Genomic DNA, 113,647 nt, shown 5'->3' with positions numbered 1-113,647 from the left:
CCACCGGGCGGCGGACGTCCGGCACCGGGATGGACCGCTTCCCGGCCAGGTACTGCCCGGTCATGGAGTCCTTGTTGGCCAAAAGCTCCTTCAACGGGCCCGAGTGCACGACCTTGCCGCCGTGCTCACCCGCGCCGGGGCCGATGTCGACGACCCAGTCGGCCACCTTGATGGTGTCCTCGTCGTGCTCGACGACGATCAGGGTGTTGCCCATGTCGCGCAGCCGTACCAGGGTCTCGATGAGCCGGTGGTTGTCGCGCTGGTGCAGGCCGATGGACGGCTCGTCCAGGACGTACAGCACGCCCACCAGGCCGGAGCCGATCTGGGTGGCGAGCCGGATGCGCTGGGCCTCGCCGCCGGAGAGCGTGCCGGCCGCGCGGTTCAGTGACAGGTAGTCCAGGCCGACGTCGACCAGGAAGCGCAGCCGTTCGTTGACCTCCTTGAGCACCCGCTCGGCGATCTTCTTGTCGCGGGCGTTCAGCTTCAGCTCGCCGAGGAAGTCCGCGCACTCGCTGATGGACATCGCGGAGACCTCCGCGATGGACTTCTCCATGACCGTGACCGCGAGGACGATCGGCTTGAGCCTGGTGCCCTCACACGTCGGGCAGGGCACCTCGCGCATGTAGCCCTCGAAGCGCTCCCTGCTGGAGTCGCTCTCGGCCTCGCTGTGGCGCCGCTTGACGAAGGAGACGGCACCTTCGAAGGCGGGTGTGGTGTACGCCCGCTCCCGGCCGTACCGGTTGCGGTAGCGCACCTCGACCTGGGTCTTGTGCCCGTACAGCAGCGCCTTCTTGGCGCGGGCGGGAAGCCCGGCCCAGGGGATGTCGGTACGGAAGCCGAGGGCCTGGGAGAGCCCGCCGATCAACCGCCCGAAGTACTCCTTGGTGTGGCCGTGCGACCAGGGGTGGATCGCGCCATCGTCGAGGGACCGCTCCTCGTCGGGGACCACCAGCTCGGGGTCGACCTCCATGCGCGTGCCGATGCCGGTGCACTCGGGGCAGGCGCCGAAGGGCGAGTTGAAGGAGAAGGAGCGGGGCTCCAGCTCCTCGAAGGACAGGTCGTCGTACGGGCAGTACAGGTGCTCCGAGTACATCCGCTCGCGCTCGGGGTCGTCCTCGGGGAGGTCGACGAAGTCGAGCACGACCATGCCGCCGGACAGGCCCAGCGCGGTCTCGACGGAGTCGGTCAGCCGCCGCTTGGCGCTGTCCTTGACCGTGAGGCGGTCGACGACCACCTCGATGGTGTGCTTCTCCTGCTTCTTCAGTGTGGGCGGCTCGGCGAGCTGGATGGTCTTCCCGTCCACCCGGGCCCGGCTGTAGCCCTTGGTCTGGAGGTCGGCGAAGAGGTCGACGAACTCGCCCTTGCGCTCGCGCACCAGCGGCGACAGGACCTGGAAGCGGCTGCCCTCGGGCAGCTCCAGCACCTTGTCGACGATGGCCTGCGGCGACTGGCGCGAGATGGGCCGGCGGCACTCGGGGCAGTGCGGCTTGCCGATGCGCGCGAAGAGCAGACGCAGGTAGTCGTAGACCTCGGTGATGGTGCCGACCGTGGAGCGCGGGTTGCGCGAGGTCGACTTCTGGTCGATCGAGACGGCCGGGGAGAGTCCCTCGATGAAGTCGACGTCCGGCTTGTCCATCTGGCCGAGGAACTGCCGGGCGTAGGAGGAGAGCGACTCGACGTACCGGCGCTGCCCCTCGGCGAAGATCGTGTCGAACGCGAGGGAGGACTTGCCCGACCCCGAGAGCCCGGTGAAAACGATGAGGGAGTCGCGCGGGAGGTCGAGCGAGACGTTCTTCAGATTGTGCTCGCGCGCGCCACGGACGATGAGACGGTCGGCCACGCCGGTCCGCACCTTTCTTGAGAGAAGCGGGGGCACAGCCCCCGTCCCAGACTGTTCAAGCCTACGGGGGGCCGCCAAATGGATGGATGCCTGACTTTCAAGGATGCCTCCACCGAGCGTATAGCACGTGCATTCGATTTCCGGCCGCGCTCCGCCACCTTCACCCGATCGTGTGGCGGCGCTAGGGTCAGCAGCATGATCGACCATGTGCATGACCTGGCCTCTGTACGTGAGGCGACCGACCGGCTGCTCACCGCGACCGCGAAACTCGATGACGCCGCCCTCGCCGCGCCCTCGCGGCTCCCCGGCTGGACGCGCGGCCACGTCCTGGCCCACCTCGCCCGCAACGCCGACGCCCTTGTGAACGTCCTCCAGGGCCGCCCGATGTACGTCAGCGCCGAGGCGCGCGACGCCGACATCGAGCGCGACGCCCACCGGCCCCTGGCGGCCCAGCTCGACGACGTCCGCGAGAGCGCCGCCCGCTTCCGGGCCCAGAGCGAGGTCCCGGCCGACTGGGACCGCACGGTGGAGCTGCGCAACGGGGTGACCGACCGGGCCGCGCGGCTGCCCTTCCGCCGCCTCGTCGAGGTGGAGCTGCACCACGTCGACCTGGGCGTCGGGTACGAGCTGGAGGACCTGCCGCAGGAGTTCACCGAGCGCGAGATCGACTTCCTGGCCGAACGCTTCACCGGCCATCCCACCGTACCGCCGACCCGCCTGCTGGCCACCGCCGGCGGGGACGCGGCCGACGAGGACACGGCCGGCAAGGAGTGGCGCACGGGCGGCGACGAGGGCGCCGCGGTCACCGTCTCCGGCCCGGCGCCGGACCTCCTCGGCTGGCTCGCGGGCCGCCGCGACGGCGCGGCCCTGGAGGTCACCGGTGGCACCCTTCCCGTACTCCCCCCGCTATAGGCTGGAAACATGACGTACAGCGGAGCGGTGAAGGTGGGCGGACCCGCCGATGTGCACGAACTGACCGACCTGATGATCTCCAAGGTCGCCGTCGGACCGATGGACAACAACGCCTACCTGCTGCGCTGCCGGGCCACCGGCGAGCAGCTCCTGATCGACGCGGCCAACGAGCCCGCGACCCTGCTCCGGCTGATCGGTGACGACGGCATCGCGTCCGTCGTCACCACCCACCGCCACCGCGACCACTGGGATGCCCTGGCGGAAGTGGTGGCGGCCACCGGCGCCCGTACGTACGCGGGGCGGTACGACGCCGAGGGCATCGACGTCCCGACGGACGTGCCGGTCGACGACGGGGACACGATCAGCGTCGGCCGGGTGGAGCTCACCGCCCGCCGGATGGTGGGGCACACCCCCGGCTCGATCGTGCTCGTCTACGACGACCCGCACGGCCACCCGCACGTCTTCACCGGCGACTGCCTCTTCCCCGGCGGCGTCGGCAACACCTGGAAGGACCCCGACGCCTTCGCCAGCCTGATCCTCGACGTCGAGACGAAGCTGTTCGACGTGCTGCCGGACGAGGCCTGGATCTACCCGGGCCACGGCAAGGACACCACGCTGGGCGAGGAGCGCCCGAAGCTCCCGGAGTGGCGCGAGCGCGGCTGGTAGCACTCCCGGCCGGCGGACACTCCCGTGCGACCCCCGTGCGCCCCGTAACCTACGCCGGTCGTGGGTAGTTGGCGCGACATGCGCCAGAGTCATAGTCCGCGTACGTCCTCGACCACGCCCTCCATGGTGCGGCTCGCCGCCGCCTCGCTCGCCGGGACGGCCGTCGAGTTCTACGACTTCTTCGTCTACGGGACGGCCGCCGCGCTGGTCCTGGGACCGCTGTTCTTTCCCACGTTCTCGCCGGTCGCCGGGACACTGGCGGCTTTCGGTACGTTCGCGATCGGTTTCCTTTCGCGTCCGCTCGGTTCCGTCATCTTCGGGCACATCGGTGACCGGTACGGGCGGCGGCCGGTGATGTTCGCGTCCCTGGTGCTGACCGGGGCGGCGACTGTCGCGGTGGGCTGCGTGCCGACGTACGAGACGCTCGGCGTGGCAGCTCCGGTGCTGCTGCTGGTGCTGCGGTTCCTCCAGGGGCTGGGGCTCGGCGGGGAGTGGGGCGGGGCGGTGCTGCTGACGGCGGAGCACGCGCCCGAGCGGCGGCGCGGACTATGGGCGAGCTTCCCGCAGGTCGGCCCGGCGGTCGGGTTCCTCCTGGCGAACGGGGTGATGCTGGCGCTCTCGGCGGGGTTGAGCGACGCCCAGTTCCGCGAGTGGGGCTGGCGGGTGCCCTTCTGGGCGGCGGGGCTGCTGGCGGCCGGCGGGCTGCTGCTGCGTACGTCGCTGGCGGAGACGCCCCAGTTCCGGGAGCTGGAGCAAACCGGCAAGCGGGCCGGCGCCCCGCTGGTGGAGGTGGCGCGGGGGCACTGGCGGCTGGTGCTGCTGACGGCCGGGGCGCTGGCGGTCGGGTACGCGGTCTTCTACGCGGTGTCCACGTGGGCGCTGGCGTACGGCACGGAGCGGCTCGGGGTGAGCCGTACGGTGATGCTCGTCTGCGTCATGGCCGCGGTGGCGGTCAAGGGGGTGGCCACGCCGTTCGCCGCGATGCTGGGCGACCGTTACGGGCGGCGGCCGATGTGCCTGGCGGGGTGCGCGGCCACCGCTCTGTGGATGTTCCCGATGGTGGGCCTGTTGCACACGGGGCGGCCGCTGCTGATGTTCCTGGGCTTCACGGGGGCGCTGCTGGCGTTCATCACCATGTTCGCCGTGGTCGCTGCGTATCTGCCGGAGCTGTACGAGCCGAGGGTGCGCTGCACCGGCGCGGCCGTCGGGTACAACCTGGCGGGCGTGCTGGGCGGGGCGCTGACCCCGATCGTGGCCACGGCCGCGGCCGGCGGCTCCGGGCCGCCCTGGGGCGTGGCCGCGTACCTGACGGGGATCGCCCTGCTCAGTCTCGGCTGCTTCGCCCTGCTGCCGGAGACGCTGCCCAAGCCGGTGGCGCGGCCCGCCATGGAGTCGGCCACCGCATGAGGACCCGGCGCCCTAGCGCAGATCCTGTCGCGCGAGGAGATCGCAGTTGACGAAGGCCGGCGGCCTGGTGCACAGCGCCGACAGCTTCTCGGCGATCTTCTGGGTGTCGGGGTCGTCGTTGTTGCGCATGGCGTCCTCGTGGGACGCGAAGCCCACGATCGCCAGGTAACGGTTGGGGTTGTCGCGGTCGCGCAGCAGGATGCGGTCGACCGGGCCGTAGTCCTTGTCGGCCAGCGCGGCCCGGCGCTCTTCCAGCAGGGCCTCCAGTTCGTCGATGCGCTCGGTCTCGAAGTCGATGATCTGCGTGAACCTCATGGGTGTCTCCACGCCGGGGCCCCTCTTGAGCGGGGGCGTTCACCGTCCAAACAAGCACCGGCCGGTGCGGGCCGCAATGCGAGCCCGTACCGGCCGGTGCCGTGCTGTGCCGGCGTCGATCGCTCAGGCGCCGACGCTGTCCTTCGGGGTCTCCTGCTCGGCGGCCTCGCGCTCCGCCTGCTTCTTGGAGGCGATCAGGCTGGTGATCGTGGTGATGATCAGCACGCCGCAGATGACCGCCAGCGAGAACGGGATGGAGATCTCGGGCACGTGCACCCCGGACTCGTGCAGGGCGTGCAGCACCAGCTTGACGCCGATGAAGCCCAGGATCACCGACAGGCCGTAGCTCAGGTGGACCAGCTTCTTCAGCAGGCCGCCGATGAGGAAGTAGAGCTGTCGCAGACCCATCAGGGCGAAGGCGTTGGCGGTGAAGACGATGTACGGGTCCTGGGTCAGGCCGAAGATCGCGGGGATGGAGTCCAGCGCGAACAGGACGTCCGTGGTGCCGATGGCGAGCATGACGACCATCAGCGGGGTCAGCACCCGCTTGCCGTTGTTGCGGATGAAGAGCTTGGTGCCGTGGTACTTGTCGGCGACACCGAAGCGGTTCTCGATGGACTTGAGGAGGCGGTTCTCCTCGAACTCCTCTTCCGGCTCGTCGGCGCGCGCTTCCTGGATGAGCTTCCAGGCGGTGTAGATCAGGAACGCGCCGAAGATGTAGAACACCCACGAGAAGCTGGCGATGATCGCGGCACCCGCGGCGATGAATATCGCGCGGAGGACCAGCGCCACCAGGACACCGATGAGCAGCACCCGCTGCTGGAGGTGGCTGGGCACCGAGAACTTCGCCATGATCAGGACGAAGACGAAGAGGTTGTCGACGCTCAGCGACTTCTCGGTGATGTAACCGGCGAAGAACTCGCCGGACGCCTGGCTCTCGCCGAAGAACAGCAGTCCCAGGCCGAACAGTGCGGCGAGGACGATCCAGACGACCGTCCAGGTACCGGCTTCCTTGATCGATACGTCATGGGGCTTGCGCCCGATGAAGAAGTCGACCGCGATCAGGGCGGACAGACCGAGAACGGTCGCCACCCACAGGCTCATCGAAACGTCCACTGCGCCTCCGGCGTCGTACGGCTACTGATCAGCGTCGTCGCTGCCGGAGGTCTCTTCCACCCGGGCGGCCCGGCGTCCTCCGCCGGGTCACACCGCGGGCCGGCGCCCCGGGACCGGTCTCATGTCCGACCGTCCGTACTGACGGGCACGCCGCGCACGGGAGTACTCCCCTCCGCACCAAGAACGTTACCGCAAAGACCAAAGAAAGGTAAAGGGAAAAGTAAAAGACACCCCAAGTGCGCAGGTCAGCGGCGCCAATTGGGACCGGCCCCGGCGACCTGGGACAGGACGTGGCGCAGCACCCCGCTGTCGGCCGGCAAGCGGGGCGGCTCATACGTCCAGGCGTGGCCGACCCACGGATCGGCGAGGTGGTCGTCCGGGACGGGCGTCAGGCGCAGCAGCGACCGCCAGAGCGGGTCGAGCACCGGCCCGTAGGCACGGGCGTCCTCGCGGTCCGCGACCAGCAGGAGGTGGACGCCGACCGCCGGTCCCTCGTCCGCCAGGTAGCGCAGTCGGGTGACGGCCCGGTCGTCGAAGCCGTGCGGGAAGTCGTTGACGATCAGCAGTTGGTCGGCGGTGTCCAGGTCGGGCGGCAGGGCGTCGGTCGCACCACCGCTGACCGCCATCCGCACCAGCTCGACGCGCTGGGTGAGACGGGTGAGGACGGAGGCCACTCCCCCGGCCCCGGCCGCCGGCGGTGCAGCCAGCACGCCGGAGGCGGCCAGCGGGGCGAGCGACGCGGCCGCCGAACCCGCCGGGTCGATGACGTGGACGGCGTACCCGCCCGCCGGATGGACCGCGAGCAGCCGTGCCGCGTGCAGGACCGCCGTGTCCACGGCCAGGCGGCGCAGCTCGGCGTCGTCCATCAGGACGGCGGCGTCGGAGCCGGAGCGGCCGCTGTCCACCCACAGGCCGCGCTCCAGCGGGAGCCGGACCAGCATCGGGATGCGCAGCCCGGGGCTCTCGGGGAGGTGCAGGTCGCCGAGGCGCACCGCCATCGGGGCCTCGGCCGGAACGCGATAGCCCTGCCAGACCGGGTTGTCCCAGTCCGCGTACGCGACCGGGAGGGCGGGCTCGACGACCTCCGCCTCGGCGGTGAGCTGCGCCAGGTCCCGGTCGAGCGCCTCACGGGCCCGGGCGGTCAGCTCGTCGCACTTCGCGCGGGCCGCCGCGCGGGCGGCGTCGCCGGCGGAGCCGATACGGCTGCGCGGGTCGGACAGCACGCGGTCGAGTTCCTGGTCCATCCGGGACTCGGCGAAGTCGACGGCGCTGCGGTACGCGGCCGTGGTGCGGGCCAGGTCCTCGAACATGCCCCAGACCTGGTTGTACAGGCGCTCGTCCATGGACCAGCCGGTGGCATCGCCGGCGACCGGCGCGGCGGGCTGCCCCGGCAGCGGCGTCCCAGGGTGGCCGGCGGCGCCCGGGGTCTGGGTGGCCGTGGTCTGGGGGGCCGTGGTCCGGCGTCGCGGGTGGGCGTAGCTGATGGGCCCGGCGGAGGCCTGGGCGGCCGGGGTGGTGTCCGGGGCGGGGCCGGCGTCCGGAGCCGGTGTGGTGCCCGGGGGCGGGGGGCTGTCCGGGGCCGGTGCGTTGCCGGGGGCGGGGGCGTTGCCGGGGGCGGGGGCATTGCCGGGGGCGGGGGCATTGCCGGGGGCGGCGTCCGCCGGGGCGGGGGCGCCGGACGTGGTCAGTGAGGCGCCGCGCCTGGCCCGGTCGCCCTCGGCGGTACGGGGCGGGGGCGTGGCGACCGACCGGGTCATCCCGCTCGCGACCGCTCGCTGGATGGTGTCCGCGAGTTCGGCGGCCCGGTCGAGGCCCTGGTCGGCGAGCATCGCGGGGAGCCCGCCCGCGTACCCCTGGCCGACGGCGCGCATCTTCCAGGCGCCCTGGCGGCGGTACAACTCCAGGGCGACGACGGCGGACTCGGTGTCCAGTCCGGTGATGGTGTAGCCGGCGACCTCGGTGCCGTCGAGGGCGGTGACCGCGGCGAAGGGCGCGGCGACGGCGCCGAACCGGGCCGGGCCACCGGCTGAGAGGGGCAGTGCGAGGAGCACCGTCACCCGGTGGCACTCCTCGGGCAGGGCGCCGAGGTCCACGGCGAGCCGGTGGTCGGCGGCCGCCTGCCTGGACACCTCGAGGCCCGGCAGGGCCGGCGAGCCGGGGTGGGCGACCCATTCGGGGCCGGCCACCGTGCCGTTCTCGTCGCCGAGCGTGGCACCGGCGATGACCGGTGCGCCGGCCGACACCCGGATCTCGAGTCGGGTGTGGGGCAGGGGATGGTTCTGCCCCCGGACCAGCTCGGCCGTCATGCCTGTGTCCCCTCGCTGCCTCGGTGTGGGCCGCAGCTCCCGGCGGCCTGGCCTCCGGGAGCTGCGGGGTGGATCTGCGTGTGCGGGTGCGTGCGGGTGCGCCGCGTGCCTACAGGTGCGGCAGGATCGCCGGCATCAGGTCCTGGAACGTACGGCCGTTGGCCGGGTTGCCCAGGGCCGTCATCTGCCAGCCGGAGCCGGCCCGGTGCACCTTGGCCATGATCTGGGCGGTGTACTGGCCGCCGCCGTCCAGGGTGTAGCGCGCGAGCTCCTGGCCGTTGGTCTCGTCGACGATGCGGCAGAAGGCGTTCTGGACCTCCTGGAACGTCTGGCCGGTGAAGGAGTTCACCGTGAAGACGATCTGGTCGATGTGGACCGGGACCCGCTGGAGGTCGACGAGGATGGCCTCGTCGTCGCCGCCCTGTCCCGCGCCGCCCACCAGGTTGTCACCGGTGTGGCGGACGGAGCCGTCGTCGCTCACCAGGTGGCGGAAGAAGACGACGTCCACGGGCTGCTTCTCGGCGAAGAGCACCGCCGAGGCGTCCAGGTCGACCTCACGGGTGCGCGAGCCGAACAGACCGCGACGCGGCGCCGCCTGCCAGCCGAGCCCCATCCGCACCGCCGTGAGAGTACCCCCGTCGCTCTTCTGCAGGCTGATGGCCTGGCCCTTGGTCATGTTGACCGTCACGCGCTGTCCCCTCTCGTTGCGTACCCCCGCGACCGTCTTAAGAGTGCGGTTGCCCAGCACCCTACGCAGGGGCCGTGAGAGGGCATCAGGCCAGGCCCTCTTTTGTGGCGGTGTTGCAACACACCGGCCGCGGCGGCTCAGGCGATGCCCGCCTCCTTCATCTGCCGCAGCTCCTTCTTCAACTCGCTCACCTCGTCGCGCAGTCGCGCCGCCACCTCGAACTGGAGCTCGGCGGCGGCGGCTCGCATCCGGTCGGTCATCTCCTCGATGATTCCGGCCAGTTCGGCCGCGGGACGGTCGCTGACCAGCGCGCCCTTGCCGGCGCCCGCCTTACCCGCCTTGGCGCCGCCCTTCGCCGGCGCGGAGCCGAGCGACGGGACGGGGGCCTTGGCGCCCTTGCCGTCCTTGGACTTGCGGTAGCCGGTGCCGAGGAGCTGCTCGGTGTCGACCTCCTCGCGCGCGATGGTCGCGACGATGTCGTTGATCTTCTTGCGCAGCGGCTGCGGGTCGATGCCGTTGGCCGTGTTGTACGCGACCTGCTTCTCGCGCCGGCGGTTGGTCTCGTCGATGGCCTGTGCCATGGCCGGGGTGATGGTGTCCGCGTACATGTGGACCTGGCCGGAGACATTGCGCGCCGCGCGCCCGATGGTCTGGATCAGCGAGGTGCCGGAGCGGAGGAAGCCCTGCTTGTCGGCGTCGAGGATCGCCACGAGGGAGACCTCGGGGAGGTCGAGGCCCTCGCGGAGGAGGTTGATGCCGACGAGGACGTCGTAGTCACCGGCCCGCAGTTCGCGCAGCAGTTCCACCCGGCGCAGGGTGTCGACGTCGCTGTGCAGGTAGCGGACCTGGATGCCCAGCTCCAGGAAGTAGTCGGTGAGGTCCTCGGCCATCTTCTTGGTGAGGGTGGTGACCAGGACCCGCTCGTCCCGCTCGGTGCGCAGGCGGATCTCGTGGACCAGGTCATCGATCTGCCCCTCGGTGGGCTTGACGACGACCTCGGGGTCGACGAGGCCGGTGGGGCGGATGATCTGCTCGACGAAGCCGTCGGAGCGGGAGAGCTCGTACTGTCCGGGCGTCGCCGACAGGTAGACGGTCTGCCCGATCCGCTCCTGGAACTCCTCCCACTTCAGCGGCCGGTTGTCGAGCGCGGACGGCAGCCGGAAGCCGTGGTCGACGAGGGTGCGCTTGCGGGAGGCGTCACCCTCGTACATCGCGCCGATCTGGGGCACGGTGACGTGGGACTCGTCAATGACGAGCAGGAAGTCCTCCGGGAAGTAGTCGAGGAGGGTGTTCGGCGGGGAGCCGGGCTCGCGGTCGTCGAAGTGCATCGAGTAGTTCTCGATGCCCGAGCAGGACCCGATCTGGCGCATCATCTCGATGTCGTACGTGGTGCGCATCCGCAGCCGCTGGGCCTCCAGCAGCTTGCCCTGCTTCTCCAGCTCGGCCAGGCGCTCCTCGAGCTCCCGCTCGATGCCGTTGATCGCCTTCTCCATGCGCTCCGGGCCCGCCACGTAGTGGCTGGCCGGGAAGACGTACAGCTCCCGGTCGTCGCTGATGACCTCACCGGTGAGCGGGTGGAGCGTGGACAGGGCCTCGATCTCGTCGCCGAACATCTCGATCCGGACGGCGAGCTCCTCGTAGACCGGGAAGATCTCGATGGTGTCGCCGCGCACGCGGAAGGTGCCCCGGGTGAACGCCAGGTCGTTGCGGGTGTACTGGATGTCGACGAAGCGGCGCAGCAACTGGTCCCGGTCGATCTCCTCGCCGACCTTGAGGGGGACCATCCGGTCGACGTACTCCTGGGGCGTACCGAGGCCGTAGATGCAGGAGACGGAGGCCACCACGACCACGTCCCGGCGGGTCAGCAGGGAGTTCGTGGCGGAGTGGCGCAGCCGCTCGACCTCCTCGTTGATCGAGGAGTCCTTCTCGATGTAAGTGTCGGACTGCGGGACGTACGCCTCGGGCTGGTAGTAGTCGTAGTACGAGACGAAGTACTCGACCGCGTTGTTCGGCAGGAGCTCGCGGAACTCGTTGGCCAACTGGGCGGCCAGCGTCTTGTTCGGCGCCATCACGAGCGTGGGGCGCTGCAACTGCTCGATCATCCAGGCGGTCGTCGCCGACTTGCCGGTGCCGGTCGCACCGAGGAGGACGACGTCCTTCTCGCCTGCGCGGATGCGCCGGGCCAGGTCGGCGATGGCCGTCGGCTGGTCGCCGCTGGGCTGGTAGGGGCTGACGACCTCGAAGGGCGCCACCGAGCGTTCGATCTTGGAAACGGGCCGCATGAAACCACCGTACGACCCGGCACTGACAGTCGGGGGGCGAGCGAGGCCCGCGATGGCGATCGACGGCTGTAAGCGGCCGTCGGTGGCTGCCGGTCGCTGTCGGTGGCTGCCGGTCGCTGCGGTGGCTGTCGGTGGCCCGTCAGCCGCCGTCAGCGGCATCAGGCGCCGTGACCGGCCGCCGCCACACGCGCACGGGCACCTGCCCCGCGCCGTCGGAGGCGGCCGCCCGGGCCTCAGCGGTCGCCGGTGCGCTGCCGGCGGCGCGGCAGCCGGTCCTGGGACCGGATGCCCGGCTCGCGGTACGGGTGGCTGCGCCACTGGGCCGGCACACCGGCGCCGGGGGAGGCGGTGATCGTGGGCCGTCCCCGGTCGCGGGTGCCCGTCACCAGCAGCGGGTCGGCCATCACCACGAACCCGGCGAGCAGCAGGAACGCCGCCGGGCCGACCAGCATGGGGCCGAGGAGCGAGGTGGCGGTGTCGCCGGTGCCCGCCGTGAGGGCGTCGCCGTGCAGGTGGACGCTGACGGCGGCCATGCCCGTGTAGTGCATCCCGGTCACCGCGACGCCCATGCCCAGGCTGGCGCCCAGGCTGGGCAGGAAGCCGTGGATCGAGACGGCCGCCCACAGCGCCGAGGTCGCCGCCACGACCGCGATCACGACGGAGAGGGCGACGGTGACGGTGTCGTACTGGAGCCGGCCCGGCAGGCGCATTCCGGCCATGCCGAGGTAATGCATGGTGGCGATGCCGAGGCCCGTGAGGGTGCCGCCGGTGACCAGGGCCATCGCGGTGGCGCCCCGGTATCCGACGATGAAGATCCCGGTGCCGACCATCACGATCGCCACAGCGAGGCTGGCGAAGGTGATCAATGGGGCGTAGCCGATCGGCGCTTCCTGGACGGTGAAGCCCATCATCGCGATGAAGTGCATGGTCCAGATGCCCGAGCCGATGGAGGTGGCGCCGAGCGCCAGCCAGCCGACCTTGGCCGGGCCCTGCTTGCGAAGGGACCTGGTGGTGCAGCGGAGCCCCAGGGCACCGCCCAGGCACGCCATGAGAAAAGCGGCCACGGGTGTGACAAAGCCGTAGCTGAATCCGTCGACCGTGCCCTGCATCCCGTACGCCCTTCACTCCAGGTGCCCCGCCCGTCCGGAAGCCTCGCGCGCGTGCGGCGGCGCCGGTGGTGGTGCCATGTGTACCCGCTGGTACGGGGGCGAGGCTATGGCGCGTCGAAGACCGAACAAACATTTGCACAGAGATTTGTCGACAGAAGGGCGCCCGCGCGTGACCGGAGGCCGCACCGTTCACATTCCGGCCACCCTTGCCCTCTGCCCCGTTGACCGTAACCTGCCAGGCTCGGGCCGTCCGGACACCCGACCCGAGGGGCGCACACGGCAAGCCGCCTGCGGGTGAACACGTGGATCGTGAACGACACTGCGGGCGCGGTGCGGGCCGACGGCTCCGGGGTGGACGGGATCATCACCAACTACCCGGCCGTGGCACCGGAAGCAGTGCGCTGACCTGGGGCGTTCCTCGTTCCGGCCGGCGTTGTCAGTGGCCGGTCGTACGGTGGTCGGCATGGACAGCAACGGGCAGTTCGTGGAGTGGGCCGTCGTCGGCAGCGACATCGGCCCGCTGTTCCTCGCCGCGACGGGCGAGGGGCTGGTGAGCGTGGCGTTCCACGCCGACGACGCGGTGCGCGACCGGGCGCTGAAGCGGCTGGAGGCGCAGCTCGGCGCGGAGCTCGTGGAGAGTGCGACGGGCCGGCTGGCCGAGCCGATACGCATGCTGGAGGCGTATTTCGGGGGCGGACTGCGGGAGTTCGGGCTGCGGCTGGACTGGTCGCTGACGACCGGGTTCAACCGGCAGGTGCTGCGCGAGCTGGCGTCGGGGGTGCCGTACGGAACGGTCGTCGGGTACGGGGAGCTGGCCGACCGCGTGGGCCAGCCGGGCGCCGCGCAGGCGGTCGGCGCGGCGATGGGCGCCAATCCACTGCCGGTGGTGGTGCCGTGCCATCGCGTGGTGGAGAGCGACGGGGGAATCGGCGGGTTCGGCGGAGGGCTGGAGACCAAGCGCCGTCTGCTCGCGCTGGAGGGGGTGTTGCCGCAGCCACTGTTCTGATCCTGTAAGGGGTGGCAGACTGCCGCGGTGACTACAGACCCCGACATACCGCAGGACTCAGGGCCGGTGAGCACGTCCCGCTCCGACACCCCCTCCGACGCCCCCTCCCGCACCCGCTCGGGCGCTCGTTCCGGGGTCGCCCCCGAAGCCGTGCCGGCGTCCGTCGCGACCGCCGGACTGCCCGCGCTGCGGCGGCGGATCTCGGCCGTCCTCATCGCCAGCCAGATCCTGGGAGGGCTGGGGGTGGCGACCGGGATCGCCCTCGCCTCCGTACTGGCGCAGGAGGTGAGCGGGACCGAGGCGCTCGCGGGTCTGGCACCGACCGCGACCGTCGCCGGGACGGCGCTGCTGTCCATGCCGCTGGCCGCGCTGATGACGGCGCGGGGACGGCGGCCGGGGCTGGTGCTGGCGTACCTGATCGGCGCGGCCGGGGCGGGTGTGGTGGTGATCGCCGCGGTCCTCGGCAGCTTCCCGCTGCTCCTGGCCGGGATGGCGGGGTTCGGTGCCGGGTCGTCAGCCAATCTCCAGGCCCGGTTCGCGGCGGCGGACCTGGCGGAGCCGGAGCGGCGCGGGCGGGCCATCTCCACCGTCGTGTGGGCGACGACGATCGGTGCGGTGCTGGGGCCCAACATCGCCGCGCCCGCCGGGCGGAGCGTGGCGGGGCTGGGGATACCGGCGGCGGCCGGGCCGTTCCTGTGGGCCGCCGGGGTGTTCCTCGTGTCGGCGGCGCTGGTCGCGGTCCTGTTGCGGCCCGATCCGCTGCTGACCGCGCGGGCGCTGGCGGCGGGTGCCGAGGAGGACGAGGGGTCCGAGGGCCGGTCGCTGCGGGCCGGTGTGCGGGCGGTACGGGAGTCGGCGCGCGCCCGGCTGGCGCTGGTGACCGTGGCGGTCTCGCACACCGCGATGGTCTCGATCATGTCGATGACTCCGGTGGCGCTCAGCCACCACGGGGCGGACATCACCCTGATCGGGCTCGTCATCAGCGGTCACATCGCGGGCATGTACGCGTTCTCACCCGTGATGGGCTGGCTGTCGGACCGGCTGGGCCGGCTGTCGGTGATCGGCCTGGCGGTGGGGCTGCTGGCCGTCGCCGCGCTCCTGGCCGGGACGGCCGGGGCGAGCCATGGGCAGACCGCGGCGGGGCTGTTCGTGCTGGGCCTCGGCTGGTCGGCGGGGCTGGTCTCCGGCTCCGCGCTGCTGACGGACTCCGTGCCGCAGGCCGCGCGCGCCGCCGTGCAGGGTCTGTCGGACCTGACCATGAACACGGCGGCGGGCGTCGGCGGCGTCGGGGCCGGTCTGATCGTCGCCCAGGCGGGGTACGGCTGGCTGAACGCGGTGGGCGCCTTGCTCCTCCTTCCGCTGGCCGCCCTGGCGGTACGGCGCAAGCGGGTCTGATCCGCGCCACGCGGCGGTTCGGTCCGCGCCGCGCGGGGGTTCGGTCCGCGCGGCGGGTCGCGTCAGAGGCAGATGTGGTACGCCTTGCGCAGCGTCTCGTGCACCGTCCAGGTCGTACGGTCGCCTTCGCGGAGGACGCAGGCGTCGCCCGGCCCGAGTTCCAGGGTGTCGCCGCCCTCGACCTCCACGGTGGCGCGGCCGCTGACGACGACGAAGAGCTCATTGGCCTCGGTGTCGGTCACCACGCCGGGCGTGATCTGCCAGATGCCGCGCACCTGGGTGCCGTCGGCGGACTCCCACAGCACCTTGCCGGTCACGACCGGGTCGCCGGAGACGATCTGTCCGGGGTCCAGCGGCTCGGGCTCCAGCTCGGCGTCGGGTATGTGCACGGCAAACGAGGGTCGGTCCATGGTCGTCATGGCCGGTGACTGTAGCGGGGCCTGGTGGGGGCCCTGTGGCACAGGTGACCGTTCGGACGTTTGCGCGGGGCTTCCCCGCGCCAGGGATGGGACATGCCGGAGACCACAGTGACCCTGTCGGAAGAGGTACGGGAGGCGATGGCCGCGCGCCGGCCCGTCGTCGCCCTGGAGTCGACGATCATCGCCCACGGCCTGCCCCGGCCACGGAACCTGGCCGTGGCGGAGGAGTTGGAGGCGCTGGTACGGGCGGGCGGCGCCGTCCCGGCCACGGTGGCCGTGCTGGACGGCGTGGCGCGGGTCGGGCTGGACAAGGAGGAGCTGGAGCGGGTCGCGGCCGATCCCGGCGTACGCAAGCTGGGCCACCGTGACCTCGCGCCCGCCGTGGCAGCGGGGGCGAGCGGCGCGACGACGGTGTCGGCCACCGCGTTCCTGGCGGCGCGGGCGGGCATCCGGGTCTTCGCGACGGGCGGGCTCGGCGGCGTCCACCGCGAATGGGCGCAGACCCAGGACGAGTCGGCCGACCTGCGGCTGCTGGCGCGGACCCGGATCACCGTGGTGTGCGCGGGGGTCAAGTCCATCCTGGACGTGCCCGCGACGCTCCAGCGCCTGGAGACGCTGGGCGTCGGCGTGCTGGGTTACGGGACGGACCACTTCCCCGGCTTCTACCTGGCGTCCTCCGGCGAGCCGGTCGACTGGACGGTGCGGTCGCCGGAGGAGGTCGCGGCGGTGATGCGGGCGCAGGAGGCGCTGGGCGGCCCGGAGGCGGCGCTGATCGTGGCCAACCCGGTGCCGGAGGAGGAGCAGTTGGACCCCGACCTGCACGACCGGGTGCTCGCGCGGGCGCTGGACGAGTGCCGGGAGCGCGGGATCACCGGGCAGGGCGTGACGCCGTTCCTGCTGGAGTACCTGATGCGGCACACCGACGGGGCGTCCCTGGAGGCCAACCTGGCGGCGGTGCGCGGCAATGTGCGACTGGCGGCGCGTATCGCGGCCGCGCTGTGAGCGGCGCGCTGCTCGTGGTCGGGGACGTGGTCACCGACATCGTGGCCCGGCACGGCGCGCCGCTCGCCCCCGCCACGGACACGGCCGCGCGGATCCGGACCCTGCCGGGCGGGGCGGGGGCGAACGTGGCGTGCTGGGCGGCGCATTCTGGGTGCGCGGACGTGCGGATACTGGCGCGCGTGGGAACCGACTGGGCGGCCTGGCACGAGGAGCGGCTACGGGACGCGGGGGTGCGGCCGCTGCTGGTACGGGACCCGGGGGCGCCGACCGCGACGGTGGTCGCGCTGGTCGACGCGGCCGCCGAGCGGACGTTCCTCACGGACAGCGGCGCGGCGCTCCGGCTCGGCGTTGGCGACTGGTCGCCAACCCTGCTGGACGGGGTGTCCCACCTGCACCTGTCCGGGTATCTCTTTTTTGCCGGGACCAGCCGCGAGACGGCGCGGCTGGCCCTGGCAACAGCACGGCAGCGGGGTGTTCCGGTGAGCGTGGACCCCGCGTCGGCCGGATTCGTCTCGGAGCTGGGCGTGGCCCCCTTCCTGGCCGCGGTGGAAGGCGTGGACGTGTTCCTGCCGAACGCCGACGAGGCGGCGCTGCTGACGGGCCTGGCCGACCCCGCCGCTGCGGCGGCCGCGCTGAGCCGCCGCTTCCCGCTCGTCGCGGTGACCCTGGGCTCGACGGGCGCCCTGGTCGCCGTGTCAGGGCGGGTCGTCTCGCGCGTCCCGGCCCCCGCGGTACGGGCGGTCGACTCCACGGGCGCGGGCGACGCGTTCACCGGCGCCTTCCTGGCGGCCCGCCTGACCGGCGCGGACCCCACCGCCGCCGCCGAAGCGGGCTGCCGCGCCGGAGCGAGGGCCGTCACCCTGGTGGGCGGGCGCCCGGAAGGCGGCCACCAGGGCGGTACCGGTTGAGTGGCCGGAAGCGGCGCCCCACGTCAGCGGTGGGTCCGCGCTGATCCGGGCGCGTCCGGCCGGTCGCCGCGCGCTGGGACCCCGGGCCGGGCCAGGCCGTGGGCGGCCGGCCTCCGCGTGGCCCGTCCTCAGCCGGTGGGGTCACCGGGCCGGCTCAGGCCCGTCCAGGCGGGGTGGCGGGGGTCGTCGGCGCGGACGACGATGTCGGCGGTGTCCGCCGGGCCGACCTCGGCCTCGTACCGCTCGAAGGCCGGGAGCGTCCACGGCTGCTCCGTGCGGCGGGCCAGCGCGGCGGGCGACAGCCGCAGGTGGACCGTCAGGTCGAAGGGGAACCAGTGGCCGAGCAGGAAGGGCCCGTGCACGATCAGCACCCCGCCCGGCGGCAGCGTCGCGTACGGGCTGCGCGTCGCCCGGTCCGTGACCGGGTCCCACAGATCGGGCAGCACCCGCCCGCTCCCCCCGGGCTCCAGCGGCCCGAAGACCTCCCGCCACAGCGCGCCGGTGTCGAACCAGCCGCTGTAGTACGCGTCGGGGTCCTCCTTGCCGTACTCGTACCGCAGCGACGCCGGCCGCAGGAACCCCTCCGTGCCCACGGCCATCACCGCCCGCCCGCGCAGCCGCAGCGCCTCCGCCAGGAGCCGGGTCGGCTCGGCGGGCCGGGCCGCGGGTGCCCCGTCGACGGCGACCTTCAGCCACGGCCCGCCGTCGCCGGGGCTCAGCCCGTCCACGTGCGCGGCGAGGGTGTCGGCCAGCCGTCCCCAGGTGATCGGTTCGAGTTTCACGCCCTCATGCTGCCCCAGCCGGAGACGGACTTGACCTTGACATTGGCGGCAGGGTTCGAGCATCGGCTTCATGAAGAGCACGCAGAACACCAGCGTTGTCATCGTCACCGGTGCCGGTACCGGTATCGGTCGGGCCACCGCCAGGGCGTTCGCCGCGCAGGGGGCACACGTCGTCGCCATCGGCCGCCGCCCGGAGCCCCTCGCGGAGACCGCGCAGGATTACCCGGGCACCATCCGGCCGTTCGTCGCCGACATCACCGAGGACGGGGCGGCCGAGCACATCGTCGACGCCGCCCTCGACACATACGGCCGCCTCGACGTCCTCGTCAACAACGCGGCCATCGTGGGCACCGGCCGCCTCGGCAGCCACACCCGGCCCTCCATGACCGCACAGATGGACACCAATCTCATCGCGCCCGTCCTCCTCGCCCAGGCCGCGCTGCCCGCCCTGGAAGCGGCGAACGGCGTGATCGTGAACGTCACCACCTCGGTGGGCCAGCGCGCCTGGCCGGGCAATGCCGTGTACGCGGCGACCAAGGCCGGCCTCGAACTCCTCACCCGTAGCTGGGCTGTCGAACTCGCCCCGCGCGGGATCCGCGTCGTCGCCGTGGCGCCCGGCGCGGTCGAGACCCCGATGGGCGAGCACTCCGGACTGACCCCGGAGGAGTTGGCCGGCATGCGCGCCTGGCAGCGGGCGCACACCCCGCTCGGCCGGATCGGCCGCCCCGAGGAGGTCGCGTGGGCCATCACCCGACTCGCCTCGCCCGGCGCCTCGTTCGTCACCGGCGCCGTACTGCCCGTGGACGGCGGCGCCGTGGTGGCGTGAGCCGCGCACGAACGCGAAAGCGCGTGATACCAATGGCTCCCCGGACCGGAGGGGAGCAGGGTGCGCATCGGGGAACTGGCACGGGCGACGGGCACCACGGCCCGCGCCCTACGTCACTACGAACAGCAGGGCCTGATCACATCGACTCGCGCGCACAACGGCTACCGCGAGTACGACGCAGGTGCCGCCGTCCGCGTACGCAACATCCGCCATCTGCTCGACGCCGGGCTGACGTTGGAGGACGTCGCGGCGTTCAGGGCCTGCCTGGACGGTGACGTGGCGGCGGCGCGGCCCTCGGAGCGGGGCCTGGAGATCGCCCGGGAGCGCCTCGCGGTGCTGGACGCCCGGATCGCGGCGCAGACGGCCGCCCGCGACCGGCTCGCGGCGGCGTTGCGCCATACTGAATTCACCATGCACCGAGTGCATGGCGCACGTAACATCCCGCCCATGGATCTCGAATTCGCGCGGAAGTTCGCCGCGCAGTGGGCGGACGACTGGAACTCCCACGACATCGACCGCATCCTCGCCCACTACCACGACGACGTGACGTTCTCCTCCCCCATGGTCAGCCGCTTCAACGGCGATCCCTCCGGCACCGTGCGCGGCAAGAAGGCGCTGCGGGAGTATTGGACCGAGGGGCTGCGGCGCATCCCCGACCTGCGCTTCGAGGTGCTGGACGTGCGCGTGAGCGTCGACTCGCTGGTGATTGACTACCGGAACCAGATCGGCGGCCGCGTCTACGAGGTGCTGACCTTCCGCGACGGCCTGGTGATCTCGGGCTTCGGCGCGTACGGGACGACGCTCGCGCACTGACGCGGGCCTGGCGACCGCCGTCGGCGACACCCGCGGGCGCGTCGGTGCGCGCGCCGTGCGGGGCGCGTCACGTGTGCGCCGTGCGGGGCGCGTCAGGTGTGAGCGCCGTGCGGGCGCGTCAGATCCGCGCACGGCGGCCGCCCCGGCACCGACCCGGGACGCAATGTCCCGCCAACCGCGGTCGCCCCGACGCGACGTACCGCCAACCGTGGTCAGCCCCGTGCGCTGCCCCGGACGCGGCCCCGGCCCCGGCCGCGCCCCCGCCCGCCCCCGGCGTGGCATCGCGCCCGGCCGCAGCCCCGGCCGTGCCCCTGCCCCCCTCGGCGTCCACCCCCGGCGCCTCACATGCGCACGCGCCCCGCGGGTGTCCCGCCGGCGCCGAGCGCCGTCCCGAGTACCGCCTCGATCCGTCCGGCCAGGACCTCGACGCGCCCCGCCCGCACGCCCTCCGCGACCGACAGGTCCCCGCGTGCCACGGCCACGCACGTCTCGGCGTCCATCCGCAGGCGGACGTCCGGCTCGTGGGTGGCGGGGCCGTCGGCGTAGGCCGTTTCGCCGTCGGCGCCGCCCAGCCGCACGTGGAACGTCCCCTCGTCGAGCCGTACTTCGACGACTCCGGGCCCCATGGCGGCCGCCTCCAGGGCGCTCAGCAGCGGGATGGCGAACCAGTGCGCCCGTACCGCGTCCGTCGGGCGGGGCGCGTCGAGCGCGGGGGCGCCCCAGGCCGCCAGCGCGCGGAGGACGGGCAGCAAGGCCCGTGCGCGGTCGGTGAGTTCGTACACGTACGCGGACGCGGGCGGGGGCAGGCGACGCCGGGTGACCAGTTCGTCGCGTTCCATGTCCTTGAGCCGCGAGGCGAGCATGTCCGTGCTGACGCCGGGAAGGTCGGCGTGCAGGTCGGTGTACCGGCGCGGACCCGCGAGCAGTTCGCGGACGATCAGCAGCGTCCAGCGGTCCCCCACGGCGTCCAGGGCACGGGCGGCGGCGCAGTACTGGTCGTAACTTCGTCGACGTGGCATGCGACGCAGTCTAGACATGTTGTTGGACTTTCCAAGCTCCCACTTGGTAAAACCAAGCAACACCACTTCTGGGAGGTCGTCGCGCATGGAGTTCCGGCAGTCGAGCAAACTCAGCGAGGTCTGCTACGAGATCCGCGGCCCGGTGATAGAACACGCCAACGCCCTGGAGGAGGCCGGTCACAGCGTCCTGCGCCTGAACACCGGCAACCCGGCCCTCTTCGGTTTCGAGGCGCCCGAGGAGATCGTCCAGGACATGATCCGGATGCTCCCGCAGGCCCACGGCTACACCGACTCCCGCGGCGTCCTCTCCGCCCGCCGCGCCGTCGCGCAGCGCTACCAGACCCTCGGCCTCACCGACGTGCACGTCGACGACGTCTTCCTCGGCAACGGCGTCTCCGAACTCATCTCCATGGCCGTCCAGGCCCTCCTGGAGGACGGCGACGAAGTCCTCATCCCCGCGCCCGACTACCCCCTCTGGACCGCCGTCACCACGCTCGCCGGCGGCCGGCCCGTGCACTACCTGTGCGACGAGTCCGCCGACTGGTACCCGGACCTGGACGACATGGCGGCGAAGATCACCGACCGCACCAAGGCCGTCGTGATCATCAACCCCAACAACCCCACCGGCGCGGTCTACCCGCGCGAGATCATCGAGGGCATCCTCGACCTCGCCCGGCGCCACCAGCTCATGGTCTTCGCCGACGAGATCTACGACCAGGTCCTGTACGACGACGCCGTCCACCACACCGCCGCCTCCCTCGCCCCCGACCTGGTCGTCCTGACCTTCTCCGGCCTCTCCAAGACGTACCGCGTCGCCGGCTTCCGCTCAGGCTGGCTCGTCGTCACCGGCCCCAAGCAGCACGCGCGCAACTACCTGGAGGGGCTCACCATGCTCGCCTCCATGCGCCTGTGCCCCAACGCGCCCGCCCAGTACGCCATCCAGGCCGCCCTCGGCGGCCGCCAGTCCATCCACGAACTGACCGCCCCCGGCGGCCGCCTCCACGAGCAGCGCGACAAGGCGTGGGAGAAGCTCAACGAGATCCCCGGCGTCTCGTGCGTCAAACCCAAGGGCGCGCTGTACGCGTTCCCGCGCCTCGATCCGAAGGTGCACCGCATCCACGACGACGAGAAGTTCGTCCTGGACCTGCTGTTGCGCGAGAAGATCCAGGTCGTCCAGGGCACCGGCTTCAACTGGCCCCACCCGGACCACTTCCGCATCCTCACCCTCCCCCACGCCGACGACCTCGACGCGGCGATCAGCCGGATCGGCCGCTTCCTGAGCGGGTACCGCCAGTAGCCCCGGAAAGAGGAGCGGGCCCGGAGGCGTAGCCGGCCCCCGAGCCCTGTGGATACCGCTCACATCACACGCCGGCACGGTTGTGCCCGGGTCAGTCGTTATGTCGCCGCGTCCTGCCTTTAGACGACCGCACATCGAGCTGCGCGGGCCGGAGTCGAACCGGCATTTCGACGCACCAGGGCCCGGGCCCCGTCGTTCCGGCGATGAGCGGCGAATGCTGAGTCTGGAGCAAGAGTCTGAGATTGAGGGCGGCGCCTTACCGGAACCGCTCCATCACGACAAGCTTCAGCTTCAGCTTTGCGCTCCTCGCGCACCCCGGCCCTACGGTGCGTACGGCCGGGGAGTCTTCTGTGTACCGCGCCCTGGCTACCCGAACAGGTAGCCGAACACGGCGTCGCCGACGCGCTGGTCGGTGACCTCCGCGCTGTTCGCCTCCTCCCGGGCGAACTTCACCGCCTGCTGGAGCTTGTCCACCCGCTCCAGCAGCTCGTTGACGCGCCGTGCGGGCAGCGCGCCGGAGAACTTGACCGTGGTCCAGTACCCGACCGGGATGTCCTCGTAGTAGACCTCGACCTGGGCCGGGTGCTTCTCGGTCGCCTCCGCCTTCACATGGTTGCGCGGCACCTTCTTCGTCCGCACCGTCCGTACCGGCTCGGTCTTCCACGCGTCGGTCGATGGGTCCTGGCTCCACGACTCCGCCGCGTCCAGCACGGGCAGCTTGCGGATGAAGCCGGCGATGTCCGTCAACTGCTTCTCCAGGAAGAGGAGATACGCGACGGGGACCTGGTTCAGGACCACGCGCCCGTCCACGGTGACGTCCGCGCGCGCCGCGCAGTTCGCCCAGTCCTTGGTGGCGGTGACATCGAAGAGCCTGGTCAGCGTCTTCGCCGTGTCCCGCAGCACGTCCTCGGCCTTGACCTGCACCAGGGTGGACTCCGGCGGCAACTGCTCGCCCTCCTCGTCCTTCGGCTGGTACGTCCGGGAGATGCCCGCGAGCAGCGCCGGCTTCTGCAACGCCTGGTGCGCCGCGCTCAGGTCCTGCTGGGCCTTCGCCTTGACGCCCTTCTCAACGGCGATGATCTGATTGAGTCTTGTCGTTGCCACGCGGGCATTGAACCAGCACCGACGTGCGCGGATCGAACGAATTTAGGAGACCGAGCGATGGAGACGGCGCTCATAGCCGTGATCGGCACGCTGCTCGGCGCGGTCGTCACGCACTTCTTCCAGGGCCGCGCGGCGCAGCGCACCGCCGCTCTGACGCGCGCCGAACAACTGCGCCAGGAGCGGATCTCGACGTACAGCGCGTTCGCCGACGCGCTCGTCGAGTACCGCCGGGCGCAGAACGCCCGCTGGTACCGCCGGAACGGCTCGCACGCCGAGTCGACACGCCTGGAGTCGTACGAGCGGCGCGCCGCCGCCCGGCAGGCACTCGTACGCGTGCAGTTGGTGTGCGACGAGGCGGCGATCGTGGAACTGGCCCGGAAGGCATTCGAGGTGACGCACTGCATGCACGAGGCGAAGGACGAGGGTGAGCGGGCGCGGCGGTCCGAGGAGGGCGTCGAGGCGCTGGCCGCGTTCATCGAGGCCGCGGCCCCCAGCGTGCGGTGACATGGCGGCCCCGGCGGTGTCGGCCCCGCTCGTGGTGATCGAGCCGCGCAAGCGGCGCCACTGCGCGGAGTGCCGCGGCGGCCCGCTGGCCCGGCTGGTCCTGGAGTTCAACGCGCCGCTCTGCCTGGACTGCGCCGACCTCGGCCACCTGGTCTACCTGCCGCGCGGCGACGCGGCGCTCACCCGCCGGGCCCGCGAGGCGAGCGGCCTGTGGGCGGTGGTCGTACGCCACAACCGGCGCCGTACGCGGTACGAACGCCAGGGCATCCTCGTGGAGGAGGCCGCCCTCGCGCGGGCCGAGGCCGCGTGCCTGGCCGACGCGGAGGCGCGGGCCCGCCGCCGGGCCCGGGACGCGGTGCGCCGCGCCGCCGAGGACGAGCGGTTCAGGGCGGCGCTGGCGGCGGAGGTCCTGCGCCTGTTCCCGGGCTGCCCGCCGGAGCGTGCCGCCGAGATCGCCGGGCACGCCGGGGAGCGCGGGAGCGGGCGCGTGGGCCGCACGGCGGCGGGGCGGGCGCTGGACGAGGGGGCGGTCACCGCGGCGGTACGGGCGTCGGTGCGGCACCTCGACACCGAGTACGACGCCCTGTTGATGCGCGGTGTGCCCCGCCGCCAGGCGCGCAACCGTGTGGCACCGGTCATCGAGGCGGTGCTGGCCGCCTGGCGGCGGTGACTCCGGGGCGGCCTGGTGCTCGGGGCGACCGGCCGCCTCCGGGACGCATTACGCGCGGTCGGACGCGGGGCGGAAGCGGCGGTAGAGGAGGCCGCCGCCGATCATCAGGCCCATGGCGGCGGGCACGCCGAGGCCGATGAGGCCGGCGCCCGTTTCCGCCAGCGACGCCGACCCGGTCTGCGGCAGCGGCGCGGACGGGGCCCGGTCGGCCGGGCTGGGAGCCGGAGCGGCGGGCTCGTCGTGCTCCGGCGGCGCGACGGGCTCGTGCGGCTTCGGCTTCTGCGGCTTGGGCTTCTGCGGCATGACGGGGGGCTTGCTGCCGCCGTTGCTGGACGCGTTGCCGAAGGCGGGGTTGAGGATGCCGACGAGGCTGACGGAGTTGCCGCTGACGTTGACCGGCAGGTCGATGGGGAGCTGGATGCCGTTGCCGGAGATCACACCGGGCGACTTCATCGCGGCGCCGTCCGCCGAAGCGCCGCCGCCTCCGCTGCCCTTCTTGCCGCCGTTCTTGCTTCCCTTGCCGCCGTGCTCACCGTGCGGCGTGCCCGGGCGGTCCTTGTGGTGGTGGCCCCCGTCCTTGTTCTCGCACTTGTTGCCGGCCGCGGGGTTGAGTACCCCGACCACGTTGACGGTGTTCCCGCAGATGTTGACGGGGACGTCCACGGGCAACTGAATGGTGTTGCCGGAGATCAGCCCCGGCGAATCGGCCGCGACGCCCTTCGCGTCCGAGTCGGCGTGCGCATAACCCGCCGCCAGAGCGAGCGCGCCACCCGTGGCCATCAGTGTGACCAGACCATTTCGGCGAGTGTGCCTCATGGCTTCCTGCCTTCCGGAGACTTTCACGGGCACCCGCCCGCACCGGAGTTAACGCGTTACAGCCAACAGGGGTTATGACGCATCCGCCATTCACCCCATCGAGTGGCACCTCATTCGAACCCTCACATGCTCTTTACCTGACGTCCCCCTGACCGCCGAGATGGACGCTGCCGACGGAGCCCGCCTGGATCACACCACCGTGCTGGACGCCTCCGCTGATGGTGTTGTGGACGTCGCCGGAGCGGGCGTTGACCACGGGCGGCGGGGCGGGCAGCAACTCGGCCAGAATCGCTCGCAGTTCCGCCGCCGCGGCAGGGTCCGCGCGGAGGGTGCGGCGTATCCGGGCCCGCCATTCGGTGCGGGCCTCGACCTGGGCGTCGGCGGTGGCCTCCTCGCTGCCCGACGCCTCGGCGGCGAGCAGTTCCGCGCGGACCGCCTCCAGCTCGGCGGCCACCCTCTCCGGGTCCGGGCCGGTGTTGCCCGATTCAGAGCCGCTGGTTCCGGACTCCGGGCCGGTGCCGGACCCCGAACCGGGGCCGGGGGCCGTGGCGCCCCGGCGGGCGAAGAAGCCGACGACCCGGCCGCGCACCTGCTCCCAGCTCTCGCCGACCATCTGCTGGACGAGGGCGGTCGCCCCCGCCGTCGCCAGTGCCACCAACTCGGCTTCCACCGGACCCCCCATTCGTCCCTGGCGGTACGCACAGCCGGTACTCACAGCCGGTACGTACAGCAGCGTACCCATCAGCGCTCCAGCAGGTCGGTGAGCGCTCCGACCGGGTCCGCGTCAGGGGTGCCTCTCGGCCACCAGTCCTCGCGGTCGGGGTCCGATTCGTACCCGTACCACAGGCCGTCGCGGCCGTAACGCAGTTGCAGCGAGCGGGTGGAGAGGCGGTTGCGCCAGGGGCGGAAGTGCGGGAGGTCGGCGGCGATCAGGGCGGGGCGGGCGCGGTCGAAGGGGCCGGCGGGCGGGTCCCAGGGCTCCTCCAGGACGGCGAGCCCGGCCGGTCCGCCCTGGCGCCAGGCGGCGACCGCGCGGGCCAGGTCGGCGGGGGTGCGGTCCAGGGCGGCGGCGAGGTCGCGGTAGAGGGCCCGGGTGGAAGCGGTCAGGCCCGAGCCCGGATGGGCGGCCGCGAGGCGGACGGCGTCCTGCCAGGGAGTGAGGGCGGCGACCGGGTCCTGACCGGTGGTCAGGAAGGCGTGCGCGCGGGCGGCCGCCTCGGTGGCCAGCATTTCGAGGGCCAGCGGGTCGGGGGCGTCCGGGTCCTCGGGGTAGAGGGGCGGGCGGCCGGGCCGGTCGGGGGCGGGCAGCGGGGGCGGCAGGGGCATGGCCGGCGGGGAGGCGACGGCCGCGCGGGCGGGCACGGTCGGCATCGGCGGGGGCGCGGCGGTGGTCTCGGCCGCCTCGTGGGCGGCGTTGCGGTGGCTGAGCGCCGCGAGGATCTCCTGCTCGCCCCGGCCGCGCATCAGGAACAGCACGAACGGGTCCTCGTCGAGGAGCCGCGCCGCCTGGTAGCAGAGGGCGGCCGCGTGCTTGCAGGGATAGCCGTGGTCGGGGCAGGAGCAGTCGGGGATCAGGTCACCCGGGCCGGGCAGCAGGTCGACCGCTGCGGCCAGGGCGTGCGGGACGTCCTTGTCGAGGAGGGCGGCGATGTGGTCGGGGCGCGCGGCGGCGGCGTCCAGGAAACGCTCCCAGTCGTCGTCGCCGAGGACCCGCAGCCGGATCTCCGTGCGGTACGGGCGGGGGCGGCTGCCGTGGACGTACGCCACGACCCGGCCCGGCGTCACGGTGATCGCGTCGACGTGGCCGGTGGCGGCGTACGCCCGCCCGCGCGCCAGGCGCGCCGCGTCCAGGGCGGTGTCCTCCAGCGCCTCCACCCACGCGTTGCCCCACCAGGTCGCGGCGAACCGCCCGTCGGCGCCCCGGACCGGGGCGAGCTGCGGGAACGTACGCCGCCGGTCGTCGTGCAGCGGCGCGCGCCGCACGCCGGAGCGCGAACGGGAGCCGAGGCCGATGCCGGGGCCGGGGCCGGGGCCCGGATGGGCGCCGGGGTCCGCGCCCAGGCGCGGGCCGGGGCCGGGGCCCGGATGGGCGCCGGGGTCCGCGCCCAGGCGCGGGCCGGCGCCGGGGAGGTGCGGGCCGGGGTACGGGCCGGGACCGGGGGCCGAGCCCCGGTTGGGGTCCGGGTCCGGGCGGTGGGGGCTCATGACAGCCTCCTCAGCGACACGAGGTCGGCCAGCTCGCGGTCGGTCAGCTCGGTCAGCGCGGCCTCGCCGGAACCGAGGACCGCGTCGGCGAGGGCGCGTTTGGCCACCAGCATCTCCGCGATGCGGTCCTCGACCGTTCCTTCGGCGATCAGCCGGTGGACCTGGACCGGCTGGGTCTGGCCGATGCGGTACGCCCGGTCGGTGGCCTGCTCCTCGACGGCCGGGTTCCACCAGCGGTCGTAGTGCACGACATGGCCGGCCCGGGTGAGGTTGAGGCCGGTGCCGGCGGCCTTGAGGGACAGGACGAACACGGGGACCTCACCGGACTGGAACCGGTCGACCATGCGCTCCCGCTCCGCCACCGGCGTGCCGCCGTGGAGGAGTTGGGAGGGGACCGCGCGGGCCGCCAGGTGGGCGGTGAGGAGCCGCGCCATGGTCACGTACTGGGTGAAGACCAGGACGGAGCCGTCCTCGGACAGGATGGTGTCGAGGAGCTCGTCGAGGAGGGCGAGCTTCCCGGAGCGGCCGGCCAGTCGGGCGGGCTCCTCCTTCAGGTACTGGGCGGGGTGGTTGCAGATCTGCTTCAGGGACGTCAGCAGCTTCATGACCAGCCCGCGGCGTGCGATGCCCTCCGCGCCCTCGATCTGCGCCATCGTCTCGCGCACCACCGCCTCGTAGAGGGAGGCCTGTTCGCGGGTGAGGGGCACGGGGTGGTCGGACTCGGTCTTGGGCGGCAGCTCGGGCACGATGCCCGGGTCGGACTTCTTGCGGCGCAGCAGGAAGGGGCGGACGAGCCGGGCGAGCCGCTCGACCGCCTCGTCGTTCTCGATCTGCTCGGCGTTCTCGACGGCTCGCGCGTGCCGGGAGCGGAACGCCTTGAGCGGGCCGAGGAGCCCCGGGGTCGTCCAGTCGAGCAGCGCCCACAGCTCGGAGAGGTTGTTCTCGACGGGGGTGCCGGTGAGGGCGACGCGCGCGGGCGCGGGGATGGTGCGCAGCGCCTTGGCGGTGGCGGAGAACGGGTTCTTGACGTGCTGGGCCTCGTCGGCGACGACCATTCCCCACTCGTGGGCGGCCAGCCGCTCGGCGCTGGTGCGCATCGTGCCGTAGGTGGTGAGGACGAAGCCGCCGTCGAGCCCGTCCAGGGTGCGGTCGGCGCCGTGGAAGCGGCGCACGGGAACGCCGGGGGCGAACCGGGCGATCTCACGCTGCCAGTTGCCGAGCAGGGACGCCGGGCAGACGACGAGGGTCGGGGCACTGCGGGCACGGCGCAGGTGGAGGGCGATGAGCGTGACGGTCTTGCCGAGGCCCATGTCGTCGGCGAGGCAGCCGCCGAGCCCCAGGGACGTCATCAAATCCAGCCAGGCCAGGCCGCGCAGTTGGTAGTCGCGCAGCGTGGCGTCCAGGCCGGGTGGCGGGGCGATGTGGCCGGGGCCCGCCACGAGCCGGTCGCGCAGTGCGGCGAGCGCGCCCACCGGGACGGCCTCGACCGTCTCACCGTCCACCTCGGCGGTGCCGGTCAGGGCGACGGCGAGCGCGTCGACCGGCTCCAGCAGGCCCAGCTCCCGTTTGCGCGCCTTGCGTACGAGCGCGGGGTCGACGACCACCCACTGGTCGCGCAGCCGCACGACGGGGCGGTGCGCCTCGGCGAGGGCGTCCATCTCCCGCTCGGTCAGCGGGTCGCCGTCCAGCGCGAGCTGCCAGTTGAACCTCAGCAGCTCCGCCCCGTCGAAGAAGGCCGTGCCGTCGGTGGCCGAGCCGGGCGCGGGCCGGACGACCGCGGTGGCGGTGAGGGACCGGGCCAGCTCCCTGGGCCAGTGCACGGTCACACCGGCCGCGGCGAGCCGGGTCGCCGCGGGGCCCAGCAGTTCGTACAGCTCGTCCTCGGTGAGGGAGACGACGTCGGGGACGTCCCGCTCCAGCAGCCGGGCGAGCGGGGCCCAGACGCGGGCGGCGCGCCGCAGCGCCAGCACGGCGTCGATCCGGGCGCGCGGCCCGAAGTGCTCGGTGCCCTCGCCCGCCCAGAGCGCGGCCGCGTCGATGACGAGGGTGGGGTCGGCGAGGCTGTGGACCTGGACCAGCGCGGCGGCGGCCTCCCGCTCGGCGCCGCCCTCCTGGACGGTGTCGAACAGCTCGTACCCGGACAGATCGAGGCGCAGCGAGACGCGGACGCCGGCGTCCATGCCCGCCGCCGCCTCGGCGGCCCAGGCACGCGCGCGGGGCAGGTGCTGCGGCGTACGGGCCGCGAACGGCGCCCCGGCGGCGTACGCGGCGGCCGGTGTGCGGGGCAGCGTGTCGGCGACCGCGTCCAGGAACGCCCGTACCAGCGCCTCCGGCTCGGGCAACTGGAGCGGGCGCCGGCCGGCGACGGGCACGGCATGGGCCTCGTACGGCATCGCCGCGGCGACGGCCCGCAGGTGGGCGATGTCGTCGGCGTCGAGGGGGCCGGCCCGCCAGGCGTCCAGGTCGTCGGCGGTGAGCCCGGGCAGGAGCCGGCCGCGCCCGGCCAGGTGGAGGGCGTGCAGGGCGGCCGCGCCCCAGCAGGCGGCGGCGGGGTGCGCGGCGGGGTCGTGCCGGGCGGCGACCAGCACGGGAAGGGCATCGGCGACGGGCAGCACGCGTGCGGGGACGGCACGGCTGCGGACGCCGGCCCCGTGCGCCCGCACCACCGTGATCGTGTCGTCGTGGGCGCCCTGGTGCGCGGGGCTCCCCGGCTCCCCGGGCGGGGGCAGGGGGCGGGCGTCCGGGGACCAGAAGGCGACGCGGCCCTCGCGGGGCAGGGCGGCGGGGAGGAAGACGGCGGCACAGGTGTGCAGCGGGGCCTGCCCCATGGCCGGTCACCTCCCTCACGCTGGTCGTTCCGTGGATCTACGACCTTACGGCGAGGGTCTGACAATCGGCCCGAGCCCCGTCAGCGCACGCCCTCCCACAGGGCGCGCTCCGCCGCTCGCGGGTCCTCCACCACACCCGGCTCGGCGTCGTCGAAGATCATCGTCGTACGGCTGGACGTGTCGTACTCGGCCCACCCCGGCTCGCCCGTCGTCGCGAAGGCCACCCACGCCCCGTGCATCGCGTCCGCCACGGCCTGGGCCGGGTCCTCGCCGATCATCGGGGCGTACGCCGGGTCGTCGAGCCGGTCGAAGACGTAGGCCAGCTCGCCGCCGTGGCAGGCGCCGAGCCGCCCGTCGAAGGCGGAGGAGCGCCGGGCGAACTCGTACATGTACGACCCCGGCACCGACTCGGCCAGCCGGATCGCCGGGATCCGGTAGAACCAGTCCGTCACCATGGCGTCGAAGATCTCCCCCGGCACGGCGCCGGGCCGCGCGTCCCGGTATACGGGCAGGGCCTTGTCCGGATCGAGGCCGTAGGCCTCGGCGGTCGCCCGGAGCTTGGCCTCGCGCAGGAGGTGCAGCCGCTCGGTGGGGACGAGGAAGAGCCGGTACTCCTCGCGGTTGCTGCCGACCAGCAGGTCGACGCCGCAGTCGGGCCCCGGCGGCGCCAGGCCGTCGACGACCGGCTCGAAGGGCATCGCGTTGAGCGCCGCCTCGCCCCACACGGCGGGGTCGGGGCGGCCGCCGATCTCACGGCGCAGTTCCGCTTGCGCGGTCAGGAGCCGGTCGAGGGGTACGGCGGCGAAGGCGTCGGCGGTCGGTTCGATCCCGAGCCTGCCGGCCAGGTGGGCGGTGATCCGGCGGGCCGACGCGGGGCGGAGGAAGTGGTGCGCGGCACCGCTCTGGAGGATGGCCCGGTGGAACAGGCCACGCGCCCGCGTGTCGTTCAGCAGGACGCCGATGCTGATCGCTCCGGCCGAATGGCCGAAGAGGGTGATCCGGTCCGGGTCACCGCCGAAGGCCGCGATGTTGTCGCGTATCCATTCCAGCGCGGCGATCTGGTCCAGCAGGCCCCGGTTGTCCGGCACGCCGTCCAGGTGCAGGAACCCGTCGGTACCGAGGCGGTAGTTGAGCGAAACGAACACCACACCGTCCCGGGCGAAGGCGCTGCCGTCGTACGCGGACGACGACGCCGCCCCGTTGGCGAAGGCACCGCCGTACAGCCACACCATGACGGGCAGTCGGGCGCCGGGGCCGGGTGACGGCGTCCATATGTTGAGGTTGAGGCAGTCCTCGCCCGGGATCGTGACCTCCGGGATGAGGGCGTCGAAGGGCGGGGTGTAGGGCGCCTTGGGCGGGGTCGGGCCGTGGGCCGTCGTGTCCCGTGTCCCGCTCCACGCGCGCGGTGGGGCCGGTGGCCGGAAGCGGAGGGGGCCGAAGGGCGGCGCGGCGTACGGGATGCCGAGGAAGGAGGCCGTGCCGTCCGCCGAGACGTTGCCGCGTACCGCACCCTGCCTGGTCATGCACACCGGTCGCATCGAAGGTCCCCTCGTCGTGTACCTCTCTCGTACCGTGCCGCCCGGCCGGGCGTAAAGGCTTTCCCGCGGTGTGCGTCCCGGTTCACATCCGCTGGCGGACCAGCGCCACGAGCCGGGCGTTGTGGTGGCGGCGGTTCCAGGCGACGACGGCCAGCAGCACGGCGAAGATCACCGGAGTGAACCAGTACTGCCCGCCGAGGAAGACCAGTTGTGTGATGAGCGCGCCGGCCATCAGGCCGATCAGCGCGAGCGCCGACACCCCGGACAGGACGGGCACCACCAGCGCGATGGCACCGGCCAGTTCCACGGCGCCCACCAGGTACATGAACCAGTCCCCGAAACCGATCGCGTCGAAGGCCTCCGCGGCCGAGGGGTGCCCGACCAGCTTGGGCGCGGCGCTCGGGATCGCGAAGAAGAGGGCCAGGACGATTTGCAGCGTCCACACCCCGATGTCGGCGCGGCGGCTCAGGACGGGAGCGGCGGTGGTGGGGGCGTTGGCGGCGGGGGTGGTCATGTCGGGCTCCTCCTAAGGGCGTTGCGTGCCTGTCATGGAGGTAGACCGGCGGGCCGCCGGGAACTCATCGGTCCTTCGGCCGCGCCCTCACCCAGGTGCCGTCGTCCGTCAAGTACGTCTCGACGGCGAGACCGGCCCGGTCCAGACAGCCCTCGAAGTCCCCCTTCGTCAACGGCCGTGACAGGAAGGTCTGTGTCCAGCGGGCGTCGGGGAAGACGTACTCGGCGACCACCGAGTTCACCCCGTCCCCGACCGGTTCCGCCGACGCGATCCGCACCGTGCAGCCGGACGGGTCCACCCGCTCACGCGGCACGTGGGTGTGCCAGTCCACGCCCTCGCGCTGGATCAGTACGCACCCGTCGTCCGCGACGTGCCGTCGGCAGGCGGCGAGCAGCCCGTCGCGCACCCGCAGGTCGGCCGTGTGGACCAGGAACGACGCGAGCAGGACGACGTCGAACCGCTCCTCCATGTCCAGCGTCTCTATCGGGCTCTGTACGGTCCTGATGCCGGGGACCCGCTCGCGGACCCGTTCCAGCATCTCGGCCGACTCGTCCACCGCCGTCACCACCAGGCCGCGGTCGGCCAGTGGCCCGGTCATCCGGCCAGCCCCGCTGCCGAGTTCGAGCAGGGTCGCGCGCGCCGGGACGGCGGCGGCGATGATGTCCGGCTCGGGGCCGGCGACGAGCCTGCTGTACAGGTCCACGGCACAACCGTCCGGGGTGATCGCCCCCGGGCCCGTGCCCCGGTATCCCTCGCGTGTCCGTCCGCTCATGTGCCCTGAACGGCCGACACCAGGGGCCCGTTCCCCGCCCGGCCTCCTTTGGCTTGGATCGAACGGTTCATGGCCGGGTACCCGGCGGGCAGGGAGAGCGATCACCATGCGTACCGGCAGTGAACCGAGAACCGCGCGCAGTCCCCTGCGGATCCGCTTCTGGCTGGGTGTGTGGGGCCTGATCTGGGCGGGCGCCGGAACGGCGGCCTTCGCCCTGGCCGGCCGGACCGGCTGGGCGGTGGCCTGCGGGCTGCTGGGCGTGGTGGTCCTGGTGGACCTCGTGGTCATCGTCCGCCACATCCGCCAGGGCCCGCACTACCAGCCTGGCCGCGACGTCCCCCCGTACGAACCGGACGACCGGCGCTAGGCCCGGCCGGTCCGCGCCGGCCGTTCGATCGGTCGGCCGATCGGCCGATCGGCCGGTCCTGCGGCCTCGCGGGCCCTGACCGCACGTCCGCCAGGGCCGGTCAACGCGCGGTCACTCCTCGGGCGGGAGGTCGGCCGGGAAGTCGACGGGGAAACGCGCCGCCTCCAGGTACTCCGGCTTGGGGTCGAGGGCGGCGGCGAGGCGGAAGTGGCGCTTGGCCTGCTCGGGGCGGCCGGAGCGCTGGAAGGTGCGGGCCAGCGCGAAGTGCGCGAAGGCGTTGTCGGGCTCACGCTCCAGCACCAGTTCGAACTCCAACTCGGCGGGCCGGAGCTGGGCCGCCGCGAAGAAGGCGCGGGCGCGCAGCAGCCGGGCGGCGGTGTTCTCGGGATGGGCCGCGATCACGGAATCGAGCAGCTTGACGGCCCCGCGTGGGTCCCGTGCGGCGAGGAGCTGCTCCGCCGCGCGGTAGTCGATGACGTGGGTCTCCGGGTTGGTCTCGGGCACGCTCGCATCCTTCCCTCGCTGCGGCGGTTCAACATGCCTGGCGCGGACGCTATTCCTCCGGATACCTCCGCCCGCCGGATACCGGATACCTCCGGGCCGCCCGCTCTCCCTCCCGGCGCCTCTCCCGTACCGGCACGCTCACACGCCCGGGCGGACCCACACACCCGGGCGGCCTCACACGCCCGGGTCCGACCCACACACCGAGCGCGCCCGCTCACCAGGGCAGGGCCCACACACGCCCGGGCCGACCCGCACGTCCCGGCGGACTCACACGCCCCGGTCGGCCGGCGGGCCGGCGGCGGCGCGTTCGGTGAGCCGCGCCCAGACCTCGCGTACCTGGGGTTCCAGGTCCTCCAGCGGGCCGTCGTTGTCGATGATCAGGTCCGCGACGGCTCGCCGCTGCTCGCGGGTGGCCTGTGCGGCCATGCGCGCGCGGGCCTCGGGCTCGCTCATGCCGCGCAGCCGTACGAGCCGGTCCACTTGCGTCTCGGGGGACGCGTCGACGACCACGACGACGTCATAGAGCGGCGCCAGGCCGTTCTCCGTGAGCAGCGGTACGTCGTGGACGACCACCGCGTCCGGCCCCGCCGCGGCTTCGAGCTCGGCCGAGCGGGCACCGACGAGCGGGTGGACGATGCCGTTCAGCGTGGCCAGCCGCTCGGCGTCGGAGAAGACGATCGAGCCGAGCCTGGGGCGGTCGAGGGTTCCCTCGGGCGTCAGGATGTCCGGCCCGAACGCCGCCACGACGGCCGCGAGCCCAGGTGTCCCGGGCTCGACGACCTCGCGGGCGATCTTGTCGGCGTCGACGATCACCGCCCCGTACGAGGAGAGCAGCCGCGACACCTCGCTCTTCCCGGCACCGATTCCGCCGGTCAACCCAACCTTCAGCATGAGCCGAAGCCTAGGCCCTCGCGGACCGGGCCCTACAGGTCACCCTCCCGCTCGGCCAGGAACCGTTCGAATTGGCGGCCCAGCTCGTCCGCCGAGGGCAGGTCCACCGGTTCGGCGACCAGGCTGCCGCGCGTCTCGGCGCCGGCCATGGCGTCGTACTGGTGCTCCAGCCCCTGGACGAGCGCGATCAGCTCCTCGTCGCCCTCGCCGATCTGGCGCTCGATCTCGGTCTGCGTCCGCTGTGCCTGCGTCCGCAGCGAGTGCGCGATTCCGGGCAGCACGAGACCGGTGGCCGCCGTGATCGCCTCCACGGCGGTCAGTGCCGCGTCCGGGTAGGCGGACCGGGCCACATAGTGCGGGACGTGGGCGGCGACACCGAGGACGTCGTGCCCGGCCTCCATCAGCCGGAACTCGGTCAGCGCCTCGGCGCTGCCCGGCACCTGGGCCTCGTCGAACGGGCTGCGGTGCCCCGGCATCAGGTCCGTGCGGTTGCCGTGCGGCGTGAGGCCGACGGGGCGGGTGTGCGGCACGCCCATGGGGATGCCGTGGAAGTTGACCGAAAGGCGCACCCCGAGCCGCTCGACGATCTGCCGGACGGCCGCGGCGAACCGCTCCCACTCCACGTCCGGCTCGGGCCCGGACAGGAGCAGGAAGGGCGCGCCGGTGGCGTCCTGGAGGAGGCGGACCTCGATGGCCGGGGTCTCGTACGCGGTCCAGCGGTCGCGCCTGAAGGTCAGCAGCGGGCGCCGCGCCCGGTAGTCCACCAGCCTGTCGTGGTCGAAGCGGGCCACCACCTGGTGGGGCAGCGAGTCCAGCAGGCTGTCGACGATCTGCTCGCCGGTCTCGCCCGCGTCGATGTATCCGTCGAAGTGGTAGAGCATGACCAGGCCGGCCGACTCCTGGGCCAGCGCCATGTCGACGACGGCCAGGCCCTTCGGCTCCCATTCGTACAAATCCTGCGGATCAAGCACGATTACCGCTCCTCCTCGTGTTCGTACGGAAGAACGTCACTCGCCGTACAGGCATTCCCCATGGAGGGCCATATCCGGCCTGCGGTACCGGACGGGCAGGTTCCTGTGGGGCCTTGGTCCAGACCTTGACATGCTCACACCCCATCCCTACCGTCACGGGGCAACGCGCCGGTTCAGAAACCCGCCCGGCGTACATATACGCGAACACGCGCCAGCCCCTCTCGATCCCCCACGGGAAGGCACCCCCACATGCGCACCCGAACACTGCTCCCCGCCCTGGCGACCACGCTCGCCATCGCCGCCGGACTCACCGCCCTCGCCCCGGCCGCCGGCGGAGCCCCCTCCACCACCCTCGCCCCGACCGCCGGCGGAGCCGGGACCGCCGCCGTCATCGACGTCACGAGCGCCGCCCAACTGAAGTCCGCCCTGAGCGCCGCCCGCCCCGGCGATACGATCCGCCTCGCCGACGGCACGTACACCGGCAACTTCAAGGCCACGACTCCCGCGACCGCCTCCGCCCGCATCACCCTCACCGGCTCCTCGCGGGCCGTGCTCTCGGCGGGCGGCGGCTACGGCCTGCACCTCGACGGCGCCTCCCACTGGACCGTCAAGGGGATCACCGTCACCGGCGGCCAGAAGGGCATCATGATCGACACGGCGACCGGAGTCGTCGTCGACTCCGTCACCGTCCACGGCCTCGACATGGAGGGCGTCCACTTCCGCAAGTCCAGCAGCAACGGCGTCATCAAGAACTCCCGGATCCACGACACCGGGAACGACGGCCGAGGGATGGGCGAGGGCGTCTACGTGGGCACGGCGAACACCTTGTCGGACCGCAGTGACAACGTACAGATCCTCAACAACGTCATAGGCCCGGACGTCGGGGGCGAGAGCATCGACATCAAGGAGGGCACCACCGGCGCGAAGATCATCGGCAACACCTTCGACGGCCGCGGCATGACCGGGGTCCACTACGACGACTCGTGGGTCGACGTGAAGGGCAACAACGTCCTCGTCGAGAACAACACCGGCCGCAACACCCTCAACAACGGTTTCGAGGTCCACACCCAGCAGAGCGGCTGGGGCTGCGGCACGGTGTTCCGCGCCAACAAGGCCGACCTGACCGGCGCGACGGGCGCCCACCGGTACGCCATCCACGTGCCGCACTATTCGTCGTCGTGCCGGACGACGGTGTACGCGGACAACACCCGCACCGGCGGCCGGGGCCTGGTCACACCGGGCGTACCCATCGGCTAGCGACCGGCGGCCAGGCACACGACTGAGGCCCGCCCCCTTCCGGGGACGGGCCTCAATGTTCAGCCTCTACCGCTCAGCGGTGAGCCGGAGCCGATGGCTCAGCTCTGGCCGCCGGCCAGCTTCTCGCGGAGCGCGGCCAGGGCCTCGTCCGACGCCAGGGCGCCGGAGTTGTCGTCCGACTCCGAGGAGTACGAGCCGCCGGAGGCACCCGCCGGGGCACCGGCCGGAGCGGCGGCGCCACCCTCGGCAGCGGCGGCCTCGTCGGCCTCGCGGGACTTGATGACCTGGGCCTGGTGCTGCTCGAAGCGCTGCTGCGCCTCTGCGTACTGGGTCTCCCACGCCTCGCGCTGGGCCTCGTAGCCCGGCAGCCAGTCGTTGGTCTCCGGGTCGAAGCCCTCGGGGTAGATGTAGTTGCCCTGGTCGTCGTACGACGCGGCCATGCCGTACAGGGTCGGGTCGAACTCGACCGAGGCCGGGTCGGCACCGAAGGACTCGTTGGCCTGCTTCAGCGAGAGGCTGATGCGGCGGCGCTCGAGGTCGATGTCGATGACCTTGACGAAGATCTCGTCGTTGACCTGGACGACCTGCTCCGGGATCTCCACGTGGCGCTCGGCCAGCTCGGAGATGTGGACCAGACCCTCGATGCCCTCGTCCACGCGGACGAACGCACCGAACGGAACCAGCTTGGTGACCTTACCCGGGACGACCTGACCGATCTGGTGCGTACGGGCGAACTGCTGCCACGGGTCCTCCTGCGTCGCCTTCAGCGACAGGGAGACACGCTCGCGGTCCATGTCGACGTCGAGGACCTCGACGGTGACTTCCTGGCCGACCTCGACAACCTCGGACGGGTGGTCGATGTGCTTCCAGGACAGCTCGGAGACGTGGACCAGACCGTCGACGCCACCCAGGTCCACGAAGGCACCGAAGTTGACGATCGAGGAGACGACGCCGGAGCGGACCTGACCCTTCTGGAGGGTGGTGAGGAACGTCTGGCGCACCTCGGACTGGGTCTGCTCGAGCCAGGCGCGGCGGGACAGGACCACGTTGTTGCGGTTCTTGTCCAGCTCGATGATCTTCGCCTCGAGCTCCTTGCCCACGTAGGGCTGGAGGTCGCGGACACGACGCATCTCGACGAGGGAGGCCGGCAGGAAGCCACGGAGGCCGATGTCGAGGATGAGACCACCCTTGACGACCTCGATGACGGTGCCGGTGACGATGCCGTCCTCTTCCTTGATCTTCTCGATGGTGCCCCAGGCACGCTCGTACTGGGCGCGCTTCTTCGAGAGGATCAGGCGGCCTTCCTTGTCCTCCTTCTGGAGAACCAGGGCCTCGATCTCGTCGCCGACCTTGACGACCTCGTTCGGGTCGACGTCGTGCTTGATCGAGAGCTCGCGGCTCGGGATGACACCTTCGGTCTTGTAACCGATGTCGAGCAGGACCTCGTCCCGGTCGACCTTCACGATGACGCCGTCGACGATGTCGCCGTCGTTGAAGTACTTGATCGTCTCGTCGATCGCTGCGAGGAAGGCTTCCTCGTTACCGATGTCGTTGACCGCAACCTGCGGGGTGGTGGCGGTGGTCTCGGTGCTGCTCGTCATGTGGGAAAGGGCTCCGGTACGGACATTGAAGTCGTAGGTACTGCTACGCCGAGAGCCCGTATCGCAGCTGAAGAAGCCGGACAGCCAAGGAAGCGCCCGACCCTGCCAGGGGAGGCGCCTCGACAACCGAGGGGACATACAACAGATGCGAGCGCGACCTGCTCCGTCTGAGGCGCGCAGGCCCGCAGCGCAACCTTTAGCATACGGGGACGGCCGGACACGGTCAATGCGCGAAGGCGCACACCCGGGGCAGAACGTCGCATACCCGGCACATTTAAAGTTTCCCAAGGCCATCGTGGCCGCGGCTACCGCTTCCGGAGGGCCGTGCGCAACCTACAACGGCGGGCGGGATGATCCAAGAGTACGAGCCTGAAGCCACTCGGCGCCACGCCGGTGACGTCGAGAGCAGCCGGGCGAGCCGGGGCTGGTGGGACCGGAACGCGGACGAGTACCAGAGCGAGCACGGGGCGTTCCTCGGGGACGACCGGTTCGTGTGGGGCCCGGAGGGGCTGGACGAGGCCGAGGCGGGCCTCCTCGGGGACGTCGCGGGGCTCGACGTACTGGAGATCGGCGCGGGCGCCGCCCAGTGTTCGCGCTGGCTGGCCGCCCAGGGTGCCCGTCCCGTCGCGCTGGACCTGTCCCACCGGCAGCTCCAGCACGCCCTCCGCATCGGACAGGACGTGCCCCTGGTGGAGGCCGACGCCACCGCGCTGCCCTTCCGGGACGGCGCTTTCGACCTGGCGTGTTCGGCGTACGGGGCGGTGCCCTTCGTGGCCGATCCGGTGCGGGTGTTCCGGGAGGTGCACAGGGTGCTGCGGCCGGGCGGACGGTGGGTGTTCTCGGTGACCCATCCGATCCGGTGGGCCTTCCCCGACGAGCCGGGCCCGGAGGGCCTGTCCCTTTCGGCCTCCTACTTCGACCGCACCCCTTATGTGGAGCAGGACGAGGAAGGACGGGCCGTGTACGTGGAGCACCACCGGACCATCGGGGACCGCGTGCGGGACGTCGTGGCGGGCGGCTTCCACCTGGTCGACCTCGTCGAGCCGGAGTGGCCCGCCTGGAACACCCAGGAGTGGGGCGGCTGGTCGCCCCTGCGCGGCAACCTGATCCCGGGGACGGCGATCTTCGTGTGCGAGCGCGCGTGATGCGTGCCGAGGCGCTGGAACTGCCCGTACGTACCGCCCTGCCCGCCCTGGAGCGGGCGCTGGAGGGGCATGGGGCGGCGGTGCTGTGCGCGCCGCCGGGGACCGGCAAGACGACGCTGGTGCCGCTGGCGCTCGCCGAGGAGGGCGCCCGGGTGCTGGTCGCCGAACCGCGGCGGATCGCGGCGCGGGCGGCGGCCCGGCGGATGGCGTGGCTGCTGGGCGAGCAGGTGGGCGGCCGGGTGGGCTTCACGGTGCGCGGGGAGCGGGCCGTGTCGCGCGGGACGGTCGTCGAGGTGGTGACGACGGGCGTGCTGCTCCAGCGGCTCCAGCGGGACCCGGAGCTGGCCGGGGTGGACGTGGTGATCCTGGACGAGTGCCACGAGCGGCACCTGGACGCCGACACCGCCGCCGCGTTCCTGCTGGACGTACGGGCCACCCTGCGGCCCGACCTGCGGCTGGTGGCCGCCTCCGCGACGACCGACGCCGAGGGCTGGGCCCGGCTGCTGGGCGGTGCGCCCGTGGTGGAGGCACGGGGCACGGCCCATCCGGTGGAGGTGGTGTGGGCTCCCCCGGCCGGGACGGTCCGGCCGCCGCACGGGATGAAGGTGGACCCGGCGCTGCTGGCGCATGTGGCGGCGGTGGTGCGGCGGGCGCTGGCGGAGCGCTCGGGTGACGTCCTGTGCTTCCTGCCCGGTGTCGGTGAGATCGCGCGCGTGGCGGGCCTGCTGTCCTCCGTGGACGCCGAGGTGCTCCAGGTGCACGGGCGGGCGGCGGCGGCCGTGCAGGACGCGGTGCTGGCCGGTTCCGGCGGGGGCCGGCGGGTGGTGCTGGCGACGTCCGTCGCCGAGTCGTCGCTGACCGTGCCGGGTGTGCGGGTGGTGGTCGACTCCGGCCTGGCGCGTGAGCCGCGCGTGGACCACGCGCGTGGCCTGGGCTCGCTGACGACGGTACGGGCGTCGAGGGCGGCCGCCCGGCAGCGGGCGGGACGGGCCGGGCGCGAGGCGCCGGGCGTGGTGTACCGGTGCTGGACGGAGGCGGAGGACGGGCGCCTGCCCCGGTTCCCGGCGCCCGAGATCCAGGTGGCCGACCTCGCCGCGTTCGCCCTCCAGGCGGCCGCCTGGGGCGACCCGGACGCGACGGGGCTGGCGCTGCTGGACGCGCCGCCGGCGGGCGCGATGGCCGCCGCCCGGTCGGTGCTGGCGGCGATCGGCGCCGTGGACGGGCAGGGGCGGGTGACGGACCGGGGCGCGCGGATGGCCCGGCTGGGCCTGCATCCGAGGCTGGCCCGCGCGCTGCTGGACGGGGCTCCCGTGGTGGGTGCGCGGCGCGCCGCGGAGGTGGTGGCGCTGCTGAGCGAGGAGCCGCCGCGCGAGTACGGCGACGACCTCTCGGCCGCGTGGCGCGCGGCGCGGCGTGGCGGTGACGCCTACGGGGCGCGCTGGCGCCAGGAGGCCCGGCGGCTGACGGGGCAGTTGGAGGCGACTGGCGTGTCAGCCACGCCGGGGCCGGTGTCCGGCGCGGCCGGGGCGACGTCGGGCGGGGCCGGGGCGGCGGCCGGCGCGGGCGGCCCGTCGAGGTCGGGGTTCGACACGGGCGGGGCCGCGGCCGGCACGGGCGGCCCGTTTCGGTCGGCGTCCGGCACGGGCGGGGCCACGGCCGGCACGGGCGGCCCGTCGAGGTCGGCGTCCGGCACGGGCGGAGCCTCGGCCGACGCGGGTGGCCCGTCGGGGCCGGCGGCCGACGCGGGCGGGTCGACGTCGGGCGCGGGCGGCCCGTCGGGGCCGGCGGCCGGCGCGGGCGGGGCATCGCCCGGTGGGGCCGGGGCGCCGCATGACGATGCCGTCACCGGGCTCGTCGCCGCGCTGGCCTTCCCCGAGCGGGTGGCACGGGCCAGGGGCGAGGGGGCCTTCCTGATGGCGTCGGGGACCGGCGCGGAGCTCGGGGAGGGGTCCCGGTTGCGGGCGGCTCCCTGGCTGGCCGTCGCAGTCGCGGACCGGCCCTCGCACGCCGCCTCCGCGCGCGTGCGGCTGGCCGCCGTGGTGGATGAGGAGACCGCGCGGGCGGCGGCCCGGCATCTGCTCGTGGCGGGCGAGGAGGTGCGCTGGGAGGACGGCGACGTCGTCGCGCGTTCGGTGGAACGGCTGGGCGCCGTCGAGACGGCCGTACGACCACTGAAGGACCCGGAGCCCGCGCTCGTGCGGGAGGCGCTGCTGGAGGGGTTGCGGCGCGAGGGGCTGGGGCTGCTGCGCTGGTCACGGGAGTCGGGCGAGCTGCGGCAGCGGCTGGCGTTCCTGCACCGGGTGCTGGGCGCGCCGTGGCCTGAGGTGTCGGACGGCGCGCTGCTGGAGCGGGCGGCGGAGTGGCTGGAGCCGGAGCTGTCGCGGGCCCGGCGCCGCGCGGACCTGGGGCGGATCGACGCGGGTCAGGCCCTCCAGCGGCTGCTGCCGTGGTCCACGGGGGACGCGGCCCGGCTGGAGGAACTGGCGCCGGAGCGGATCGAGGTGCCGAGCGGGTCGCGGATCCGCGTCGAGTACGGCGACGGGCAGCCCGTACTGGCGGTGAAGCTCCAGGAGATGTTCGGCCTGTCGGAAACGCCCTCCATAGCGGGCGTTCCGGTTCTCGTGCACCTGCTGTCCCCGGCCGGGCGCCCTGCCGCCGTCACGGCGGACCTGGCGTCCTTCTGGCGCGACGGGTACCGCTCCGTACGCGCGGAACTGCGCGGCCGGTACCCGAAGCATCCGTGGCCGGAGGACCCTACGGCGGCGGAGCCGACCCGGCGGACGAACGCGCGCCGTTGACGGCCGGGTGGCGTGGCGGCCCCTCCACGGCACCGCGCCGGGAGCGGGCCTCCAGCCACAGGGACAGCGCCGCCAGTCCCGTACCGAGGAACAGGAAGCCCCAGGGCAGGTACGACGTCATCAGCAGGATCAGGCGCCGCTGCGAGCGCACCAGGTCGACGGTGTGGTCCAGGTAGTCCTCGCGCATCCTGACGTGTCCGGCGAAGGCGGTCACCTTGTCGCGGCCGCCGAGCAGGGTGCCGCCGCGCAGTTCCTCCCGGTGGATCTCCTCGCCGTTGACGGGGGCGCCGGTGACCGGTTCGACCCAGAACATGCGCTTGGTGGTGTACCAGCGGGTGGTGCCGGTCTGCTGCTCCAGTTTCGTCGCGTCGATGCCCGGCAGCGGCATCTTCTTCGGGTACGGCACCTTCGTCCACGGAATGGTCTGTTCGAAGTAGTACACCTCAAGGCCCCGGAACGTACGGGTGCCCTTGTAGTGGATGGGCGCCGAGGTGCGGGTCTGGGCGTCGAAGTACTCGTAGTCCCGCTTCTCGGTGAGGAAGGGCCACTTGAACTCGATGCCCTCGCGTCGCACGGGGTCGCCGTCGACCGTCTCGCCGGTGGCGTGGACGGGTTGCTGGGTGTGGGCGTCGAAGATGTAGCGCTCGGGGATCTGGGACACCATCGCGCCGTCGGGGCCGACGACATGGGAGAGGGTGTCCCAGACGACGACGTCTCGGCCGGCGTCGCGTTCGATCCTCCGGGACTCCTCGACGTTGCCCTTGAGGGTCTGGACGATGGTGACCTTGTCGACCTGCTCGGCCTTCATGGTGTCGTACTTCAGGAGGGTGGCGGGTTTCGCCTCCAGCACCATCTCCTGGTACTGGCCGGCCGGGATCTTCGCCAGGCGCGGGAAGGCGTACCAGCGCAGGGTGGGTGCCATGGCGGCGAAGAACACCGCGAAGGAGAGGAGGACGAGGCCGGCTCGGCGGCGCATGGCGGGCGCCCCCTACTTCTTGGGTCCGGGGACCGTGGTGAGCAGCGGCTCGGGCGAGGTCTCGCCTTCGGGCGCCGGGTTGGTCACGGCCAGGAGCAGCACCAGGAGCAGGACTGGAGCCAGGCCTATGGCGGCGGCTACGAGGGCGCGCATGGATCGGCCTCCCTGTCTGATGCTCCGTCAGGTGGCAGGCACCGTAGCAATCGCGCCGTGAGATGAGAACACACACGCACCGCCCCACCGGCGGGTGAGGCGGTGCGTGCGTGCCGTGCCAGGGGCGTCAGGCGACCTTGAGCTCGATGGTCAGGTTCGCGCCGCCGGTGGTGGTCAGGCGGAGCAGGAACGTGCCGGTCTGGCCGTCGGCGAAGATCTTCGGCAGCGTGAGCATGCCGTTCGCGTCGGTCTTCAGGGTCTCCAGGGTGCGGACCGGGTTCCCTTGCTCGTCCTTGAAGAAGGGTCCCTTGTCGTTGACGGTCGCGTCATCCGCCGCCTTGATCATGGTGGCGGTCACCGCGACACCGGAGGCGACGGCGCCCTTGTACGTCGCCTTCACCTGGACCTGGTCGGCGAACTCCGTCTCCGGCTTGGCCGTCAGCTCCTTGCCGTCCGTACGGACCAGGGCGTCGGACTGGCGGGCGGTGACGGTCGCGGTGCGCTCGACCGGGGTGACCGTGCGGCCCACGACGGTGGCCCGGACGGTGAACTCGCCGGTCCGCTCGCCCGCCTGGAGCTGGGGCGCGGTGGCGGTGCCGTCGGCGCCCGTGAGGACGGTGACGCTGGTGGCGCCGTCCGGGAAGCGGGAGTCGGTCTCGCCGACGATCGCGAACCTCACGCCGACCCTGGCCACCGGCTTGCCCGCCCCGTCCAGCGCCGTGACGGCGGGGCGCTCCGCGAACCGGGTGCCGGCCGTCGCGGTCAGCGGCCCGGTGCCGGCGTCCTTGAGGCGGGCGACGGTGGCGGAAGGCGGCGTCGGAGTCGGAGTGGGCGTCGGCGTCGGCGCCGGCGTCGAGGGCGGGGTGGGCGTCGGCGTCGGGGACGTCGGCGGCTTGGGCGTGGGCGTCGGGGTGGGCTTCGGGCTCGCCGGCGGCGTGGGCGTGGGCGTGACCGACGGTCCGGGGGTCGACGTCGGGGTGGTCGTCCCGGTCCGGCCGACGCCGTCGTCGCTGCGGTCCACCGGCAGGACGCCTGTACCGTCGGGCACCTGGTGGCTGTTGTTCTTGTAGTACTCGAACCAGGACAGGACGGTACGAAGGTACTCCGTCGAGCGGTTGTAGCTGAGGATCGCCTTGTCCAGGTCGACCTTGACCGCGAGATCACGGTTGTTGGCGCACAGGTACATGCCGGCCGCCTGCGCGGCGTCATAGATGTTGTTCGGGTCCTTGCGGCCGTCGCCGTTGGCGTCCTGGCCCCAGCTCGCCCACGTGGAGGGGATGAACTGCATGGGGCCGACGGCACGGTCGTGGGTCGTGTCACCGTCGTACGCGCCGTTGTCGGTGTCGGAGATGTTGGCGAAACCGACGCCGTTGAGGACGGGGCCGAGGATCGGCGTGAGGGTAGTGCCGTTGGCGTCCACGCGGCCGCCGCGCGCCTGACCGGACTCGACCTTGCCGATGCCGGCGAGGAGCTGCCAGGGGAGGTTGCAGCCGGGGTCACTGGTCTTCAGGTACTGCTCGGCCTGCTTGTAGGCGGCGAGCACGGTCGCCGGTATGCCCGCTTCCGCCGGGCCGGTGACGACGGGCGCGTCCGGGGAACCGCCGGGCTTGGCGGGGGTGTTGAGCGGCGGCAGATCGGTGTAGTACGGGGAGTTGCCGGTGGCGGAGCCGTCGGCCGAGGGGGGCGGTGTCTCGTCGGACAACCGCTGGTCGGCGCCGCCGCCCGAGGGTGTCACACCGGGGGCCTGCGAGGCGGAGAGCGCCGCCACCGCCGCCGCTGCCACCGCTGTGCTGGTGGCTCCCTTGCGCAGTCGACGGCCGATGTGCGCTGCCATACGTCCGGTCCCTCCCCGATGACGGCCCTGTCGCGCTCCCCAGCGCGGTCACTCAGGCGACCCTACGTCAACTCTGCGGTCGGGCATACCGGCACCTGACCGTTTTTCACGCTTTCGTCACCTCTGGGTTGCCCGGAATCCGGTGTGCGAACGTCACGCATACTGAGCGCCATTGACCTGAGGTTCGCAATTCGGGGGGCACGACAGCCATGCCATTCACGCTCAGCCACGCCGCGGCGGTCCTGCCGGGGATACGGAGAACCGGCACCGGGCGGGGGCCGTTGGTCGCCTCGGCGCTCGTCATGGGGTCGTTCTCTCCCGATATGACGTACTTCGCGGACACCGCGATCCCGGGGGCGATGCTCTTCGGGGACGTCACGCACAGCCTGTTGGGCATCCTCACCGTCGACGTCCTCATCGCCGCCGCGCTGGTGGCGGTCTGGCTGATGGTGCGTGAGCCCCTCCTGGCGCTGGTCCCGGGCGGGTGGCAAGGGCGGGTGCACGCGCTGGTACGGGGTGAGTCCTGGCGCGAGCGGCAGCCGGCGGGGCTGGCGGTCCGGTTCTACGTCTCGGCCGTCATCGGGGCGGCGACGCATGTGGTGTGGGACCTGTTCACGCACGCGGACCGGTGGGGCATGAAGGTCCTGCCGGTGCTCGGCGAGGTGGTGGCGGGCTTCCCGATGTACCTGTACGCGCAGTACGGCGGCTCAGCCGTCGCGCTGGTGGTGCTGGTGTGGTTCGTGGGCGGCGCGCTGCGGCGGGTACCGCCGGAGGCGGCGGTGCGGGCTCCGGAGTCGGTGCCGGTGCTGGACCGGCGGGGCCGGTGGCTGGCGGCGGGCCTGCTCGGGGCGTGCGTGGCGGCGGGGATCGTGCACCGGTGCGTGCGGTGGTACGCGTACTGGGGCCGGATCGACACGCCGCTGGACATCATCCCGACGGCCTGCTTCGGCGCGGGCGCGGGCTTGGCTGCGGGGCTGCTGCTGTACGGCGCGGGGATGCGCCTTCGCGCGTCGGGCGCCCGCGGGGCGGCGGGGTAGGGGGCCGGCCCGGGCGCCCGGGGGCGCGCGCCCCCGGCGGGCGGGCACCGGGGCCGGGCCCGCGGACGGGCCCACCCCGAAGCCGCGGGCCCGCGCGGGGCGGCGACGCCGTAGCGGCACGTGGGCGAACGCAGGCGCCCCGCCCCCCGCCGGGGGCGACCGGTCCGTCAGTGGGCCGCCGAGTCCCAGTCCGGGCCCACGCCGACCGAGACGTCCAGGGGGGCACGGAGTTCGACGGCCGTGGACATTTCGCGGCGGACGAGTTCCTCGACCCGGTCGCGCTCACCCGGCGCGACCTCCAGGACGATTTCGTCGTGGACCTGGAGCAGGATGCGGGTGCTCAGGCCCGCCTCCCGCAGCGCCCGGTCGACGTTGAGCATCGCGACCTTCACGATGTCGGCGGCCGTGCCCTGGATCGGGGCGTTCAGCGCCATCCGCTCGGCCGCCTCGCGGCGCTGGCGGTTGTCGCTGTTCAGGTCCGGCAGGTACCGGCGGCGGCCGAGCATCGTCTCGGTGTACCCGGTGGCGCGGGCCTCGTCGACGACCCGGCGCAGATAGTCGCGCACGCCGCCGAACCGCTCGAAGTACGTGTCCATCAGGGCACGCGCCTCGCCCGCCTCGATGTTGAGCTGCTGGGACAGGCCGAAGGCGGACAGCCCGTACGCCAGGCCGTACGACATCGCCTTGATCTTGCGGCGCATCTCCGCGTCGACGGCGGACCGCTCCACCGAGAACACCTGGGAGGCGACCGTGGTGTGCAGGTCCTCGCCCGAGGTGAACGCCTCGATGAGGCCCTCGTCCTCCGAGAGGTGAGCCATGACCCGCAGCTCGATCTGGCTGTAGTCGGCCGTCATCAGGGACTCGAAGCCCTCGCCGACGACGAAGCCGTGCCGGATGGCGCGGCCCTCGTCGGTGCGCACCGGGACGTTCTGGAGGTTCGGGTCGGTGGACGACAGACGTCCCGTGGCCGCGACGGTCTGGCTGAAGGTGGTGTGGATGCGGCCGTCCGCCGCGACCGTCTTGATCAGGCCCTCGACCGTGGAGCGCAGCCGGGCCTGCTCGCGGTGGCGGAGCATGATGACCGGCAGTTCGTGCTCGGTCTGGCCGGCCAGCCACGCCAGCGCGTCCGCGTCCGTGGTGTAACCGGTCTTGGTCTTCTTCGTCTTGGGCAGGTTCAGCTCGCCGAAGAGGACCTCCTGGAGCTGCTTGGGCGAGCCGAGGTTGAACTCGTGCCCGACCGAGGCGTGCGCCTCCTTCACGGCCTGCTGCACCGCGCCCGCGAACTGCTGCTCCATCGCCTCCAGATGGGCGCGGTCGGCGGAGATTCCGTGCCGCTCCATGCGGGCGAGCAGCAGCGAGGTGGGCAGTTCCACCTCGTGCAGCAGCTCGGTGGCGCCGACTTCCTTGAGCTTCTCGCCGAACGCGTCGCCCAGGTCGAGGACCGCGCGGGCCTGCGCCATCAGGGCGTCGGCCTCGGCCTGCTCGTCGGTGCCGAAGGCGAGCTGCCCGTCGGCGGCCGCCGGGGCCAGCTCGCGGTGCAGGTACTCGACGGACAGGGCGTCCAGCGCGAAGGACCGGCGGCCCGGCTTGACCAGGTACGCGGCGAGGGCGGTGTCCATGGTGATGCCCGCGATGTGCCAGCCGTGCTCGGGGAAGACCCGCAGCGCCTCCTTGGCGCTGTGCATGATCTTCGGGCGGTCGGGGTCGGCGAGCCAGGCGGCGAAGGCCTTCTCGTCGGCCTCGTCGAGCTGGGTCGTGTCGAACCAGGCCGCCTTGCCGTCGGCGGCCGCCAGCGCGACCTCGCTGACATTGCCCACGCCGAGCGCCCAGGTCGCGACGGTCGCCACGCCCAGGGGCTGGCGGCCGTGCTGCTCCAGCCAGAAGGCCAGCTCGCCCGCGCCCAGGACCGTGCCGTCCAGTTCGACGCCGGCGGCCGTGGCCGGGGCCTCTTCCTCCTCCGCGCCCGGGTCGACGGCGAGGAGCCGCTCCCGCAGGCTTGGGTTGCGGATCTCCAGGACCTCCAGGAACCCCTTCAGCGCGGTCCTGTCGTAGGGCCGGCGCTCCAGGTCCGCGACGGCCTTGGGCAGCTCCACGTCCCGGACCAGCTCGGTCAGGTGGCGGTTGAGCTTGACGGACTCCAGGTGGTCGCGCAGCGCCTGGCCGACCTTGCCCTTGACCTCGTCGGCGCGCTCGACCAGCTCCGCGAAGGAACCGAACTGGTTGATCCACTTCGTGGCCGTCTTCTCACCGACACCGGGGATGCCCGGCAGGTTGTCGGACGGGTCGCCGCGCAGGGCGGCGAAGTCGGGGTACTGCGCGGGGGTCAGCCCGTACTTCTCCTGGACCTTCTCCGGGGTGAACCGGGTCAGCTCGGAGACGCCCTTGGTGGGGTACAGCACGGTGATGTGGTCGGAGACCAACTGGAAGGAGTCGCGGTCGCCGGTGACGATCAGCACCTCGAAGCCCGCCGCCTCGGCCTGGGTGGCCAGGGTGGCGATGATGTCGTCGGCCTCGAAACCCTCGACGGCGAACCGCTCCGCGTTCATGGTGTCCAGCAGCTCGCCGATCAGCTCCACCTGCCCCTTGAACTCGTCGGGGGCCTTGGAGCGGTTCGCCTTGTACTCAGGGAAGTCCTCGGAGCGCCAGGTCTTGCGGGAGACGTCGAACGCCACGGCGAAGTGCGTGGGCGACTCATCACGCAGCGTGTTCGCCAGCATCGACGCGAAGCCGTAGATGGCGTTGGTCGTCTGGCCGCTCGCGGTCGTGAAGTTCTCCGCGGGCAGCGCGAAGAACGCCCGGTACGCCAGGGAGTGCCCGTCCATGAGGAGCAGGCGCGGACGGTTGTCTTCGGTCTTCTTCGATGCTGTCTCAGCCACGGGGACGATCCTGCCACGGACCACTGACAATGCCGACCGAGCGCCGTGGGTCGGCCGCTGTCGGTGCCACGTGACAGGATCGGAGACGTACATCGGAGACGTACTTCGGAGACAACCGCTCAAGGGGGAGCGCGATGGCCAGCAAGCCGCCCGCAGGTGACCCGGTCCAGGACGCGCCGCAGGTCGCGCCGCCGCAGCACGCCGCCGCCGGCCTCCCCGCGATCGGGCACACGCTCAAGGTCTCGCACCAGCAGATGGGGCTGCGCCGCACCGCGCGCACGCTGCTCAAGGTCAACCAGAAGGACGGCTTCGACTGCCCCGGCTGTGCCTGGCCCGAGGGCGAGAAGCGGCACGTCGCGGAGTTCTGCGAGAACGGCGCGAAGGCCGTCGCCGAGGAGGCGACGCTGCGCCGCGTCACCCCCGACTTCTTCGCCGCCCACCCGATCGCGGACCTGGCCACCCGCAGCGGGTACTGGCTGGGTCAGCAGGGCCGCATCACCCACCCCATGTACGCGGCCGAGGGCGCCGACCGGTACGAGCCGGTGACCTGGGAGCGGGCCTTCGGGATCATCGCGGAGGAGCTCACGGCGCTCGGCTCCCCCGACGAGGCCGTCTTCTACACCTCCGGCCGCACCAGCAACGAGGCCGCGTTCCTGCTCCAGCTCTTCGCCCGCGAGTTCGGCACCAACAACCTCCCGGACTGCTCGAACATGTGCCACGAGTCGTCCGGCTCGGCGCTCACCGAGACGATCGGCATCGGCAAGGGCAGCGTCTCGCTGGAGGACATGCACCGCGCCGACCTGATCATCGTGGCCGGGCAGAACCCGGGCACGAACCACCCCCGGATGCTGTCCGCCCTGGAGAAGGCCAAGGCCGCCGGCGCGCGGATCATCTCGGTGAACCCGCTGCCCGAGGCGGGCCTGGAGCGGTTCAAGAACCCGCAGACCCCCCAGGGCATGATCAAGGGCGCCGCCCTCACCGACCTGTTCCTCCAGATCCGCATCGGCGGCGACCAAGCCCTCTTCCGGCTGCTCAACAAGCTGATCCTTGAGACCGAGGGCGCGGTCGACGAGGCCTTCGTACGGGAGCACACCCACGGGCACGAGGAGTTCGCGGCCGCCGCCAAGGCCGCCGACTGGGACGAGACCCTCGCCGCCACCGGCCTGGAGCGCGGCGAGATCGAGCGGGCGCTGCGCATGGTGCTGGCCTCCGAGCGCACCATCGTCTGCTGGGCCATGGGCCTCACCCAGCACAAGCACTCGGTGCCGACCATCCGCGAGGTGGTCAACTTCCTGCTGCTGCGCGGCAACATCGGCCGCCCCGGGGCCGGCGTGTGCCCGGTCCGCGGCCACTCCAACGTGCAGGGCGACCGCACCATGGGCATCTTCGAGCGCCCGGCGCCCGCCTTCCTGGACGCGCTCGACAAGGAATTCGGCATCACCTCCCCCCGGCACCACGGCTTCGACGTCGTCCGCGCCATCGAGGCGCTGCGGGACGGCAAGGCCAAGGTGTTCTTCGCCATGGGCGGCAATTTCGTCGGCGCGACGCCCGACACCGAGGTCACCGAGGCGGCCATGCGGCGGGCCCGGCTCACCGTGCACGTGTCGACCAAGCTGAACCGGTCGCACGCGGTCACCGGCACGCGCGCGTTGATCCTGCCCACGCTGGGCCGCACCGACAAGGACGTGCAGGCGAGCGGCAAGCAGTTCGTGACCGTCGAGGACTCGATGGGCCTGGTCCACGCCTCGCGCGGGAACCTGCCGCCGGCGAGCCCGCACCTGCTGTCCGAGCCGGCGATCGTGGCGCGCCTGGCGCGGGCGGTGCTGGGCGAGGCGTCGGCCACGCCGTGGGAGGAGTTCGAGAAGGACTACGCCACGATCCGCGACCGCATCGCGCGCGTGGTGCCCGGCTTCGAGGACTTCAACGCCAGGCTGGCGGCGAACCCCGGCGGGTTCACCCTCCCGCACGCCCCGCGCGACGAGCGCCGCTTCCCGACGAAGACCGGCAAGGCGAACTTCACGGCCGCGCCCGTCGAGTACCCCGAGGTCCCCGAGGGCCGGCTGCTGCTCCAGACGCTGCGCTCGCACGACCAGTACAACACCACGATCTACGGCCTGGACGACCGCTACCGGGGGATCAAGGGCGGGCGCCGTGTCGTCCTGGTCCACCCCGACGACGCCCGTGAGCGGGGCCTGGCCGACGGGGCGTACACCGACCTGGTCAGCGAGTGGACGGACGGCACCGAGCGCCGTGCCACCGGGTTCCGCGTCGTCCACTACCCCACCGCCCGTGGCTGCGCGGCGGCGTACTACCCGGAGACCAACGTCCTGGTGCCGCTGGAGGCGACCGCCGACGTCAGCAACACCCCCGCCAGCAAGTCCGTCATCGTGCGTCTGGAACAATCACCCTCCGCCTGAGCGTTCGCTTAGGCAGCACGGCAGAGCAGGGACAAGACCGCACGACGATCGGAGCCGGGCCCCATGGGCGAGCAGACACAGGTGAAGTTCCCTCAAGAGGTCATCGACGAGTACGCCTCGCTCGGCGTCGACCTGCCCGCCCTCTTCTCCGCCGGGCACCTCGGCAACCGCATGGGCGTGCAGATCATCGAGGCGTCCGCGGACCGCGTCGTCGGCACCATGCCGGTCGAGGGCAACACCCAGCCCTACGGGCTGCTGCACGGCGGCGCCTCCGCCGTCCTGGCCGAGACGCTCGGCTCGGTCGGCTCCATGCTCCACGGCGGCGTCTCCAAGATCGCCGTCGGCGTGGACCTGAACTGCACGCACCACCGGGGCGTGCGCAGCGGACTGGTCACCGGCGTGGCCACCCCCGTCCACCGCGGCCGCTCCACCGCGACGTACGAGATCGTCATCACCGACGAGCAGGACAAGCGGGTCTGCACGGCCCGCCTGACCTGCCTGCTGCGCGACGTCTCCCCCAAGGACGCGGACAACATCCCCGCCGCCGGTATCGGTCCCGGTACTACGGACTGACCGGCAGGGTGATGGCGCTGAGCCCGGCCCGGACCGTCATCCGCGTCCCGGCCGGGTGGCGCAGCGTGTAGTCGTGGTCCGTGGAGATCAGCACCACGCCCAGCCGGTGCCCTTTCTTGAAGACGTAGTCCTGGGGCTGCATCTCCCACTCCAGCCGGTACTCCCGCCCCTCCACCACCGGGCTCTGCCGCTCGACCGAGTCGCGGTTGCGGGCGTCGAGCCACCCGCGCGAGACGATCCTGAAGTCGGCGGTCTCGGTCCGGTGCCGGGTCCGGTAGGCGCAGCCGGTGTCGCCGGGAACGCCCTCGCCGTAACAGACGAGCTGTGAGGTGTCCGCCACCGTCCCGGCCGTCGCCCGGGTGTCCGTGCCGTAGTCGACGAGCAGTGCCGTCACAAACGGGGACGTCCCGTCCAGGGACGCCCGCACCGACATCGTGGGCGTCCCGCTGACCCTCAGGTCGGCGGCGAGCGGACCGGTGGTGTACGCGAGCCGGTTCGGGTTCGCCGCCTCCGGGGAGGCCACGAGCTGCTCGGCCCGCAGCGCGCGGCCCGCGTCGTGCAGGGCCTGCCGCGCCGGCCGGCCGGGCACCGGTGACAGGCCGCCGTCGGCGGTCAGCCGCAAAGTGACGTCCCGTGTGCCCGGCGCCGGCCACTCCCGCTGCTGCCGCCAGGAGAAGTCCGCCTGCTCCACGTCGACCTTCGGCCCGTCGAGGGCGCCGTTGTCCACGTCGTACAGCCAGAAGTCGAACCACTGGTGGAGCCGGCTCAGCCACGCCTCCATGCGCAACGGCATCGGATTGCTGTGCCCGGCCCGGTGCAGCCACAGGGTGCGCGGCACGTCGTGCTTCTCCAGCGCCTCCCACAGCAGGCCGGCGTGCCGGGTCTTCACGTTCCAGTCGTTGAGGCCCTGCACCAGGAAGACCCCGGCCTTGATCCGCCCGACGTCCTTCAGGTAGTCCCGCTCGCGCCAGAATCCGGTGTAGTCACCGCTCCCCCGGCCCTGCGCGGCGGTGAGCCCGTCCAGTACGGGCACGCAGATCTCCCGGTCGGCCCGGCTGTAGACGGCCTTGGCCAGGATGTCCGCGTCCTCGCCCTGGTAGCCGCCGGGCGCCACGACCCCGCCGCCCGCCCGGTAGTAGTCGTACCAGGAGCTGATCCCCGAGATCGGCACGATGGCCTTGAGCCCGGCCACGCCCGTGGTGGCGACGGCGGTCGGCAGGGTGCCGTTGTAGGAGATGCCCATCAGCGCCGCGTTGCCGGTGGACCACGCCGCGCCGACGGGCCGGCCCTGGAGGTCCCAGCCCCGGGCCCGGCCGTTCAGCCAGTCGACGGCCGCCTTCGCGCCGAGCGTCTCCGCGCGGCCGCCGGACACCGGGCACCCCGTCGAGCCGCCCGTGCCGACGCTGTCGAGCTGGGCCACGGCGTAGCCGCGGGGCAGGAAGTAGTTGTCGGTGTAGCCGGGGAACACCACGGAAGAGGCGCCGAGCAGGGGCGCACCCGGCCCGGCCGGCATCTCGGCGGACGTCTCGAAAAGGCCCGGAAGCCCATCTCGCCCCTTACCGCCGGGCAGTCCGTCCTCCTCCACGTCGACGTTGTGGAAGGGGACGTCGTTGCCGCCGCCCCAGTACGGACTCGCCTCGATGATGGTCGCGACCTTCAGCCCGGCGTCGGTCTCCCTGGGCCGCAGGATGCGCATCCGTACGGTGTCGCGCCTGCCGTCTCTGTCGCTGTCCGTCGCCGTTTCGATGTCCACCTGCTGGTGGACGGCGTCCGCGCGGGAGAAGACTGGCTGGGTCGCCCGCCCCTCGATCCGCAGCGCGGGACTGGCGTCGGCGGCGCGTACCGTGGGCGCCGGTACGGCCGCGACCAGTGCGGCGGCGAGGAGCACCAGGCCGCGTGCTCGGGGGGTGCGAATGGTGCGTGTTCCGTGCAGTCTCGCCATCGTGCCTGCCTCCAGAGGGCCGGTGGGTGTGACGATCACGTGGGCGGCGCGCACACATTCCACCGCTTCCGTATCGCCGGCACCAGACGGCAAACCCCGCACAAGCCAAGGCCATTGTGTGACCGAGGGCAACCACCTAGCGTGGCCCGCATGAGGTCCAGGGGTCACCGGGGAACCGCCCGGCGCGGACCGCTCGCCGGACTGGTGCTGTGCGCGCTGCTCACCATGCCCTCGACGACCGGCTGTTCGAAATCCGGAGCTCCCGCACCGCACAGCAGTACACCTGCCGACATCTGCACCGCCCTCGTCTCCTACTGGGTCAAGGAGGCTTTGAAAAACAGCAGTTGGGCGGGGCTGGACTGGGAACAGAAGGGATTGTCCAACGAACAGTTGGCCATCCACGACGACGTCCTCTCCGCCGCCCGCGCCACCGATGCGCGCGAGGGCCGCGCCGCGGCCGTGCGGCTGATCGACCGACGGACGCGGGAGCGCTGCGAGGCGGCCGACGGCGCCACCGGAAGCTCCGAGAACTGGCGGCCGCCGCGCTGAACGGACCGACCACCGGCTCCGCCGCGCACGAGAGAGGACCCGCCCCGATGTAACACTGAGTAACAAAAACGCAATGAGGCAGCCGACCCGCGACCACCGTCCCGGCACCGCGCCGGCCCCCCGCCAGGCGTGTCACGCCTCAGACCCCTGTCAGCACCATGATCCGCCCAAGCCCCTTAGCGGAACTGGGCGTTCTCACTATGTGAGCAGAACGGCACCGACCGGAAAACCCGCTTCTGTCCAGGCCTCACACACGGGGCCTCCCCTCCGGCATAACAAGACAGTCACATCCTGACTTGGGGAGTCCCGCACTCAACCGGCTGCGCTTAGAGTCACCGCCAGTCACCGCGCCGCCGGGCGCGTCTGCTGCACTACCCAGCACCTACCCAGTGCGTATCAATCCAGTGCGGCCCGGCGATCACACGGCACCTCAACCCGAGGAGGCCGCGCCAGGGAAAGGATTCATCGTGCGACACCGTTCCTTGCTCATACTCACCACCGTGGTCACCACGGGGGCACTCACCCTGACCGCCTGCGGGTCGCGCGACGACGGCAAGGGCGGCGGGGACAGCGGCGGCAAGACGACCGTCGTCATCGGCGTCGACGCTCCGCTCACCGGATCGCTTTCCGCGCTCGGCCAGGGCATCAAGAACTCCGTGGACCTGGCGGTCCAGACGGCGAACAAGAACAACGAGGTTCCGGGCGTCACCTTCAAGGTCGAGGCCCTCGACGACCAGGCCGTTCCCGCGTCCGGCCAGCAGAACGCCACCAAGCTCGTCGGCATGAAGGACGTCCTCGGCGTCGTCGGCCCGCTGAACTCCGGCGTCGCCCAGTCCATGCAGGGCGTCTTCGACAAGGCCGGCCTGACCCAGGTCTCCCCCGCCAACACCAACCCGTCGCTGAGCCAGGGCGACAAGTGGGGCTCCGGCGAGTTCAAGCGTCCGTTCAAGACGTACTTCCGCACCGCCACCACCGACGTCATCCAGGGCCGCTTCGCCGCCCAGTACCTCTTCAACGACGCCAAGAAGCGCAAGGTCTACGTCGTCAACGACAAGCAGACCTACGGCGCCGGTCTCGCCGCGATCTTCTCCAAGGAGTTCACGCGCCTCGGCGGCAAGGTCGTCGGCACCGACAGCGTCACCGTGAAGGAGACCGACTTCTCCTCCACCGCCGACAAGATCAAGAGCTCCGGCGCGGACTCGGTCTACTTCGGCGGCCAGTACCCCGAGGGCGGCCTCCTCTCCGACCAGGTCAAGAAGGCCGGCGCCAAGATCCCGACCATGGGCGGCGACGGCATCTACGACCCGCAGTTCATCAAGGCCTCCGGTGAGCCCAACGAGGGCGACCTCGCCACCTCCGTGGGCTACCCGGTCGAGAAGCTCCCGACCGCCAAGAAGTTCATCGACGACTACAAGGCGGCCGGCTACAAGGACCCGTACGCGGCCTACGGCGGTTACTCCTACGACGCCGCCTGGGCCATCATCCAGGCCGTCAAGGCCGTCGTCGCCGAGAACGACGGCAAGGTCCCGGCCGACGCCCGCGAGAAGGTCGTCGAGGCCATGTCCAAGGTGTCCTTCGACGGGGTGACCGGCAAGGTCTCCTTCGACCAGTACGGCGACACCACGAACAAGCAGCTCACCGTCTACCAGGTCAAGGGCGGTGAGTGGAAGGACGTCAAGTCCGCCACCTTCGAGGACTGACCTCACCGCACTGCCCCGCACGAAAGCATCACGCCGCGCGAGGGCGCAAACAGCGCCCTCGCGCGGACTCATATCCGACACGCTCATCGGAGGCCCTGCGGTGAACGAACTGCCGCAACAGCTGGCCAACGGCCTTGCCCTCGGCGCCCTTTACGGTCTGATCGCCATCGGGTACACCATGGTCTACGGCATCGTCCAGCTCATCAACTTCGCCCACGGCGAGATCTTCATGATCGGGGGCTTCGGCGCCCTCGCCACGTACACGCTCCTCCCCAACGGCATATCCATAGCCGTCGCCCTGCCCCTCATGCTCATCGGCGGCGCGATCGTGTCCGTGGCCGTGGCCACCGCCGCGGAACGCTTCGCCTACCGGCCCCTGCGCGGTGCCCCCCGCCTCGCCCCGCTCATCACCGCGATCGGCCTGTCGATCGCGCTGCAGCAGCTCGTATGGCGCTTCTACCCCGGCGCCAAGGGACCGGTGAGCTTCCCCGAATTCACGGGCGACTCGTTCAAGATCCTGGACAACCTGGCCATCTCCCGCGCCGACGCCTTCGTCCTCGTCGCCGCACCCGCGTGCATGCTCGCCCTCGGCCTGTTCGTCTCCAAGAGCCGCAGCGGCCGCGCCATGCAGGCCACCGCCCAGGACCCGGACACCGCCAAGCTCATGGGCATCAACACCGACCGCATCATCGTGATGGCGTTCGCCATCGGCGCGGCCTTCGCCGCCGTCGCCGCGGTGGCCGAAGGCCTCGACAAGGGCCAGATCCGCTTCGAGATGGGCTTCCTGCTCGGCCTCAAGGCGTTCACCGCGGCCGTCCTCGGCGGCATCGGCAACATCTACGGCGCCATGGTCGGCGGCGTCGCCCTCGGCATCGTCGAAACGCTGTCGATCGCGTACGTCCAGGAGATCCCCGGCATGGAGCAGTTCGGCGGCGGCGCCTGGAAGGACGTATGGGCCTTCTCCCTGCTGATCCTGGTGCTGCTGTTCAGGCCACAGGGCCTGCTCGGCGAACGCGTCGCGGACAGGGCGTGAGAGCGATGACCACAGACACCACCACCAAGACCACCACGGCCACGTCGGCCGGCGCCCTCACGGCGAAGCCCCTGTACTGGGCCGTCGCACTCGGCGGCGTCGCCACCGTCGCCAGTACGTTCCTCTCCTGGACGTACACCAGCGAATTCCCCGGCGACCTCACCGTCTACGGCTACCCCGGCGGCCTCCAGGTCCTCACCCTCGTCGCCGGCGCACTCCTCGTGCTCTTCGCCCTTTCCGCCCTCGGCATCAAGGGCCTCGGCTGGCTCACCCCCGCCGGCGCCAACAAGCCGCTGAAGCTCCTCGCCCTCGGCGCGTTCGGCACCACCTGGTACACCGTCCTCGCCATCGCCGTCGAACTCGGCGGCCTGGTCAACCTGGAGCCCGGCGGCTTCGTCGCCGCCGTCGTCACCCTGATCCCGCTCGCCGCGCTGCGCCTGCCCGACGACAGCCGCCAGCTCGTGCGGCCGAAGGAACTCCCCTCCTGGGCCGAGATCCTGATCATCGTCGCCGCGTTCGCGACCGGCCTGTACACGGTCACCTACGGCATCGACACCGAGTACCCCGAGCTCTTCATCGGCTACCTGATCACCGTCGGCTTCGCCGTCGCGGCGCTGCTCAAGGCCGGGCTCGTCCAGCGGTTCTCCGCTCTCACCGCCAAGTACCGCGGCATCGCCGTCATCGCGGCCTTCGTCGCCGCCGCGGCGTTCCCCTTCACCCAGAGCACCGACCAGTACACCCTGGTCGCGGTCAACATCCTCATCTTCGCGACCGTCGCCCTGGGCCTCAACGTCGTCGTCGGCCTCGCCGGCCTCCTCGACCTCGGTTACGTCGCCTTCCTCGGCGTCGGCGCCTACACCGCCGCCATCGTCTCCGGATCGACGGCCTCCGCCTTCGACGTCCAGTTCCCCTTCTGGGCCGCCGTCCTCACCGGCGCCGTCGTCTCCCTGATCTTCGGCGTCGTCATCGGCGCGCCGACGCTGCGGCTGCGCGGCGACTACCTCGCCATCGTCACCCTCGGCTTCGGTGAGATCTTCCGCATCGTCATGCTGAACCTCGACGGCGAGTCGGGACCGCAGATCACCAACGGCCCCAACGGCATCCCCAACATCCCCGACCTCAACTTCTTCGGGTACGACTTCGGGGAGTCCCACACCGTCCTCGGCATCGAGCTCGGCTCGTACGCCAACTACTACCTGCTGATGCTGCTCGCCATGATCGTGGTCGTGCTCGTCTTCAGCCGCGCCCAGAACTCGCGCATCGGCCGCGCCTGGGTCGCCATCCGGGAGGACGAGACCGCCGCCACCGCCATGGGCATCAACGGCTTCCGCGTGAAGCTGATCGCCTTCGCGCTGGGCGCCACCCTCGCCGGCCTCGCCGGCACGGTCCAGGCCCACGTGCAGAGCACGGTCGTCCCGGAGATGTACCAGTTCGCCGGACCCGTCCCGCCCAACTCGGCGTTCCTGCTGGCCGCCGTCATCCTCGGCGGCATGGGCACCATCAGCGGACCGCTGCTCGGCGCGTCGCTGCTCTACCTCATCCCGGCCAAGCTGGAGTTCCTCAAGGACTATCAACTGCTGGGCTTCGGCATCGCGCTCATCCTGCTGATGCGCTTCCGCCCCGAGGGCCTCATCGCCAACCGGCGCGCACAGCTCGAGTACCACGAGACCGGCCAACTCGACGTACCACAGCAGGAGAAGCTGACCGACGACGCGACGGCCGGCGCGGCGAAGGCTGGGGCGTGACACCATGACCACCACTACCACCACTGCCGCGACCGTGCTCGACGCGAGCGGCGTCACCATGCGCTTCGGCGGCCTCACCGCCGTACGCTCCGTCGACCTCACCGTCCGCGAGGGCGAGATCGTCGGCCTCATCGGCCCCAACGGCGCCGGCAAGACGACGTTCTTCAACTGCCTCACCGGGCTGTACGTCCCCACCGAGGGCAAGGTCAGCTACAAGGGCACCGTGCTGCCGCCGAAGCCGCACCTCGTGACCAAGGCCGGCATCGCCCGTACGTTCCAGAACATCCGGCTCTTCGCCAACATGACCGTCCTGGAGAACGTCCTCGTCGGACGCCACACCCGGACCAAGGAGGGCCTGTGGTCCGCGCTGCTGCGCGGCCCCGGCTTCAAGAAGGCCGAAGCCGCGTCCCACGAGCGGGCGATGGAACTGCTGGAGTTCATCGGGCTCCAGCACAAGGCCGACCACCTGGCCCGCAACCTCCCCTACGGCGAACAGCGCAAGCTGGAGATCGCCCGCGCGCTCGCCAGCGACCCCGGCCTGCTCCTGCTCGACGAGCCCACGGCCGGCATGAACCCGCAGGAGACCCGGGCCGCGGAGGAACTGATCTTCGCGATCCGCGACAAGGGCATCGCCGTGCTCGTCATCGAGCACGACATGCGCTTCATCTTCAACCTCTGCGACCGGGTCGCCTGCCTGGTACAGGGCCAGAAGCTCATCGAGGGCACGCCCTCGGTCGTCCAGGGCGACGAGCGGGTCGTCGCCGCGTACCTGGGCACGCCCTTCGAGGGCGAGCCGGGCGCGGAGGAGGCCGCGGAGGTCGCTGCGGCGGAAGCAGCGGCGGACGCCACGGACGAGGCCGACACCCCCGAGGCCGAGACCTCCGAGGACGCCACGGACGAGGCCGACGCCGACGAGGCCGCCACGGACGAGGGCGCCACCGACGAGGCCGCCACGGACGGGGACGACGCCCCGGACACCGCCGCCCCGACGGACACGGACGCCACCCCCGAGGCCGAGGCGGACGGGGACGACGCCCCCGACGCGGACGCCACGGAGGAGGACGGCGACGGCGAGACCGCCTCCGCCGAGGACCCGGCGGGCACCGACGCGGACGACTCCTCCGCGCACAGCACCACCACAGAAGGAGACTCCAAGTGACCGCACTCCTGGAGGTTGAGGACCTCCGAGTCGCCTACGGCAAGATCGAAGCCGTCAAGGGCATCTCCTTCTCCGTCGAAGCCGGCCAGGTCGTCACCCTCATCGGCACCAACGGCGCCGGCAAGACCACCACGCTGCGCACCCTCTCCGGGCTCCTCAAGCCCTCCGGCGGCAAGATCAACTTCGAGGGCAAGGTGCTGAACGGCATCCCCGCCCACAAGATCGTCGCCCTCGGCATGGCCCACTCGCCCGAAGGCAGGCACATCTTCCCCCGCCTGACCATCGCGGAGAACCTCCAGCTCGGAGCCTTCCTCCGCAACGACAAGGCCGGCATCGAGAAGGACATCCAGCGCGCCTACGACCTGTTCCCCATCCTCGGGGAACGCCGCAAGCAGGCCGCCGGCACCCTCTCCGGCGGTGAGCAGCAGATGCTCGCCATGGGCAGGGCCCTCATGTCCCAGCCCAAACTGCTCATGCTCGACGAGCCCTCCATGGGCCTCTCCCCGATCATGATGCAGAAGATCATGGAAACCATCGCCGAGCTGAAGGCCCAGGGCACCACCATCCTGCTCGTCGAGCAGAACGCCCAGGCCGCACTCTCGCTCGCCGACCAGGCGTACGTCATGGAGACCGGCACCATCAAGCTCTCCGGCACCGGCCAGGACCTCCTCCACGACGAGTCGGTCCGCAAGACCTACCTCGGCGAGGACTGAGCCGTACGCACACGAAGAGGCCCACCCCGCCGTCGCGGGGTGGGCCTCTTCACGTACCTACGCGACCGCGCCTACTGGCCCTTCGCGGCCTTCTTCTCCTCGGCGTCCTCGATGACCGCCTCCGCGACCTGCTGCATCGACATCCGCCGGTCCATCGACGTCTTCTGGATCCACCGGAACGCCGCCGGCTCCGTCAGGCCGTACTGCGTCTGCAGGATGCTCTTCGCCCGGTCCACCAGCTTGCGCGTCTCCAGCCGCTGCGAGAGGTCCGCGACCTCCTTCTCCAGCGCCTTCAGCTCCGCGAACCGCGACACCGCCATCTCGATGGCCGGCACGACATCGCTCTTGCTGAACGGCTTCACCAGGTACGCCATGGCCCCGGCGTCCCGCGCCCGCTCGACCAGGTCCCGCTGCGAGAAGGCGGTCAGCATCAGGACGGGCGCGATGGACTCACCGGCGATCTTCTCGGCGGCGGAGATCCCGTCCAGGACGGGCATCTTCACGTCCAGGATCACCAGGTCCGGCCGGTGCTCCCGCGCCAGCTCGACGGCACGGGCACCGTCACCGGCCTCGCCGACGACCGAGTAGCCCTCTTCCTCGAGCATCTCTTTGAGGTCGAGGCGGATGAGGGCCTCGTCCTCGGCGATCACGACACGGGTCGTCATCGGCGGGACGTGCGACTTGTCGTCGTCGGCGGCGTCGGGCTGGGGCGACTCGGGGGCGGTCACGTGGGCTCCTCGTTCCAAGGGCAGGTACAGCTCCCCATGAGCCTACCTAGCTGTCAGGGATCATGGGCACCGGGTACACTCCGACAAGACACCTCGCCGGGTTGGTGGAACGGTATACACGGAGGTCTCAAACACCTCTGCCCGAGAGGGCTTGCGGGTTCGAGTCCCGCACCCGGTACAGCGCACCAAAGCGGATGTTCCCATTCTCGTGAACATCCGCTTTTTGCTGCTCACCGTGACATTCACTCACGCAGAGTGGTCGCATGAACTTTCACGGCACAGCAGTGCGACAAAAGGCCCTGACGCTCCTACGCGGCGGCGCCAGGAACGCGGACGTGGCGCGCCGGCTCGACGTACCCCCCGGGACGGTCGCGTACTGGCTCCACGTGGATCGCTCCAAGCGCGGAGAGTGTCCGGGCAAGCATGACCCGGAGTGCCCGCGTTGCGATGGGCGGGACCTCGACCCAGCCGCCTACTCCTACCTTCTGGGCCTGTATCTCGGGGACGGTCACATCAGTCAGTACTCGGCTCACCGAGTACCCAACCTCATGATCACCTGCGATGAGACGTGGCCGGGGCTGATGGACGACTGCGAGAAGGCCATGCGCACCGTGTTCCCGGGCAACGCGGTGTGCCGGGTTCGCCGCACAGGATGCCGCAACGTGAAGGTCTACTCGAAGCACCTGGTGTGCCTCTTCCCCCAGCACGGCCCCGGCAAGAAGCACGAGCGCCGCATCGTCCTCGAAGGCTGGCAGCAGGAGATCGTCGACGCCCACCCGTGGGAGTTCGTCCGGGGGCTCATCCATTCCGACGGGTGCCGGATCACCAACTGGACCACGCGCCTCGTGGGCGGGGTGCGGAAGCGGTACGAGTATCCGCGGTACTTCTTCACCAACGCGTCCGACGACATCCGGCAGTTGTTCACGGACACGCTCGACACGCTCGGGGTGGAGTGGACGCACTGCACGCGGAACGGGAATCCGTACAACATCTCGGTTGCCCGACGCGCGTCCGTGGGGTTGATGGACGCGCACGTCGGGCCGAAGTACTGAGCGGGTTACGCCAGGGGTTCGCCGATGTGGTGGACGCGGACCAGGTTGGTGGAGCCGGAGACGCCCGGTGGGGAGCCGGCGGTGATGATGACGATGTCGTCCTTCTGGCAGCGGCCGATCTTCAGCAGGTGCTCGTCCACCTGGGCGACCATCGCGTCCGTCGAGTCCACGTGCGGTCCGAGGAAGGTCTCCACACCCCAGGTGAGGTTGAGCTGGGCGCGGGTGGCCGGGTCGGGGGTGAAGGCGAGGAGGGGGATCGGGGAGCGGTAGCGGGAGAGGCGTCGGACGGTGTCGCCGGACTGGGTGAAGGCGACGAGGTACTTGGCGCCGAGGAAGTCGCCCATTTCGGCGGCCGCGCGGGCGACGGCGCCGCCCTGGGTGCGGGGCTTGTTGCGTTCGGTCAGGGGCGGGAGGCCCTTGGCGAGGATGTCCTCTTCGGCGGCTTCGACGATGCGGCTCATCGTGCGGACGGTTTCGATGGGGAACCGGCCGACGCTGGTTTCGCCGGAGAGCATGACGGCGTCGGTGCCGTCGATGACGGCGTTGGCGACGTCGCTGGCCTCGGCGCGGGTGGGGCGGGAGTTGTCGATCATCGAGTCGAGCATCTGGGTGGCGACGATGACCGGCTTGGCGTTGCGCTTGGCGAGCTTGATGGCGCGCTTCTGGACGATGGGGACCTGTTCGAGGGGCATTTCGACGCCGAGGTCGCCGCGGGCGACCATGATGCCGTCGAAGGCGGCGACGATGTCGTCGATGTTGTCGACGGCCTGCGGCTTCTCGATCTTGGCGATGACGGGTACGCGGCGGCCCTCCTCGTCCATGACGCGGTGGACGTCCTCGATGTCGCGTCCGCTGCGTACGAAGGAGAGGGCGATGATGTCGGCGCCGGTGCGCAGTGCCCAGCGGAGGTCGTCGACGTCCTTGTCGGAGAGGGCGGGGACGGAGACGGCGACGCCGGGGAGGTTGAGGCCCTTGTTGTCGGAGACCATGCCGCCTTCGAGGACGGTGGTGTGGACGCGGGGGCCGTCGACGGCGGTGACGTGGAGGGTGACGCGGCCGTCGTCGACGAGGATGCGTTCGCCGGGGGTGACGTCGGCGGCGAGGCCCGCGTAGGTGGTGCCGCAGGTGTGGCGGTCGCCCTCGACGCCGGGTTCGACGGTGATGGTGAAGCTGTCGCCGCGTTCAAGGAGTACGGGTCCTTCGCGGAAGCGTCCGAGGCGGATCTTCGGGCCTTGAAGGTCGGCGAGGATGCCGACGTTGCGGCCGGTTTCGTCGGAGGCTTTGCGTACGTGCTGGTAGCGCTCCTCGTGGTCGGCGTAGCTGCCGTGGCTGAGGTTGAAGCGGGCGACGTCCATTCCGGCTTCGACCAGTGTCTTGATCTGGTCGTATGTGTCGGTGGCTGGGCCCAGGGTGCAGACGATTTTGGCTCGGCGCATGGGTCGACCCTATGGCTTACCGGTCGGTAGAGATTTGGTCCCGCGTGACTACTCAACAACCTTTCGATGAAGGGTTATTGACAAGTGTTGAATGTGTGCGGGGGGTTGCTCTAATGAGCGTCAGAGCTGGGGCGGGTGCATGGTGAAGCGGGCGTTGACCTGTGCGGTGACGGTCTGGCGCTGGGGTTCGAGGTCGAGGGGTGGGGCGGCCGATTCGGTGGTGGCGGCGGCGAAGGCCATGCGGGTTCCGCCGGTGGCGGGCGGGTAGGACGGGGTGGCGGTCTCGGCGCCGAGGTCGGCGAGCTCGACGAGGGCGGCGAGGCGGGTGCCGAGGGCTTCGGCGTATTCGCGGGCGCGCTGGACGGCTTCCTTGACGGCCAGGCGGCGGGCCTCGCCGTGGGCGGGTGAGTCGGGGCGCAGGGCCCACCAGGGGCCGTCGACGCGGGTGAGTTCGAGGTCGGCGAGGCGGGTGGTGAGTTCGCCGAGGGCGGTGAAGTCGGTGAGTTCGGCGGTGATGTGGACGCTGCCGTGGTAGGCGCGTACGCGTTCGGCGCGGCCGTGGCGGAAGAGTTCGGGGGTGATGGAGAGGGCGCCGGTCTGGAGGTTCTCGACGGCGTCGCCGTAGCTCTTGACGAGGTCGAGGACGGTGGTGTTGCGGCGGGTGAGGTCGTCGAGGGCGCTGCGGCGGTCGGTGCCGCGGGCGGTGACGGTGATGCCGATGCGGGCGAGTTCGGGGTCGACTTCGAGGTGGGCTTCGCCGCGTACGGCGACGCGGGGGGCGTGGGGGGTGCCGTAGGGGAGGTCGGTGGGCGGGTCGGCGCGGTGGCCGCTGGGACGGTCGGTGGGTGGGTCGGTCGGGTGGGTCATCGCCGGTCGGCTCCTTCGGTCGGTTCCGGGCTGGCTCGGGGGTCGGCGCGTTCCGCTCTGCGTTCCACTCTTCCGTACCTGGTCATCGGATCGAAACCTGTGGGGGCTGTTGCGAGGGGCGTGTCTGCGCCAGAATCTACGCGCGTCATGCACTGAACGAAGGAGACCACATGCCGCTGAATCGAAGGACGTTCCTGGGGAGTTCGGCCGTGGCCGGTGCCGGTGTGGCGATCGCCGGCGCGGTCGTGGCACCCGCGGCGGCCGCCGCGCCTCGGGCGAAGCGGTACTCCTTCACCGTGATGGGCACGACGGACCTGCACGGCAACGTCTTCAACTGGGACTACTTCACGGACAAGGAGTTCGACGACAAGGCCCACAACGATGTCGGCCTGGCGAAGATCTCGACGCTGGTGGAGCGGGTCCGGGGGCAGAAGGGGCGCCGCAACACGCTGCTGATCGACGCGGGCGACACCATCCAGGGCACGCAGTTGTCGTACTACTACGCCAAGGTCGACCCGATCACCGCCGAGCGCGGGCCGGTGCACCCGATGGCGCAGGCGATGAACGCGATCGGGTACGACGCCGCCGCCCTGGGCAACCACGAGTTCAATTACGGCATACCGGTGCTGCGGAAGTTCCAGGAGCAGTGCGACTTCCCGCTGCTGGGCGCGAACGCGCTGGACGCGAAGACGCTGCGTCCGGCGTTCCCCCCGTACAGCATGCACCGGCTTCGTACGCCGTGCGGCCGGGATGTGCGGGTGGCGGTGCTGGGCCTGACGAACCCGGGCATCGCGATCTGGGACAAGGCGAACGTGAGCGGCAAGATGGTCTTCCCGGGGCTGGAGGAGCAGGCCGCGAAGTGGGTGCCGAAGCTGCGGTCGATGGGCGCGGACGTGGTGATCGTGTCGGCGCACTCGGGGTCGAGCGGCACGTCCTCGTACGGCGACCAGCTCCCGTACATCGAGAACGCGGCGGCGCTGGTGGCGGAGCAGGTGCCGGGTATCGACGCGATCCTGGTGGGTCACGCGCACACGGAGATCCCCGAGTACCGGGTGAGGAACAAGGAGACCGGCAAGGACGTCGTGCTGTCGGAGCCCCTGAAGTGGGGCCAGCGGCTGACGCTGTTCGACTTCGACGTGGTGTGGTCGAAGGGGCGCTGGGTGGTGGAGAAGGTCGGCGCGCAGGTGCTGAACTCCAACACCGTCGAGGAGGACCCGCAGATCGTCAAGCTGCTGGGTGACGAGCACGAGAAGGTCGTGGCGTACGTCAACCAGGTGATCGGTACGTCGACGGCCGCGATGTCCACGGCCGAGGCGCCGTGGAAGGACGAGCCGATCATCGACCTGATCAACCACGTCCAGGCGGAGACGGTGAAGGCGGCGCTGGCGGGTGGCGAGTACGCGTCGCTGCCGGTGCTGTCGCAGGCGTCGTGTTTCTCCCGTTCGGCGCGGATTCCGGCGGGTGCGGTGACGATCCGGGACGCGGCGGGGCTGTACCCGTTCGAGAACACGCTGGAGGCGCGGCTGCTGACGGGTGCGCAGCTCAAGGACTATCTGGAGTTCTCGGCGCGGTACTACGTCCAGACCCCGGCGGGTGCGCCGGTGGACACGGCAAAGCTGACGAACGCGGGCGGTACGCCGGATTACAACTATGACGCCGTGTACGGGCTGTCGTACGAGATCGACATCGCCAAGCCGGCGGGGTCGCGGATCGTGAACCTGTCGTTCCAGGGCAAGCCGCTGGACCCGGCGGCGCGGTTCGTGCTGGCGGTGAACAACTACCGGGCGTCCGGTGGCGGTGCGTTCCCGCACGTGGCGGGGGCGAAGCAGGTGTGGGCGAACTCGGACGAGATCCGGAACACGATCATCCAGTGGGTGAAGGCGCAGGGGACGGTCGACCCGGGCCGGTTCGCGTCGGTGGACTGGCGACTGACCCGGGACGGTGTGCCGGTGTTCTGAGACCTCGCGGCCTGGCAGAGCTCGCGGCCTAGCGGTCGCGGTGGGTCTTGAGTGGAGGCGTCTGGCTGGGAATGCCGGGCGCCTCCTGCCGTTCCAGGCCGAAGGTGGTGAAGGCGGTGCGGCGTGGGAGGGGGTAGGGCTCCTTGCCGGTGAGGTGGTTGAGGATGGTGGCGCTGCGCCAGGCGGCGAGGCCGAGGTCGGGTGCGCCGACGCCGTGGGTGTGGGTTTCGGCGTTCTGTACGTAGATGGAGCCGGTGACCGACGGGTCGAGGACGAGCCGGTGGTGGGCGTCGACGCGGGGGCGGTCGGCGGAGTCGCGGCGCATGTAGGGGTCGAGTCCGGCGAGGAGGCGGCCGAGGGGGCGTTCGCGGTAGCCGGTGGCGAGGATGACGGCGTCGGTGGTGAGGCGGGCCCGGGTGCCCTGCTGGATGTGTTCGAGGTGGAGCTCGACCTTGGTGGTGGCGAGGCGGCCGGCGGTGCGGACGCGGACGCCGGGGGTGAGGACGGCGTCGGGCCAGCCGCCGTGGAGGGTGCGGCGGTAGAGCTCGTCGTGGATGGCGGCGATGGTGTCGGCGTCGATGGCTTTGTGGAGTTGCCATTGGCGGGGGACGAGGTCGCTGCGTACCTGTTCGGGCAGGGCGTGGAAGTAGCGGGTGTAGTCGGGGGTGAAGTGTTCGAGGCCGAGTTTGGAGTACTCCATGGGGGCGAAGGCCTCGGTGCGGGTGAGCCAGTGGATCTTCTCGGCTCCGGCGGGGCGGGTGCGGAGGAGGTCGAGGAAGATCTCGGCGCCGGACTGGCCGGAGCCGATGACGGTGATGTGCTCGGCGGTGAGGAGGCGTTCGCGGTGGTGCAGGTAGTCGGCGGAGTGGATGACGGGGACGGCGGGCTGTTCGGCGAGGGGGCGCAGCGGTTCGGGGACATACGGCTCGGTGCCGACGCCGAGGGCGATGTGGCGGGTGTGGGTGCGGCCGAGGGCTTCGGCTTCGCCGTTGGGGTCGAGTTGGGTGTAGTCGACTTCGAACAGGTCGCGTTCGGGGTTCCAGCGGACGGCGTCGACCTGGTGGGCGAAGTGGAGGCCGGGGAGGTTGTCGCTGACCCAGCGGCAGTAGGCGTCGTATTCGGCGCGGTGGATGTGGAAGCGCTCGGCGAAGTAGAAGGGGTAGAGGCGCTCGCGGCCGCGGAGGTAGTTGAGGAACGTCCAGGGGCTGGTGGGGTCGGCGAGGGTGACGAGGTCGGCGAGGAAGGGGACTTGGAGTGTGGTGCCGTCGATGAGCTGGCCGGGGTGCCAGTGGAAGGCGGGGCGTTGTTCGTAGAAGGCGGCGGCGAGACCTCCGGGTACGCCGTGGGCGAGCGCGGCGAGGGAGAGGTTGAACGGACCGATGCCGATGCCCACCAGGTCGTGGGGCTGGTCGGGGTCGCGCTGGGGTGTGCTGCCGGTCATCGGGTGGTGCTGCCTTCCACGAGTGCGATGAGTGTGTCGAGGTCGGTGGGCGTGGTGTGCGGGTTGAGGAGGGTGGCCTTGAACCAGAGGCGGCCGTCGGCGTGGGCGCGGCCGAGCACGGCGTGGCCGTGGGTGAGGAGGTCGCGGCGGGTGGTGGCGACGGTGTCGTCGGGGGCGTCGGTGGGGCGGAAGAGGACCGTGGTGAGGGTGGGGCGTTCGTAGAGGTCGAGGTGGGGGTTCTTGTCGACGAGGTCGGCGAGCTGCTGGGCGGTGGCGCAGACGCGGTCGACGAGGTCGCCGAGGCCGGTGCGGCCGAGGGCGCGGAGGGTGACGGCGGCCTTGAGGATGTCGGGGCGGCGGCTGGTGCGCGGGGAGCGGCCGAGGAGGTCGGGGAGGCCGGCGCGGGTGTCGTCGTCGGGGTTGAGGTAGGGCGCGGTGTGGGCGAGGGCGTCGAGCAGCGTGCTGTCGGGTACGGCGAGGAGGCCGGCGGCGACCGGTTGCCAGCCGAGTTTGTGCAGGTCGAGCGTGACGGTGCGGGCGCGGTCGAGGCCGGTGAGGAGGTGGCGGCGGGTGTCGCTGAACAGGAGCGGTCCGCCGTAGGCGGCGTCGACGTGGAGGGTGGCGCCGTGGGTGTCGCACAGGTCGGCGATCTCGGGCAGCGGGTCGATGCCGCCGGTGTCGGTGGTGCCGGCGGTGGCGGTGACGAGGAGGGGTCCGCGGAGGTCGGTGAGGACGGCGGCGAGGGCGGTGAGGTCGATCGTGCCGCCGGGGGCGGGGACGGTGACCGGTTCGGGGAGGCCGAGGAGCCAGGCCGCGCGGCGGATGGAGTGGTGGGCGTTCGCGCCGCAGACGGTCTGGAGGGTGGGGCCGTGGTGCTCGCGGGCGAGCAGGAGCGCGAGGTGGTTGGACTCGGTGCCGCCGGTGGTGACGAGCGCGTCGGGCGCCGGGCCGGTGGGGTGGGTCCGGGTGGCCAGCGCCCGGGTGACGAGCTGTTCGAGGGCGGAGGCGGCGGGGGCCTGGTCCCAGGAGTCGAGGGACGGGTTGAGCGCGGAGGCGGCGAGGTCGGCGGCGACGGCGAGCGCGAGGGGCGGGGTGTGGAGGTGCGCGGCGCAGAGCGGGTGGGCGGGGTCGGCGGCGCCGTACGCGAGGGCGGTGACGAGGGTACGGAGGGCCTCCTCCGCGCCGGTGCCCGTCTCGGGCAGGACGTCGGCGAGCGCGTCCCGCACGTGTGCGGTGACCGCTTCGGGGCCGCCCGGCGGCAGCGGGCCGCCGCGGGCGGCGGCGCCTTCGCGGAGCGCGTCCAGCACGGTTGCGACGAGCGGCCGCAGCGCGTCGGCTCCTCCGGGGCCTCCGGCGAGGGGCGGCGGGCCGCACGGGATGCTCCACGGGGTGTTCGACGGGCTGCTGCTCATGCTGCCAGCCTGGCCCGGCCCGGTGGAGCGCGGTTGCGGTGCGGGGCGATCACAACCCGAAAGGGGGACGAGGGGGTGGCGGGGCGGGTTGGGCGTGCTAATGGCGGGAGTTGGATGGTCATGGGGTGCCGGCGGGGGTGGGCTTCCGGGTCCCGCTCCTCCCGGTGGCGCGCGGCAGTGGCGGTGGGGCGGTCGGGGCCGGGTGTCGGAGCCCGGCGTCGGGGGCCGGGTGTCGGAGCCCGGCGTCGGGGGTCCGGGGTTGCGGGGTCCGGGGTTCCGGGGTAAGGGCGGGGCGGTGCTCCGGGTAGGGGTGGGGGCGGTGCTTGGGTGCGGGTCCCGGCCGCTTGGGTGCCCGGCCCACTTGTCGGGGCGGGGCGTTGTGGGGCCCCGCCCGGGCCGGGGGTGATTGTCGGCCGGGCGGGGTTGGGGCCGGGGGCGGTCAGACCTTGCGGACGCGGAGGGCGCGGCGCAGGTCGTCGATCTGGTCGGTGAGCTTGCGGCGGAGGGCCGGCAGGAGGTTGTCGGACTCCAGGTGCTGCTCGGCCAGGCGCAGGTGCGCGGGGTCGACGGCGTGGGCGGGGAAGGCGTAGCGGCCGGCCGCCTCCGCGATGGCGGGGCCCCGGCGGTCGGCGAGGGCGGTGGCGTCGGGGTAGAAGCGGGAGACGTACTCCCGTACCAGGTCGGCCTGTTCGGGCTGCCAGAATCCCTGGGCGGTGGCGGTGAACAGGTAGTTGGAGAGGGTGTCGGAAGTGAACATCCGCTCCCAGGCGGCCGCCTTCGCCTCGGGCGTCGGCAGGGCGGCGCGGCAGCGGGCGGCGCCCTCCTGGCCGGTGGCGCTGGCGTCGCGGTCGAGTTCGGCGGCGATGGCGGCCTCGTCGGTGGCGCCGAGGACGGCGAGCCGGCCCAGGATGCGCCAGCGCAGCTCGGGGTCGAGCTCGGGGCCGCCGGGGACGGTGCCGTCGGCGAGCCAGGCGGCGATGGTGTCGGGGTGGGCGGCGGTGTCGATGCGGTGGCGCACGGCGATCAGGCGCAGCCCGGGGTGGTCGCCGTCCTCGGTGCGGCGGATGAGGTCCCGGCACAGGTCGGTGAGGGTGGCGAGGGCGTCGGGGCGGTCCTCGGGGCGGACGTACCGGTCGGCGATCTGGACGGCTGCGAAGCCGAGGACGCCCTGGACGATCGCGAGGTCCTTCTCCTCGGGCAGGTGGGCGCGGGCGGTCTCCAGGTAGGCGGTGGGTTCGAGTTCGCCGTCGCGGACCATGTCGCGCAGGCAGTTCCACACGACGGCGCGGGTGAGGGCGTCAGGGATGCCGGAGAGGTTGCGGAGGGCCGGTTCCTCGGAGTGGGCGTCGAGGCGGATCTTGGCGTAGGTGTGGTCACCGTCGTTGGCGACGATGAGCGCGGGGCGGGGGCCGGGGAGGTGCGCCGGGGTGTCCTGCGGGACGTCGACCTCCAGGCGGTCGCGGAGCACCAGGCGCCGAGCGTCGGCGAGGTCGTGGTCGTACACGCCGACGGTGATGCGGTGGGGCCGGCTGCCGGTGCGGTTGACGGTGAGGGTGCCGGTGGCCCGGTCGTACGCCGGGGTGAGGGTGTCGACGCCGGTGGTGCGCAGCCATCGCTCCGCCCAGCCGTGGACGTCCCGCTCGGTGGCGGAGGCGAGGCTTTCGATGAAGTCGGCGAGGGTGGCGTTGGCGAACTTGTGGCGGGCGAAGTGGGTGTTGATGCCGGCCAGGAACTCCTTCTCGCCGAGCCAGGCGACGAGCTGGCGGAGCGCGGAGGCGCCCTTGGCGTAGGAGATGCCGTCGAAGTTGAGCATCGCGGAGGCGGTGTCGGGGACGGCGTCGGGGTCGGGGGCGACGGGGTGGGTGGAGGGGCGCTGGTCGGCGTCGTATCCCCAGGCCTTGCGGGCGACGCCGAAGTCGATCCAGGTGTGGGGGTAGCGGCTGGTGGCCTCGTTGATGATCTGGTAGCCCATGTACTCGGCGAAGGACTCGTTCAGCCAGATGTCGTCCCACCACTTGAGGGTGACGAGGTCGCCGAACCACATGTGGGCCATCTCGTGGGCGATGACCATGGCGCGGGTCTGGCGTTCGGTGACGGTGACGGCGGAGCGGTAGACGAACTCGTCGCGGAAGGTGACGAGGCCCGGGTTCTCCATGGCGCCCGCGTTGAACTCGGGGACGAACGCCTGGTCGTAGGAGTCGAAGGGGTACGGCTCCTCGAACTTCTCGTGGTACCGGTCGAAGCACTGCCGGGTGACGTCGAGGATCTCGTCGGCGTCGGCATCGAGGTAGGGCGCGAGGGAGCGGCGGCAGTGGATGCCGAAGGGCAGTCCGGCGTGCTCGGTGCGGATCGAGTGCCAGGGGCCGGCGGCGACGGCGACCAGGTAGGTGGAGATGAGGGGGGTGGGCGCGGCCTGCCAGCGGCCGCCGCCGGTGTGCTCGGTGATGCCGTTGGCGAGGACGGTCCAGCCGTCGGGGGCGGTGACGGCGACCTCGAAGACGGCCTTGAGGTCGGGCTGGTCGAACGCGGCGAAGACGCGCTGGACGTCCTCCATGAAGAGCTGGGTGTAGAGGTACGTCTCGCCGTCGCTGGGGTCGGTGAAGCGGTGCATGCCCTCGCCGGTGCGGGAGTAGCGCATGGCCGCGTCGATGCGGAGGGTGTGCTCGCCCTCGGTGAGGGTGAGGGGCAGCCGGTTGTCCGCGAGGGTCTCGGGGTCGAGGTGCGAGCCGTCGAGGGTGACGGAGCGGAGGGTGGCCGGTTTGAGCTCGACGAAGGTGTTCCCGGTGGCGCGGGCGGTGAAGTGGATGACGGTGGTGGAGTCGAAGGTCTCTTCGCCGGTGGTCAGGTCGAGGTCGACCGTGTACCGGTGGACGTCGAGGAGCCGGGCTCGGGTCTGCGCTTCGTCGCGCGTCAGTACGGGCATGGGCCCATGCTGCCCGATGGGGCGGGGCCGGGGCACGGGTGTTCTTCTGAGGGCTGATCCGGTGGCGGGGCAGGTGGGGCGTGGGGGCGCGTGTCCGGGCGGGGGGCGGCCCCCTCAGCGGGGTCGGTGCGCCGGGGTGGGCGCCCGGCGGGGCGGCGTCCGGTCGAGGGGGGCGGGCGGGTCGTGCGCTTCGGGCGGCCGTGGTGGGGCCTCGCGGGGGGGCGGAGGGGCGGGTGGGGCTGCGGCTCAGCGCGCCGGGCGGCCGCCCGCGATCGTTTCGTGGTGGCGGATCACCTCGGCGATGATGAAGTTCAGCAGCTTCTCGGCGAACGCGGGGTCGAGGTTCGCGCTCTCGGCGAGTTGCCGCAGCCGGGCGATCTGGCGGGCCTCGCGCTCGGGGTCGGCCGGGGGCAGGTGGTGGCGGGCCTTGAGGTGGCCGACCTGCTGGGTGCACTTGAACCGCTCGGCCAGCATGTGGACGACCGCCGCGTCGATGTTGTCGATGCTTTCGCGCAGCCGCGTCAGTTCGGCGCGTACGGAGTCCTCGGTCTCGCTGGTGCTCATGGTGAGCGAGCTTAGACGTGTCCCGTGATGATCGTCGGGGGGTGTTCGGCATCCGGGATCCGGGTGCTCCAGCCGCCGGGTACGGTGCGGCCCTGCTGCTCGCGGAAACGGACCGGGGCCATGCCGACACGGCGGGTGAACAGGCGGGAGAAGTAGGCGGGGTCGTCGTAGCCGACGCGGCGGGCGACGGCGGCGACCGGCAGCTCGGTGCCGGCGAGGAGCTCCTTGGCGCGGCCGAGCCGGATGCCGAGGAGGAAGTCCTTGGGGCTGCACCCGGCGCCGCGGCGTACCGCGGTGCGCAGCTCGGCGGGTGTCATGCCGTGCCGGGCGGCGTGTTCGGCGACCGACAGGGGCTGGAAGGCGTCGCGGGCGAGGGCCTCCAGGACGGGGTCGCCGTCGGCGTTGGTGTCGGCGCGGGCGCGGCGGAGGGTGACGAGCAGTTCGTGCACGGCGGCGGCGGTCTCCACTTCGAGGAGCGGGTTGCCGCGCCGGGCGGCCCGGGCGATGCGGCCGATGACGGAGCGGGCGGGGCCCGCGTCGGCGAGCGGGACGACCGGCCGGTCGGGCTCGATGTAGCCGAGCTCGGTGTACGTGGCGGTGACCGGGCCGGTGAAGTCGACGAAGCCCTCGTCCCAGCCGGTCGCGGGGTCGGGCGCGTAGTGGTGGGGAACGCCGGGGGTGAGCCAGAGCAGCGCGGGGGCGGTGACGGTCAGGCGGCGCCCGTCGGGGCACCGGTACCAGCCGCCGCCCGCGTTGATCACGACGGCGACGTGGTGGTCGAGGGTGCGGGGGCCGACCGTGGGCAGGGTGCCGTGCTGGAGGCCGACGCCGAGGCAGGTGAGGCCGAGCCGGGTGTGCAGCGGGCTCGGCGTGAAGAAGCGCATCCAGGTGTGGTACATGCCCCGCCCTCCCCGACGAACCGACGAATCAACGAATCGTTTTTGCGTCCAATCAGCGCCGATCTTTGTCCATGGACCGGCCGACCGCCAGAGGGCGACAGTTGGTCGCGGTACGTGACCAGGAGATGGGTGGGGTCGTGGGCGAGTTCACGGTGGGTGATCGGGATTTCCTGCTGGACGGCCGGCCGGTGCGGCTGCTGTCGGGCGCGTTGCACTACTTCCGGGTGCACGAGGAGCAGTGGGAGCACCGGCTGGCGATGCTGCGGGCGATGGGCCTGAACTGTGTGGAGACGTACGTGCCGTGGAACCTCCACGAGCCGGAACCCGGGCGGTACCGGGACGTCGGGGCGCTGGGGCGGTTCCTGGACGCGGTGCGGGCGGCGGGGCTGTGGGCGATCGTGCGGCCGGGCCCGTACATCTGTGCCGAGTGGGAGAACGGCGGGTTGCCGCACTGGCTGACGGGGCGGTTGGGGCGGCGGGTGCGGTCGGAGGACGCCGAGTACCTGGTGCACGTGGACCGCTGGTTCCGCGCGCTGCTGCCCGAGGTGGTGGCGCGGCAGATCGACCGGGGCGGCCCGGTGATCATGGTGCAGGCGGAGAACGAGTACGGGAGTTTCGGCTCCGACCAGGGCTATCTGCGCCACGTCACGGACCTGCTGGCGGCGTGCGGGGTGACCGTGCCGCTGTTCACGTCGGACGGGCCCGAGGACCACATGCTGACGGGCGGGTCGATCCCGGGTGTGCTGGCCACCGTGAACTTCGGGTCGGGGGCGCGGGCGGCGTTCGAGGTGTTGCGCCGGCACCAGCCGCGGGGGCCGTTGATGTGCATGGAGTTCTGGTGCGGCTGGTTCGCCCACTGGGGCGACGCGCGTGCGGTGCGGGACGCGGAGGTCGCGGCGGCGGCGCTGGCGGAGGTCCTGGAGTGCGGGGCGTCGGTGAATGTGTACATGGCGCACGGGGGGACCAGCTTCGGTGGCTGGGCGGGCGCGAACCGGGCCGGCGCGCTGCACGACGGGGCGCTGGAGGCGACGGTGACGTCGTACGACTACGACGCGCCGGTCGACGAGGCGGGGCTGCCGACGGCGAAGTTCTGGGCGTTCCGGTCGGTGCTGGAGCGGTACGCGACCGGTCCGCTGCCGCCCGTTCCGGCGCCGCCCGCGCGGCTGGCGGGCCGGGTGGCGGCGGTGCCGCACGAGTGGGCGCCGCTGGAGGGAGTGCTGGACGCGCTCGGCGACGAGGAGTGGGACGGGCCGGTGCCGCCGACGTTCGAGGACCTCGGTGTGGACCGGGGCCTGGTCCGCTACCGGCTGGAGGTGCCGGGGCCGAGGCAGCCGTACCCGCTGACGGTGACGGGCCTGAGGGACCGGGCGGTGGTGTACGTGGACGGCGTCCGGGCGGGTGTGCTGGAGTCGGAGGACGCGGTGCTGGCCGAGCCGGTGGCGGGGCCCGCGGTGGTGGAGCTGTGGGTGGAGTCGCTGGGGCGGGTCAATTACGGGCCGCGCCTGGGTGAGGCGAAGGGCATCACGGGCGGGGTGCTGCACGAGCGGCAGTACGTGCACGGAGTGCGGGCGCGGGGGCTGCGGGTGGACGCGTTCACGGCGGACGGGGTCGCGAAGGTGCGGTTCACCCCGATGCCGGTCGTCGCCCCCGCGCCGGGCGGCACCCCCGTGCCGGGCGAACAGCCGGTGCCGGGCGGAGAGCCCGTGCCGGGCGTCACTCCCGTACCCGGCGGAGAGCCCGTACCCGGCGGGCAGCCCGCGCCTGGCGGGGAACCGGCGACGGGCGGGCAGCCCGCGCCTGGCGGGGAACCGGCGACGGACGGGCAGCCCGCGCCTGGCGGGGAACCGGCGACGGACGGGCAGCCCGCGCCTGGCGGGGAACCGGCGGCGGGCGGGGAGCCGGGGTTGTACCGCATGGTCGTGGAGGTGGCCGGGGCCGGGGACGCGGCGCTGGAACTGCCCGGGTGGACGCGGGGGTTCGTGTGGCTGAACGGGTTCTGTCTGGGGCGGTACTGGGGCGTGGGCCCGCAGGAGTCGCTGTTCGTGCCGGGGCCGGTGTTGCGGGAGGGGACGAACGAGGTGTGGGTGCTGGAACTGGAGGGCGCCGGGGCGTCCGTACGGCTGGTGTAGGCGGCTTGTGCGCGGGAAGGGGGCAGGCCCCGCCGGGCCTGCCCCCCGTGTCCTGTCGCGTCGCTAGAGGCTCGCCGCCGCGGACTTGATGGCGGAGGCGAAGGTGGACACCTCGGTGTACACGCCGGGGTAGTCGGGCCGTGCGCAGCCCTGGCCCCAGCTCACGATGCCGACCTGTATCCACGCCCCGGCGTTGTCGCGGCGGAACATCGGGCCGCCGGAGTCGCCCTGGCAGGTGTCGACGCCGCCCTGCGGCAGGCCGGCGCAGATCTCCTCGGCCGGGACCAGGTCGTTGCCGTACGCCTGCTTGCAGGTGGCGTCCGAGACGAACGGCACGGTGGCCTTGCGCAGGTAGCGCTGCTGGGGGCCGCCCTCGCGAGTGGCGCCCCAGCCGGCGACGGTGAAGGTGCCGTTGTTGTACGCGGTGTTCGTCGCGATGTTGAGGGTGGGCAGGTTGATCGGCTGGGCGAGCTTGATCAGGGCCCAGTCCTTGCCCTTGCCGTTGTAGCCGGGCGCCTGGAGGACCTTGGTGGAGCGGACCTTGATGGCGCTGGAGCTCTGGAGGTCCACGACACCGGCGGTGGCGGTGATGCTGGTGTTGTTGCCGGAGCCGCTGACGCAGTGGGCGGCGGTCAGCACGATCTGCTGGGTGAGCAGGGAGCCGCCGCAGCCCATGGAGAGCCGGACCATCCAGGGGAACTCGCCCTGTGCGGCCGTCGTCCCACCGACGACGGGCGCGGGTGCCGCGTGGGCGGAGGTGGGCTGGAGGCTGACCGCGGCGAGGACGACGGCGCCGGCCGCGGCGCATCTTTTGATGGCGCGAAGAAGCTTGGACAACTGTCTGCCTTTCGTGGGGGGTTGAGCCTTGCGCGCACGACGGACCCCTGCCGGCAGGCAGCTCTATGACATGGGCCCGTCAAGGCGTGTCCCGGATTATCCGGAGGCCGCCGACGGCGCGACAAGGCCGTGTTTTCGGCCATCGCACTGACCTTCGACTCCAGGAGCGGACCGGAGGAGGCCCGTACAGTGGAAGTGGGTCGACGTCGCACATGGGGGCAGGGACGTGGCGAACGGCAGTGAGGTCGTGCACGGCTACCCGCACATCGACACCGTGCGGGCGTCGATCACCGCCCTGTACCGGCGGCTGACCCAGGAGGGCCTGTACGCGTACGCCATCAGCGTCGCCCCCGCCGACGTGGCCTTCGCGGACGACGACGACCTGCACCTGGGCGCGCAGCGGGTGGCCCACGCGCTGGTGCAGCAGTTGCGGCTGCCGGACGCACGCATGATCGTCAGCTTCCGTGAGATGACGCACGCGGCGAGCGTCGAACTCGCGGCGGGCCCGGAGTACTTCATCGAACTGAACGACCGGTTCCGCACCCATCGCCGCGACATCGGGGCGGCCCTCGCCCACGAGATCACCCACGTGCTGCTGCACCGGCTCGGCCTGAGCTTCCCCGGGACGCGGGACAACGAGATCCTCACCGACACGGTGGCGACGTACCTGGGGGCCGGCTGGCTGCTGCTGGACGCCTACCGCCAGGACGCGGTGTCGAGTCAGAAGCTGGGCTACCTGACGCCGGAGGAGTTCGGGTACGTGCTGGCCAAGCGGGCGCTGGCGTTCGGGGAGGACCCGTCGCCGTGGTTCACCAGCCCGCAGGGGTACGGCGCGTACACCGACGGGCGGGCGCTGGCGCTGCGCGACGGGCGGCAGCCCCCGCTGACGGCGGCGGGCTGGGCGGGCCGCCACCGGTACGCCAGGGACCGCCGGCACGCCCAGGACCACGGGCCGGGCGCGGCCCCCGGGCCGGGGCTCGCGTACGCCTTCGAGGGCGGCGGGCGGGACGCCGCGCTGCGGGTGTCGTTCCCCTGCCCCACCTGCCAGCAGCGCATCAGGGTTCCGGTACGGGGGCGGGTGCGGGCCCGCTGCGGACTGTGCCGGACCGTACTGGAATGCGACACATAAGACGCCCGGGGCGAAATTGACTTGGCGGCCCCGGCCGCGGCGGGCGAAGGTCGGACCATGACCAAGGACATGGAGGACGCGTTGTTCGAAGCCGTGCACGACGGCGACGAGGACGCGATGGTCCGCCTGCTGCGGGCGGGCGTGCCCGCCGAGGCGGCCGACGGGGACGGGGAGACCGCGCTCTACCTGGCCGCGGTGAGCGGCCACGCGGGGATCGCGCGGCTGCTGCTCGCCGCCGGGGCCGACCCCGGGCGGGGCAGCGGCGAGCGCGGCGGTGACCTGCCGCTGTGCGGCGCCGCCTGCGGCGGGCACACCGGTGTGGTGCGGGCGCTGCTCGCCGCCGGGGCGCGGCCGGACCAGCGGGAGGAGTTCGGGTTCACCGCGCTGGCGTGGGCGGTACGGCAGGGGTTCGCCGACACCGTGGAGGCCCTGCTGGAGTACGGGGCCGACCCCGGGCTGCCCGGGCCGGGGCCCGGCGGGGAGCTGCCGCTGGTCGCCGCCGCCCGGCGCGGCTCGCCCTCCGTGGTGCGGGCGCTGCTGGAGCGGGGCGCGCCGGGCCTGGAGGAGGCGCTGCGCGAGGCGCGGTGGTGGGCCGCGACGGATGTGGCGGAGGCTCTGCGGCGGAACCTGGTCGAGGCGTACGGGCCGGGCGAGTACGAGATCGACACCCGGCGGGTCCCGGAGGACGGCGGGGTGACCGTCGTCGTGGAGCTGCTGCGCGACGGGGTGCCCGGCGCGGGCGCCGAACAGCAGACCGGGCACGCGGCGATCGTCACGCTCCTGGAGGCCGCGCTGGGCGTCCACGCCGGGCACGAGGAGCTGGCCGCGCGGGCGCTGCGCTGCGGTGACCCCGGGCAGGACGACTGGATCGAGTCGGTGCGGGCGCTGTGGCGGGCGGGCGACGAGGAGACGTTCCGGGCGGCGGTCGCCTGGACCGCGAGCGACGACCCCCTGCGCCGGGCCTTCGCGGTGGACGTCCTGGCCCAGCTCGGCCGCGGCGAGGGCGAGGGCGGCGGTGAGCGTGAGGGCCACGGCGAGGGCGGCAGTGAGGGCGAAGGCCGCGGTGAGAGTCAGGACCGCGGCGAGGGTCAGGGCGACGGGGACGGCACCCGGCGGCCCACGCGGGGCGGGACGGAAGCACGGGGCAGGCGCGTCGACAGGGACCGCCACCTGCCCGGGATGCCGTTCGCGGGGCGGGCGTTGCCGGTGTTGCGGGAGGTGGCGCGGGAGGCGCGGGAGGCGGAACTGGTGGCGGCCGTCGTGGCCGCGCTCGGGCAGATCGGGGACCCGGCCGCGTTGCCCGAGATCCTCCGGCACTCGGGGCACCCGGACGCCGGGGTACGGCGCGGGGTGGCCGTCGCGCTCACCGGGCTGGTCCCGGCCGGGCACCGCGAGGGCGTGGAGGCCCTGATCAGGCTGAGCCGCGACGCGGAGTGCGAGGTGCGCGACTGGGCGACCCTGGCGCTCGCGGAGGTGCCGGACGACTCCCCCGCCCTGCGGGAGGCCCTGGCCGCCCGGCTGGACGACTCCGACGCGGACACGGCCGCCGAGGCCGCCCGGGGCCTGGCGATGCGTCAGGACGACCGTGCCCTGGAGGTATTGGCGCGCATCCTGGGCAGCGAGGCTCCGGGCGGTTCGGCCCGCGGCATCGCCGAGGCCGCGCTCGTACACGTGAGGGACGAGCACAACAGGCGCCGCCTGGAGCACACGCTGCCGCGCGGCCGCTGAGCGTCCGGCCGCCGGCCCGGCCACGAAGGGTCAGCGCAGCCGGAGCGCTCCCGGCGCCCGCTCCTCCATGATCTCCACGAGCTCGTCGAAGAGGGCGGGCCCGAGGGCGCGGCGCGAGACGTCGTGGTCGCGCCACTCGACGGTGAAGTCGCCGTCCTCGGGTGTGCCGAACCCTCCGCTCAGGCAGTCCGCGAACGCGTCGAGGTTGCGGCCGAAGTAGCCGCCGGGGCCGTTCACGGCTTCGCCGATGGCCTGCCAGAAGTCGGCCAGTGCGGTGACCCGGCGGCCCTCGATCACGTACACGCTCAACAGGTGTGGTCGACGAGGTCGAAGGACTCGTAGTGGTCGGCGGTGTAGTAGTCCTCCCGGTCGGCCTCGCCGGTGACGATGCGGCGGGCGCCGCGCGTGTCCGAGCCGGGGGTGATGACCGTGTACTCGTGGTAGTAGCCGGTGGTCCGGCTCGGCAGGATGCCTTCGCGGTTCTGGAAGACGGTGTCGTCCTGGGGGAAGGGGTAGGGGCCGTCGCTCTCGATGAGGCGCAGGGTGTCGTGTGCCTGCGAGGGCAGAGCGGAGTAGCAGATGTCGCCGACGGCGGCGGCCGTGGTGGGGACGGCGGCCGCCGGGCCGACGAGCAGGGTGGACAGCAGCGCGGCCGCGCCGCCGAGCAGGGTGAACCGTGGGGGGATTCGCATACGCCGATGATGACGCGTGTAGATGTGGTCACGTCAACGCCAAGTCCGTTGTGTTTCCCGGATGTTGACGTGTCCGACACTTACGGGGTGAGACGGTGAACGTCGTCTTGGTACGCCGTCGCCGCCACGCCCCGGGCACAGGGGTGAGCCGGTGTACTACCGGGTCCCGTACACCGGTTGCGGGGGCTCGGCGCGGGTGAGCAGTTCGCGGGCGGCCGCGCCCGCTTCGGCGGGGGTCCAGCGGGCCGCCTTGTCGGCGGTGGGGCCGGGGCGCCAGCCTTCCATGACGGTGATGCGGCCCGCCTCCGCCTCGAAGACCCGGCCGGTGACGCCCTCGCTCGGCTCGCCGGAGCCGAGCCAGACGACGAGCGGGGAGACGTTCTCGGGGGCCATGGCGTCGAACCCGCCGTCGCGGGGGGCGGCCATGGTGGCGGCGAAGGTCCGTTCCGTCATGCGGGTGCGGGCGGCCGGGGCGAGGGCGTTGACCTGGACGCCGTAGCGGGCGAGTTCGGCGGCCGCGACGAGTGTGAGGGCGAGGACGCCGGCCTTGGCGGCGGCGTAGTTGCCCTGGCCGACGCTGCCCAGGAGCCCGGCGCCGGAGCTGGTGTTGATGACCCGGGCCCGGGGTGTGCGGCCCGCCTTCGCCTCGGCGCGCCAGTGGGCGGCGGCGTGCCTGAGGGGCAGGAAGTGGCCCTTGAGGTGGACGCGCACGACGGCGTCCCAGTCGTCCTCGCCGAGGTTGACGAGCATCCGGTCGCGCAGGAACCCCGCGTTGTTGACGAGCGTGTCGAGCCGTCCGAAGGCGTCGAGGGCGGTGGCGACGAGCGAGGCGGCGCCCTCGGTGGTGGCGACGTCGCCCCCGTGGGCGACGGCTTCCCCGCCGGCCGCCCGGATCTCGTCCACCACCCGCCGGGCGGGGCCGTCGGCCGCCGGGGTGCCGTCCAGGCCGACGTCCAGGTCGTTGACGACGACGTGGGCGCCCTCGGCGGCGAAGGCGAGCGCGTGGGCGCGGCCGAGGCCCCGGCCGGCGCCGGTGACGGCGACGACCCGGCCCGCGCAGATACCGGCACGTTCTTCCACGGTCATGTCAGGTCTCCTTGTTGGCGGTCGCGGCGTCCAGGAACGCGGGGCGTTCGCCGCCGCCGTGGACGTGGAGCGACGCCCCGGTGATGTAGGCGGCGCGGTCGGAGGCGAGGAAGACCGCCGCGTCACCCACGTCCGACGGCTCGGCGAGCCGCCCGAGCGGGACGGTGCGGGCGACCGCCGCGACGCCGGTGTCGTCGCCGTAGTGCAGGTGGGCCAGCTCGGTGCGGACCATGCCGAGGGTCAGGGTGTTCACCCGTACCTCCGGCGCCCACTCCACGGCCATCGAACGGGCCAGGTTCTCCAGGCCCGCCTTGGCCGCGCCGTACGCCGCCGTGCCGGGCGAGGGGCGCGTCCCGCTCACGCTGCCGACCATGACGACCGAGCCCCGGGCGGCCCGCAGGTGCTCGTACGCGGCGAGGGACGCGGTCAGCGGGGCGAGCAGGTTCAGCCCCACCACGCGCGCGTGCTGCTCGGCGGTCCCTTCGGCCAGAGGGCGGTACGGCGTGCCGCCCGCGTTGTTCACGAGCACGTCCAGGCGCCCGTGGGACGCCACCACGGCCGCGAAGACCCCCTGGACAGCGGCCGCCTCGCGCAGGTCGAGCGACACGAACTCGGCCCGGCGCGAGCCGGCCGCTTCGACCGGCTGCGGCGGCGGCCGCCGGGCGCACACCACCACATGGGCGCCCGCCGCGAGGAACGCCCGGGCGATGCCCGCGCCGACGCCCCTCGTGCCGCCGGTCACGACCGCGACCCTCCCGTCCAGCTCCATCCGCTGCTACCTTCCTCACCAGAACAGCGCCTAACAAATGTTTGGTGGAAAGGTAGCTGATCCGCTCATGGGTGTCTCCACCACAAGCCCGGACAAGGGCGTCACGGTCGTCGAAGCCGACTTCCCTCCCGTCAACGCGCTTCCCGTACGCGGCTGGTACGAGCTGGCCGACGCCGTGCGCGCCGCCGGGCGGGACCCGGACACGCGCTGTGTCGTCCTGGCCGCCGCCGGTCGGGGCTTCAACGCGGGCGTCGACATCAAGGAGTTGCAGCGCGACACCCCGGACCGCAGAGCGCTCATCGGGGTCAACCGGGCCTGCGCGGAGGCGTTCTCGGCGGTGTACGAGTGCGAGGTGCCGGTCGTCGCGGCGGTGCACGGCTTCTGCCTGGGCGGCGGCATCGGGCTCGTCGGCAACGCGGACGCGATCGTGGCCTCCGAGGACGCCACCTTCGGGCTGCCGGAGCTGGACCGGGGCGCCCTCGGCGCCGCCACCCACCTGGCCCGGCTGGTCCCCCAGCACCTGATGCGGGCGCTGTACTACACCTCGCGCACCGCCACCGCCGCCGAACTGCACGCCCACGGGTCGGTCTGGCGGGTCGTGCCCCGCGACGGACTGTCCCGCGCCGCCCTGGACCTGGCCCGGGAGATCGCCCGCAAGGACGGCGCCCTGCTGCGGCTCGCCAAGGCGGCCATCAACGGGATCGACCCCGTCGACGTACGCCGCAGCTACCGCTTCGAGCAGGGCTTCACCTTCGAGGCGAGCCTGAGCGGGGCCGCCGACCGCGTACGCGACAGTTTCGGGAAGGACCGGGCGACGCCGTGACCGACAAGACGATGACACCCGACGAGGCCGTCGCGAGGCTGCGCAGCGGCATGACGATCGGCATCGGCGGCTGGGGCTCGCGCCGCAAGCCCATGGCCCTGGTGCGCGCACTGCTCCAGTCCGGGATCACCGATCTCACGGTGATCTCGTACGGAGGTCCCGACGTCGGCCTCCTCGCCGCGGCCGGCCGTATCCGCAGGCTCGTCACCGCCTTCGCCACCCTGGACTCGATCCCCCTTGAGCCGCACTTCCGGGCGGCCCGCGAGCGCGGCGCCTTCGAACTGACGGAGTACGACGAGGCCATGGTCATGTGGGGCCTCACGGCCGCCGCCCACCGGCTGCCCTTCCTCCCCGTCCGCGCGGGGCTCGGCTCCGACGTCATGCGGGTCAACCCGGGGCTGCGCACGGTGCGGTCCCCGTACGAGGACGGCGAGGAGTTCACCGCCGTGCCCGCGCTGCGCATGGACGCCGCCCTCGTGCACGTCAACCGCGCCGACCGGCTCGGCAACGGCCAGTACCTGGGCCCCGACCCCTACTTCGACGACCTGTTCTGCCAGGCCGCCGACACCGCGTACGTCTCGTGCGAACGGCTCGTCGGGACCGCCGAGCTCCTCAAGGGCGCCGCCCCGCAGACGCTGCTGATCCAGCGCCAGTACGTCACCGGGGTCGTCGAGACGCCGAACGGCGCCCACTTCACCTCCTGCGCCCCCGACCACGGGCGCGACGAGGCGTTCCAGAAGCTGTACGCGACGACGCCCTGGCCCGAGTTCGCCGACCGCTTCCTGTCGGGCGGCAGCGAGCGCGCGTACCAGGCGGCCGTCCAGGCCTGGCGGGAGGAGGACCGATGACCGCGTCCCGTGCGTCCCGTCCCTCCCGTGCCGAGTACTGCGTCGTCGCGTGCGCCGAGGCCTGGCGCGGTGACGGCGAGGTCCTCGCGAGCCCCATGGGCCTGATCCCCTCGCTCGGCGCCCGGCTCGCCCGGCTCACCTTCTCCCCCGACCTGCTCCTCACCGACGGCGAGGCGATGCTCGTCCGCCCCGACGGCACCGTCGAGGGCTGGCTGCCCTACCGGCGCCACCTGGAGCTGGTCACCGGCGGCAGGCGGCACGTGATGATGGGCGCGAGCCAGCTCGACCGGTACGGCAACCAGAACATCTCCTGCATCGGCGACTGGTCCCGGCCCGCCCGCCAGCTCCTCGGCGTGCGCGGCGCGCCCGTCAACACCCTCAACAACCCGACGAGTTACTGGGTGCCGCGCCACTCGCGCCGCGTCTTCGTCGAGTGCGTCGACATGGTGTGCGGGGTCGGGTACGACCGGGCGGCCGCCACCGGAGCCCGCTTCCACCGCGTCCCGCGCGTGGTCACCGGCCTCGGGGTCTTCGACTTCGCGACGCCCGACCGCTCCATGCGGCTGGTCTCCGTCCACCCGGGCGTCACCGTCGAGGAGGTCCGGGCGGCGACCGGCTTCCCGCTCGCGGTCGCCGACGACGTGCCGTACACCCGTGAACCGGCCGCCGAGGAGCTCCGGCTGATCCGCGAGGTGCTGGACCCGGACGGTACGCGGGAGCGCGAGGTGAAGGCCTGATGGACACCGCGCTGACCAGGCTGACGGGTGTGCGGTACCCCATCGTCCAGACCGGCATGGGGTGGGTCGCCGGCCCGCGCCTGGTCACGGCCACCGCCCGGGCGGGCGCGCTCGGCATCCTGGCCTCCGCCACCATGACCACCGACGAGCTGCGGGCGGCGGTCCGCGAGGTCAAGTCCCGCACGGACGCGCCGTTCGGCGTCAATCTGCGGGCGGACGCGGCCGATGCCCGGGAACGGGTGCGGATCATCGTGGCGGAGGGCGTACGGGTCGCCTCGTTCGCGCTGGCGCCCTCGCGGGAGCTGATCGCCGAGCTGAAGGACGCGGGCGTGGTGGTCATCCCGTCCGTGGGGGCCCGCCGCCACGCCGAGAAGGTCGCGGCGTGGGGCGCGGACGCGGTGATCGCGCAGGGCGCCGAGGGCGGCGGTCACACCGGCGAGGTGGCCACGTCCGTGCTGCTCCCCCAGGTCGTGGACGCCGTGGACGTCCCGGTCGTCGCGGCGGGCGGCTTCCACGACGGGCGCGGGCTGGTGGCGGCGCTGGCGTACGGGGCGGCGGGCATCGCCATGGGCACCCGCTTCCTGCTGACCTCCGACTCGCCCGTCCCCGGCCCGGTGAAGGCCGCCTACCTGGCGGCGACGGTCCGGGACGTCACGGTGACGACCGCCGTCGACGGGCTGCCGCACCGCATGCTGCGTACCGGCTTCGTCACCTCACTCGAACGCGCGGGCCGCGTACGGGCGTTGGCGGAGGCAGTACGGCGGGCCGCCCGGTTCCGGAAACTGTCCGGCCTGTCGTGGGCGCGGATGGTCCGGGACGGGCGGGCCATGAAGCGCGGCAAGGACCTGTCGTGGAGCCAGGTCCTGCTCGCCGCGAACACGCCCGTGCTGTTGCGGGCGTCCATGGTCGAGGGCCGCACCGACCTCGGCGTGATGGCCTCGGGGCAGGTCGCGGGGGTGATCGAGGACCTTCCGAGCTGCGAGGACCTCGTCCGGCGCGTCATGTCCGAGACACAGCACGTGCTCCGCTCCCTGCCCTCACCCGAAGGAGCCGGTCCATGAACCTGACGAGACGCACACTCCTGACCACCGCGACGACGGTCGCGTTCCTCGCGGCCACGGGGACGGCCGCCAAGGCGAGCACCGCCGGCCGTCACATCCCGCTCCAGGGCGCGGTCAACGTCCGCGACCTGGGCGGTCACCTCACCTACGACGGCGAGACGGTCCGCCCCGGCCTGGTCTACCGGGCCGACGCGCTGAACCGGCTCACCGACGCCGACCTGGCCACCCTCTCCGGCCTCCGCCTGGCGAAGGTCATCGACTTCCGTATCCCGCTGGAGGTCCAGTACGACGGGGCCGACCGCCTGCCCGACGGCCTCACGCCGGTCTCCCGCCCGGTCACCGACAACGGGCTGTACGCGCGCCTGCGCAGCGCGATCGGGTCGGCCGACCCGGTCCGGCAGGAGGAGTTGCTGGGCGGCGGCAGGGCGGCGGCGTTCATGCGGGACGTGTACCGCACCTTCGTCACCAGCGCCGACAACCGGGCGCAGTTCGGCGCCACGCTCCGGGACGTCGCGGCCGCGGGCCGGGCCCCGCTGCTCTACCACTGCACGGCCGGCAAGGACCGCACCGGCTGGACGAGCTGGCTGCTGCTGACCGCGCTCGGCGTACCGGAGCGGACGGCCGTGGCGGACTACCTGGCGTCGAACACCTACCGCGCCGCGTACGACGCCGCGCTGCGGGCGTACCTGAAGCAGGCGGGGCTGATGCAGAACCCCGACCTGATCATTCCGTTGCAGGAGGTGCGGACGGAGTACCTGGACGCGGCGCTGGCGGCCGTGTCGGAGGTGTACGGCGGCCTGTACCGGTACCTGACCGCCGGGCTGGGCCTGGACCACCGCACACTCGCGGCGCTCCGGGCCCAGCTCGTGGGCTGAGCGGCCGGGGACCGGCCCCCGCCCCGGCCCCTGCCCGGCCTAGGCGGCGGTGCGGCGGCCGCCGCGCCCGTTCGGGCGACCCGCGCCCGCGCCGGAGCCGGTGGTGCCGCCGCCGGTGGTGGCACGGCGGCGGCGCGGTGCGCCCGCCTGGGTGCTCGCGCCGGCGGCCGTCGCCGCGCCGGAGCCGGTGCCGCCGCCCTGGCCGCCGCGGCGGGGGCGGCGGCGCCGCCCGGGCTTGCCGGAGGTCTGCGCGGCGGGCTGGGCCGGCTGCGGGACCTCGATGGTGACCGGTATGCCGGACGGTTCGCGGGCGCCGGTGAGCCGGGCCAGCTCCTCGTCGGACGACTTGACGCGGGCGGCGCGCGGGGTGATGCCCGCGTGGGACATCAGCTTGGTCATGTCGCGCTTCTGCTCGGGCAGGACGAGCGTGACGACGCTGCCGGACTCGCCCGCGCGGGCGGTGCGGCCGCCTCGGTGCAGGTAGTCCTTGTGGTCGGTGGGCGGGTCGACGTTCACGACGAGGTCGAGGTCGTCGACGTGGATGCCCCGGGCCGCCACGTTGGTCGCCACGAGCGCGGTGACCTGGCCGTTCTTGAACTGGTCCAGGGTCCGGTTGCGCTGCGGCTGGGAGCGCCCGCCGTGCAGGCCGGCGGCCCGTACGCCGCTGGCGAGGAGCCGCTTGACCAGCCGGTCCACGGAGCGCTTGGTGTCCAGGAAGAGGATCACCCGGCCGTCGCGGGCCGCGATGCGCGCGGTGACGGCCTTCTTGTCGGTCTCGTCGGCGACGTACAGGACGTGGTGCTCCATGGTGGAGACCGCGCCCGCCGACGGGTCGACCGAGTGGACGACGGGGTCGGTGAGGAACATCCGCACCAGCCGGTCGATGTTCTGGTCGAGCGTGGCGGAGAACAGCATGCGCTGCCCGTCCGGCTCGACCTGCTTCAGCAGCGCGGTGACCTGCGGGAGGAAGCCCATGTCGGCCATCTGGTCGGCCTCGTCCAGGACGGTGACCGACACCTGGTCGATGCGGCAGTCGCCGCGCTCGATGAGGTCCTTGAGGCGGCCGGGGGTGGCGACCAGGATCTCGGCGCCGCGCCGCAGCGCACCGGCCTGCCGGGTGATCGACATGCCGCCGACGACGGTGGCGATCCGGAGCTGCACGGAGGTCGCGTACGGGGTGAGGGCGTCGGTCACCTGCTGCGCGAGCTCACGCGTGGGGACCAGGACCATGCCGAGCGGGGCCTTGGGCTCGGCGCGGCGGCCGGCGGTGCGGGCGAGCAGGGCGAGGCCGAAGGCGAGGGTCTTGCCGGACCCGGTGCGGCCCCGGCCGAGGATGTCGCGGCCCGCGAGGGAGTTCGGGAGGGTGGCGGCCTGGATGGGGAACGGCTCGGTGACGCCCTGGGCGGTGAGCGTCTTGAGGAGGGCGGCCGGCATGTCGAGGTCGTCGAAGGCCGTGACCGGGGGCAGCGCGGGAGTGGCGGTTTCCGGCAGGGTGAATTCGCGCGGGGGCGCGACGGTGGCGCGGTTGCCGGTGCCGCGGGCGGGCGCCTTGCCGTTTCCGGCCGTCCTGCCGTTTCCGGCTGCCTTGCCGTTTCCGGAGCGCGCGGAATCCGCGTTCCCGGACCGCGCGGGGCGCTTACGGGCGGGGCGTTCGGGTCGAGTCGTCGTCATACATTTGCCTTCCTTGGCCTGAGCAGGCCTGTGCAGGGCCTGAGCACAGCACAAGCCGGGACCCGCACCTGCGACTGCATGGTGCGGGTCCCGGCTGCGAGATACCGGTGCTGTGTGTCCGGTGATCAGGCGGGGAGGATGTTCTCCGCCTGCGGGCCCTTCTGGCCCTGCGTGACGTCGAAGGTCACCTTCTGGCCTTCCTGGAGCTCACGGAAGCCCGAGGTGGCGATGTTGGAGTAGTGGGCGAAGACGTCGGCGCCGCCGCCGTCCTGCTCGATGAAGCCGAAGCCCTTTTCCGAGTTGAACCACTTCACGGTACCGGTGGCCATAATTATCTCCTGATGGTGTCGGGGCCCCATCCGGAGAAAGCCGGTAAAACAATAATGCGCCTGAGGAACATTCCCGTCAGGCGCACATAAAGTTCATGGGTACCAAAACTGCAACGTGGACAACCGTAGCACACCATCCCGGCAGGCCCTCCGCAACCAGGCACGCCGGATCCCCGCTACAGCCGCTCGATGATCGTCACGTTCGCCTGGCCGCCGCCCTCGCACATGGTTTGGAGGCCGAACCGGCCGCCGGTGCGCTCCAGTTCGTGCAGGAGCGTGGTCATGAGGCGGACGCCCGTGGCGCCCAGGGGGTGGCCGAGGGCTATGGCGCCGCCGTTGACGTTCACCCGGTCGGGGTCGGCGCCCGTTTCGGTGAGCCAGGCGAGGACGACCGGGGCGAACGCCTCGTTGATCTCGACGAGGTCGATGTCGCCGATGGTCATCCCGGTCTTCTTCAGGGCGTGCGCGGTCGCCGGGATGGGCGCCGTCAGCATGCGGATGGGGTCCTCGCCGCGTACGGACAGGTGGTGGATACGGGCCCGGGGCGTGAGCCCGTGCGCGACGACGGCCCGCTCGCTCGCCAGCAGCATCGCCGCCGCCCCGTCGGAGACCTGGGAGGAGCAGGCGGCGGTGACGGTGCCGCCCTCCAGGACGGGCTTCAGCCCGGCCATCTTCTCCAGGCTGGTGTCCCGGCGCGGGCCCTCGTCGGCCGTGACCGCCCCGTACGCCACGGTCTCGCGGGCGAAGCGCCCCTCGTCGGTCGCGCGGACCGCCCGCCGGTGCGAGGCGAGGGCGTACTCCTCCTGGTCCGCCCGTGTGATGCCCCACTGCCGCGCGATCATCTCCGCCCCGGCGAACTGGTTGACCGGCGCGTCGCCGTACCGGGCGCGCCAGCCCTCCGAGCCGGCGAAGGGGCCCTGGTCGAGGCCGAGGGGGACGGCGGCCTGCCGGGAGGCGTAGGCGATCGGGACCATCGTCATGTTCTGGGTGCCGCCCGCCACGACCAGGTCCTGGGTGCCGGACATGACGGCCTGCGCGGCGAAGTGCACGGCCTGCTGGGAGGAGCCGCACTGGCGGTCGACGGTGACGCCGGGCACCTCCTCGGGCAGCCCGGCCGCCAGCCATGCCGTGCGGGCGATGTCGCCGGCCTGCGGGCCGACCGTGTCCAGGCAGCCGAAGACGACGTCGTCGACGGCCGCCGGGTCGACGCCCGAGCGGTCGACCAGGGCCTTCAGGACGTGGGCGCCGAGGTCGGCGGGGTGGGCGGCGCCGAGGCCGCCTCCGCGCCGGCCGACGGGGGTGCGTACCGCTTCGACGATGTAGGCCTCGGCCATGTCTCCAGCTCCTCTACGTTCGTACGGCGATTCCGTCCAGCACCATCGACAGGTACTGGCGGGCGATCTCCTCCGGGCTGTGCAGGCCCCCCGGCCGGTACCAGGACGCCGCCACCCACACGGTGTCGCGCACGAACCGGTAGGTGAGCCGGACGTCCAGGTCGGCGCGGAAGACCCTGGCGGCGACGCCGCGCTCCAGCGTCCCGAGCCACGCCTTCTCGAACTTCACCTGGGAGTCGGAGAGGTACTGGAAGCGGGGCTGGGTGGCGAGGTGGCGCCATTCCTTCTGGTAGATGGCGACTGCGGCGCGGTGGCGGTCGATCTCGCGGAACGATTCGGTGACGAGCGCCTCGATGGTCTCGCGCGGCCCGAGCCCGGCGGCGAGGACGGCGTCGTACCCGGTCCACAGCTCGTCGAGGAAGTCGGACAGGATCTCGTCGACCATCGATTCCTTGGAATCGAAGTGGTAGTAGAGGCTGCCGGCGAGCATGCCGGCCTCGTCGGCGATCTTCCGGACGGTGGTGGCGTTGTAGCCGTGTGCGGCGAACACCTCCGCCGCCGTGGCGAGGAGTTCGGCGCGCCGTTCGGGGGCGGGGGCGGTCACCTGGGGCTTCTTCGTCTGCTTCGGCACGGGGACATTGTGGTCCTAGGCGTGCTGGCTGCTGACGGACACGGTCTCGCCGGTCATGTACGAGGAGTAACCACTGGCCAGGAAGACGATGACGTTGGCGACCTCCCACGGCTCGGCGTACCGCCCGAACGCCTCCCGCCCGGTCAGCTCCTCCAGCAGGTCGGCGGAGGTGACCTTCACCAGGTGCGGGTGCATCGCGAGGCTCGGGGCGACGGCGTTGACGCGGACGCCGTACGGGGCGGCCTCGATCGCCGCGCAGCGGGTGAGCGCCATGACGCCGGCCTTGGCGGCGGCGTAGTGGGCCTGGCCCGCCTGGGCGCGCCAGCCGACGACGGAGGCGTTGTTGACGACGACCCCGCCGCCGTCCTGTTCGCGGAGGAGCCTCAGCGCCGCCCTGGTGCACCGGAAGGTGCCGTTCAGCGTCACGTCCAGGACCCGCGTCCACTGGTCGTCGGTCATGTCGGCGAGGTGCGCGGTGCCGCCGAGGCCGGCGTTGTTGACGACCACGTCGAGTGCGCCGTGGAGCCGTACCGCTTCCGCGAACAGAGCCTGGACCTGGGCCTCTTCGGTGACGTCGCAGGGCTGGGCGGCGACGGCGGCGGCCCCGAACTCCTCCGCGAGCGCCCGTTCGGTCTCCTTCAGGCGCCGGGTGTGCGCGTCGCTGATCAGGACCCGTGCGCCCTCCTCCAGGAAGCGGCGTGCGGTGGCGCCGCCGATCCCGGTTCCGGCGGCGGCCGTGACGACCGCGCTGCGCCCGGCGAGGAGGCCGTGTCCGGGCACGTACTCGACGCTGTTCATGGCCGTACGCTAACCTGCCAAACGCTTGTTAGGGAAGGTGGCGCCATGGAGGATTCCGCGCGGGATTCCGTACAGGCCCTTCGGAACGAGGCCCGGGTCTGGCTGGCCGCGCACGTACCGCCCGAGCCGCTGCCGTCGCTGGAGACGGCGGAGGGCTTCGAGGCGCACCGCGCGTGGGAGGCGGAGCTGCACGCGGGGGGCTGGTCGGCGGTCACCTGGCCCGAGCGGTACGGCGGGCGGGGCGTGGACCTGTTCCACTGGCTGGCCTTCGAGGAGGAGTACTGGGCGGCGGGCGCGCCCGGCCGGGTCTCGCAGAACGGCGTCAGCCTGCTCGCCCCGACCCTCTTCGACCACGGCACGGACGAGCAGCGAGCCCGCGTCCTGCCGCCGATGGCGAGCGGCCGGACGGTCTGGGCGCAGGCCTGGTCCGAGCCCGAGGCGGGCTCGGACCTCGCCTCGCTGCGTTCCCGGGCGGTCCGCACGGACGGCGGCTGGCTGCTGCACGGGCAGAAGACCTGGTCGTCACGGGCCGCGTTCGCCGACCGGGCGTTCGGGATCTTCCGTACGGACCCGGCGGCGGCCAGGCCGCACCAGGGCCTGACGTACCTGATGTTCGGGCTGCGCGAGCCGGGGGTGACCGTGCGGCCGATTCCCCGGCTGGACGGGAAGCCGGCGTTCGCCGAGCTGTTCCTGGACGGGGTGTTCGTCCCGGACGAGGACGTGATCGGCGCGCCCGGGGACGGCTGGCGGATCGCGATGGCCGCGACCGGCAACGAGCGCGGTCTGATGCTGCGCTCCCCGGGCCGCTTCCTGGCGTCCGCCGACCGGCTGGTGCGGCTGTGGCGGGAGCGCGGACGGGACCCGGGCGTGCGCGACCGGGTGGCGGACGCGGTGATCGGCGCGCGGGCGTACCGGCTCTTCACGGAACTCGCCGCGTCCGCCGGCCCGGGGACGGGCGCGCGGTCCAGCCTGAACAAGGTCTTCTGGTCGGAGTACGACATCGCCCTGCACGAGACGGCGCTCGACCTGCTCGGCGACGAGGGCGAGTTCGACGGCCCGTGGTCGGAGGGGTACACCTTCGCGCTCGCCGGGCCGATCTACGCCGGGACGAACGAGATCCAGCGGGACATCATCGCCGAGCGGCTGCTCGGCCTGCCGAAGGGCCGCCGCTGATGCCGCTTCACCTCACCGAGCAGCACCGGGACTTCGCCCGGTCGCTGGACGCCATGCTGACCGCCTCGGCCACCCCGTCGGTGGTACGGGCGTGGGCGGCCGGGGACACGGGCCCGGGGCGTGCGCTGTGGGCGCGGCTGGCGGAGGCCGGGGTGTTCGCCCTGGCGGTGCCGGAGGCGTACGAGGGCGGGCTGGGCGTGCTGCCGCTGGAGGTGGCGCTGGCGTTCGTGGAACTGGGGCGGCACGCGGTCCCCGGGCCGGTGGTGGAGACGGTCGCGGTGGCGGCGCTGCTGGACCGGCTGGGGGACGGCGGGCCCGCCGAGCGCCGGCTGCCGGGCATCGCCGCGGGCGAACTGTCGGCCACCCTGGCGATCGGGTCGGGGTACGCCCTGGACGCCGACACGGCCGACCTGGTCCTGGTGGTGGCGGGTGACGAGCTGCGGGTGGCCCCCGGGCAGGGTCCGGTGCGGGTGGGCGCCGATCCGGCACGGCGGCTCGCGCGGCCCTCGCCCGGCGGGAAGGTCCTCGCGGCGGGGCCGCACGTGGTGGAGGCGGCACGGTACGCGGCACGGTGGGCGGCGCTGGCGACGGCCGCGCAGGCGTTGGGCGTCGGGTACGCGCTGCTGGACCGGACGGTGGCGTACGTCCGGCGGCGCACCCAGTTCGGGGCGGCGATCGGCTCGTTCCAGGCGGTCAAGCACCGGCTGGCGGACACCCTGCTGGCGCTGGAGTTCGCCCGGCCACTGCTGTACGGGGCGGCCCTCTCGTCGCGTACCCCCGATGTCGCCGCCGCCAAGGTGACGGCCGGGGAGGCGGCGTACGGGGCCGCCCGCACCGCGCTCCAACTGCACGGCGCCATCGGCTACACCGAGGAGCTCGACCTGGCGCTCTGGCTCCGCAAGGCGCGCCCCCTCCGCGACGCGTGGGGCACGCCCGCGTGGTGCCGGGAGCGGGTGCTGGACGATGACGCCTAGGCCACACCCCGTGTGGTCCGCGTACGGCCCGCCGGGTGGACCGGCGGGCCGTCTGTGCGGGAGGGGGACGGTCACGCCTGGGCGGACGTGGGGACCGCGACGCCGAGGGCCGCCAGGCCCAGCGCCGCGAGGGCTGTGCCCAACTCGCGCATCCTACGCCGCCGGTTCGGCGCAGCTCCGCCTCGACGACGGGCTGCCGCCGGAGTGGCGCGAGCAGCCGGCCGCGACCGGGGCCGCGTCCGGCCCGCCCGGAGCCATTCCCCCGGACTCGGACGTGCCGGTCGCCCTGCGCGCGACCATCACGAACGCCGCCAAGCGCTGCACGGACCCCGAGGTCACCCCGGCGTTCCTCGCCGCCATTCGCCGCCGGCTACCGCACCAGCGACAAGACCGTGATCGAGGCCCGTGGCGTACCGGAACGCACCCGCCCCCATGTGGAGAAGGTGCTCCGTTACCTGAGGGAGTACACACGCTGATGCCGGGTGTCAGAGTCCGAAGCCGAGTCCGGACACGGCCCCGAATCCGAAGTACGGGTTGGCGGTGATGTACCGGGTCTCGCAGTGGTCGGCGGCGCCGGCCGACCGGCGGCACAGGGTCATCGTGACGCTTCTGATGCCGCTCGGGTCCGTGGCCCGGATGTCCCGGAAGTCGGCGGTCGTGCCGCAGCCGCGGGTGTTGTGCCTGTCGCCCAGCGAGCGCGTGGCGCCGGAGCCCGTCCGGACGGTGAGCGTGGCGTAGAGGGACTTGTCGTCGCACGTCTGGTCGGCGACGGCGAGCGTTCCGTCGCGGAAGGAGTGCTTGTCGACCCAGGTCACCTGGATGCGGGTCCGGTCTCCCCAGCTAGCGGTGATGTCACCACTGGAGGTGGTCGCCCAGCCCTGCCCGGCGGATCCCAGGGTGAGCGCGGTCGTGGCGGCGACGACGAAACCTGCACGGCGCATGTGAATGTCTCCTGTCCGGTGGTCTGCCCCGAGGTGCAGCACTACCCGGCGGGCGCGGCCGGTCACGAGGGGCCGGGGACAATCACACGCCCGGCTCAGCCCGTTCGGCCGAGCGTGACGACCGCCGCGTGCCCGTCCGTACGCACGGCAGCCCCGGGCGCGTCGCACAACACGGCGTCGTAACGGCCCAGTTGGGCGCCCGCCACCTCAGCCGGGCCGTCCAGGGCGACGACGAGCACCGTCGCGTCCGGCGGAGCCGCCACGGTCAGCTCGCCCCGCACCACCGCGACCGCCGCCCGGACCGCGCCGCGCCGGTACATCACGTTCAGGTTGACGACCGGCCCGGCGAGGAGCCGCCCCTCGGTCGGGACGTCGCCGGGGAATGGCCGGGGGACGTACCGCTCGGCGAGCAGGTGCCGTCCGCCGGCGTCGAGGTCCATGCCCGTGCCGTCGACGACGGTCAGGACGCGTTCCGTACCGGGGAAGGCGGAGAACGGCCCGTCCGCGCGGACGTCGGCGAGGCTCACCCGCCAGTCGAATCCCTCCAGGCCGGCGCCCCCGGGGTACGCGGCGATCTCGCGCGTGACGCCGCCGCCGTTCTTCCACGGCACCGCCGTCCGGCCGGCCGCTCGCAGTACGGTGCTCACCGCACGATGCCCTGCGCGCGGGCGGCGGTGAGCCAGGCGGGGAACTCGGCGACCAGCCGGTCGTACAGCTCGGCGTCCGGGACGCGGCGCGGGTCGGTGCCCGCGTGGAAGAAGCCCGCGTTGTCCACGCACCGCTTGCCCGGGACGGCCAGCTCGTCGAGCTTGCGCAGGAACTCGAACTGGCGGCTGCCGGGGTCGCCGAAGCCGATGAACTGCCAGAACAGCGGCAGTTTCGCCGCCTTGCACAGGTAGCGCTCGGCGGCGAGCTTGTTGATGGGTCCGCCGTCCGTCTGGAAGACGACCAGCGCCGGGGCGGTGGCGCCGCTGTCGAGGTAGTGGTCGATGACCGCGTCCATGGCCAGGTGGTAGCTGGTCTTGCCCATGTGGCCGAGGCCCGCCACGATCCGCTCGATCCGGCCCTGGTGGTCGGCGAGCGCGATGTCGGTCTCGGCGTCGATGTCCGTGGAGAAGAAGACCACCGGCACCCGCCCGTCGTCGTCGAGGTTGGCCGACAGGCCCAGCACCCGGTCGGCGAGGGCCTGCACGCTGCCGTCCTTGTAGTACGGCTTCATCGACCCCGAGTAGTCGATGACCAGGTAGACCGCCGCCCGCTCGCCGCTCAGCCCGTGCTTGCGCAGGCTGACGCCCGCGCTCTTGTAGAGGCTGACCAGCTCTGGGGCGGTCTCTTCCATCTTCCGGAGGCTGATCGGCATGACGATCAGACTAGGCGACGGTCACAGCTCCTCCCCGAGCGGCAGCCGGCGCACCCCCGGCACGAGCTCGTCCAACTCCCCCGGCTGGAACCGGTACATGCCCACCACGTGCCAGAACTCGCCCGCCACGTTCCCCTCGTACTTGTAGCCACCGGACGGTGTCAGTGCCGCCCAGCCGCCCTGTACGCCGATGAGGGTGGCGCGCGGCGACGGGGCGCCGCCGTCGGCGGGGAGGTTCCACAGGCGCGCCGTGCCGTCCTCGGCGCCGCTGGCCAGTGCGGTGCCGTCCGGGCTGAACGCGACCGACAGGACGCGGCCGGTGTGGCCGGTGAGTTCGGCGAGCCGGGCGCCGGTGTCGGCGTTCCACAGGACGACCGTGCGGTTGTCGCCGGCGGCGGCGATGACCGGCCGCGAGGGGTGCGCGGCGACCGTCCACAGCTTGCCGCCGCCGGCCCGCAGCCGGAGCCGTGGGCGGGCCTCGCCGTCGTGCCGGACGATGACGGTGCCGTCCCAGGAGGCGCTGGCGAGCCAGGCGTCGCCGGGTCCGAAGGCGACGCCGTACACCCGGTCCTCGTGTCCGGACAGCTCGGCGAGCAGACGGCCCTCGCGCGCTTCCCACAGCCGTACGAAACTGTCGTCGCAGCCGGTGGCGAGCAGGTCGCCGCGCGAGTTGTCGGCACGGAAGGCGATGGACCGCACCCGGCCCCGGTGCCGGTCGAGGGTGGCGATGCGGGCGCCGGTGGTGCGGATCCACAGGCGGACGGTGTCGTCGTCGTTGGCGGTCGCCAGCAGGTCGCCCGTGTGGTTGAACGCCTGGGCCCAGATGTGCTCGGTCTCGGCGTCCAGTTCGCGCAGGAACTCGCCGTCCTGGTTCCACAGGTAGATGCCGCCGTCGTTGCTGGCGGTGCCGAGGACCGACCGGACGGGGCTGAAGGCGGCCGAGACGAGCCGGTCGCCGCGCCCGGTGAGCTCCTCGGTGCGCGCGCCGGTGCGGGTGTCCCACAGCCGTACGGCGCCGTCGCTGCCGCAGGAGGCGAGGCGGGTGCCGTCGGCGCTGAACGTGACGCCGGTGACGCGCCGGCCGTGACCGCGCAGGATGCGCTTGCCCTGGCCGGTGGCGGCCTCCCAGATCTGCGCGCCGCCGTCGTTGCCGACGGTCAGGAGCTGCGGCTCGTGCGGGTGGAACGCGCACGCCCAGGCGGAGCCCCGGTGCGGGGTGGGCCGGCGGGCGTGGAGGGTGACGACGTGGCCCTGGCGGGGTGTGCTGGTGACCGTCCACAGCCGGACCGTGCCGTCGCTGTCGCAGCCGGCGAGCAGTTTGCCGTCGGCGCTGAACTGGACCTGGTACAGCGCGCCCGGGCAGCGCTCCAGGCTGCCGAGCGGGGTGCCGACGACCGGGTCCCACATCCGGACCTGGCCGTCGGTGCAGCCGCTGACCAGCAGCCGCCCGCCGGGGTGGAAGTCGAGGGTGTAGACGCGCCCGGTGTGCCCGGCGAACTCCTGCCGCAGCCGGCCCTCGTCGGCCTGCCAGACGCGTACCGTCCCGGCCCGGTCGCCGGTGGCGATCAGCGTGCCGTCGGGGCTGTACCGCGCCCGGTAGACGGCGCCGCCGTGGCGGGGCAGCTCGCGTTCGCAGCGCCCGCTGTCCACGGACCACATCCGTACGTCGGCGGCGGCGTCGCCCGTGACGAGCGTGTGCCCTTCGGGGCTGAAGACGGCGGTGTAGACGGGCGCGACGTGGCCGGGCAGCCGGTGCACGGGCTCGCCGGTGGCCACGTCCCAGACGGTGACCAGTCCTTCGGCGTCACCGGTGGCGAGCCGGGTGCCGTCGGCGCTCAGTGTGACCGGCCACACCCCGTCGGGGTGGATGTCCAGGCGGTGGCGGCACTCGCCGGAGACGGGGTCCCACAGGCGTACGACACCGTCGGAGCCGCCGCTGGCGATGACGCCGGGGGCGTGCTTGACGGCGTACACCCGCCCCTCGTGGCCCTGGAGGGTGCGCAGCGCGCGGCCGTCCGCGGTGTCGCAGACGAGGATGCCGCCGTCCTCGCTGCCGACGAGGAGGAGTTCGCCGTCGGGGCTGTACGCGATGGGTTCGGGCAGCCGGCCGGTGCGCATGCCGTAGCCGTAGGGGACGCCCACGGAAGAGGGGCGGCAACTGGCGTCGACGGGCATGCCGGGGGCGAGGGCGGCGGTGCGGAGTTCGGGTGCGGCGCGGGTGGTGTCGTCGACGACGGGGTCGATGAGGGCGGCGCGGTGCCAGCGGCTGCCGGTGAGGCGGGCGTCGCGCAGGTCGGTGCGGGTGAGGCGGGCGCGGCGGAGGTCGGCGCCGGTGAGGTTCGCGCCGCGCAGGTCGGCACGGTCGAGGCGGGCGCCGGTGAGGCGGGCGTCGGTGAGGTCGGCCTGCTGGAGGTTGGCGCCGACGAGGCGGGTGTCGGTGAGGTCGGCGCCGGTGAGGTCGACGCCGGAGAAGTCCCGGTGGGAGAGGTCCTCGCCGGCCAGGCGGGCGCCGCGCAGATCGGCGTGGGCGGGTACGCGGAGCCGGTCGCCGATGCGGACGGCGTTGGCGCGGGCGGTCTCGCCCGCCGTGGTGTGGCCGCCGAGGGTCTCGCGTACCCACTGGACGCACCGTTCGTGGTCGGCGAGGTCGCAGAGGAACTCGACGGCGAGGCGGCTGAGGGCGCGGGCGTGGAGGAGCCCGTCGTCGCCGTTGTCGAGGCGGAGGGCGGCCTCGCGGGCGATCAGCCACTCCTCGACGGAGCCGTGGATGAAGTGGAACAGCCCGTCGTCGGTGCGGACGAGGAGGCTGCCGGCGCCTACGGCGTGGCCGAGTTCGAGGCTGGAGCGGGCGGTTTCGGTGAGGCGGCTGAGGGTGTCGGCGACGGCGTCGGTGAGCTCGTCCAGGCGCAGCGCGGTGCGGCCGGATTCCCACAGGCGCTGGGCGAGCGCGGTGACGGCGGCCCACAGTTCGGTGAGGGTGAGGCCGGGCGGGGAGCCGGGGCCCTTGCGGCCGCGGTCGGCCTCGTACTGGAGCCAGGAGGTGAAGATGTCCTCGTAGAGGCGGGCGGGGCTCAGCGCGCGGCCGGCTCCGGCGACGGCGCGCAGCCGGTCGGTGCCCAACTGGGCGACGAACGACAGCAGCCGGGGGTTGCGGCACAGGGCGAGCAGGTCGGGGATGTTCTGCAGGAGCTGGAAGCGGCGTGCGGCGGCGTCCTCGTCGCCGTAGCTCTTGGCGAGGTAGGCGCGGATCTGGTCGGGGGTGAAGCCCTGCACGGACAGGATGCGGCGCTGCGGCAGCAGGCCGACGCGTTCGCCGAGGGCGGTGAGGACCTGTTCGTGGGACTTGAAGTGCTGGGTGCGGCTGGAGACGACGATCTTGGCGTTGTCGACGGCGGCGTCGAGGAGTACTTGGAGGTGGTCGGCGGCACGGTCGTAGCTGACGCGGTTGACGAGTTCGTCGAATCCGTCGAAGAGGAGGACGACGCGGCCCTGGGCGAGCATGTAGCGCAGCGCGCGGAGGTCGATGGTGTCGACGCCGTTGCCGGCGAGGTGGGCGGCGACGAGTCCTTCGAGGCTGTGGGCCCGGTCGAGGGTGTTGAGCGGGATGAGCAGCGGGGTGAGGTGCGGGAGTTCCTCGGGGATGCGGCGGGCGAGCTCGCGCAGCGCGAAGGTCTTGCCGTGGCCGAAGTCGCCGAGGAGCAGGACGAACCGGCCGTGGTCGGCTTCCAGGAGTTCCAGCAGGTCTTCGACGAGGTTGTCGTGTTCGGCGCCGGCGTCCATGTCGGGGCGGTCGGCGTCGCGGTAGCGCTGGGGGAGGTAGCGGACGGGGGCGTAGCTGTCGCTGGCGAGGAGGCGGCCGGTCTGGGCGGCGACGTAGCCGCGCAGGTCGAGCAGGCCCTGGAATTCGAGGAAGCTGCGGACGCGGATGCCGTGGCGGACGGCGCGGTCGCGTAACGCCTGGGCGGGGGCGGGGCCGTCGTGGACGAGTTCGGCTTCGACGCCGGGGCCGGTGGCGTGGAGCTGGGCGAGGAACCGGTCGAGCTGGTCCTCGGTGGGGGTGCCGGGGTGGATGGCGATCCGGAGCTGGCGGACGACGCCCTCCTCGCGCCAGGTGACCATGAGCTGGGCCATGTCGCCGGGTGTGCGGCGGGGCACGTCACGCAGCCGTACGCCGTCGCGGCGGGCCAGGCACACCTCTTTGACGCGCTCGGTGAGCGAGTCGGGGGGCTCGTCGAAGGGGGTGTGCTCGTGGACGGGGTCGGGGTCGGCGGCGCTGGTGACGGTGACGTCGGCGGCGGGGAAGATCCGGCGGGCGCGGGGCCAGGTGCCGGGGAAGGTCTCCGGTCCGGTGCGGCCGCGGTCGTACCAGCGGGTGATGCCGTCGGCGGCGATGCGCAGCAGTTGGAAGCGGGCGGGGGCGGCGGCGCCGAGGACGGGCAGGCCGGCGCCGGGGTCGGCGCCGGTGCCGGGCAGCCGGGTGTGGCTGGGGACGGAGCCGGTGGTGCGGGGGCCGCCGGTGGGGCCGTGCAGGAGCAGGTGGAGGCGGGGTGCGGCGAGTTCGGTGAGGGTGGCGGAGTCGTCGAGGGCGCCGGGTCCGCCCTCGGCGTCGCCGGGGCGGGTGCCGGGGGTGAGAGGGTGGCGCAGGGCGCCGATCCGGAGCCAGCCCTCCTCCTCGTAGGTGCGCAGCGCCTCGGCGAACCAGGCGGCCTGGTCGCGGCCGATGTGGCCGTACTGGTCCTCCAGGCGGTGGCTGTAGGCGATGGACGAGTTGAACCCGGCGATGACGGTGTTCAGTTCCGGCACGGGGAACAGCGTCCAGGGCTGGTCGCTGTCGAAGACGGTGTCGAGGCCGTGGTAGAAGCTGCGGAACAGCCGGGTGTAGTGGCGCCACTTGGGCCAGTACGGGGGCTGCGGGGCGACCTCGTCGGCCTCACAGGTGTGGAAGTAGGCGCGGCACGCGGACTGGTTGACGTCCTGGGCGCCGGGGACGATGACGACGCGCTGCGGCGGCAGGTCGAGCAGGGAGCGTACGGAGGTGAGGAAGGCGAGGGCCTGGTCGCATTCGCGGGGGCTGCCGGAGGCGGTGAGGTCGCCGGTGACGACGAGCAGGTCGGGGGCGGGCGCGCCGCTGTCGCGCAGCACGATGAGGTCGCCGCGGATCTCGCGGCGCAGCGCCTCGGGTTCGCGGCCGCGCCCGAAGTCGGGGCCGGCGAGGTGGAGTACGGTGACGGCGTCCTGGGCGGCGGCGCTGTGCGGGCCCTGCGGGTAGCGGGGCGCCTTCTGGGGGCGTCTGCGGCCGGCCCAGCCGGGGCCGCCGATCCACCGCTGGGCGGGCAGCCGGGCCTCGGGGGCGACGGGCTGTCCGGTGGTGCGGGCGGTGGCCGCGTCGCCGGGGTAGCCGGGGCGGCGGCCGGGGCGGGCGTGGCCGTCGAGGGCCTGCTCGACGCGGGCGAGGAGGAGGGAGCGGGCGGCCGCGCTGTCGTGGACGCCGACGAGGTCGACGTAGGTGATGGTGGCGAGCAGCCCTTCGACGGGGATGTCGTCCACGCGGACGGTGAGCAGGCGCCGTTCCGGGGTCTCGGGGTCGGCGCGGAGGGCGGCGGTCCACTCCATCCGGCCGTAGGTGGAGCGCTCATAGTGGCGGGAGAGGACGGCGATGACGGCGGCGGACTCGCTGACGCCGCGGTCCATGAAGTCGATGAAGTTGCTGCCGGGGACGAAGTCCCAGGCCTGTACGACGGTGCGGTATCCGGCCTCTTCCAGTGTCCAGGCGATCCAGGACGCCCAGGCCTCGTCGGCGGGCGAGTAGCTGATGAAGAAGTCCAATTCGCTGGTGCGCTGCCCTGTTTCGTCACCCCTCAGCATGGGTCCACATTAGGACGCGCCGGGGTGCGGTGTCCGGGGGAAAATCTATGCTCGTCCCCGTGACTTTCCTCGGACGCACGATCGGACGTGTGAGCGTACGTGTGGGTGGACGCCTGCATCCGCTGGACTGGCTGGCCGCCGGGCTCCTCGCGCTGGGACTGGTCGCGGTCGCCACGGGCCTGCTGCCGTCCGGTCCGGCGTCCGACGTGCTGGCCAGGATCGGGCCGCTGCTGGTGTTCCTGGCGACGGTGATCGTGCTGGCGGAGCTGACGGGGAAGGCCGAGGTCTTCGACGTGGTCGCCACCTGGGTGGCGCGGGCGGGGAAGGGCAGTTACGCGCTTCTGTTCGGGCTCTGCGTGGTGTTCGCGTCGGTGACCACGATCACCCTCAATCTGGACACGACGGCCGTGCTGTTGACGCCGGTGATGCTGGCGCTGGCGACCCGGGTGGGCATCGCGGCGGTGCCGCTGGCGATGACGACGGTGTGGCTCGCGAACACGGCGAGCCTGCTGCTGCCCGTGTCGAACCTGACGAACCTGCTGGCGGCGGACCGGGTGGCGCTGTCGCCGTCGCAGATGGCGGCCGTGATGTGGCCGCCGCAGGTGGCGGCGATCGTGGCGACGATGGTGTGCCTGTGGCTGTTCTACTGGCGGCGCGGACGGCGTGGCGAGGACCGTTACGTCCCGCCGGAGCCGCCGCGTCCCGCCGACCCGGTGCTGCTGCGGGTGTGCGCGCTGGCGTGCGGCGGGTTCCTGCTGGTGCTGCTGGTCGACCTGGTGCCGCTGTGGGCGGCGTCGACGACGGCGGCGCTGGTGGTCGCGGTGGCGTTCGCACGGCGCCGCCGCGAGGAGCTGCGGTGGTCGCTGGTGCCGTGGCGGCTGCTGGTGCTGGTGCCGGGGATGTTCCTGGTGGTGGAGACGGCCGGCGCGCTGGGCATGGACCGGATACTGGCGTCGGCGATCGGTGCCCAGGAGGGCCCGCTGGGGGTGCTGCGCACGGCGGCGGTGGGGGCGGGGTTCTCCAACGCGCTCAACAACCTCCCGGCGTACGTGGCCGGTGAGGCGGTGGTACCGCTCGGGCACCGGGAGCAGTTGCTGGGGCTGCTGATCGGCGTCAACGTGGGTCCGCTGGTCACCCCGTGGGCGTCGCTGGCGACCCTGCTGTGGTTCGAGCGCTGCCGCTGGCACGGCACCCGCATCGCCCTGGGCCGTTTCATGGGCACGAGCCTGGTGCTGGCCGCGTCGGGCACGCTGGCGGCGACGGTGGCGTTGGCGGCGACGTCGTGATTCAGGCGCCGCGAAGGGCGGCGGCGACCTCTTCGAGTACGTAGGTGAGGGTTTCCGCCCGGGCGGCAACGAAGCTGCGCCCGGAGTCGGGGCCGGTGAAGCCGGGCCGGAACGGCGCGCCGCGCAGGGTGCGCAGCTCCGCGCCCGCCTCGGCGGCGAGCAGGGCCCCGGGGGGCAGGTCGACGCCCTCGGCGCGGTAGCCGACGAACCCGTCGATGGTGCCGCGCGCCAGCATGCTCCAGCCCAGCAGCGGCGCCCACAGTTGCAGGACGCGCCGGCAGCGCCGCTCCAGCGCGCCGCGCAGCGCCGTCGCCGTGGGGTCGCCGCGCCCCACGGCGTGGCCCTGCGTCCAGGCGAGCACGGGTCCGGGCCCCGGCAGGGTGCCGCACGGGCCGCGCAGCCGGGTGCCGTCGTCGTCGTGGGCGCCCTGCCCGGTGACGGCGTGCCAGGTGCGGCCGGTGACGGGTTCGTGGACGACGCCGACGACCGGAGTGTCCCCGACGCACAGCCCGATGCCGACGACGTACGCGGGCAGGCCGATGGCCACGTTGTTGCTGCCGTCCAGCGGGTCGACCAGCCAGGTGCGGCCGTTGCCCGTCTCCAGCAGCCCGGCCTCCTCGGAGAGGATCCGGTCGTGCGGGAAGTGGCGCCGGAGCCGGGCGAGGATCAGCTCCTCGGCGGCCAGGTCCAGGTCGGTGACCACGTCGCCGTGCGTGCCCTTGGTCCGTACCGCCTTCGCTTCGGCGAAGTGGCCGCGCAGCAGCCGTCCGGTCGCCTCGGCCGCGGCGACGGCCACCCGGCGTTCGGCCGCGAACGGCGGGCGGCGGCCGATGTCAGGCGCGGCGTTCTGCATGGATCCTCCCCAGGGCCGTGCGCACGGCCCGCATGGTCGCCTCGGTCCCGTACAGCCGGCGGGTGGTGCGGCGCGGCGGCCCGTCGAGCGGGCCGAGCGACAGGTCCCGTCCGCCGGGCAGGGACCGTCCCAGGACGAGGGTGGCGGCCGCGCGGCCCGGTGTCACCACCGTGGTGTGGAACTCGCCCGCTTCGAGTGCGTACGTCTCCCCCGCCGGGCTGTGGTGGACGGGCCCGGGCTCGCCGCGCACCAGCCGCGCGGTGGGCCGTATCTCGTCCACCCCGCCGGGACCGCTGTGCACCTCGAAGACGCGGTGGGTGGGCGTGTCGGTGTCGTCCCGTACGCGTACGCGGACGTTGCCGACCTCCCCGTACAGGACGTGGCTGCGCAGTTCCCAGCTGTGGGCGTGCAGCGGCGGCACCTCGGCGGTGTCGCGGCCGCCGCCGAAGAGGTGGACGCAGACGCCGTCGGCTCCCTCCCGGACCAGCGGCAGGCACAGGAAGCCGAGCGGGTGCCGGACGGCGGACAGGTCCCGCTTCCCCGAGGCGATCTCCTCCAGGACGGGAACGAAGGTGTCGACGTGACTGCGCATGGGGTCGTCTTGCCGGGTGTCCAGCTCGTCCATGTCGTCCATGTCGTCCATGGCGGACGGTTCACCTCCCGTAGGGGTCCTCTGCGTGCAGGGCCTTGGCGATGACCTCGCCGACGTCGGCGTCGGTGAAGGTACGGGGCAGGGGCAGCGCGAGCGCGTCGAACAGGGCGCGCACCTCGTCGACGGTCGGGGACAGGCTGAGAAGGGTGGCGTTGCGCAGGTCGACCGCGCTTGCCTGCTCGCGGCTCTGATGAAGCTCCGTCAGGTAGTAGTCGTACAGCGGCTGTCCACGCTTGACCTCCAGGTTGACCCTGGAGGGGTCGTCCTGGGTGATGATGAGGCTGGAATCGGACAGGTCGAAGCGGAGCGTCGGCACGGTCGACGACAGGTGGACGCTGATGTCGAGCGTGGTGAGCTGCATGCGGAACCAGCAGGCGGCGAGGACGGTGGCGTACGACTCCTTGCGGGCCCGGCCGGCGGTCCACACGTCCCCGGTCTGGGAGCGGCTGCCGGAGAACATGCGGCGGAACTGGGCGTAGGCGCCGCACGCCTGCTCGTCGGCGGGGTTGAGTATTTCGATCTTGACGTTGAGCTGGGAGCGCTGCTCCTTGGCGGCGCGTACGCACTGAGGGAGGGTGACGGCTCTGAGGTAGGTGCCGGTGCCGCCCTTGAAGTACCAGAGGTTGGTGCCCTGGCGTGCCTCGCGGAGCGCCTCGCGGACCTCGTTGCCGGCCAGGGAGCGGACCATGGTGAGGTCCTCGATGGCGCGGCGGGTGCCCGCCATGGCCTCCTGGATGGCGTGCGGGCGGCGGACCCGCTCGGACAGGGAGCCGACGGCGAGGGCGCCGAGGACGACGAGGGTGGCGCCGGAGGCCAGGTCGGACTCGATGAGCTGGTCGCCGAAGATGTCCAGGAAGCCGACGGTCAGACCGATCCCGGCCGCGAAGACCACCTCGAAGTTGCGCAGGCAGAAGGCGACCGCCCGCTCCACCCGGTTCGTCCGCCCCGTTCGCTCCGTTCGCTCCGTTCGCTCCGGCAACGCCATGACCGCATCCCCTCCCCCGATCGGGTAACCGATCGTAGGAGACGCGGTGCGCCCACCGACAGGGCGCACGTGGCGCACACAGGGCGCAGCGCCTGCCGAAGGTCCGGTCGGGGACACGGCAGGCGCTGCTGTGTTCCGCACGCCGTTGTACGGGACGTATGAGGGGTGCCCGGCCCGCGTGGCGGGGAGGGCGGTGGTGCCGTGCGGGGCGTCAACGGCCCGGGGCGTCGCGCACCACGTCGTGCGGGGCGCCCAGTGGATGCGCGTAGGCAGAGCCGGTCGTCCGTACCGGCCCCCAGACTCTACCGCGTGCGGCGCCGCGGCTGCGCACCGGCCGTCTGCGGCGGCTCGGCGCCATCGCCGCGTGCCCGGCGGCCGGGGTGGCCCGGGGGCGGTGGGCCCGGGGGTGGTGGCCCGGGGGTGGTGGCCCGGGGGTGGTGGCCGGGGGCGGCCCGCACAACGCTGTGCGGGACGCCCGGCCGGTGGGTGTCAGACCGTGAGCGCGCGGTCCGTCGGGCGGATCGGGGCCGGGAGTTCGCTGGCGCCGGTCAGGTAGCGGTCCACGCCGCGCGCCGCCGAGCGGCCTTCGGCGATGGCCCAGACGATCAGCGACTGGCCGCGGCCCGCGTCACCGGCGACGAAGACGCCGTCCACGTTGGTCGCGAAGTTCTCGTCGCGCGCGATGTTGCCGCGCTCGTCGAGCTCCAGGCCGAACTGCTGGACCAGGCCGTTGGACTGGTCGGTGCCCGTGAAGCCCATGGCGAGGGTGACGAGCTGGGCCGGGATCTTGCGCTCCGTGCCCGGCTTCTGCTCCAACTTGCCGTCCTTGAACTCCACCTCCACCAGGTGGAGGAACTGGACGTTGCCGTCCTCGTCGCCCTCGAAGTGGGTGGTGGAGACGGAGTAGATCCGCTCGCCGCCCTCCTCGTGGGCCGAGGTGACCTTGTAGAGCATCGGGAAGGTCGGCCAGGGCTGGCCCGCGTTCCGCTCCTCGCCCGGCTTCGGCATGATCTCGAGCTGGGTGACGGAGGCCGCGCCCTGGCGGTGGGCGGTGCCCACGCAGTCCGCTCCGGTGTCGCCGCCGCCGATGACGACGACGTGCTTGCCCTCGGCGGTGATGGGCGGCTGGATGAAGTCGCCCTCCTGCACCTTGTTGGCGAGCGGCAGGTACTCCATCGCGAAGTGGATGCCCTTGAGGTCCCGGCCGGGGACCGGCAGGTCGCGCGAGACGGTGGCACCGGCGGCGATGACGACGGCGTCGTACCGCTGGCGCAGCTTCGCGGCGTCGATGTCGCGGCCGATTTCGATCTCGGTGCGGAACTTGGTGCCCTCCGCGCGCATCTGCTCGATGCGCCGGTTGATGTGCACCTTCTCCATCTTGAACTCGGGGATGCCGTACCGCAGCAGGCCGCCGATGCGGTCGGCCCGCTCGTACACGGCGACCGTGTGGCCGGCCCGGGTGAGCTGCTGCGCGGCGGCGAGACCGGCCGGGCCGGAGCCGATGACGGCGACGGTCTTGCCGGACAGCCGCTCCGGCGGCTGCGGCGTGACGTCACCGGAGTCCCACGCCTTGTCGATGATCGAGACCTCGACGTTCTTGATGGTGACGGCGGGCTGGTTGATGCCCAGCACGCACGCCGACTCGCACGGAGCCGGGCACAGCCGCCCGGTGAACTCCGGGAAGTTGTTGGTGGCGTGCAGCCGCTCCGAGGCGGCGGACCAGTCCTCGCGGTAGGCGTAGTCGTTCCACTCGGGGATGAGGTTTCCGAGCGGGCAGCCGTTGTGGCAGAACGGGATGCCGCAGTCCATGCACCGGCCGGCCTGCTTGCTGATGATCGGCAGCAGGGAGCCGGGGACGTAGACCTCGTTCCAGTCCTTGACGCGCTCGGCCACGGGCCGGGTCTTGGCGACCTCGCGCCCGGTGGTCAGGAAGCCCTTGGGGTCAGCCATTGGTCGCCGCCTCCATCATCTTCTCGGTGGTCTCCTGCTCGGAGAGACCGGCGAGCTCAGCGGCGTCCTTGGCGGCGAGCACTGCCTTGTACGTGGTCGGGATGATCTTGCTGAATCGGGTCACCGCGGTGTCCCAGTCGGCAAGGAGCTTCTCGGCGACGGTCGAGCCCGTCTCCTCGTGGTGGCGGCGCACGACGTCGTGCAGCCACGCCTGGTCCGTCTCGTCCAGGGCCTCGATCGCGCCGAGGTTGCCGGAGTTGACGTTGTCCCGGTCGAGGTCGATGACGTACGCGACGCCACCCGACATACCGGCCGCGAAGTTGCGGCCCGTCTCGCCGAGGACGACCGCGTGACCGCCGGTCATGTACTCGCAGCCGTGGTCGCCCACGCCCTCGGAGACGACCAGCGCGCCGGAGTTGCGGACGCAGAACCGCTCGCCGGTGCGGCCGCGGAGGAAGATCTCGCCGCCGGTCGCGCCGTACGCGATGGTGTTGCCCGCGATGGTGGAGTACTCGGCCAGGTGGTCGGCGCCCCGGTCGGGGCGGACGATCACCCGGCCGCCGGACAGGCCCTTGCCGACGTAGTCGTTGGCGTCGCCCTCCAGGCGCAGCGTGATGCCGCGCGGCACGAACGCGCCGAAGGACTGGCCGGCCGAGCCGGTGAAGGTGATGTCGATGGTGTCGTCGGGCAGGCCCGCGCCACCGAACTTCTTCGTCACCTCGTGGCCGAGCATGGTGCCGACCGTGCGGTTGATGTTGCGGATCGCGACCTGGGCGCGGACCGGCTGGGCCTCCTCCGCGGAGGCGGCGCCGAGCGCTTCGGCGGCCAGCTCGATGAGCTGGTTGTCGAGCGCCTTCTCCAGGCCGTGGTCCTGCTCGACGAGCTGGTGGCGCACCGCGCCCTCGGGCAGCTCGGGCACGTAGAACAGCGGCTCCAGGTCCAGGCCCTGCGCCTTCCAGTGGTTCACGGCACGGGTGGTGTCGAGCAGCTCGGCGTGGCCGACGGCCTCCTCCAGCGTGCGGAAGCCCAGCTCGGCGAGGAGCTCGCGCACCTCCTCCGCGATGAACTGGAAGAAGTTGACGACGTACTCGGCCTTGCCGGAGAAGCGGTCGCGCAGCACCGGGTTCTGGGTGGCGATGCCGACCGGGCAGGTGTCGAGGTGGCAGACGCGCATCATGACGCAGCCGGAGACGACGAGCGGCGCGGTCGCGAAACCGAACTCCTCGGCGCCGAGCAGCGCGGCGATGACGACGTCACGGCCGGTCTTGAGCTGGCCGTCGGTCTGGACGACGATCCGGTCGCGCAGGCCGTTGAGCAGCAGGGTCTGCTGGGTCTCGGCGAGGCCGAGCTCCCAGGGGCCGCCCGCGTGCTTCAGCGACGTGAGCGGCGAGGCGCCCGTACCGCCGTCGTGGCCGGAGATCAGCACGACGTCCGCGTGGGCCTTGGACACACCGGCGGCGACCGTACCCACGCCGACCTCGGACACCAGCTTCACGTGGATGCGGGCGGCCGGGTTGGCGTTCTTGAGGTCGTGGATGAGCTGGGCCAGGTCCTCGATGGAGTAGATGTCGTGGTGCGGCGGCGGGGAGATCAGGCCGACACCCGGGGTGGAGTGCCGGGTCTTGGCGACCCACGGGTAGACCTTGTGGCCCGGGAGCTGGCCGCCCTCGCCGGGCTTCGCGCCCTGGGCCATCTTGATCTGGATGTCGTCCGCGTTGACCAGGTACTCGGAGGTGACGCCGAAGCGGCCGGAGGCGACCTGCTTGATCGACGAACGCCGCGCCGGGTCGTAGAGGCGCTCGGGGTCCTCGCCGCCCTCACCGGTGTTCGACTTGCCGCCGAGCTGGTTCATCGCGATGGCGAGGGTCTCGTGCGCCTCCTGGGAGATGGAGCCGTACGACATGGCGCCGGTGGAGAACCGCTTGACGATCTCGGACGCCGGCTCGACCTCCTCGATCGGGATCGAGGGGCGGTCGGACTTGAAGCCGAACAGGCCGCGCAGCGTCATCAGGCGCTCGGACTGCTCGTTCACCCGGTCCGTGTACTTCTTGAAGATGTCGTAGCGGCCGGAGCGCGTGGCGTGCTGGAGGCGGAAGACCGTCTCCGGGTCGAACAGGTGCGGCTCGCCCTCGCGGCGCCACTGGTACTCGCCGCCGATCTCCAGCGCGCGGTGCGCGGAGGGGATGCCGGAGGCGGGGTACGCCTTGGCGTGGCGGGCGGCGACCTCCTTGGCGACGACGTCCAGGCCGGCGCCGCCGATCTTGGTGGCGGTGCCGTTGAAGTACTTCTCGACGAAGGCCTCGTCCAGGCCGACGGCCTCGAAGACCTGCGCGCCGCGGTAGGAGGCGACGGTCGAGATGCCCATCTTGGACATGACCTTCAGGACGCCCTTGCCGAGGGCGTAGATCAGGTTGCGGATCGCCTGCTCGGGCTCCAGTCCCTCGACGAAGGTGCCGGCGCGGACCAGGTCCTCGACGGACTCCATGGCGAGGTACGGGTTGACGGCGGCGGCGCCGTAGCCGATGAGCAGCGCGACGTGGTGCACCTCGCGGACGTCACCGGCCTCGACCAGCAGGCCCACCTGGGTACGCTGCTTGGTGCGGATGAGGTGGTGGTGGACGGCCGAGGTGAGGAGCAGCGACGGGATCGGCGCGTGCTCGGCGTCGGAGTGCCGGTCGGAGAGCACGATCAGGCGGGCGCCGCCCTCGATGGCGGCGTCGGCCTCGGCGCAGATCTCCTCGATGCGGGCGGCCAGGGCCTCGCCGCCGCCGGAGACCCGGTAGAGGCCGGAGAGCGTGGTGGCCTTCATGCCGGGCATGTCGCCGTCGGCGTTGATGTGGATGAGCTTGGCCAGCTCGTCGTTGTCGATGACGGGGAACGGCAGGGTCACCGACCGGCACGAGGCCGCGGTCGGCTCCAGCAGGTTGCCCTGGGGGCCGAGCGAGGAGTGCAGCGAGGTGACGAGCTCCTCGCGGATGGCGTCCAGCGGCGGGTTGGTGACCTGCGCGAAGAGCTGGGTGAAGTAGTCGAACAGCAGTCGCGGGCGCTCGGAGAGCGCGGCGATCGGCGAGTCCGTGCCCATGGAGCCGATCGGCTCGGCGCCGGTGCGGGCCATCGGCGCGAGGAGGACGCGCAGCTCCTCCTCGGTGTAGCCGAAGGTCTGCTGGCGGCGGGTGACCGAGGCGTGGGTGTGGACGATGTGCTCGCGCTCGGGGAGGTCCTCGAGCTCGATGATCCCGCTCTCCAGCCAGTCCTGGTACGGGTGCTCGGCGGCGAGGGCGGCCTTGATCTCGTCGTCCTCGATGATGCGGTGCTCGGCGGTGTCGACGAGGAACATCTTGCCGGGCTGGAGGCGGCCCTTGCGGACGACCTTGGCGGGGTCGATGTCGAGGACGCCGACCTCGGAGGACAGCACGACCAGGCCCTCATCGGTGACCCAGTAGCGGCCGGGGCGCAGACCGTTGCGGTCGAGAACGGCGCCGACCTGGGTGCCGTCGGTGAAGGTGACACAGGCGGGGCCGTCCCAGGGCTCCATCATCGTGGAGTGGTACTGGTAGAAGGCGCGCCGGGCCGGGTCCATGGAGTCGTGGTTCTCCCACGCCTCGGGGACCATCATCAGGACGCTGTGCGGCAGCGAACGGCCACCGAGGTGGAGCAGCTCCAGCACCTCGTCGAAGGAGGCGGAGTCGGAGGCGTCCGGCGTGCAGACCGGGAAGATCCGGTCCAGCTTCTCCTGCCCGAAGAGGTCGGAGACGAGCTGCGACTCACGCGCCCGCATCCAGTTGCGGTTGCCCTTGACCGTGTTGATCTCGCCGTTGTGCGCGACGAAGCGGTACGGGTGGGCCAGCGGCCAGCTCGGGAAGGTGTTGGTGGAGAACCGGGAGTGGACGAGCGCGACGGCGGTGGCGCAGCGGCGGTCCGACAGGTCCGGGAAGAAGGGCTCGAGCTGACCGGTGGTGAGCATGCCCTTGTAGACGATGGTGCGGGCGGAGAGCGAGGGGAAGTACACCCCGGCCTCGCGCTCGGCGCGCTTGCGCAGCACGAACGCCTTGCGGTCCAGGGCGATGCCCGTGCTCGTACCGCCGTCGCTGACGAAGAGCTGGCGGAAGGCCGGCATGGTGGAGCGGGCGGTGGCGCCGAGCAGCTCGGGGGCGACGGGGACGTCGCGCCAGCCGAGGACGGTCAGGTTCTCCTCCGCGGCGATCGCCTCGATCCGCTCGACGGCCTGTGCGGAGCCGTCGGCGGGGAGGAAGGCGATACCGACGGCGTACTCGCCGGCTGCCGGGAGCTCGAAGTCGGTGACCTCGCGGAGGAACGCGTCCGGGACCTGGAGGAGGATGCCCGCGCCGTCGCCGGAGTCGGGCTCGGAGCCGGTGGCGCCCCGGTGCTCCAGGTTGCGCAGAACGGTCAGCGCCTGCTCCACCAGCGCGTGGCTGGCGACACCGGTGAGGGTGGCGACGAACCCGACACCGCAGGCGTCGTGCTCGTTGCGGGGGTCGTACATACCCTGCGGGGCGGGGCGACCGTCCATGGGCGACCAGGCGTCGGAACGCATCGGCTCTCCCGTCGTCGTCGTGGCATATGCAAGTGCCAGAGGGACGACGTTGGCCCTCCGCGAAATTTCGTGCAGGTTACATGATGGAGTGCTTCTCGAAGAACGGATAGCTCATTCCAGCATGCGGACACCGCTGGTGGCGGTGGAGGTGGTTCATCGGCTTCCAGGGGCAGGCCGTCGAAGGATCGTCGTCCGGCGGCCTACGGGGGAGCGCGGGCTTCATTGCCCGCAGCGCTAACGGCTCATGCCCTGTGATGAGGGGATCGAAACCGCCGTGTTACGGCTACTTATGTGCCGCGTCGCATAGTGTCTCATCGGAGAAGCGGATCGGGCTATTGGACGTTCGTCACAACGACTACGGCCTTCCGCACAACGGTACGGCAACGGTACGGCGAAGCCCCCTCGATCGCCTGCCGAGGGGGCTGAGCTGGGGGTTCTCAAGTCCCGGCACCGAGCAGCGCCCGGGCCAGCAGGCGCCGACCGCCGCGGGTGCCGGCCGCCGGGCCGCTGTGGGTGCCGGCCGCCGCGCCGCCTGGGTGACGGCCGCCGCACCGCTGTGGGTGACGGCCCCGCGCCGGAGAACGATCCCGGGCCGGAACGGTCCCGCGTCAGCACGACCCCGAGCCGGAACGACCCCGGGCCGGAACGGTCGCGAGCCGGATTGGACGGCGGCGCCGGATCAGACGGCCATGCCGGAACTTTGCCGCGCCGGAACAGACCACCTCGCCGGAACGGTCCCGCGCCGGATCAGACTGCCGCGCCGAACAGGGCCCCGAGCCCGTAGGTGACGGCCGCCGCCGCGCCGCCCAGCACGAGCTGGCGCAGGCCGCTGTACCACCAGCTACGGGCGGTCACCCGGGCGACCAGGGCGCCGCACGCGAAGAGCCCGACGAGCGCCAGCAGTACGGCCGGCCACAGGGCCGTCGCGCCGAGCAGGTACGGCAGGACGGGCAGCAGCGCGCCGAGCGCGAACGACCCGAACGACGAGACGGCGGC

Annotated in this window: 93 protein-coding genes, 1 tRNA gene and 1 pseudogene (2 of these 95 only partly in view); 40 read left to right on the top strand and 55 right to left on the bottom strand. The window is 72.5% G+C overall.

The window, feature by feature from the left end; all coding sequences use genetic code 11:
* Nucleotides 1-1,840, bottom strand: the 5' portion of a protein-coding gene (uvrA, locus tag ACZ46W_RS14330) for an excinuclease ABC subunit UvrA (protein WP_468336455.1). Its footprint begins 1,157 nt before the window's first position; the window shows 1,840 of its 2,997 coding nt (coding positions 1-1,840); its start codon is at nt 1,838-1,840; its stop codon lies off the left edge, out of view.
* A gap of 195 nt (nt 1,841-2,035) precedes the next feature.
* Between uvrA and ACZ46W_RS14325 the strand changes: the two genes are divergently transcribed.
* From ACZ46W_RS14325 to ACZ46W_RS14315, 3 genes are all read left to right on the top strand, one after another.
* Nucleotides 2,036-2,752 carry a maleylpyruvate isomerase family mycothiol-dependent enzyme gene (locus ACZ46W_RS14325; protein WP_468336453.1) on the top strand — a complete coding sequence of 239 codons (717 nt, stop codon included), beginning with the start codon at nt 2,036-2,038 and terminating at the stop codon, nt 2,750-2,752.
* Nucleotides 2,753-2,761: 9 nt separating this feature from the next.
* Nucleotides 2,762-3,418 carry an MBL fold metallo-hydrolase gene (locus ACZ46W_RS14320; RefSeq protein ID WP_468336450.1) on the top strand — a complete coding sequence of 219 codons (657 nt, stop codon included), beginning with the start codon at nt 2,762-2,764 and terminating at the stop codon, nt 3,416-3,418.
* 123 nt (nt 3,419-3,541) lie between these two features.
* Nucleotides 3,542-4,825 (top strand): MFS transporter, encoded by a 1,284-nt coding sequence (locus tag ACZ46W_RS14315; RefSeq protein WP_468337032.1) that lies wholly within the window; start codon nt 3,542-3,544, stop codon nt 4,823-4,825.
* A 12-nt stretch (nt 4,826-4,837) separates the two neighbouring features.
* On the opposite strand, the gene ACZ46W_RS14310 is transcribed toward ACZ46W_RS14315, so the two are convergent.
* The 6 genes from ACZ46W_RS14310 to ACZ46W_RS14285 all read right to left on the bottom strand — a co-directional run bounded on the left by ACZ46W_RS14310 (nt 4,838) and on the right by ACZ46W_RS14285 (nt 12,641).
* Nucleotides 4,838-5,140, bottom strand: coding sequence for an RNA recognition motif domain-containing protein (locus ACZ46W_RS14310; protein ID WP_468336447.1), 303 nt, complete (start codon nt 5,138-5,140; stop codon nt 4,838-4,840).
* Between the two features lie 123 nt (nt 5,141-5,263).
* On the bottom strand, nt 5,264-6,256 hold the full coding sequence (locus ACZ46W_RS14305; RefSeq protein WP_366130096.1) for a TerC/Alx family metal homeostasis membrane protein: 993 nt from the start codon (nt 6,254-6,256) through the stop codon (nt 5,264-5,266).
* 245 nt (nt 6,257-6,501) lie between these two features.
* Nucleotides 6,502-8,562, bottom strand: coding sequence for a TerD family protein (locus ACZ46W_RS14300; protein ID WP_468336443.1), 2,061 nt, complete (start codon nt 8,560-8,562; stop codon nt 6,502-6,504).
* A 109-nt stretch (nt 8,563-8,671) separates the two neighbouring features.
* A complete protein-coding gene (locus ACZ46W_RS14295; RefSeq protein ID WP_468336440.1) occupies nt 8,672-9,250 on the bottom strand; it encodes a TerD family protein in 579 nt (192 codons plus the stop codon).
* Between the two features lie 137 nt (nt 9,251-9,387).
* A complete protein-coding gene (uvrB, locus tag ACZ46W_RS14290) occupies nt 9,388-11,532 on the bottom strand; it encodes an excinuclease ABC subunit UvrB (protein WP_468336437.1) in 2,145 nt (714 codons plus the stop codon).
* A gap of 233 nt (nt 11,533-11,765) precedes the next feature.
* Nucleotides 11,766-12,641, bottom strand: coding sequence for an MHYT domain-containing protein (locus ACZ46W_RS14285; RefSeq protein WP_468336434.1), 876 nt, complete (start codon nt 12,639-12,641; stop codon nt 11,766-11,768).
* 463 nt (nt 12,642-13,104) lie between these two features.
* On the opposite strand from ACZ46W_RS14285, the gene ACZ46W_RS14280 reads away from it, so the two are divergent.
* Nucleotides 13,105-13,647, top strand: a complete 543-nt coding sequence (locus ACZ46W_RS14280) for a methylated-DNA--[protein]-cysteine S-methyltransferase (RefSeq protein ID WP_468336431.1) — start codon at nt 13,105-13,107, stop codon at nt 13,645-13,647.
* A gap of 150 nt (nt 13,648-13,797) precedes the next feature.
* Nucleotides 13,798-15,042 carry an MFS transporter gene (locus tag ACZ46W_RS14275; RefSeq protein WP_468337029.1) on the top strand — a complete coding sequence of 415 codons (1,245 nt, stop codon included), beginning with the start codon at nt 13,798-13,800 and terminating at the stop codon, nt 15,040-15,042.
* Nucleotides 15,043-15,104: 62 nt separating this feature from the next.
* Here ACZ46W_RS14275 and ACZ46W_RS14270 read toward each other — a convergent pair whose 3' ends face one another.
* On the bottom strand, nt 15,105-15,461 hold the full coding sequence (locus ACZ46W_RS14270; RefSeq protein ID WP_366130103.1) for a cupin domain-containing protein: 357 nt from the start codon (nt 15,459-15,461) through the stop codon (nt 15,105-15,107).
* A 93-nt stretch (nt 15,462-15,554) separates the two neighbouring features.
* Here ACZ46W_RS14270 and ACZ46W_RS14265 point away from each other — a divergent pair, with 93 nt between their 5' ends.
* Together ACZ46W_RS14265 and ACZ46W_RS14260 are read left to right on the top strand one after the other, a co-directional pair.
* Entirely contained in the window at nt 15,555-16,463 is a 909-nt protein-coding gene (locus ACZ46W_RS14265) for a pseudouridine-5'-phosphate glycosidase (protein WP_468336428.1), read from the top strand.
* Complete coding sequence (locus tag ACZ46W_RS14260) at nt 16,460-17,371, top strand: carbohydrate kinase family protein (RefSeq protein WP_468336425.1); 912 nt, start codon at nt 16,460-16,462, stop codon at nt 17,369-17,371. The genes ACZ46W_RS14265 and ACZ46W_RS14260 overlap by 4 nt, the downstream gene beginning before the upstream one ends.
* A 128-nt stretch (nt 17,372-17,499) precedes the next feature.
* On the opposite strand, the gene ACZ46W_RS14255 is transcribed toward ACZ46W_RS14260, so the two are convergent.
* Nucleotides 17,500-18,153: a nucleoside/nucleotide kinase family protein gene (locus ACZ46W_RS14255; RefSeq protein WP_468336422.1), complete on the bottom strand. Its 654-nt coding sequence runs from the start codon at nt 18,151-18,153 to the stop codon at nt 17,500-17,502.
* Nucleotides 18,154-18,223: 70 nt separating this feature from the next.
* On the opposite strand from ACZ46W_RS14255, the gene ACZ46W_RS14250 reads away from it, so the two are divergent.
* The 3 genes and pseudogenes from ACZ46W_RS14250 to ACZ46W_RS14240 all read left to right on the top strand — a co-directional run bounded on the left by ACZ46W_RS14250 (nt 18,224) and on the right by ACZ46W_RS14240 (nt 19,792).
* Complete coding sequence (locus ACZ46W_RS14250; protein ID WP_468336419.1) at nt 18,224-18,979, top strand: SDR family NAD(P)-dependent oxidoreductase; 756 nt, start codon at nt 18,224-18,226, stop codon at nt 18,977-18,979.
* 60 nt (nt 18,980-19,039) lie between these two features.
* Nucleotides 19,040-19,375 (top strand): annotated as a pseudogene (locus ACZ46W_RS14245) (MerR family transcriptional regulator); the annotation flags it as partial.
* Nucleotides 19,376-19,390: 15 nt separating this feature from the next.
* Entirely contained in the window at nt 19,391-19,792 is a 402-nt protein-coding gene (locus tag ACZ46W_RS14240; RefSeq protein ID WP_468337026.1) for a nuclear transport factor 2 family protein, read from the top strand.
* Nucleotides 19,793-20,133: 341 nt separating this feature from the next.
* Here ACZ46W_RS14240 and ACZ46W_RS14235 read toward each other — a convergent pair whose 3' ends face one another.
* Nucleotides 20,134-20,811 carry a winged helix-turn-helix transcriptional regulator gene (locus ACZ46W_RS14235; protein ID WP_468336416.1) on the bottom strand — a complete coding sequence of 226 codons (678 nt, stop codon included), beginning with the start codon at nt 20,809-20,811 and terminating at the stop codon, nt 20,134-20,136.
* Nucleotides 20,812-20,896: 85 nt separating this feature from the next.
* Between ACZ46W_RS14235 and ACZ46W_RS14230 the strand changes: the two genes are divergently transcribed.
* A complete protein-coding gene (locus ACZ46W_RS14230; protein WP_468336413.1) occupies nt 20,897-22,108 on the top strand; it encodes a pyridoxal phosphate-dependent aminotransferase in 1,212 nt (403 codons plus the stop codon).
* A 366-nt stretch (nt 22,109-22,474) separates the two neighbouring features.
* On the opposite strand, the gene ACZ46W_RS14225 is transcribed toward ACZ46W_RS14230, so the two are convergent.
* Nucleotides 22,475-23,212: a DUF7873 family protein gene (locus tag ACZ46W_RS14225; RefSeq protein ID WP_468336410.1), complete on the bottom strand. Its 738-nt coding sequence runs from the start codon at nt 23,210-23,212 to the stop codon at nt 22,475-22,477.
* A gap of 57 nt (nt 23,213-23,269) precedes the next feature.
* Between ACZ46W_RS14225 and ACZ46W_RS14220 the strand changes: the two genes are divergently transcribed.
* On the top strand, nt 23,270-23,716 hold the full coding sequence (locus ACZ46W_RS14220) for a hypothetical protein (protein ID WP_468336407.1): 447 nt from the start codon (nt 23,270-23,272) through the stop codon (nt 23,714-23,716).
* Between the two features lies 1 nt (nt 23,717).
* Nucleotides 23,718-24,386, top strand: coding sequence for a DUF2293 domain-containing protein (locus tag ACZ46W_RS14215; protein ID WP_468336404.1), 669 nt, complete (start codon nt 23,718-23,720; stop codon nt 24,384-24,386).
* Between the two features lie 48 nt (nt 24,387-24,434).
* Here the strand turns inward: ACZ46W_RS14215 and ACZ46W_RS14210 are convergent, their stop codons facing one another.
* The 7 genes from ACZ46W_RS14210 to ACZ46W_RS14180 form a co-directional block, all read right to left on the bottom strand.
* Entirely contained in the window at nt 24,435-25,166 is a 732-nt protein-coding gene (locus tag ACZ46W_RS14210; RefSeq protein ID WP_468336401.1) for a chaplin, read from the bottom strand.
* A 169-nt stretch (nt 25,167-25,335) separates the two neighbouring features.
* Entirely contained in the window at nt 25,336-25,872 is a 537-nt protein-coding gene (locus ACZ46W_RS14205; protein ID WP_468336398.1) for a hypothetical protein, read from the bottom strand.
* 71 nt (nt 25,873-25,943) lie between these two features.
* Complete coding sequence (locus ACZ46W_RS14200; protein ID WP_468336395.1) at nt 25,944-27,407, bottom strand: SWIM zinc finger family protein; 1,464 nt, start codon at nt 27,405-27,407, stop codon at nt 25,944-25,946.
* Entirely contained in the window at nt 27,404-30,235 is a 2,832-nt protein-coding gene (locus tag ACZ46W_RS14195) for a DEAD/DEAH box helicase (RefSeq protein WP_468336392.1), read from the bottom strand. The genes ACZ46W_RS14200 and ACZ46W_RS14195 overlap by 4 nt, the downstream gene beginning before the upstream one ends.
* 80 nt (nt 30,236-30,315) lie before the next feature.
* A complete protein-coding gene (locus ACZ46W_RS14190; protein ID WP_468336389.1) occupies nt 30,316-31,758 on the bottom strand; it encodes a carboxylesterase/lipase family protein in 1,443 nt (480 codons plus the stop codon).
* Nucleotides 31,759-31,855: 97 nt separating this feature from the next.
* Nucleotides 31,856-32,287, bottom strand: a complete 432-nt coding sequence (locus ACZ46W_RS14185; RefSeq protein ID WP_468336386.1) for a DoxX family protein — start codon at nt 32,285-32,287, stop codon at nt 31,856-31,858.
* Between the two features lie 64 nt (nt 32,288-32,351).
* Nucleotides 32,352-33,059, bottom strand: coding sequence for a class I SAM-dependent methyltransferase (locus ACZ46W_RS14180; RefSeq protein WP_468336383.1), 708 nt, complete (start codon nt 33,057-33,059; stop codon nt 32,352-32,354).
* Nucleotides 33,060-33,165: 106 nt separating this feature from the next.
* Between ACZ46W_RS14180 and ACZ46W_RS14175 the strand changes: the two genes are divergently transcribed.
* The gene (locus ACZ46W_RS14175) at nt 33,166-33,426 is read left to right on the top strand and encodes a DUF6343 family protein (protein WP_468336380.1); all 261 of its coding nucleotides are present in this window, start codon (nt 33,166-33,168) and stop codon (nt 33,424-33,426) included.
* A gap of 111 nt (nt 33,427-33,537) precedes the next feature.
* Here ACZ46W_RS14175 and ACZ46W_RS14170 read toward each other — a convergent pair whose 3' ends face one another.
* The 3 genes from ACZ46W_RS14170 to ACZ46W_RS14160 all read right to left on the bottom strand — a co-directional run bounded on the left by ACZ46W_RS14170 (nt 33,538) and on the right by ACZ46W_RS14160 (nt 35,735).
* A complete protein-coding gene (locus ACZ46W_RS14170) occupies nt 33,538-33,930 on the bottom strand; it encodes a tetratricopeptide repeat protein (protein ID WP_366130120.1) in 393 nt (130 codons plus the stop codon).
* A 267-nt stretch (nt 33,931-34,197) separates the two neighbouring features.
* Nucleotides 34,198-34,821: a dephospho-CoA kinase gene (coaE, locus tag ACZ46W_RS14165; RefSeq protein WP_468336376.1), complete on the bottom strand. Its 624-nt coding sequence runs from the start codon at nt 34,819-34,821 to the stop codon at nt 34,198-34,200.
* Nucleotides 34,822-34,853: 32 nt separating this feature from the next.
* Nucleotides 34,854-35,735: a PAC2 family protein gene (locus ACZ46W_RS14160; RefSeq protein ID WP_468337023.1), complete on the bottom strand. Its 882-nt coding sequence runs from the start codon at nt 35,733-35,735 to the stop codon at nt 34,854-34,856.
* A gap of 306 nt (nt 35,736-36,041) precedes the next feature.
* On the opposite strand from ACZ46W_RS14160, the gene ACZ46W_RS14155 reads away from it, so the two are divergent.
* Nucleotides 36,042-37,049: a right-handed parallel beta-helix repeat-containing protein gene (locus ACZ46W_RS14155; RefSeq protein WP_468336373.1), complete on the top strand. Its 1,008-nt coding sequence runs from the start codon at nt 36,042-36,044 to the stop codon at nt 37,047-37,049.
* Between the two features lie 98 nt (nt 37,050-37,147).
* Here ACZ46W_RS14155 and rpsA read toward each other — a convergent pair whose 3' ends face one another.
* Entirely contained in the window at nt 37,148-38,650 is a 1,503-nt protein-coding gene (gene rpsA / locus ACZ46W_RS14150) for a 30S ribosomal protein S1 (RefSeq protein ID WP_392714135.1), read from the bottom strand.
* Nucleotides 38,651-39,000: 350 nt separating this feature from the next.
* On the opposite strand from rpsA, the gene ACZ46W_RS14145 reads away from it, so the two are divergent.
* Complete coding sequence (locus tag ACZ46W_RS14145; protein ID WP_468336370.1) at nt 39,001-39,795, top strand: class I SAM-dependent methyltransferase; 795 nt, start codon at nt 39,001-39,003, stop codon at nt 39,793-39,795.
* Nucleotides 39,792-42,593: an ATP-dependent RNA helicase gene (locus tag ACZ46W_RS14140; protein ID WP_468337020.1), complete on the top strand. Its 2,802-nt coding sequence runs from the start codon at nt 39,792-39,794 to the stop codon at nt 42,591-42,593. The genes ACZ46W_RS14145 and ACZ46W_RS14140 overlap by 4 nt, the downstream gene beginning before the upstream one ends.
* Here ACZ46W_RS14140 and pgfA read toward each other — a convergent pair.
* The 3 genes from pgfA to ACZ46W_RS14125 form a co-directional block, all read right to left on the bottom strand.
* A complete protein-coding gene (gene pgfA / locus ACZ46W_RS14135; RefSeq protein ID WP_468336367.1) occupies nt 42,550-43,569 on the bottom strand; it encodes a cell envelope lipid trafficking protein PgfA in 1,020 nt (339 codons plus the stop codon). The two genes, ACZ46W_RS14140 and pgfA, sit on opposite strands and share 44 nt — an antisense overlap.
* A gap of 12 nt (nt 43,570-43,581) precedes the next feature.
* Nucleotides 43,582-43,722: an SPW_0924 family protein gene (locus ACZ46W_RS14130; RefSeq protein WP_366130127.1), complete on the bottom strand. Its 141-nt coding sequence runs from the start codon at nt 43,720-43,722 to the stop codon at nt 43,582-43,584.
* 127 nt (nt 43,723-43,849) lie between these two features.
* Nucleotides 43,850-45,556, bottom strand: coding sequence for a lytic transglycosylase domain-containing protein (locus ACZ46W_RS14125; RefSeq protein WP_468336363.1), 1,707 nt, complete (start codon nt 45,554-45,556; stop codon nt 43,850-43,852).
* A gap of 209 nt (nt 45,557-45,765) precedes the next feature.
* Between ACZ46W_RS14125 and ACZ46W_RS14120 the strand changes: the two genes are divergently transcribed.
* Nucleotides 45,766-46,593 (top strand): DUF4184 family protein, encoded by an 828-nt coding sequence (locus ACZ46W_RS14120; protein ID WP_468336360.1) that lies wholly within the window; start codon nt 45,766-45,768, stop codon nt 46,591-46,593.
* Between the two features lie 167 nt (nt 46,594-46,760).
* On the opposite strand, the gene polA is transcribed toward ACZ46W_RS14120, so the two are convergent.
* Nucleotides 46,761-49,415 carry a DNA polymerase I gene (gene polA / locus ACZ46W_RS14115; protein ID WP_468337017.1) on the bottom strand — a complete coding sequence of 885 codons (2,655 nt, stop codon included), beginning with the start codon at nt 49,413-49,415 and terminating at the stop codon, nt 46,761-46,763.
* 188 nt (nt 49,416-49,603) lie between these two features.
* On the opposite strand from polA, the gene ACZ46W_RS14110 reads away from it, so the two are divergent.
* Both ACZ46W_RS14110 and ACZ46W_RS14105 read left to right on the top strand, forming a co-directional pair.
* Nucleotides 49,604-51,886, top strand: a complete 2,283-nt coding sequence (locus ACZ46W_RS14110; RefSeq protein WP_468336357.1) for an FdhF/YdeP family oxidoreductase — start codon at nt 49,604-49,606, stop codon at nt 51,884-51,886.
* 63 nt (nt 51,887-51,949) lie between these two features.
* A complete protein-coding gene (locus ACZ46W_RS14105) occupies nt 51,950-52,459 on the top strand; it encodes a PaaI family thioesterase (protein ID WP_468336354.1) in 510 nt (169 codons plus the stop codon).
* Here the strand turns inward: ACZ46W_RS14105 and ACZ46W_RS14100 are convergent.
* Complete coding sequence (locus ACZ46W_RS14100) at nt 52,449-54,401, bottom strand: Xaa-Pro dipeptidyl-peptidase (protein WP_468336351.1); 1,953 nt, start codon at nt 54,399-54,401, stop codon at nt 52,449-52,451. The genes ACZ46W_RS14105 and ACZ46W_RS14100 overlap by 11 nt on opposite strands.
* 150 nt (nt 54,402-54,551) lie before the next feature.
* Here ACZ46W_RS14100 and ACZ46W_RS14095 point away from each other — a divergent pair, with 150 nt between their 5' ends.
* From ACZ46W_RS14095 to ACZ46W_RS14070, 6 genes are all read left to right on the top strand, one after another.
* Nucleotides 54,552-54,950: a hypothetical protein gene (locus ACZ46W_RS14095; protein ID WP_468336348.1), complete on the top strand. Its 399-nt coding sequence runs from the start codon at nt 54,552-54,554 to the stop codon at nt 54,948-54,950.
* Nucleotides 54,951-55,417: 467 nt separating this feature from the next.
* A complete protein-coding gene (locus ACZ46W_RS14090; RefSeq protein ID WP_468336345.1) occupies nt 55,418-56,650 on the top strand; it encodes a branched-chain amino acid ABC transporter substrate-binding protein in 1,233 nt (410 codons plus the stop codon).
* Nucleotides 56,651-56,750: 100 nt separating this feature from the next.
* Nucleotides 56,751-57,683, top strand: a complete 933-nt coding sequence (locus ACZ46W_RS14085) for a branched-chain amino acid ABC transporter permease (RefSeq protein WP_468336342.1) — start codon at nt 56,751-56,753, stop codon at nt 57,681-57,683.
* A 5-nt stretch (nt 57,684-57,688) separates the two neighbouring features.
* A complete protein-coding gene (locus tag ACZ46W_RS14080; protein ID WP_468336339.1) occupies nt 57,689-59,428 on the top strand; it encodes a branched-chain amino acid ABC transporter permease in 1,740 nt (579 codons plus the stop codon).
* A gap of 4 nt (nt 59,429-59,432) precedes the next feature.
* The gene (locus tag ACZ46W_RS14075; protein ID WP_468336336.1) at nt 59,433-60,587 is read left to right on the top strand and encodes an ABC transporter ATP-binding protein; all 1,155 of its coding nucleotides are present in this window, start codon (nt 59,433-59,435) and stop codon (nt 60,585-60,587) included.
* Complete coding sequence (locus tag ACZ46W_RS14070) at nt 60,584-61,300, top strand: ABC transporter ATP-binding protein (protein WP_468336333.1); 717 nt, start codon at nt 60,584-60,586, stop codon at nt 61,298-61,300. Before ACZ46W_RS14075 ends, ACZ46W_RS14070 begins: the two co-directional genes overlap by 4 nt.
* A gap of 71 nt (nt 61,301-61,371) precedes the next feature.
* Here the strand turns inward: ACZ46W_RS14070 and ACZ46W_RS14065 are convergent, their stop codons facing one another.
* A complete protein-coding gene (locus ACZ46W_RS14065) occupies nt 61,372-62,028 on the bottom strand; it encodes an ANTAR domain-containing response regulator (protein WP_468336330.1) in 657 nt (218 codons plus the stop codon).
* 95 nt (nt 62,029-62,123) lie between these two features.
* Between ACZ46W_RS14065 and ACZ46W_RS14060 the strand changes: the two genes are divergently transcribed.
* A tRNA-Leu gene (locus ACZ46W_RS14060) sits at nt 62,124-62,206 on the top strand.
* An 85-nt stretch (nt 62,207-62,291) separates the two neighbouring features.
* A complete protein-coding gene (locus ACZ46W_RS14055) occupies nt 62,292-63,080 on the top strand; it encodes a helix-turn-helix domain-containing protein (RefSeq protein WP_468336327.1) in 789 nt (262 codons plus the stop codon).
* 5 nt (nt 63,081-63,085) lie between these two features.
* Here the strand turns inward: ACZ46W_RS14055 and pyk are convergent, their stop codons facing one another.
* Nucleotides 63,086-64,516, bottom strand: a complete 1,431-nt coding sequence (gene pyk, locus ACZ46W_RS14050; protein WP_468336324.1) for a pyruvate kinase — start codon at nt 64,514-64,516, stop codon at nt 63,086-63,088.
* 120 nt (nt 64,517-64,636) lie between these two features.
* The gene (locus ACZ46W_RS14045; RefSeq protein ID WP_468336321.1) at nt 64,637-65,383 is read right to left on the bottom strand and encodes an SIMPL domain-containing protein; all 747 of its coding nucleotides are present in this window, start codon (nt 65,381-65,383) and stop codon (nt 64,637-64,639) included.
* 170 nt (nt 65,384-65,553) lie between these two features.
* On the opposite strand from ACZ46W_RS14045, the gene ACZ46W_RS14040 reads away from it, so the two are divergent.
* Entirely contained in the window at nt 65,554-67,341 is a 1,788-nt protein-coding gene (locus ACZ46W_RS14040) for a bifunctional metallophosphatase/5'-nucleotidase (RefSeq protein ID WP_468336318.1), read from the top strand.
* Nucleotides 67,342-67,369: 28 nt separating this feature from the next.
* Here ACZ46W_RS14040 and ACZ46W_RS14035 read toward each other — a convergent pair whose 3' ends face one another.
* The 5 genes from ACZ46W_RS14035 to ACZ46W_RS14015 form a co-directional block, all read right to left on the bottom strand.
* Nucleotides 67,370-68,782: a lysine N(6)-hydroxylase/L-ornithine N(5)-oxygenase family protein gene (locus ACZ46W_RS14035; protein ID WP_468336315.1), complete on the bottom strand. Its 1,413-nt coding sequence runs from the start codon at nt 68,780-68,782 to the stop codon at nt 67,370-67,372.
* Nucleotides 68,779-70,194: a pyridoxal phosphate-dependent decarboxylase family protein gene (locus ACZ46W_RS14030; RefSeq protein ID WP_468336312.1), complete on the bottom strand. Its 1,416-nt coding sequence runs from the start codon at nt 70,192-70,194 to the stop codon at nt 68,779-68,781. Before ACZ46W_RS14030 ends, ACZ46W_RS14035 begins: the two co-directional genes overlap by 4 nt.
* 439 nt (nt 70,195-70,633) lie before the next feature.
* Nucleotides 70,634-73,117 carry an aminopeptidase N gene (gene pepN, locus ACZ46W_RS14025; RefSeq protein WP_468336309.1) on the bottom strand — a complete coding sequence of 828 codons (2,484 nt, stop codon included), beginning with the start codon at nt 73,115-73,117 and terminating at the stop codon, nt 70,634-70,636.
* A 246-nt stretch (nt 73,118-73,363) separates the two neighbouring features.
* Nucleotides 73,364-73,681 (bottom strand): chorismate mutase, encoded by a 318-nt coding sequence (locus ACZ46W_RS14020; RefSeq protein WP_468336306.1) that lies wholly within the window; start codon nt 73,679-73,681, stop codon nt 73,364-73,366.
* Between the two features lie 11 nt (nt 73,682-73,692).
* On the bottom strand, nt 73,693-74,580 hold the full coding sequence (locus ACZ46W_RS14015; RefSeq protein WP_366130148.1) for a helix-turn-helix domain-containing protein: 888 nt from the start codon (nt 74,578-74,580) through the stop codon (nt 73,693-73,695).
* Nucleotides 74,581-74,717: 137 nt separating this feature from the next.
* Between ACZ46W_RS14015 and ACZ46W_RS14010 the strand changes: the two genes are divergently transcribed.
* On the top strand, nt 74,718-76,709 hold the full coding sequence (locus ACZ46W_RS14010; protein ID WP_468336303.1) for a glycoside hydrolase family 35 protein: 1,992 nt from the start codon (nt 74,718-74,720) through the stop codon (nt 76,707-76,709).
* A gap of 63 nt (nt 76,710-76,772) precedes the next feature.
* Here the strand turns inward: ACZ46W_RS14010 and ACZ46W_RS14005 are convergent, their stop codons facing one another.
* The gene (locus tag ACZ46W_RS14005) at nt 76,773-77,546 is read right to left on the bottom strand and encodes a serine protease (RefSeq protein WP_468336300.1); all 774 of its coding nucleotides are present in this window, start codon (nt 77,544-77,546) and stop codon (nt 76,773-76,775) included.
* 226 nt (nt 77,547-77,772) lie between these two features.
* Here ACZ46W_RS14005 and ACZ46W_RS14000 point away from each other — a divergent pair, with 226 nt between their 5' ends.
* On the top strand, nt 77,773-78,675 hold the full coding sequence (locus tag ACZ46W_RS14000) for a hypothetical protein (RefSeq protein WP_468336297.1): 903 nt from the start codon (nt 77,773-77,775) through the stop codon (nt 78,673-78,675).
* A gap of 57 nt (nt 78,676-78,732) precedes the next feature.
* Entirely contained in the window at nt 78,733-80,403 is a 1,671-nt protein-coding gene (locus ACZ46W_RS13995) for an ankyrin repeat domain-containing protein (protein WP_468336294.1), read from the top strand.
* 30 nt (nt 80,404-80,433) lie between these two features.
* On the opposite strand, the gene ACZ46W_RS13990 is transcribed toward ACZ46W_RS13995, so the two are convergent.
* From ACZ46W_RS13990 to ACZ46W_RS13975, 4 genes are all read right to left on the bottom strand, one after another.
* Nucleotides 80,434-80,715: a barstar family protein gene (locus ACZ46W_RS13990; protein ID WP_468337014.1), complete on the bottom strand. Its 282-nt coding sequence runs from the start codon at nt 80,713-80,715 to the stop codon at nt 80,434-80,436.
* Nucleotides 80,709-81,095, bottom strand: coding sequence for a guanyl-specific ribonuclease (locus ACZ46W_RS13985; RefSeq protein ID WP_468336291.1), 387 nt, complete (start codon nt 81,093-81,095; stop codon nt 80,709-80,711). The genes ACZ46W_RS13990 and ACZ46W_RS13985 overlap by 7 nt, the downstream gene beginning before the upstream one ends.
* Nucleotides 81,096-81,251: 156 nt before the next feature.
* Nucleotides 81,252-82,181 (bottom strand): SDR family oxidoreductase, encoded by a 930-nt coding sequence (locus ACZ46W_RS13980; protein WP_468336289.1) that lies wholly within the window; start codon nt 82,179-82,181, stop codon nt 81,252-81,254.
* A gap of 1 nt (nt 82,182) precedes the next feature.
* Entirely contained in the window at nt 82,183-82,950 is a 768-nt protein-coding gene (locus tag ACZ46W_RS13975) for an SDR family oxidoreductase (protein ID WP_468336286.1), read from the bottom strand.
* 67 nt (nt 82,951-83,017) lie between these two features.
* On the opposite strand from ACZ46W_RS13975, the gene ACZ46W_RS13970 reads away from it, so the two are divergent.
* Genes ACZ46W_RS13970 through ACZ46W_RS13950 form a run of 5 tightly spaced genes read left to right on the top strand, consistent with a single transcriptional unit; the run spans nt 83,018 to nt 87,294 of the window.
* Nucleotides 83,018-83,773 carry an enoyl-CoA hydratase family protein gene (locus tag ACZ46W_RS13970; RefSeq protein WP_468336283.1) on the top strand — a complete coding sequence of 252 codons (756 nt, stop codon included), beginning with the start codon at nt 83,018-83,020 and terminating at the stop codon, nt 83,771-83,773.
* Nucleotides 83,770-84,621 (top strand): CoA transferase subunit A, encoded by an 852-nt coding sequence (locus tag ACZ46W_RS13965; protein WP_468336280.1) that lies wholly within the window; start codon nt 83,770-83,772, stop codon nt 84,619-84,621. The genes ACZ46W_RS13970 and ACZ46W_RS13965 overlap by 4 nt, the downstream gene beginning before the upstream one ends.
* Nucleotides 84,618-85,358, top strand: a complete 741-nt coding sequence (locus ACZ46W_RS13960; protein WP_468336276.1) for a CoA-transferase subunit beta — start codon at nt 84,618-84,620, stop codon at nt 85,356-85,358. The genes ACZ46W_RS13965 and ACZ46W_RS13960 overlap by 4 nt, the downstream gene beginning before the upstream one ends.
* Entirely contained in the window at nt 85,358-86,419 is a 1,062-nt protein-coding gene (locus tag ACZ46W_RS13955; RefSeq protein ID WP_468336274.1) for an NAD(P)H-dependent flavin oxidoreductase, read from the top strand. The genes ACZ46W_RS13960 and ACZ46W_RS13955 overlap by 1 nt, the downstream gene beginning before the upstream one ends.
* Nucleotides 86,416-87,294: a tyrosine-protein phosphatase gene (locus ACZ46W_RS13950; RefSeq protein ID WP_468336272.1), complete on the top strand. Its 879-nt coding sequence runs from the start codon at nt 86,416-86,418 to the stop codon at nt 87,292-87,294. Before ACZ46W_RS13955 ends, ACZ46W_RS13950 begins: the two co-directional genes overlap by 4 nt.
* A 39-nt stretch (nt 87,295-87,333) precedes the next feature.
* On the opposite strand, the gene ACZ46W_RS13945 is transcribed toward ACZ46W_RS13950, so the two are convergent.
* The 5 genes from ACZ46W_RS13945 to ACZ46W_RS13925 form a co-directional block, all read right to left on the bottom strand.
* Nucleotides 87,334-88,965 carry a DEAD/DEAH box helicase gene (locus ACZ46W_RS13945; protein ID WP_468336269.1) on the bottom strand — a complete coding sequence of 544 codons (1,632 nt, stop codon included), beginning with the start codon at nt 88,963-88,965 and terminating at the stop codon, nt 87,334-87,336.
* A 125-nt stretch (nt 88,966-89,090) separates the two neighbouring features.
* The gene (locus ACZ46W_RS13940; protein WP_005318814.1) at nt 89,091-89,294 is read right to left on the bottom strand and encodes a cold-shock protein; all 204 of its coding nucleotides are present in this window, start codon (nt 89,292-89,294) and stop codon (nt 89,091-89,093) included.
* A gap of 176 nt (nt 89,295-89,470) precedes the next feature.
* Entirely contained in the window at nt 89,471-90,628 is a 1,158-nt protein-coding gene (locus tag ACZ46W_RS13935; RefSeq protein ID WP_468336266.1) for an acetyl-CoA C-acetyltransferase, read from the bottom strand.
* 13 nt (nt 90,629-90,641) lie between these two features.
* Nucleotides 90,642-91,259 carry a TetR/AcrR family transcriptional regulator gene (locus ACZ46W_RS13930; protein ID WP_366130165.1) on the bottom strand — a complete coding sequence of 206 codons (618 nt, stop codon included), beginning with the start codon at nt 91,257-91,259 and terminating at the stop codon, nt 90,642-90,644.
* Between the two features lie 15 nt (nt 91,260-91,274).
* Nucleotides 91,275-92,057, bottom strand: a complete 783-nt coding sequence (locus tag ACZ46W_RS13925; protein WP_468336262.1) for an SDR family oxidoreductase — start codon at nt 92,055-92,057, stop codon at nt 91,275-91,277.
* 45 nt (nt 92,058-92,102) lie between these two features.
* On the opposite strand from ACZ46W_RS13925, the gene ACZ46W_RS13920 reads away from it, so the two are divergent.
* Nucleotides 92,103-93,230 carry an acyl-CoA dehydrogenase family protein gene (locus ACZ46W_RS13920; protein WP_468336259.1) on the top strand — a complete coding sequence of 376 codons (1,128 nt, stop codon included), beginning with the start codon at nt 92,103-92,105 and terminating at the stop codon, nt 93,228-93,230.
* Nucleotides 93,230-94,204, top strand: coding sequence for an acyl-CoA dehydrogenase family protein (locus tag ACZ46W_RS13915; protein ID WP_468336256.1), 975 nt, complete (start codon nt 93,230-93,232; stop codon nt 94,202-94,204). Before ACZ46W_RS13920 ends, ACZ46W_RS13915 begins: the two co-directional genes overlap by 1 nt.
* A gap of 485 nt (nt 94,205-94,689) precedes the next feature.
* Here the strand turns inward: ACZ46W_RS13915 and ACZ46W_RS13910 are convergent, their stop codons facing one another.
* The 4 genes from ACZ46W_RS13910 to ACZ46W_RS13895 form a co-directional block, all read right to left on the bottom strand.
* The gene (locus tag ACZ46W_RS13910) at nt 94,690-95,145 is read right to left on the bottom strand and encodes a hypothetical protein (RefSeq protein ID WP_468336253.1); all 456 of its coding nucleotides are present in this window, start codon (nt 95,143-95,145) and stop codon (nt 94,690-94,692) included.
* A 95-nt stretch (nt 95,146-95,240) separates the two neighbouring features.
* The gene (locus ACZ46W_RS13905; RefSeq protein ID WP_468336250.1) at nt 95,241-95,792 is read right to left on the bottom strand and encodes a HutD/Ves family protein; all 552 of its coding nucleotides are present in this window, start codon (nt 95,790-95,792) and stop codon (nt 95,241-95,243) included.
* Nucleotides 95,789-96,505 (bottom strand): vWA domain-containing protein, encoded by a 717-nt coding sequence (locus ACZ46W_RS13900; RefSeq protein WP_468336247.1) that lies wholly within the window; start codon nt 96,503-96,505, stop codon nt 95,789-95,791. The genes ACZ46W_RS13905 and ACZ46W_RS13900 overlap by 4 nt, the downstream gene beginning before the upstream one ends.
* 21 nt (nt 96,506-96,526) lie before the next feature.
* Complete coding sequence (locus ACZ46W_RS13895; protein WP_468336244.1) at nt 96,527-102,370, bottom strand: WD40 domain-containing protein; 5,844 nt, start codon at nt 102,368-102,370, stop codon at nt 96,527-96,529.
* Between the two features lie 122 nt (nt 102,371-102,492).
* Here ACZ46W_RS13895 and ACZ46W_RS13890 point away from each other — a divergent pair, with 122 nt between their 5' ends.
* Entirely contained in the window at nt 102,493-103,656 is a 1,164-nt protein-coding gene (locus ACZ46W_RS13890) for an SLC13 family permease (RefSeq protein WP_468337011.1), read from the top strand.
* Between the two features lies 1 nt (nt 103,657).
* Here ACZ46W_RS13890 and ACZ46W_RS13885 read toward each other — a convergent pair whose 3' ends face one another.
* The 6 genes from ACZ46W_RS13885 to ACZ46W_RS13860 form a co-directional block, all read right to left on the bottom strand.
* Entirely contained in the window at nt 103,658-104,509 is an 852-nt protein-coding gene (locus ACZ46W_RS13885; protein WP_468336241.1) for an inositol monophosphatase family protein, read from the bottom strand.
* Nucleotides 104,490-105,152, bottom strand: coding sequence for a hypothetical protein (locus ACZ46W_RS13880; protein ID WP_468336238.1), 663 nt, complete (start codon nt 105,150-105,152; stop codon nt 104,490-104,492). The genes ACZ46W_RS13885 and ACZ46W_RS13880 overlap by 20 nt, the downstream gene beginning before the upstream one ends.
* A gap of 10 nt (nt 105,153-105,162) precedes the next feature.
* Nucleotides 105,163-106,146, bottom strand: coding sequence for a hypothetical protein (locus ACZ46W_RS13875; protein WP_468336235.1), 984 nt, complete (start codon nt 106,144-106,146; stop codon nt 105,163-105,165).
* A 489-nt stretch (nt 106,147-106,635) separates the two neighbouring features.
* On the bottom strand, nt 106,636-108,096 hold the full coding sequence (locus tag ACZ46W_RS13870; protein WP_468336232.1) for a glutamate synthase subunit beta: 1,461 nt from the start codon (nt 108,094-108,096) through the stop codon (nt 106,636-106,638).
* Nucleotides 108,089-112,651 (bottom strand): glutamate synthase large subunit, encoded by a 4,563-nt coding sequence (gltB, locus tag ACZ46W_RS13865; protein ID WP_468336229.1) that lies wholly within the window; start codon nt 112,649-112,651, stop codon nt 108,089-108,091. Before gltB ends, ACZ46W_RS13870 begins: the two co-directional genes overlap by 8 nt.
* Nucleotides 112,652-113,398: 747 nt before the next feature.
* Nucleotides 113,399-113,647 carry the 3' end of a VIT1/CCC1 transporter family protein gene (locus ACZ46W_RS13860; RefSeq protein ID WP_468336226.1) on the bottom strand. Its footprint extends 480 nt past the window's final position, so only the last 249 of its 729 coding nucleotides appear in the window; its start codon lies off the right edge, out of view; it ends in the stop codon at nt 113,399-113,401.

This window comes from Streptomyces sp. NPDC031064 (assembly GCF_055570965.1).
Note: the sequence above shows the minus strand (reverse complement) of the source record. Positions and strands in the feature narration are given on the sequence as shown.

What these genes read in the sequence shown, in the direction of transcription:
- ACZ46W_RS14145 (WP_468336370.1), top strand. Translation starts at nt 39,001, where the DNA reads ATGATCCAAGAGTACGAGCCTGAAGCCACTCGGCGCCACGCCGGTGAC.
- ACZ46W_RS14080 (WP_468336339.1), top strand. Translation starts at nt 57,689, where the DNA reads ATGACCACAGACACCACCACCAAGACCACCACGGCCACGTCGGCCGGC.
- ACZ46W_RS14310 (WP_468336447.1), bottom strand. Translation starts at nt 5,140, where the DNA reads ATGAGGTTCACGCAGATCATCGACTTCGAGACCGAGCGCATCGACGAA.
- ACZ46W_RS13975 (WP_468336286.1), bottom strand. Translation starts at nt 82,950, where the DNA reads ATGGAGCTGGACGGGAGGGTCGCGGTCGTGACCGGCGGCACGAGGGGC.
- ACZ46W_RS14300 (WP_468336443.1), bottom strand. Translation starts at nt 8,562, where the DNA reads ATGACGGCCGAGCTGGTCCGGGGGCAGAACCATCCCCTGCCCCACACC.
- ACZ46W_RS14155 (WP_468336373.1), top strand. Translation starts at nt 36,042, where the DNA reads ATGCGCACCCGAACACTGCTCCCCGCCCTGGCGACCACGCTCGCCATC.
- ACZ46W_RS14095 (WP_468336348.1), top strand. Translation starts at nt 54,552, where the DNA reads ATGAGGTCCAGGGGTCACCGGGGAACCGCCCGGCGCGGACCGCTCGCC.
- ACZ46W_RS14125 (WP_468336363.1), bottom strand. Translation starts at nt 45,556, where the DNA reads ATGGCAGCGCACATCGGCCGTCGACTGCGCAAGGGAGCCACCAGCACA.
- ACZ46W_RS13875 (WP_468336235.1), bottom strand. Translation starts at nt 106,146, where the DNA reads ATGGCGTTGCCGGAGCGAACGGAGCGAACGGAGCGAACGGGGCGGACG.
- ACZ46W_RS14110 (WP_468336357.1), top strand. Translation starts at nt 49,604, where the DNA reads ATGGCCAGCAAGCCGCCCGCAGGTGACCCGGTCCAGGACGCGCCGCAG.
- ACZ46W_RS14035 (WP_468336315.1), bottom strand. Translation starts at nt 68,782, where the DNA reads ATGACCGGCAGCACACCCCAGCGCGACCCCGACCAGCCCCACGACCTG.
- ACZ46W_RS13935 (WP_468336266.1), bottom strand. Translation starts at nt 90,628, where the DNA reads ATGGCCGAGGCCTACATCGTCGAAGCGGTACGCACCCCCGTCGGCCGG.
- ACZ46W_RS14075 (WP_468336336.1), top strand. Translation starts at nt 59,433, where the DNA reads ATGACCACCACTACCACCACTGCCGCGACCGTGCTCGACGCGAGCGGC.
- ACZ46W_RS14195 (WP_468336392.1), bottom strand. Translation starts at nt 30,235, where the DNA reads ATGGGGCAGGCCCCGCTGCACACCTGTGCCGCCGTCTTCCTCCCCGCC.
- ACZ46W_RS14015 (WP_366130148.1), bottom strand. Translation starts at nt 74,580, where the DNA reads ATGTACCACACCTGGATGCGCTTCTTCACGCCGAGCCCGCTGCACACC.
- ACZ46W_RS13900 (WP_468336247.1), bottom strand. Translation starts at nt 96,505, where the DNA reads ATGCCGATCAGCCTCCGGAAGATGGAAGAGACCGCCCCAGAGCTGGTC.
- ACZ46W_RS13920 (WP_468336259.1), top strand. Translation starts at nt 92,103, where the DNA reads ATGGAGGATTCCGCGCGGGATTCCGTACAGGCCCTTCGGAACGAGGCC.
- ACZ46W_RS14055 (WP_468336327.1), top strand. Translation starts at nt 62,292, where the DNA reads ATGAACTTTCACGGCACAGCAGTGCGACAAAAGGCCCTGACGCTCCTA.
- ACZ46W_RS14325 (WP_468336453.1), top strand. Translation starts at nt 2,036, where the DNA reads ATGATCGACCATGTGCATGACCTGGCCTCTGTACGTGAGGCGACCGAC.
- gltB (WP_468336229.1), bottom strand. Translation starts at nt 112,651, where the DNA reads ATGCGTTCCGACGCCTGGTCGCCCATGGACGGTCGCCCCGCCCCGCAG.
- ACZ46W_RS13960 (WP_468336276.1), top strand. Translation starts at nt 84,618, where the DNA reads ATGACCGCGTCCCGTGCGTCCCGTCCCTCCCGTGCCGAGTACTGCGTC.
- ACZ46W_RS14270 (WP_366130103.1), bottom strand. Translation starts at nt 15,461, where the DNA reads ATGACGACCATGGACCGACCCTCGTTTGCCGTGCACATACCCGACGCC.
- ACZ46W_RS13940 (WP_005318814.1), bottom strand. Translation starts at nt 89,294, where the DNA reads ATGGCCACCGGTACCGTGAAGTGGTTCAACTCGGAAAAGGGCTTCGGC.
- ACZ46W_RS14315 (WP_468337032.1), top strand. Translation starts at nt 3,542, where the DNA reads ATGGTGCGGCTCGCCGCCGCCTCGCTCGCCGGGACGGCCGTCGAGTTC.
- ACZ46W_RS13895 (WP_468336244.1), bottom strand. Translation starts at nt 102,370, where the DNA reads ATGCTGAGGGGTGACGAAACAGGGCAGCGCACCAGCGAATTGGACTTC.
- ACZ46W_RS14040 (WP_468336318.1), top strand. Translation starts at nt 65,554, where the DNA reads ATGCCGCTGAATCGAAGGACGTTCCTGGGGAGTTCGGCCGTGGCCGGT.
- pyk (WP_468336324.1), bottom strand. Translation starts at nt 64,516, where the DNA reads ATGCGCCGAGCCAAAATCGTCTGCACCCTGGGCCCAGCCACCGACACA.
- ACZ46W_RS14320 (WP_468336450.1), top strand. Translation starts at nt 2,762, where the DNA reads ATGACGTACAGCGGAGCGGTGAAGGTGGGCGGACCCGCCGATGTGCAC.
- ACZ46W_RS14030 (WP_468336312.1), bottom strand. Translation starts at nt 70,194, where the DNA reads ATGAGCAGCAGCCCGTCGAACACCCCGTGGAGCATCCCGTGCGGCCCG.
- ACZ46W_RS14185 (WP_468336386.1), bottom strand. Translation starts at nt 32,287, where the DNA reads ATGACCACCCCCGCCGCCAACGCCCCCACCACCGCCGCTCCCGTCCTG.
- ACZ46W_RS14215 (WP_468336404.1), top strand. Translation starts at nt 23,718, where the DNA reads ATGGCGGCCCCGGCGGTGTCGGCCCCGCTCGTGGTGATCGAGCCGCGC.
- ACZ46W_RS14120 (WP_468336360.1), top strand. Translation starts at nt 45,766, where the DNA reads ATGCCATTCACGCTCAGCCACGCCGCGGCGGTCCTGCCGGGGATACGG.
- ACZ46W_RS13980 (WP_468336289.1), bottom strand. Translation starts at nt 82,181, where the DNA reads ATGACCGTGGAAGAACGTGCCGGTATCTGCGCGGGCCGGGTCGTCGCC.
- ACZ46W_RS13955 (WP_468336274.1), top strand. Translation starts at nt 85,358, where the DNA reads ATGGACACCGCGCTGACCAGGCTGACGGGTGTGCGGTACCCCATCGTC.
- ACZ46W_RS14200 (WP_468336395.1), bottom strand. Translation starts at nt 27,407, where the DNA reads ATGAGCCCCCACCGCCCGGACCCGGACCCCAACCGGGGCTCGGCCCCC.
- coaE (WP_468336376.1), bottom strand. Translation starts at nt 34,821, where the DNA reads ATGCTGAAGGTTGGGTTGACCGGCGGAATCGGTGCCGGGAAGAGCGAG.
- ACZ46W_RS13995 (WP_468336294.1), top strand. Translation starts at nt 78,733, where the DNA reads ATGACCAAGGACATGGAGGACGCGTTGTTCGAAGCCGTGCACGACGGC.
- ACZ46W_RS14210 (WP_468336401.1), bottom strand. Translation starts at nt 25,166, where the DNA reads ATGGCCACGGGTGGCGCGCTCGCTCTGGCGGCGGGTTATGCGCACGCC.
- ACZ46W_RS14190 (WP_468336389.1), bottom strand. Translation starts at nt 31,758, where the DNA reads ATGACCAGGCAGGGTGCGGTACGCGGCAACGTCTCGGCGGACGGCACG.
- polA (WP_468337017.1), bottom strand. Translation starts at nt 49,415, where the DNA reads ATGGACGGGCACTCCCTGGCGTACCGGGCGTTCTTCGCGCTGCCCGCG.
- ACZ46W_RS14280 (WP_468336431.1), top strand. Translation starts at nt 13,105, where the DNA reads ATGGACAGCAACGGGCAGTTCGTGGAGTGGGCCGTCGTCGGCAGCGAC.
- ACZ46W_RS14105 (WP_468336354.1), top strand. Translation starts at nt 51,950, where the DNA reads ATGGGCGAGCAGACACAGGTGAAGTTCCCTCAAGAGGTCATCGACGAG.
- ACZ46W_RS14250 (WP_468336419.1), top strand. Translation starts at nt 18,224, where the DNA reads ATGAAGAGCACGCAGAACACCAGCGTTGTCATCGTCACCGGTGCCGGT.
- ACZ46W_RS13950 (WP_468336272.1), top strand. Translation starts at nt 86,416, where the DNA reads ATGAACCTGACGAGACGCACACTCCTGACCACCGCGACGACGGTCGCG.
- ACZ46W_RS14180 (WP_468336383.1), bottom strand. Translation starts at nt 33,059, where the DNA reads ATGAGCGGACGGACACGCGAGGGATACCGGGGCACGGGCCCGGGGGCG.
- ACZ46W_RS14230 (WP_468336413.1), top strand. Translation starts at nt 20,897, where the DNA reads ATGGAGTTCCGGCAGTCGAGCAAACTCAGCGAGGTCTGCTACGAGATC.
- ACZ46W_RS14130 (WP_366130127.1), bottom strand. Translation starts at nt 43,722, where the DNA reads ATGCGCGCCCTCGTAGCCGCCGCCATAGGCCTGGCTCCAGTCCTGCTC.
- ACZ46W_RS14220 (WP_468336407.1), top strand. Translation starts at nt 23,270, where the DNA reads ATGGAGACGGCGCTCATAGCCGTGATCGGCACGCTGCTCGGCGCGGTC.
- ACZ46W_RS14045 (WP_468336321.1), bottom strand. Translation starts at nt 65,383, where the DNA reads ATGACCCACCCGACCGACCCACCCACCGACCGTCCCAGCGGCCACCGC.
- ACZ46W_RS13910 (WP_468336253.1), bottom strand. Translation starts at nt 95,145, where the DNA reads ATGCGCCGTGCAGGTTTCGTCGTCGCCGCCACGACCGCGCTCACCCTG.
- ACZ46W_RS13915 (WP_468336256.1), top strand. Translation starts at nt 93,230, where the DNA reads ATGCCGCTTCACCTCACCGAGCAGCACCGGGACTTCGCCCGGTCGCTG.
- ACZ46W_RS14265 (WP_468336428.1), top strand. Translation starts at nt 15,555, where the DNA reads ATGCCGGAGACCACAGTGACCCTGTCGGAAGAGGTACGGGAGGCGATG.
- ACZ46W_RS13945 (WP_468336269.1), bottom strand. Translation starts at nt 88,965, where the DNA reads ATGACGACGACTCGACCCGAACGCCCCGCCCGTAAGCGCCCCGCGCGG.
- ACZ46W_RS14240 (WP_468337026.1), top strand. Translation starts at nt 19,391, where the DNA reads ATGCACCGAGTGCATGGCGCACGTAACATCCCGCCCATGGATCTCGAA.
- ACZ46W_RS14175 (WP_468336380.1), top strand. Translation starts at nt 33,166, where the DNA reads ATGCGTACCGGCAGTGAACCGAGAACCGCGCGCAGTCCCCTGCGGATC.
- ACZ46W_RS14020 (WP_468336306.1), bottom strand. Translation starts at nt 73,681, where the DNA reads ATGAGCACCAGCGAGACCGAGGACTCCGTACGCGCCGAACTGACGCGG.
- pepN (WP_468336309.1), bottom strand. Translation starts at nt 73,117, where the DNA reads ATGCCCGTACTGACGCGCGACGAAGCGCAGACCCGAGCCCGGCTCCTC.
- rpsA (WP_392714135.1), bottom strand. Translation starts at nt 38,650, where the DNA reads ATGACGAGCAGCACCGAGACCACCGCCACCACCCCGCAGGTTGCGGTC.
- ACZ46W_RS14160 (WP_468337023.1), bottom strand. Translation starts at nt 35,735, where the DNA reads ATGGCGCTGGCCCAGGAGTCGGCCGGCCTGGTCATGCTCTACCACTTC.
- ACZ46W_RS13970 (WP_468336283.1), top strand. Translation starts at nt 83,018, where the DNA reads ATGGGTGTCTCCACCACAAGCCCGGACAAGGGCGTCACGGTCGTCGAA.
- ACZ46W_RS13880 (WP_468336238.1), bottom strand. Translation starts at nt 105,152, where the DNA reads ATGGACGACATGGACGACATGGACGAGCTGGACACCCGGCAAGACGAC.
- ACZ46W_RS14285 (WP_468336434.1), bottom strand. Translation starts at nt 12,641, where the DNA reads ATGCAGGGCACGGTCGACGGATTCAGCTACGGCTTTGTCACACCCGTG.
- ACZ46W_RS13870 (WP_468336232.1), bottom strand. Translation starts at nt 108,096, where the DNA reads ATGGCTGACCCCAAGGGCTTCCTGACCACCGGGCGCGAGGTCGCCAAG.
- ACZ46W_RS14235 (WP_468336416.1), bottom strand. Translation starts at nt 20,811, where the DNA reads ATGCCACGTCGACGAAGTTACGACCAGTACTGCGCCGCCGCCCGTGCC.
- ACZ46W_RS14100 (WP_468336351.1), bottom strand. Translation starts at nt 54,401, where the DNA reads ATGGCGAGACTGCACGGAACACGCACCATTCGCACCCCCCGAGCACGC.
- pgfA (WP_468336367.1), bottom strand. Translation starts at nt 43,569, where the DNA reads ATGCGCCGCCGAGCCGGCCTCGTCCTCCTCTCCTTCGCGGTGTTCTTC.
- ACZ46W_RS13985 (WP_468336291.1), bottom strand. Translation starts at nt 81,095, where the DNA reads ATGCGAATCCCCCCACGGTTCACCCTGCTCGGCGGCGCGGCCGCGCTG.
- uvrB (WP_468336437.1), bottom strand. Translation starts at nt 11,532, where the DNA reads ATGCGGCCCGTTTCCAAGATCGAACGCTCGGTGGCGCCCTTCGAGGTC.
- ACZ46W_RS13925 (WP_468336262.1), bottom strand. Translation starts at nt 92,057, where the DNA reads ATGAACAGCGTCGAGTACGTGCCCGGACACGGCCTCCTCGCCGGGCGC.
- ACZ46W_RS13885 (WP_468336241.1), bottom strand. Translation starts at nt 104,509, where the DNA reads ATGCAGAACGCCGCGCCTGACATCGGCCGCCGCCCGCCGTTCGCGGCC.